The organism is Mesorhizobium sp. M0140 (assembly GCF_040322475.1).
In the GTDB taxonomy this organism is placed as follows: Bacteria; Pseudomonadota; Alphaproteobacteria; order Rhizobiales; family Rhizobiaceae; genus Mesorhizobium.
In genome coordinates, this window is record NZ_JAMYTM010000006.1 from 1 (window position 1) to 111,400 (window position 111,400).

118 protein-coding genes, 1 tRNA gene and 2 pseudogenes (1 of these 121 cut by a window edge) are annotated in these 111,400 nt (G+C 63.1%); 54 read left to right on the forward strand and 67 right to left on the reverse strand.

The genetic code is table 11. The annotated features are described in order from the left end of the window. The coding region (locus tag NKJ37_RS07940; RefSeq protein ID WP_352773540.1) for an integrase core domain-containing protein at positions 1-535 on the forward strand (535 nt) is incomplete at its 5' end. A gap of 225 nt (positions 536-760) precedes the next feature. On the opposite strand, the gene NKJ37_RS07945 is transcribed toward NKJ37_RS07940, so the two are convergent. Then, positions 761-1,708, reverse strand: a complete 948-nt coding sequence (locus NKJ37_RS07945) for a substrate-binding domain-containing protein (RefSeq protein WP_128305608.1) — start codon at positions 1,706-1,708, stop codon at positions 761-763. Positions 1,709-2,071: 363 nt separating this feature from the next. Here NKJ37_RS07945 and NKJ37_RS07950 point away from each other — a divergent pair, with 363 nt between their 5' ends. The 3 genes from NKJ37_RS07950 to NKJ37_RS07960 are packed head-to-tail and all read left to right on the forward strand — an operon-like array spanning position 2,072 to position 3,370. Then, the gene (locus NKJ37_RS07950) at positions 2,072-2,260 is read left to right on the forward strand and encodes a type II toxin-antitoxin system HicA family toxin (RefSeq protein WP_127326556.1); all 189 of its coding nucleotides are present in this window, start codon (positions 2,072-2,074) and stop codon (positions 2,258-2,260) included. Between the two features lie 5 nt (positions 2,261-2,265). After that, positions 2,266-2,667 (forward strand): type II toxin-antitoxin system HicB family antitoxin, encoded by a 402-nt coding sequence (locus tag NKJ37_RS07955; protein WP_128305606.1) that lies wholly within the window; start codon positions 2,266-2,268, stop codon positions 2,665-2,667. A gap of 4 nt (positions 2,668-2,671) precedes the next feature. Beyond that, complete coding sequence (locus NKJ37_RS07960) at positions 2,672-3,370, forward strand: RibD family protein (protein ID WP_352443114.1); 699 nt, start codon at positions 2,672-2,674, stop codon at positions 3,368-3,370. Between the two features lie 90 nt (positions 3,371-3,460). On the opposite strand, the gene NKJ37_RS07965 is transcribed toward NKJ37_RS07960, so the two are convergent. Further along, positions 3,461-4,351, reverse strand: coding sequence for an SDR family oxidoreductase (locus tag NKJ37_RS07965; protein ID WP_352443115.1), 891 nt, complete (start codon positions 4,349-4,351; stop codon positions 3,461-3,463). A gap of 91 nt (positions 4,352-4,442) precedes the next feature. On the opposite strand from NKJ37_RS07965, the gene NKJ37_RS07970 reads away from it, so the two are divergent. After that, on the forward strand, positions 4,443-5,276 hold the full coding sequence (locus tag NKJ37_RS07970) for a helix-turn-helix transcriptional regulator (protein WP_352443116.1): 834 nt from the start codon (positions 4,443-4,445) through the stop codon (positions 5,274-5,276). Positions 5,277-5,317: 41 nt separating this feature from the next. Here the strand turns inward: NKJ37_RS07970 and NKJ37_RS07975 are convergent, their stop codons facing one another. Next, entirely contained in the window at positions 5,318-5,770 is a 453-nt protein-coding gene (locus tag NKJ37_RS07975) for an SRPBCC family protein (RefSeq protein ID WP_352443117.1), read from the reverse strand. A 161-nt stretch (positions 5,771-5,931) separates the two neighbouring features. On the opposite strand from NKJ37_RS07975, the gene NKJ37_RS07980 reads away from it, so the two are divergent. Beyond that, positions 5,932-6,684, forward strand: a complete 753-nt coding sequence (locus tag NKJ37_RS07980) for a pseudouridine synthase (RefSeq protein ID WP_352443118.1) — start codon at positions 5,932-5,934, stop codon at positions 6,682-6,684. 118 nt (positions 6,685-6,802) lie between these two features. Then, positions 6,803-7,204 carry a VOC family protein gene (locus NKJ37_RS07985; RefSeq protein ID WP_352443119.1) on the forward strand — a complete coding sequence of 134 codons (402 nt, stop codon included), beginning with the start codon at positions 6,803-6,805 and terminating at the stop codon, positions 7,202-7,204. A gap of 31 nt (positions 7,205-7,235) precedes the next feature. Here the strand turns inward: NKJ37_RS07985 and NKJ37_RS07990 are convergent, their stop codons facing one another. Further along, positions 7,236-7,817: a histidine phosphatase family protein gene (locus NKJ37_RS07990; RefSeq protein WP_352443120.1), complete on the reverse strand. Its 582-nt coding sequence runs from the start codon at positions 7,815-7,817 to the stop codon at positions 7,236-7,238. A gap of 208 nt (positions 7,818-8,025) precedes the next feature. Here NKJ37_RS07990 and NKJ37_RS07995 point away from each other — a divergent pair, with 208 nt between their 5' ends. From NKJ37_RS07995 to NKJ37_RS08005, 3 genes are read left to right on the forward strand one after another with little or no spacing between them, the layout of a single operon-like run. After that, complete coding sequence (locus NKJ37_RS07995; protein WP_023813270.1) at positions 8,026-8,475, forward strand: universal stress protein; 450 nt, start codon at positions 8,026-8,028, stop codon at positions 8,473-8,475. 53 nt (positions 8,476-8,528) lie between these two features. Next, entirely contained in the window at positions 8,529-8,804 is a 276-nt protein-coding gene (locus NKJ37_RS08000; protein ID WP_352610826.1) for a type II toxin-antitoxin system TacA family antitoxin, read from the forward strand. Next, a complete protein-coding gene (locus tag NKJ37_RS08005) occupies positions 8,801-9,319 on the forward strand; it encodes a GNAT family N-acetyltransferase (RefSeq protein WP_352610827.1) in 519 nt (172 codons plus the stop codon). Before NKJ37_RS08000 ends, NKJ37_RS08005 begins: the two co-directional genes overlap by 4 nt. 14 nt (positions 9,320-9,333) lie before the next feature. Here the strand turns inward: NKJ37_RS08005 and NKJ37_RS08010 are convergent, their stop codons facing one another. Both NKJ37_RS08010 and NKJ37_RS08015 read right to left on the reverse strand, forming a co-directional pair. Next, positions 9,334-10,083 carry a sulfite exporter TauE/SafE family protein gene (locus NKJ37_RS08010; RefSeq protein ID WP_023813267.1) on the reverse strand — a complete coding sequence of 250 codons (750 nt, stop codon included), beginning with the start codon at positions 10,081-10,083 and terminating at the stop codon, positions 9,334-9,336. A 21-nt stretch (positions 10,084-10,104) separates the two neighbouring features. After that, positions 10,105-10,311, reverse strand: coding sequence for a hypothetical protein (locus tag NKJ37_RS08015; RefSeq protein WP_023813266.1), 207 nt, complete (start codon positions 10,309-10,311; stop codon positions 10,105-10,107). Positions 10,312-10,449: 138 nt separating this feature from the next. Between NKJ37_RS08015 and NKJ37_RS08020 the strand changes: the two genes are divergently transcribed. From NKJ37_RS08020 to NKJ37_RS08050, 7 genes are all read left to right on the forward strand, one after another. Further along, complete coding sequence (locus NKJ37_RS08020) at positions 10,450-11,313, forward strand: LysR substrate-binding domain-containing protein (protein WP_352773544.1); 864 nt, start codon at positions 10,450-10,452, stop codon at positions 11,311-11,313. A gap of 132 nt (positions 11,314-11,445) precedes the next feature. After that, positions 11,446-11,946 (forward strand): Lrp/AsnC family transcriptional regulator, encoded by a 501-nt coding sequence (locus NKJ37_RS08025; RefSeq protein ID WP_023813263.1) that lies wholly within the window; start codon positions 11,446-11,448, stop codon positions 11,944-11,946. After that, on the forward strand, positions 11,943-13,106 hold the full coding sequence (locus NKJ37_RS08030; RefSeq protein ID WP_352773547.1) for a saccharopine dehydrogenase family protein: 1,164 nt from the start codon (positions 11,943-11,945) through the stop codon (positions 13,104-13,106). The genes NKJ37_RS08025 and NKJ37_RS08030 overlap by 4 nt, the downstream gene beginning before the upstream one ends. Before the next feature lie 109 nt (positions 13,107-13,215). Further along, positions 13,216-14,004, forward strand: a complete 789-nt coding sequence (locus tag NKJ37_RS08035) for an ABC transporter substrate-binding protein (protein WP_023813261.1) — start codon at positions 13,216-13,218, stop codon at positions 14,002-14,004. 106 nt (positions 14,005-14,110) lie between these two features. Next, entirely contained in the window at positions 14,111-14,782 is a 672-nt protein-coding gene (locus NKJ37_RS08040) for an amino acid ABC transporter permease (RefSeq protein ID WP_023813260.1), read from the forward strand. Beyond that, positions 14,779-15,453 (forward strand): amino acid ABC transporter permease, encoded by a 675-nt coding sequence (locus NKJ37_RS08045; protein ID WP_027035301.1) that lies wholly within the window; start codon positions 14,779-14,781, stop codon positions 15,451-15,453. The genes NKJ37_RS08040 and NKJ37_RS08045 overlap by 4 nt, the downstream gene beginning before the upstream one ends. Before the next feature lie 26 nt (positions 15,454-15,479). Continuing rightward, positions 15,480-16,238, forward strand: a complete 759-nt coding sequence (locus NKJ37_RS08050; RefSeq protein ID WP_023813258.1) for an amino acid ABC transporter ATP-binding protein — start codon at positions 15,480-15,482, stop codon at positions 16,236-16,238. A 9-nt stretch (positions 16,239-16,247) separates the two neighbouring features. Here NKJ37_RS08050 and NKJ37_RS08055 read toward each other — a convergent pair whose 3' ends face one another. From NKJ37_RS08055 to NKJ37_RS08110, 12 genes and pseudogenes are all read right to left on the reverse strand, one after another. Further along, on the reverse strand, positions 16,248-16,760 hold the full coding sequence (locus tag NKJ37_RS08055) for a hypothetical protein (protein WP_352773550.1): 513 nt from the start codon (positions 16,758-16,760) through the stop codon (positions 16,248-16,250). A 204-nt stretch (positions 16,761-16,964) separates the two neighbouring features. Further along, positions 16,965-18,194, reverse strand: a complete 1,230-nt coding sequence (arsK, locus tag NKJ37_RS08060; protein ID WP_352773552.1) for an arsenite efflux MFS transporter ArsK — start codon at positions 18,192-18,194, stop codon at positions 16,965-16,967. Further along, on the reverse strand, positions 18,187-19,614 hold the full coding sequence (locus NKJ37_RS08065) for an NAD(P)-binding domain-containing protein (protein ID WP_352773555.1): 1,428 nt from the start codon (positions 19,612-19,614) through the stop codon (positions 18,187-18,189). The genes arsK and NKJ37_RS08065 overlap by 8 nt, the downstream gene beginning before the upstream one ends. A gap of 44 nt (positions 19,615-19,658) precedes the next feature. Continuing rightward, entirely contained in the window at positions 19,659-19,979 is a 321-nt protein-coding gene (locus tag NKJ37_RS08070; protein ID WP_127294920.1) for an ArsR/SmtB family transcription factor, read from the reverse strand. 62 nt (positions 19,980-20,041) lie between these two features. Further along, entirely contained in the window at positions 20,042-20,464 is a 423-nt protein-coding gene (arsC, locus tag NKJ37_RS08075; RefSeq protein ID WP_352773558.1) for an arsenate reductase (glutaredoxin), read from the reverse strand. Then, the gene (gene arsB / locus NKJ37_RS08080) at positions 20,461-21,570 is read right to left on the reverse strand and encodes an ACR3 family arsenite efflux transporter (protein ID WP_502901981.1); all 1,110 of its coding nucleotides are present in this window, start codon (positions 21,568-21,570) and stop codon (positions 20,461-20,463) included. The genes arsC and arsB overlap by 4 nt, the downstream gene beginning before the upstream one ends. Positions 21,571-21,618: 48 nt before the next feature. Then, positions 21,619-21,951: an ArsR/SmtB family transcription factor gene (locus NKJ37_RS08085; RefSeq protein ID WP_352443134.1), complete on the reverse strand. Its 333-nt coding sequence runs from the start codon at positions 21,949-21,951 to the stop codon at positions 21,619-21,621. A gap of 70 nt (positions 21,952-22,021) precedes the next feature. Further along, positions 22,022-22,723, reverse strand: a complete 702-nt coding sequence (locus tag NKJ37_RS08090) for an RES family NAD+ phosphorylase (RefSeq protein WP_352773561.1) — start codon at positions 22,721-22,723, stop codon at positions 22,022-22,024. Then, positions 22,717-23,139, reverse strand: a complete 423-nt coding sequence (locus NKJ37_RS08095; protein ID WP_352443136.1) for an antitoxin Xre/MbcA/ParS toxin-binding domain-containing protein — start codon at positions 23,137-23,139, stop codon at positions 22,717-22,719. Before NKJ37_RS08095 ends, NKJ37_RS08090 begins: the two co-directional genes overlap by 7 nt. A gap of 171 nt (positions 23,140-23,310) precedes the next feature. Continuing rightward, on the reverse strand, positions 23,311-24,744 hold the full coding sequence (locus NKJ37_RS08100; protein ID WP_352773564.1) for an aldehyde dehydrogenase family protein: 1,434 nt from the start codon (positions 24,742-24,744) through the stop codon (positions 23,311-23,313). 159 nt (positions 24,745-24,903) lie between these two features. Next, positions 24,904-25,288: pseudogene (locus NKJ37_RS08105) on the reverse strand (ACT domain-containing protein). A gap of 15 nt (positions 25,289-25,303) precedes the next feature. After that, positions 25,304-25,783, reverse strand: a complete 480-nt coding sequence (locus NKJ37_RS08110; RefSeq protein ID WP_352773567.1) for a GNAT family N-acetyltransferase — start codon at positions 25,781-25,783, stop codon at positions 25,304-25,306. 823 nt (positions 25,784-26,606) lie between these two features. Between NKJ37_RS08110 and NKJ37_RS08115 the strand changes: the two genes are divergently transcribed. After that, positions 26,607-26,984 carry an ester cyclase gene (locus tag NKJ37_RS08115; protein WP_023809335.1) on the forward strand — a complete coding sequence of 126 codons (378 nt, stop codon included), beginning with the start codon at positions 26,607-26,609 and terminating at the stop codon, positions 26,982-26,984. Positions 26,985-27,123: 139 nt separating this feature from the next. Then, on the forward strand, positions 27,124-28,179 hold the full coding sequence (locus NKJ37_RS08120) for a YeiH family protein (RefSeq protein ID WP_023809336.1): 1,056 nt from the start codon (positions 27,124-27,126) through the stop codon (positions 28,177-28,179). A 12-nt stretch (positions 28,180-28,191) separates the two neighbouring features. Here NKJ37_RS08120 and msrC read toward each other — a convergent pair whose 3' ends face one another. The 3 genes from msrC to NKJ37_RS08135 all read right to left on the reverse strand — a co-directional run bounded on the left by msrC (position 28,192) and on the right by NKJ37_RS08135 (position 30,967). After that, entirely contained in the window at positions 28,192-28,689 is a 498-nt protein-coding gene (gene msrC / locus NKJ37_RS08125) for a free L-methionine (R)-S-oxide reductase MsrC (RefSeq protein ID WP_023809337.1), read from the reverse strand. A 256-nt stretch (positions 28,690-28,945) separates the two neighbouring features. Further along, positions 28,946-30,571, reverse strand: a complete 1,626-nt coding sequence (gene groL / locus NKJ37_RS08130; protein WP_023809339.1) for a chaperonin GroEL — start codon at positions 30,569-30,571, stop codon at positions 28,946-28,948. A gap of 33 nt (positions 30,572-30,604) precedes the next feature. After that, positions 30,605-30,967 carry a co-chaperone GroES gene (locus tag NKJ37_RS08135; RefSeq protein WP_023809340.1) on the reverse strand — a complete coding sequence of 121 codons (363 nt, stop codon included), beginning with the start codon at positions 30,965-30,967 and terminating at the stop codon, positions 30,605-30,607. A gap of 250 nt (positions 30,968-31,217) precedes the next feature. Here NKJ37_RS08135 and NKJ37_RS08140 point away from each other — a divergent pair, with 250 nt between their 5' ends. Further along, positions 31,218-31,466, forward strand: coding sequence for a hypothetical protein (locus NKJ37_RS08140; RefSeq protein ID WP_023760015.1), 249 nt, complete (start codon positions 31,218-31,220; stop codon positions 31,464-31,466). After that, positions 31,463-31,729 (forward strand): DUF1488 family protein, encoded by a 267-nt coding sequence (locus tag NKJ37_RS08145; protein WP_023809341.1) that lies wholly within the window; start codon positions 31,463-31,465, stop codon positions 31,727-31,729. The genes NKJ37_RS08140 and NKJ37_RS08145 overlap by 4 nt, the downstream gene beginning before the upstream one ends. A 28-nt stretch (positions 31,730-31,757) precedes the next feature. On the opposite strand, the gene NKJ37_RS08150 is transcribed toward NKJ37_RS08145, so the two are convergent. The 3 genes from NKJ37_RS08150 to NKJ37_RS08160 form a co-directional block, all read right to left on the reverse strand. After that, positions 31,758-31,949, reverse strand: coding sequence for a hypothetical protein (locus NKJ37_RS08150; protein ID WP_023809342.1), 192 nt, complete (start codon positions 31,947-31,949; stop codon positions 31,758-31,760). A 5-nt stretch (positions 31,950-31,954) separates the two neighbouring features. After that, complete coding sequence (locus NKJ37_RS08155) at positions 31,955-32,158, reverse strand: hypothetical protein (RefSeq protein ID WP_023809343.1); 204 nt, start codon at positions 32,156-32,158, stop codon at positions 31,955-31,957. Positions 32,159-32,348: 190 nt separating this feature from the next. Then, a tRNA-Cys gene (locus NKJ37_RS08160) sits at positions 32,349-32,424 on the reverse strand. A 423-nt stretch (positions 32,425-32,847) separates the two neighbouring features. Between NKJ37_RS08160 and NKJ37_RS08165 the strand changes: the two genes are divergently transcribed. The 5 genes from NKJ37_RS08165 to NKJ37_RS08185 all read left to right on the forward strand — a co-directional run bounded on the left by NKJ37_RS08165 (position 32,848) and on the right by NKJ37_RS08185 (position 39,186). After that, a complete protein-coding gene (locus NKJ37_RS08165; RefSeq protein WP_352773570.1) occupies positions 32,848-33,891 on the forward strand; it encodes a LacI family DNA-binding transcriptional regulator in 1,044 nt (347 codons plus the stop codon). 62 nt (positions 33,892-33,953) lie between these two features. After that, a complete protein-coding gene (locus tag NKJ37_RS08170) occupies positions 33,954-35,201 on the forward strand; it encodes an ABC transporter substrate-binding protein (protein ID WP_352773573.1) in 1,248 nt (415 codons plus the stop codon). 198 nt (positions 35,202-35,399) lie between these two features. Next, positions 35,400-36,326: a carbohydrate ABC transporter permease gene (locus NKJ37_RS08175; protein ID WP_352773576.1), complete on the forward strand. Its 927-nt coding sequence runs from the start codon at positions 35,400-35,402 to the stop codon at positions 36,324-36,326. Continuing rightward, a complete protein-coding gene (locus NKJ37_RS08180) occupies positions 36,326-37,183 on the forward strand; it encodes a carbohydrate ABC transporter permease (protein WP_128305582.1) in 858 nt (285 codons plus the stop codon). The genes NKJ37_RS08175 and NKJ37_RS08180 overlap by 1 nt, the downstream gene beginning before the upstream one ends. A 23-nt stretch (positions 37,184-37,206) precedes the next feature. Beyond that, a complete protein-coding gene (locus tag NKJ37_RS08185; RefSeq protein WP_352773578.1) occupies positions 37,207-39,186 on the forward strand; it encodes a glycoside hydrolase family 127 protein in 1,980 nt (659 codons plus the stop codon). Here NKJ37_RS08185 and NKJ37_RS08190 read toward each other — a convergent pair. Both NKJ37_RS08190 and NKJ37_RS08195 read right to left on the reverse strand, forming a co-directional pair. Further along, a complete protein-coding gene (locus NKJ37_RS08190) occupies positions 39,173-40,324 on the reverse strand; it encodes an acyltransferase family protein (protein WP_352773581.1) in 1,152 nt (383 codons plus the stop codon). The two genes, NKJ37_RS08185 and NKJ37_RS08190, sit on opposite strands and share 14 nt — an antisense overlap. Before the next feature lie 196 nt (positions 40,325-40,520). Then, positions 40,521-41,249, reverse strand: coding sequence for a gamma-glutamylcyclotransferase (locus NKJ37_RS08195; RefSeq protein WP_128305580.1), 729 nt, complete (start codon positions 41,247-41,249; stop codon positions 40,521-40,523). Between the two features lie 117 nt (positions 41,250-41,366). Here NKJ37_RS08195 and NKJ37_RS08200 point away from each other — a divergent pair, with 117 nt between their 5' ends. Further along, positions 41,367-42,059, forward strand: a complete 693-nt coding sequence (locus NKJ37_RS08200) for a DUF2270 domain-containing protein (protein ID WP_023809351.1) — start codon at positions 41,367-41,369, stop codon at positions 42,057-42,059. A gap of 105 nt (positions 42,060-42,164) precedes the next feature. Here NKJ37_RS08200 and NKJ37_RS08205 read toward each other — a convergent pair whose 3' ends face one another. Further along, positions 42,165-42,308: a hypothetical protein gene (locus NKJ37_RS08205; RefSeq protein WP_023809352.1), complete on the reverse strand. Its 144-nt coding sequence runs from the start codon at positions 42,306-42,308 to the stop codon at positions 42,165-42,167. Positions 42,309-42,749: 441 nt separating this feature from the next. Here NKJ37_RS08205 and NKJ37_RS08210 point away from each other — a divergent pair, with 441 nt between their 5' ends. From NKJ37_RS08210 to NKJ37_RS08220, 3 genes are all read left to right on the forward strand, one after another. After that, complete coding sequence (locus NKJ37_RS08210) at positions 42,750-43,193, forward strand: SRPBCC family protein (RefSeq protein WP_023809353.1); 444 nt, start codon at positions 42,750-42,752, stop codon at positions 43,191-43,193. A gap of 163 nt (positions 43,194-43,356) precedes the next feature. After that, positions 43,357-44,505: an amidohydrolase gene (locus NKJ37_RS08215; RefSeq protein WP_352773585.1), complete on the forward strand. Its 1,149-nt coding sequence runs from the start codon at positions 43,357-43,359 to the stop codon at positions 44,503-44,505. A 43-nt stretch (positions 44,506-44,548) separates the two neighbouring features. Continuing rightward, positions 44,549-45,022 carry a VOC family protein gene (locus tag NKJ37_RS08220; protein ID WP_352773710.1) on the forward strand — a complete coding sequence of 158 codons (474 nt, stop codon included), beginning with the start codon at positions 44,549-44,551 and terminating at the stop codon, positions 45,020-45,022. 20 nt (positions 45,023-45,042) lie between these two features. Here the strand turns inward: NKJ37_RS08220 and NKJ37_RS08225 are convergent, their stop codons facing one another. Both NKJ37_RS08225 and NKJ37_RS08230 read right to left on the reverse strand, forming a co-directional pair. Further along, on the reverse strand, positions 45,043-46,044 hold the full coding sequence (locus NKJ37_RS08225; protein ID WP_352773588.1) for an NADP-dependent oxidoreductase: 1,002 nt from the start codon (positions 46,042-46,044) through the stop codon (positions 45,043-45,045). Between the two features lie 66 nt (positions 46,045-46,110). Next, complete coding sequence (locus NKJ37_RS08230) at positions 46,111-46,926, reverse strand: oxidoreductase (RefSeq protein ID WP_352773590.1); 816 nt, start codon at positions 46,924-46,926, stop codon at positions 46,111-46,113. A gap of 103 nt (positions 46,927-47,029) precedes the next feature. Here NKJ37_RS08230 and NKJ37_RS08235 point away from each other — a divergent pair, with 103 nt between their 5' ends. Next, positions 47,030-47,593, forward strand: a complete 564-nt coding sequence (locus NKJ37_RS08235; RefSeq protein ID WP_128305574.1) for a TetR family transcriptional regulator — start codon at positions 47,030-47,032, stop codon at positions 47,591-47,593. A 110-nt stretch (positions 47,594-47,703) separates the two neighbouring features. Here the strand turns inward: NKJ37_RS08235 and NKJ37_RS08240 are convergent, their stop codons facing one another. The 6 genes from NKJ37_RS08240 to NKJ37_RS08265 all read right to left on the reverse strand — a co-directional run bounded on the left by NKJ37_RS08240 (position 47,704) and on the right by NKJ37_RS08265 (position 54,515). Next, positions 47,704-49,335, reverse strand: coding sequence for an ABC transporter ATP-binding protein (locus NKJ37_RS08240; protein WP_352773593.1), 1,632 nt, complete (start codon positions 49,333-49,335; stop codon positions 47,704-47,706). Then, positions 49,325-50,104: an ABC transporter permease gene (locus tag NKJ37_RS08245; protein WP_502897908.1), complete on the reverse strand. Its 780-nt coding sequence runs from the start codon at positions 50,102-50,104 to the stop codon at positions 49,325-49,327. Before NKJ37_RS08245 ends, NKJ37_RS08240 begins: the two co-directional genes overlap by 11 nt. Positions 50,105-50,205: 101 nt before the next feature. After that, positions 50,206-51,252 carry an ABC transporter permease gene (locus NKJ37_RS08250; protein WP_128306095.1) on the reverse strand — a complete coding sequence of 349 codons (1,047 nt, stop codon included), beginning with the start codon at positions 51,250-51,252 and terminating at the stop codon, positions 50,206-50,208. Positions 51,253-51,340: 88 nt separating this feature from the next. Continuing rightward, entirely contained in the window at positions 51,341-52,948 is a 1,608-nt protein-coding gene (locus NKJ37_RS08255) for an ABC transporter substrate-binding protein (protein WP_352773596.1), read from the reverse strand. Between the two features lie 119 nt (positions 52,949-53,067). Beyond that, the gene (locus NKJ37_RS08260; RefSeq protein ID WP_023809364.1) at positions 53,068-53,421 is read right to left on the reverse strand and encodes a Rieske (2Fe-2S) protein; all 354 of its coding nucleotides are present in this window, start codon (positions 53,419-53,421) and stop codon (positions 53,068-53,070) included. Between the two features lie 11 nt (positions 53,422-53,432). Beyond that, complete coding sequence (locus tag NKJ37_RS08265; RefSeq protein WP_352610936.1) at positions 53,433-54,515, reverse strand: amidohydrolase family protein; 1,083 nt, start codon at positions 54,513-54,515, stop codon at positions 53,433-53,435. 133 nt (positions 54,516-54,648) lie between these two features. Here NKJ37_RS08265 and NKJ37_RS08270 point away from each other — a divergent pair, with 133 nt between their 5' ends. Together NKJ37_RS08270 and NKJ37_RS08275 are read left to right on the forward strand one after the other, a co-directional pair. Further along, entirely contained in the window at positions 54,649-55,506 is an 858-nt protein-coding gene (locus NKJ37_RS08270) for a LysR family transcriptional regulator (protein WP_023809366.1), read from the forward strand. Between the two features lie 211 nt (positions 55,507-55,717). Beyond that, positions 55,718-56,674: an FAD-binding oxidoreductase gene (locus NKJ37_RS08275; protein ID WP_196815301.1), complete on the forward strand. Its 957-nt coding sequence runs from the start codon at positions 55,718-55,720 to the stop codon at positions 56,672-56,674. A gap of 107 nt (positions 56,675-56,781) precedes the next feature. Here NKJ37_RS08275 and NKJ37_RS08280 read toward each other — a convergent pair whose 3' ends face one another. Together NKJ37_RS08280 and NKJ37_RS08285 are read right to left on the reverse strand one after the other, a co-directional pair. Then, positions 56,782-56,979, reverse strand: a complete 198-nt coding sequence (locus NKJ37_RS08280; protein WP_023809368.1) for a hypothetical protein — start codon at positions 56,977-56,979, stop codon at positions 56,782-56,784. A gap of 120 nt (positions 56,980-57,099) precedes the next feature. Beyond that, positions 57,100-57,333: a hypothetical protein gene (locus NKJ37_RS08285; protein ID WP_023809369.1), complete on the reverse strand. Its 234-nt coding sequence runs from the start codon at positions 57,331-57,333 to the stop codon at positions 57,100-57,102. A 405-nt stretch (positions 57,334-57,738) separates the two neighbouring features. On the opposite strand from NKJ37_RS08285, the gene NKJ37_RS08290 reads away from it, so the two are divergent. Genes NKJ37_RS08290 through NKJ37_RS08305 form a run of 4 tightly spaced genes read left to right on the forward strand, consistent with a single transcriptional unit; the run spans position 57,739 to position 61,627 of the window. Further along, on the forward strand, positions 57,739-58,743 hold the full coding sequence (locus tag NKJ37_RS08290) for a sugar ABC transporter substrate-binding protein (protein ID WP_352773599.1): 1,005 nt from the start codon (positions 57,739-57,741) through the stop codon (positions 58,741-58,743). After that, positions 58,740-59,741 carry an ABC transporter permease gene (locus NKJ37_RS08295; protein WP_352773602.1) on the forward strand — a complete coding sequence of 334 codons (1,002 nt, stop codon included), beginning with the start codon at positions 58,740-58,742 and terminating at the stop codon, positions 59,739-59,741. The genes NKJ37_RS08290 and NKJ37_RS08295 overlap by 4 nt, the downstream gene beginning before the upstream one ends. Further along, positions 59,738-60,502: an ATP-binding cassette domain-containing protein gene (locus tag NKJ37_RS08300; protein WP_023809372.1), complete on the forward strand. Its 765-nt coding sequence runs from the start codon at positions 59,738-59,740 to the stop codon at positions 60,500-60,502. Before NKJ37_RS08295 ends, NKJ37_RS08300 begins: the two co-directional genes overlap by 4 nt. A gap of 39 nt (positions 60,503-60,541) precedes the next feature. Next, positions 60,542-61,627 carry a Gfo/Idh/MocA family protein gene (locus NKJ37_RS08305; protein WP_352773605.1) on the forward strand — a complete coding sequence of 362 codons (1,086 nt, stop codon included), beginning with the start codon at positions 60,542-60,544 and terminating at the stop codon, positions 61,625-61,627. A gap of 15 nt (positions 61,628-61,642) precedes the next feature. Here the strand turns inward: NKJ37_RS08305 and NKJ37_RS08310 are convergent, their stop codons facing one another. Continuing rightward, positions 61,643-61,918 (reverse strand): hypothetical protein, encoded by a 276-nt coding sequence (locus tag NKJ37_RS08310; protein ID WP_023809374.1) that lies wholly within the window; start codon positions 61,916-61,918, stop codon positions 61,643-61,645. Between the two features lie 146 nt (positions 61,919-62,064). On the opposite strand from NKJ37_RS08310, the gene NKJ37_RS08315 reads away from it, so the two are divergent. Further along, positions 62,065-64,086: an amidase gene (locus NKJ37_RS08315; protein WP_352610937.1), complete on the forward strand. Its 2,022-nt coding sequence runs from the start codon at positions 62,065-62,067 to the stop codon at positions 64,084-64,086. A 341-nt stretch (positions 64,087-64,427) separates the two neighbouring features. Here NKJ37_RS08315 and frp read toward each other — a convergent pair whose 3' ends face one another. The 8 genes from frp to NKJ37_RS08355 form a co-directional block, all read right to left on the reverse strand. After that, positions 64,428-64,772: a fluorescence recovery protein gene (gene frp, locus NKJ37_RS08320; RefSeq protein ID WP_023809376.1), complete on the reverse strand. Its 345-nt coding sequence runs from the start codon at positions 64,770-64,772 to the stop codon at positions 64,428-64,430. Between the two features lie 61 nt (positions 64,773-64,833). Further along, positions 64,834-65,481 (reverse strand): ThuA domain-containing protein, encoded by a 648-nt coding sequence (locus tag NKJ37_RS08325; RefSeq protein ID WP_023809377.1) that lies wholly within the window; start codon positions 65,479-65,481, stop codon positions 64,834-64,836. Between the two features lie 42 nt (positions 65,482-65,523). Beyond that, positions 65,524-66,546, reverse strand: coding sequence for an LLM class flavin-dependent oxidoreductase (locus tag NKJ37_RS08330; RefSeq protein WP_023809378.1), 1,023 nt, complete (start codon positions 66,544-66,546; stop codon positions 65,524-65,526). 70 nt (positions 66,547-66,616) lie between these two features. Then, positions 66,617-67,504 (reverse strand): ABC transporter permease, encoded by an 888-nt coding sequence (locus NKJ37_RS08335; protein ID WP_023809379.1) that lies wholly within the window; start codon positions 67,502-67,504, stop codon positions 66,617-66,619. Then, positions 67,501-68,460, reverse strand: coding sequence for an ABC transporter permease (locus NKJ37_RS08340; protein ID WP_023809380.1), 960 nt, complete (start codon positions 68,458-68,460; stop codon positions 67,501-67,503). Before NKJ37_RS08340 ends, NKJ37_RS08335 begins: the two co-directional genes overlap by 4 nt. A 7-nt stretch (positions 68,461-68,467) precedes the next feature. Further along, positions 68,468-70,105: an ABC transporter substrate-binding protein gene (locus NKJ37_RS08345; protein WP_023809381.1), complete on the reverse strand. Its 1,638-nt coding sequence runs from the start codon at positions 70,103-70,105 to the stop codon at positions 68,468-68,470. Between the two features lie 34 nt (positions 70,106-70,139). Then, positions 70,140-70,916: a DUF427 domain-containing protein gene (locus tag NKJ37_RS08350; RefSeq protein ID WP_023809382.1), complete on the reverse strand. Its 777-nt coding sequence runs from the start codon at positions 70,914-70,916 to the stop codon at positions 70,140-70,142. A gap of 21 nt (positions 70,917-70,937) precedes the next feature. Beyond that, positions 70,938-72,296 carry an LLM class flavin-dependent oxidoreductase gene (locus tag NKJ37_RS08355; RefSeq protein ID WP_352773608.1) on the reverse strand — a complete coding sequence of 453 codons (1,359 nt, stop codon included), beginning with the start codon at positions 72,294-72,296 and terminating at the stop codon, positions 70,938-70,940. Positions 72,297-72,486: 190 nt separating this feature from the next. Here NKJ37_RS08355 and NKJ37_RS08360 point away from each other — a divergent pair, with 190 nt between their 5' ends. The 5 genes from NKJ37_RS08360 to NKJ37_RS08380 all read left to right on the forward strand — a co-directional run bounded on the left by NKJ37_RS08360 (position 72,487) and on the right by NKJ37_RS08380 (position 77,480). Further along, complete coding sequence (locus NKJ37_RS08360; protein ID WP_352773611.1) at positions 72,487-74,295, forward strand: dipeptide ABC transporter ATP-binding protein; 1,809 nt, start codon at positions 72,487-72,489, stop codon at positions 74,293-74,295. A gap of 223 nt (positions 74,296-74,518) precedes the next feature. After that, on the forward strand, positions 74,519-74,821 hold the full coding sequence (locus NKJ37_RS08365; protein WP_352773614.1) for a hypothetical protein: 303 nt from the start codon (positions 74,519-74,521) through the stop codon (positions 74,819-74,821). A gap of 222 nt (positions 74,822-75,043) precedes the next feature. After that, entirely contained in the window at positions 75,044-76,390 is a 1,347-nt protein-coding gene (locus tag NKJ37_RS08370) for a multicopper oxidase family protein (protein ID WP_245273082.1), read from the forward strand. Positions 76,391-76,431: 41 nt separating this feature from the next. Then, on the forward strand, positions 76,432-76,872 hold the full coding sequence (locus tag NKJ37_RS08375; protein WP_023809387.1) for a DUF411 domain-containing protein: 441 nt from the start codon (positions 76,432-76,434) through the stop codon (positions 76,870-76,872). A 185-nt stretch (positions 76,873-77,057) separates the two neighbouring features. After that, entirely contained in the window at positions 77,058-77,480 is a 423-nt protein-coding gene (locus NKJ37_RS08380; protein WP_023809388.1) for a hypothetical protein, read from the forward strand. 105 nt (positions 77,481-77,585) lie between these two features. Here NKJ37_RS08380 and NKJ37_RS08385 read toward each other — a convergent pair whose 3' ends face one another. The 8 genes from NKJ37_RS08385 to NKJ37_RS08420 form a co-directional block, all read right to left on the reverse strand. After that, the gene (locus NKJ37_RS08385) at positions 77,586-78,368 is read right to left on the reverse strand and encodes an ABC transporter ATP-binding protein (protein ID WP_023809389.1); all 783 of its coding nucleotides are present in this window, start codon (positions 78,366-78,368) and stop codon (positions 77,586-77,588) included. A 10-nt stretch (positions 78,369-78,378) separates the two neighbouring features. Continuing rightward, on the reverse strand, positions 78,379-79,146 hold the full coding sequence (locus NKJ37_RS08390; RefSeq protein WP_031212557.1) for an ABC transporter permease: 768 nt from the start codon (positions 79,144-79,146) through the stop codon (positions 78,379-78,381). A 100-nt stretch (positions 79,147-79,246) separates the two neighbouring features. After that, the gene (locus NKJ37_RS08395; RefSeq protein ID WP_128303952.1) at positions 79,247-80,254 is read right to left on the reverse strand and encodes an ABC transporter substrate-binding protein; all 1,008 of its coding nucleotides are present in this window, start codon (positions 80,252-80,254) and stop codon (positions 79,247-79,249) included. A 207-nt stretch (positions 80,255-80,461) separates the two neighbouring features. Continuing rightward, complete coding sequence (locus NKJ37_RS08400; RefSeq protein ID WP_352773619.1) at positions 80,462-81,754, reverse strand: hypothetical protein; 1,293 nt, start codon at positions 81,752-81,754, stop codon at positions 80,462-80,464. A 107-nt stretch (positions 81,755-81,861) separates the two neighbouring features. Next, on the reverse strand, positions 81,862-82,593 hold the full coding sequence (gene hutC / locus NKJ37_RS08405; RefSeq protein WP_352610854.1) for a histidine utilization transcriptional repressor HutC: 732 nt from the start codon (positions 82,591-82,593) through the stop codon (positions 81,862-81,864). A 32-nt stretch (positions 82,594-82,625) separates the two neighbouring features. Next, a complete protein-coding gene (locus tag NKJ37_RS08410; protein WP_128303934.1) occupies positions 82,626-83,651 on the reverse strand; it encodes a zinc-dependent alcohol dehydrogenase in 1,026 nt (341 codons plus the stop codon). Between the two features lie 15 nt (positions 83,652-83,666). Beyond that, positions 83,667-84,989: a histidinol dehydrogenase gene (hisD, locus tag NKJ37_RS08415; RefSeq protein WP_128303933.1), complete on the reverse strand. Its 1,323-nt coding sequence runs from the start codon at positions 84,987-84,989 to the stop codon at positions 83,667-83,669. Between the two features lie 207 nt (positions 84,990-85,196). Then, positions 85,197-85,970, reverse strand: coding sequence for an SDR family NAD(P)-dependent oxidoreductase (locus NKJ37_RS08420; RefSeq protein WP_128303932.1), 774 nt, complete (start codon positions 85,968-85,970; stop codon positions 85,197-85,199). A 130-nt stretch (positions 85,971-86,100) separates the two neighbouring features. On the opposite strand from NKJ37_RS08420, the gene NKJ37_RS08425 reads away from it, so the two are divergent. Together NKJ37_RS08425 and NKJ37_RS08430 are read left to right on the forward strand one after the other, a co-directional pair. Then, entirely contained in the window at positions 86,101-87,204 is a 1,104-nt protein-coding gene (locus NKJ37_RS08425; RefSeq protein ID WP_128303931.1) for a histidinol-phosphate transaminase, read from the forward strand. A 268-nt stretch (positions 87,205-87,472) separates the two neighbouring features. After that, the gene (locus NKJ37_RS08430; protein ID WP_245486178.1) at positions 87,473-87,676 is read left to right on the forward strand and encodes a hypothetical protein; all 204 of its coding nucleotides are present in this window, start codon (positions 87,473-87,475) and stop codon (positions 87,674-87,676) included. A 137-nt stretch (positions 87,677-87,813) separates the two neighbouring features. Here NKJ37_RS08430 and NKJ37_RS08435 read toward each other — a convergent pair whose 3' ends face one another. The 5 genes from NKJ37_RS08435 to NKJ37_RS08455 all read right to left on the reverse strand — a co-directional run bounded on the left by NKJ37_RS08435 (position 87,814) and on the right by NKJ37_RS08455 (position 93,164). Continuing rightward, complete coding sequence (locus tag NKJ37_RS08435; protein WP_128303930.1) at positions 87,814-88,497, reverse strand: SGNH/GDSL hydrolase family protein; 684 nt, start codon at positions 88,495-88,497, stop codon at positions 87,814-87,816. Between the two features lie 64 nt (positions 88,498-88,561). After that, complete coding sequence (locus tag NKJ37_RS08440; RefSeq protein WP_023809400.1) at positions 88,562-89,515, reverse strand: ABC transporter permease; 954 nt, start codon at positions 89,513-89,515, stop codon at positions 88,562-88,564. Between the two features lie 3 nt (positions 89,516-89,518). After that, the gene (locus NKJ37_RS08445) at positions 89,519-90,481 is read right to left on the reverse strand and encodes an ABC transporter permease (protein WP_023809401.1); all 963 of its coding nucleotides are present in this window, start codon (positions 90,479-90,481) and stop codon (positions 89,519-89,521) included. Between the two features lie 10 nt (positions 90,482-90,491). After that, a complete protein-coding gene (locus tag NKJ37_RS08450; protein WP_023809402.1) occupies positions 90,492-92,003 on the reverse strand; it encodes a sugar ABC transporter ATP-binding protein in 1,512 nt (503 codons plus the stop codon). Positions 92,004-92,084: 81 nt separating this feature from the next. Then, a complete protein-coding gene (locus NKJ37_RS08455; RefSeq protein WP_023809403.1) occupies positions 92,085-93,164 on the reverse strand; it encodes a substrate-binding domain-containing protein in 1,080 nt (359 codons plus the stop codon). A 342-nt stretch (positions 93,165-93,506) separates the two neighbouring features. On the opposite strand from NKJ37_RS08455, the gene NKJ37_RS08460 reads away from it, so the two are divergent. The 9 genes and pseudogenes from NKJ37_RS08460 to NKJ37_RS08500 all read left to right on the forward strand — a co-directional run bounded on the left by NKJ37_RS08460 (position 93,507) and on the right by NKJ37_RS08500 (position 101,832). Then, the gene (locus NKJ37_RS08460) at positions 93,507-94,157 is read left to right on the forward strand and encodes an SGNH/GDSL hydrolase family protein (protein WP_023809404.1); all 651 of its coding nucleotides are present in this window, start codon (positions 93,507-93,509) and stop codon (positions 94,155-94,157) included. Positions 94,158-94,214: 57 nt separating this feature from the next. Continuing rightward, positions 94,215-95,309 (forward strand): ROK family transcriptional regulator, encoded by a 1,095-nt coding sequence (locus NKJ37_RS08465; RefSeq protein ID WP_023809405.1) that lies wholly within the window; start codon positions 94,215-94,217, stop codon positions 95,307-95,309. A 135-nt stretch (positions 95,310-95,444) separates the two neighbouring features. Continuing rightward, positions 95,445-96,137, forward strand: coding sequence for a helix-turn-helix domain-containing protein (locus NKJ37_RS08470; protein ID WP_023809406.1), 693 nt, complete (start codon positions 95,445-95,447; stop codon positions 96,135-96,137). A 3-nt stretch (positions 96,138-96,140) separates the two neighbouring features. Further along, positions 96,141-97,220 (forward strand): extracellular solute-binding protein, encoded by a 1,080-nt coding sequence (locus NKJ37_RS08475; RefSeq protein WP_023809407.1) that lies wholly within the window; start codon positions 96,141-96,143, stop codon positions 97,218-97,220. 24 nt (positions 97,221-97,244) lie between these two features. Next, positions 97,245-98,153 carry an ABC transporter permease gene (locus tag NKJ37_RS08480; protein WP_023809408.1) on the forward strand — a complete coding sequence of 303 codons (909 nt, stop codon included), beginning with the start codon at positions 97,245-97,247 and terminating at the stop codon, positions 98,151-98,153. Continuing rightward, positions 98,150-98,938, forward strand: a complete 789-nt coding sequence (locus NKJ37_RS08485; protein ID WP_023809409.1) for an ABC transporter permease — start codon at positions 98,150-98,152, stop codon at positions 98,936-98,938. Before NKJ37_RS08480 ends, NKJ37_RS08485 begins: the two co-directional genes overlap by 4 nt. 1 nt (position 98,939) lies before the next feature. Next, positions 98,940-100,049 (forward strand): ABC transporter ATP-binding protein, encoded by a 1,110-nt coding sequence (locus NKJ37_RS08490; protein ID WP_023809410.1) that lies wholly within the window; start codon positions 98,940-98,942, stop codon positions 100,047-100,049. A gap of 29 nt (positions 100,050-100,078) precedes the next feature. Continuing rightward, a pseudogene (locus NKJ37_RS08495) lies at positions 100,079-101,466 on the forward strand (NAD(P)/FAD-dependent oxidoreductase). A 9-nt stretch (positions 101,467-101,475) separates the two neighbouring features. Beyond that, positions 101,476-101,832 carry a cupin domain-containing protein gene (locus NKJ37_RS08500; protein WP_023809412.1) on the forward strand — a complete coding sequence of 119 codons (357 nt, stop codon included), beginning with the start codon at positions 101,476-101,478 and terminating at the stop codon, positions 101,830-101,832. Positions 101,833-101,849: 17 nt separating this feature from the next. Here NKJ37_RS08500 and NKJ37_RS08505 read toward each other — a convergent pair whose 3' ends face one another. The 8 genes from NKJ37_RS08505 to NKJ37_RS08540 all read right to left on the reverse strand — a co-directional run. Beyond that, a complete protein-coding gene (locus NKJ37_RS08505; RefSeq protein ID WP_023809413.1) occupies positions 101,850-102,116 on the reverse strand; it encodes a BrnA antitoxin family protein in 267 nt (88 codons plus the stop codon). 99 nt (positions 102,117-102,215) lie between these two features. After that, positions 102,216-105,092: a nitrate reductase gene (locus tag NKJ37_RS08510; RefSeq protein WP_023809414.1), complete on the reverse strand. Its 2,877-nt coding sequence runs from the start codon at positions 105,090-105,092 to the stop codon at positions 102,216-102,218. A gap of 4 nt (positions 105,093-105,096) precedes the next feature. Then, on the reverse strand, positions 105,097-105,426 hold the full coding sequence (gene nirD / locus NKJ37_RS08515; protein ID WP_023809415.1) for a nitrite reductase small subunit NirD: 330 nt from the start codon (positions 105,424-105,426) through the stop codon (positions 105,097-105,099). A 62-nt stretch (positions 105,427-105,488) separates the two neighbouring features. Further along, positions 105,489-107,939, reverse strand: a complete 2,451-nt coding sequence (gene nirB, locus NKJ37_RS08520) for a nitrite reductase large subunit NirB (protein ID WP_023809416.1) — start codon at positions 107,937-107,939, stop codon at positions 105,489-105,491. A 4-nt stretch (positions 107,940-107,943) separates the two neighbouring features. Continuing rightward, a complete protein-coding gene (locus NKJ37_RS08525; RefSeq protein WP_023809417.1) occupies positions 107,944-108,741 on the reverse strand; it encodes an ABC transporter ATP-binding protein in 798 nt (265 codons plus the stop codon). 10 nt (positions 108,742-108,751) lie between these two features. After that, positions 108,752-109,642, reverse strand: coding sequence for a nitrate ABC transporter permease (gene ntrB, locus NKJ37_RS08530; RefSeq protein WP_023809418.1), 891 nt, complete (start codon positions 109,640-109,642; stop codon positions 108,752-108,754). 70 nt (positions 109,643-109,712) lie between these two features. Next, positions 109,713-111,029: a CmpA/NrtA family ABC transporter substrate-binding protein gene (locus NKJ37_RS08535; protein ID WP_023809419.1), complete on the reverse strand. Its 1,317-nt coding sequence runs from the start codon at positions 111,027-111,029 to the stop codon at positions 109,713-109,715. 356 nt (positions 111,030-111,385) lie between these two features. Beyond that, positions 111,386-111,400, reverse strand: the 3' end of a protein-coding gene (locus NKJ37_RS08540) for a CmpA/NrtA family ABC transporter substrate-binding protein (protein ID WP_031212563.1). It continues 1,224 nt past the right edge of the window; only the last 15 of its 1,239 coding nucleotides appear in the window; the start codon falls outside the window, past its right edge; the stop codon is at positions 111,386-111,388.

Sequence of the window (111,400 nt, forward strand, 5' to 3'; positions counted from 1 at the left end):
GCGCATGGCTTTCGACAACGGCCCACCGTGGGGAGATGGCGGACGAAGCAACTTCACACGCTTCACCGTCTGGCTGATCGAGCACGGCGTCGCCGTCTCCCATTCCAGGCCTCTGCATCCGCAGACGCTGGGCAAGGAAGAGCGCTTCCACCGCTCGCTCAAGGCCGAAGCGATGGCCGGACCTGCTTTCGAAAATCTCGATCGCGCGCAGAAAGCCTTCGATGCCTGGCGCGACCTCTACAACACCGAAAAACCTCACGATGGCCTCAAGGGTTGCGTTCCCCTCGACAGATACACACCCTCGCCGCGATCCTTCTGCGAGGCCGTCGAAGCTTTCGACTACCCACAAGACGCCATCGTTCGCAAGGTCCAGAAAGAGGGCCGCGTCGCCTTGTGCGGCTACATCCTGCGCCTCTCCAAGGCATTTGGAGGGAAAGCCGTGGCCTTCACCCCCACCGGCAAGGACGGCGTCTTCCAAGCCTTCTTCAGACATCAGAAAATAGAAACAGTCGACCTCAACCTCTGCAGACGATAAGTGACAAAACTGTTCGCGATGTCCTCGCACACCTGTTCGCGATGTCTCCGGTCCAAACAGGGGGGAGATCGGCAGCTTTGCTGGTAGCGCTTTTCCTGCGGTGTGGAGATTGGCGAAAGCAGGACGGACAGCCAATCTCCCCGCTTGCGGGGGAGATGTCCGGCAGGACAGAGGGGGGTGCTGTCCCACCGGCTTTGCCAATCGGCCGATCCCCGCCAAATCGCCCTACTTCGTCTCGCCAATCCTCTCCGCCTTGTCGAGATTGTCCTTGCCGATGACGATCGGCGTCAAAAGCACCAGCTTCTCCTGCGGCTCGGTCTTGTCCTTGGCAAAGGCCACCGCGATGCGCACCGCGGTGCGCGACTGCTCGCCGGGAAACTGCTCGACGGTGCCCGCAAGCTTGCCGTCGCGCACCGCGACCAGCGCTTCCGGCAGTGCATCGAAGCCGTAGATCTTGACGTCGGTGAAGTTGCGAGCGGCGCAGGCCTCCATGGCGCCGAGCGCCATGTCGTCATTGGCGCAGACGATGGCGTCGGGCTTGCCGTTGGCGGCAAGGCCGGCCTCAGTCACCGACAGCGCCTCGGCGCGGGCGAAGTTGGCGGTCTGCTCGAAGACGATCTGATACTTGTCCTTCAAGGGATCGAGCACATTGTGCACGCCCTTGTTGCGGTCGATCGCCGGGCCGGCACCGGGTTGGCCCTGCAGATGGAACAGCTTGGCGCCGTTCGGGAACGCCGCCACCACGGCGTTGGCTTCCGCCTCGCCGCCCTTCACATTGTCGGCGCCGACATGCGCGAGGATGCCCTCGACGCCGTCGACGCGGCGGTCGATCGTCACTACGGGAACACCGGCCTTGACCGCTTCCTCGATGGCCGGCGCCAGTGCGTTGACGTCGAGCGGCGAGATGACGATGGCGTTGACCTTCTGCACCAGGGCGGCCTCGATGTCGGCGGTCTGCTTGGTGGCCGAGTTCTGGCCGTCGCTTTCGGTCAGATTGACGCCTTGCGTGGCGGCTTCCGCCTTGATCTCGTTCAGCATGTGCACGAAGAACGGAAAGCCGAGACTGGGCACCGAGCCAAGGATGGTGAGCTTGTCCTGCGCAAACACCGAGGGCGCGGCAACCATCATGGCGCCGAAAGCCGCGGACGACAGCAGGAATTCACGTCTGTTCATGGGATCCTCCTCCACAAGGACGCACGCCCGAAAACCGGATCGGTTTCAGGAAGGATCATGCGTCGGTTCAAAGTGTGGAGCATCCTCCCTGCGCCCGAAAACGCATGCCGCTCCAGCTGGCCGCCGCTGTAAAAAGAGCCTCCCACCGACGCCTGCACAGGGATGCTAACCCAGCGCCAACCATTTGTGCAACCTCGATATAACAGCGCCGTCCGGCAAATTATCGGAATTGTCGGATTTTTGGATCGTGCGGCATGCTTCCCAGCACAGTAGACACGGCGCTTCGCCTCCTGCGGCCTATTTGGCGTTGACTGACTTCATATTCCTTGTTGAAAGGCCATCGTTAAATGTGTATAAATACACATGAAAAGCGCCGACATTATCCGCCTGTTGGAAGCTGATGGGTGGGTTGAAGTTGCCCGAAGGGGCAGTCATGCGCAATTCAAACACCGCGACAGGCTAGGGCGGGTCACCGTCCCTCATCCCAAGCGCGATATTCCAATAGGCACCCTGCGCAGCATCGAAAAACAATCTGGACTGAAACTGAGGTGACGGCCATGAAGCAGTATATCGGACTTATCCATAAGGATGCCGACAGCGACTTCGGTGTGTCTTTCCCTGATTTCCCAGGCGTGATTACCGCCGGCAAGGATCTGGATGACGCCCGGTCCATGGCTGAAGAGGCCCTCGCCCTCCACATCGAAGGGTTGGTCGAGGATGGCGGGGCTGTTCCTGAACCCTCCAGTTTGGAGGCTGTGATGGCGGACGCCGATAATCGCGACGGTGTTGCAATCCTGGTCTCGGCCCAGACCCAGACCAGGAAAACAGTGCGTATCAACGTGACGCTTCCGGACGACATTCTCCAAAGGATCGATGCCTTTGCCGAAGCTCATGGCTATACCCGATCCGGGTTTCTCGCAAAGGCCGCTGAAAAAGTGATGGCGCTTGAAGCGGCGTGACCCGATGAAGCCGCAAATCATCTGCCATATGCTCGCATCACTCGACGGCAGCCTTCATCCAAGCCGCTACACGACAAGTCCGGACGGGACCCGGGCGGAGTGGTCGAGCCTCTACGAGCATATCCACAATGATCTCGCGGCTGACGCCTGGATCGTCGGCCGCGTCACCATGGCCGAGATGAGCAAGGCCGGCGCGCATCCGCCGGCCAATACCGGCAAGGTCGACCGGCCCTATCATTTCGCGCAAAGGGATGCGGGCAGTTATGCCGTGGCGCTCGATGCCTCGGGCAAGCTTCATTTTTCCAAACCCGACATCGGCGGCGACCATGTCGTGGTGCTGCTTGGGCGTGACGTTGCCGACAGCCATCTGGCCGAGCTCGCATCCGACGGCGTGTCCTATATCGTCGCGGAAACGGCGGATATGGATCTCGCCGCGATGGTCGAGGTGCTCGGACGCGAACTCGGCATCCGCCGGCTGCTGCTCGAGGGCGGTGCCGGCATCAACGGCTCGTTCCTTGCGGCCGGGCTCGTCGATGAACTGAGCCTTCTCGTCGCACCCGCGATCGATGGACGGGCCGCGAACCAGGCGTTCGTCGAGTTCGGCGAGAGTGGCCTGCCGGGCAAGATGCAGTTGTCCCTGAAGAGCTGCGAAGCGCTGGCGCATGGACTTGTCCATCTGCGTTACGCAGTTACTCCTGGATGAGGGCTGACCGCCTCGTACAGAAGGGCCGGCAATCTGACTGAAGATTACCGGCCCCTGTATCGTCAGCTTCAGCGCCGATGCTTCAGTCGATCAAGCAGCGTATCGCATGGCGTCGAGATCGGCGATCAGCGTCGGGCCGGTCGGATGCCAGCCAAGCCGTAGCTGGGTCAGCGCGCTGGAGGCCGGCAGATCCATCGGCGCGAACATCGCCATCCAGCCGAAATGCTCCGCCGCTCTTTCCGGCGCGATGGAAACGACCGGCAATTTCAGGCCCCGGCCAAGCGCCTCGGCGATGGCCCGCACCTCGACGCCTTCCTCGCCGACCGCGTGATAGCGCGCGCCCGGTTGCCGCTTTTCCACGGCCAGCCGGTAAAGCCGCGCGACGTCGAGGAGATGGCCCGCGGAGAAGCGGTTGCGGCCTTCGCCGACATAGGCCGAGACGCCTTTTTCACGCGCGATTTCGATGAGCGGCGAGATAAGCCCTTGCTTGACCGGATTGTGGACCTGCGGCAGCCGCACCACCGACACATTGATGCCGGCGTCCAGCAAGGCATTGCCGGCCAGCTCCGAGGCGATGCGCGGATTGGGATGGCCGGGATTGAAGACGTCCTCGATCGCCAGTTCGCCATGCCCGGGGCTGCCCATGCCGACGCCGGAGGTGATCACCAGCGGCCGGTCGGAGCCGGCCAGGGCGGCGCCGAGTGCGGCGATGACGCGCTTGTCCTTTTCGCAATTTTCGGCAAACCGCGAAAAATCGTGGTCGAACGCTGTGTGGATCACAGCCTCCGCCTTGGCCGCGCCGTCGCGCAGCCCCTCGGGATCCTCGAGCGTCCCCCGGAGCACTTCGGCGCCCGCGGCGGCCAGCGCCTCGGCGCCGGCGTCGGAGCGGGTCACGCCGACCACCTGGTGGCCCGCCTGGATGAGTTCGGGAACCAGCGCCGAACCGATGAAACCGGTCGCGCCGGTGAGAAAGATACGCATGCAAAATCTCCTGCACTAGTTGCCTGCGTAATATTGCTGGTCTATTATTCTATTAAAGTAGTGATCTTATCATGGTATAATGACTAACAGGATGCCCTCCAATTCCGCCGGCTCGCTGGCAGCGTTCCTCAAAGACCGGCGCACGCGGCTCGATCCGGCTTCCTTCGGCTTTTCGGGCCGCCGACGCACGCCGGGACTGCGCCGGGAAGAGGTCGCCCAGCGCGCCAACATAAGCCCGACCTGGTACACATGGCTGGAGCAGGGCCGCGGCGGCGCACCCTCGGCCGATGTCCTCAATCGCATCGCCAAGGGGCTGCTGCTGACCGAGGCGGAACGCGAACATCTTTTCATGCTCGGGCTGGGGCGCCCGCCCGTGGTCCGCTACAGAGGCGACGAGGGCGTCAGCCCCCGGCTGCAGCGCCTCATCGACACACTCGATGCCAGCCCCGCCATAGTCAGGACCGCCACCTGGGACGTCGTTGCCTGGAACCGCGCCGCGCGGGTCGTGCTGACCGACTACAGCGCCCTGCCCGAAGGCGAGCGCAACATCCTGCGTTTCATGTTCCTGCGCCCCGTCATCCGCGCCAAGCAGCACGATTGGAAAAACCTCGCCCGTTTCGTGGTCGCTTCGTTCCGTGCCGATGCGGCACGCGCCGGCGCTGTCTCCGAGGTGCGCGAACTCGTCGACGAGCTCTGCAGCGCCAGCCCGGAATTCGACGCGCTGTGGCGGGAAAACGACGTGCTCAGCCACGGCGACGGGACAAAGCGCCTGAAACACCCGGAACTCGGCGATATCGAGCTGGAATATTCGGGCTTCGCGGTCGACGGCCGGCCGGATTTGAGCCTGACCGTCTACAACCCGGTCGACAGCGCCGTCGCCGACCGCATCCGCGCGCTGGCTCTCGCCCGACACCCCAAAGAGTAAGGGCCGGACGACCCGTCCGCGGGGATGACGCCCGCCCTCCTTCAAGCGCGCTCGCAGACCGCCTTCAGGATTTGCAAGGTCGGACCCCAGTAGAGATTGGCGTGCGGACGGATCGCCGGTTCGGCGAAGTCGCTGAGCGTCAGCGTCAGCTTCGTCCCCCCATCCATCGGCGCCAGATCGAAGCTGACCACGGTGTGGTTTTCGGGCACGTCCGCCAGCCGCGAGGCCGACAGCGTGCTCCAGTAGCCGTACGCGAAGCTCTTTTCCGGCTCAAAAGCGCGGATGGTGCCATGGTTCTCGAACGGCATTCCGTGCAGCAGTCCGCGCATCACGATCGCGCCGCCGGCATGCCCTTGCAGGCTGACGGTCAACTCCTCGTCGGACATCCATTGCGGGATCATTTCTGGCGTCGTCAGTATCCGCCCAACCTTGGCCGGCTCGGCACCGATGACGACTGTCTTGGTGATCGGCGAGATGTCGGGAGACTCACTCATGCGAAGCAAGTTTATCGCGGATGCGGCGGCGACAATATCGCCGGTCCAAGAACCGCGGATGCCGCCACTGCCCCCTTGCTTTGCGCACGATTGCAGCAGCGCGTCTTGCGAAGCCATTGCAGCCCGTGGCATTTGTCGGCTCCACCAGCACAGACGGCAGCATGACACCACGGCAGACACGACAAAGCGGCAGGCAGGCGGCGCCCGGCGTCAGCCTGAACCGGGCGCTGTCGAAGCTCGGCCTGTGCTCTCGCACGCAGGCCGAGGTGCTGATCGCCGAAGGCCGCGTGCGTGTCGGCGGCAAGGTCGTGCGCGATGCAGCCCTGCGCGTCGACCTCGACCGCGACCGCATCGTTGTCGACGACAGGCCGGTGGTTGCCGAGCGCAAGGTCTATCTCGTCCTCAACAAGCCGCGCGGGCTGGTCACCACCCGCGACGACCCGCAACAACGCGACACCGTCTATGCCTGCCTGGAAGGGCTCGACCTGCCCTTCGTCTCCCCGGTCGGTCGCCTCGACAAGGCGAGCGAAGGCCTGCTGTTGATGACCAACGACACCCGGTTTGCCAACCGGCTGATGGATCCGGCCTCGCATTTGCCCAAGACCTATCACGTGCAGATCGGCATGGTGCCGGACGCAGCGATGCTGGACAAATTCCGCGCCGGCGTGACCGTTGATGGCGAGACCCTGAGCGCCAGTTCGATCGAATTTTTGCGCAGCGGCGGCCGCACCGCCTGGCTGGAGATCGTACTCGACGAAGGCCGTAACCGCCACATCCGTCGCCTGCTCGCCGCGCACGGCGTCGAGGTTCTGCGCCTCATCCGCATCGCTATCGGCCGCCTGCCGCTCGGCGACCTCGCCAAGGGTACGGCACGGCATTTGACGCCGGAGGAACTGGAGCTGCTGGCGGGGTGAGCCCCGCCTGCGCTGGTGCAGGCGCACAGCAATCCTTCCTGACGGAAAGCTGTCAGGAGGCCTGCCCTATAGGTCGGATGGGAGCCCGCCACGGCTTCAACGATCAGGAGCCAAAGCAATGAATTTCGTCTCTATCCGCATCATCACTTCGGACGTTCAGCGCCTCGTGCGCTTCTACGGCGAGATCACGGGCATGCCCGTGACGGTCTACACGGAAGACTTCGCGGAACTGGCGACACCGGCCTGCACGCTGGCGATTGGCAGCACGCGCACCTTGAAGCTGTTCGGCGGCGACATCGCCCGCCCCGCCGACAACCGCACCGTCATCCTTGAGTTCCGCGTCGGCGACGTCGATGCTGAATTCGCCAGGCTCTCGGACCTCGTCAGGAATGTTACTGTGCAGAAGCCAACCACAATGCCCTGGGGCAATCGCTCGCTGCTGTTTCGCGACCCCGATGGCAATCTGTTGAATTTCTTTACGCCGGTGACCGCCGAAGCGATCAAGAAATTCGACAGATAGGGCGGAAGCGGCGCCGCTGGCCAAAGCCGCCCTATTTCTGGTTCCATTTCCGGATGACCGGCTCGCTCAAATCATGCTCGTAGCCGAGCACGCTGATGCTGGCTGTTTCGAGCACGAGCAGCGCGCCGCCTTCGGGCGGCAGCCCGATCCAGCGCGCCGCCAGCACGCGCAAAAAATGCGCGCTGGAAAACACCAACATGTCGGCATTGGCCTTGCGTAACCCGTCAATGATCCTGTCGGCCCGCGCGCCCACATCGGCCGCCATCTCGCCCTTTGGACAACCATCGCGAAACACATTCCAGCCGGGGCGCTCGGCCAGGATCTGTTTTGTCGTCAGCCCCTCATAGGCGCCATAGTCCCACTCCTGCAGATCGTCTTTCTTGACGCTCTGCGCGCCGAAGCCGGCCAATACGCTGGTGTTGTAGGCGCGCTGCGACGGGCTCGACCATACGGCCGAAAAGGACAGGCCCTTGAGCCTATCCGCGACGCCCCGCGCGGCGGCCTCGCCAACCGGGGTCAACGGCATGTCGGTGCGGCCGGTATGCTGCCCCGAAAGGCTCCATGCCGTCTCGCCATGCCGGACCAGATGGATTTGGGGATACACGCTGCTCATGAGATGCCTTTCGATGTGGTCCGGCACCTTAAGCGACGATGCGGCAAAGGGGAATCCGCTTGGTACAAAACTGCGTGGTCGCCTGGCCTTGATCCGCGGCGGGCCGGCCCTGTGATCATCCTGGTGCCGCAACTATATCAAGGCCAGCCTCTACAAGGCTCCCGCCACCACAAGGGCACGGGCCCTTGCACAACAAGTCGAGATCATCATGTACAAACATCTGCTCATCGCCACGGACGGATCGGAACTGGCCGACAAGGGCGTTGCCCACGGCCTGACATTGGCCAAGGACCTCGGCGCCTCCGTCACCTTCGTTACCGTCTCGGAACCATTCCCGATCTTCGCCTGGGGCGGCGCCATGGCCGGCTATGCCGCCGGCGATGAGCTCGTCGCCTACAAGGAAGAGGCAGGCCGCTATGCCAAGGAAGTGCTCGCCAAATGCAAGGCGTCGGCGGACGCCGTTGGCGTGGCCGCGGAGGTGGTCCATGTCGAGGACAAGCGGCCCGCCGAAGCCATCCTGGAACTGTCGCAGGCCCTGCGCTGCGACCTGATCGTCATGGCCTCGCACGGCCGTCGCGGACTGGGCAAGCTGCTTCTCGGCAGCCAGACGGCGGAAGTGCTGTCCTACACGGAGATTGCGGTGCTGGTGGTGCGGTAACAGATTGTACGGATTCAATCCGTACCATATAATAGCAGACAAAGGAGATAGCCATGCCTCGCAACGTCGGTGATAACGGTCGAATCGATTTCCGGATTCTGCCCGAAGCGAAAGCCGTGATCGCACGTGCGGCCGCCTTGTCGAATGTCGGCCTGACCGAGTTCGTTACGCGCTCCGCACTGCGTGACGCCCAGGCTGCGATCGAACGCGCCGAACATCTTGCGCTGTCAGAACGGGACAGTCTGCGCGTCCTCGACCTGCTTGAAAACCCGCCCTCCCCGACCAACCGCCTTATCCGCGCCGCCAAAGCCGGCCAGACTCTCGCGTGAACTCCGTCACATGGCAAGAAGTGCCGATCGGGAGACAACATAACCGTGCCGCCTTCGACTGTGGCGACGCGGACCTCAACATCTATTTGCAGCGCTTTGCGCGTCAAAGTCATCAAAGCGGTGGCGCAAAAACTTTCGTCGCCGTGACGGCGCAAGATCCTTTGCGCATCCTCGGCTTCTACTCTCTCAGCCCGGCTTCGATCGACTTTGCCAGGACCCCGGCAGTCGCCAAACGCGGCCTTGGCCGCTATGACGTGCCGGTCTACCGTCTGGGTCGGCTCGCCGTAGACCGTACGATACAAGGCCGCGGCCTTGGCGGCGGTTTGCTGCTCGCCGCCGGGAAGCGCTGTATGGCAGTCGCGGAGGAGCTCGGCGGCGTTGCCTTGCTAATCGATGCCAAAGGTGACCAGGCTGCCCACTGGTATGAAGGTTACGGTGCGATCCGTCTGGATGACGCGCCGCTGTCCCTGGTCCTGCCTTTCGCCGCGATCGCCAAGGCGAGAGCTGCATTCTGAACGCCTGCCGCAAGCTACAGAATACCGTCCTCCACAAGATAGACACCCAGCGCCAGCAATCCGACGAAGAAGACTTTCCGGAAGGTCTCGATGCTCATCCTCCGGCGCAATGCCTGGCCGGCGAACATGCCGGCCAGCGCCGGCGCAAGGGCTGCGACCGATCCCGCCAGTTGCGCGCTCGGCGACGCCAGGGCACCGGTCCTGAACAGCCCGATGGCGAGCGCCGCCGTCGACACGGTGAAGGATAGGCCGAGCGCCTGGATCAGGTCTTCTTTCTCCAGCCGCAGCGATTGCAGATAGGGCACTGCCGGGATGACGAAGACGCCGGTGGCGCCGGTGACCAGCCCGGTCGCCACCCCGACCAGCGGTGACATCAAGGCTTCGTGGCGCACCGGCGTGGTGAAGCCGGCCTTGGCGAGGCCGAGGATCGCATAGAGCACCAGTGCGGCGCCCAGCCCGGCCGAAGCCGCGCCCGTATGCGTGCCGGTCAGCAGCCCGGCACCGGCAACGGTGCCGAGCATCACGCCGGCCATCATCGTCCATAGCCGCTTACACAGGCCGCCGAAGGACGGGCCGGTCAGCAATTGCCAGAGATTGGTGACCAACGACGGGATCAGCAGCAGCGCCGCGGCCTGCGCAGGCGGCATCGTCACCGCCAGCAGGCCCATCGCAACGGTCGGCAGCCCCATGCCGACGACGCCCTTGACGAAGCCGGCGGCGAGGAACACGGCGCCGATCCAGGCGAGGACGCCGGCGCTCAGCATGGTCGTATCTTCAAGGCGGGATCAGTCATGCAGCAGCATATCGGTTGCGTCGGCATCCAGGCTGGCGGCCTTTGCCGGCGCCGCATCGCGGCTGGTGGATACGACCGTCGCCGCGCATCCCCGCAGGCCTGATCCCGCTGGCGCCATGGCAAGGCCAGCCACGGCAATGGCCAGCACGATCGCCGTGCTTTCGAGAATGCCGAGCCGGCCTGACGTTCGTTTGTTCATCACAATTCTCCTTCGAAACTGTTTGACGAAGATCCCGGCCGATCACAATGTGGAAGTTGTGCTGCCAACCTTCGGCCAGGACGAAGGCTGGAGGGCCGATCGCCTTCCCGGGCGCTGAATATTCGCAGGAGCAAAAGAATGCGCTTCGATCTGGTCGATCTCCGCCTGTTCCTGCTGGTGGCCGAACGCGGCAGCATCACCCATGGCGCCGAGCTTGCCGGCCTGGCCCTGGCGTCGGCCAGCGCCCGCATCAAGGGCATGGAGGAGCGGCTCGGCGCGCCGCTGCTGGAGCGCCGCCGCCGTGGTGTGGTGCCGACGGCAGCGGGACAGGCGCTGCTGCATCATGCGCGCGCCGTGCAGAACCAGATCGAGGCCATGACCGGCGATCTGGCCGCCTATGCCACGGGCCTGCGCGCCCGCGTCCGGCTGCTGGCCAACACCGCCGCTACAGCCGAGTTGCTGCGCGACATCCTGCCGGCTTTCCTTGTCGCACATCCCCAGATCGACATCGATCTCGACGAGCGCCCCAGCCATGAGATCGCGCAAGCCGTGGCCAATGGTGCGGCCGATCTCGGCATCGCCGCAACCTGGGCCGGCCTGTCGCATCTCGAACAGAAACCGTTCTTCACCGACCGGCTGGTGGTGATCGCCGCGCGGAACCGGCCCGGCCTTGAAGGCCGCACCGTCAACCTCACTGAGGTTCTCGGCGAATCTTTCGTCGGCCTCAGCACCGGCCATGCGCTGCAGGAGCACATCACGCGCCAGGCGGCCCGCCTTGGCGGCCATCTGCATGTCCGCATCCGCGTGCCTGGTCTCGACAATGTCTGCCGGCTGGTCGCGCAAGGCGCCGGCATCGCCATCGTGCCGGAAAGTGCGGCGGGTCGTTCCGTGCGCACACTGCGGCTGACCGACGACTGGGCGACGCGCCAGCTCAACCTCTGCGCCCGCCGCTTCGAAGAGCTGACGCCACAGGCAAAACTGTTGGCGGCAGCGCTGGTCTGAGCCCTGACAGCGACCACCTATCCCCAGTAGCGCTGAATCATTGCCTTGCTTTTCCAATATCCGTGACGTAGCTTGTTTGCACATTAGCAAAAAAATCGCCAAAGTTTTTTCCTTTTGTGAAAGACGGGGACTTTGCGAGAACATCTCGATCTGACCGATCGGCGGCTGGTCAAACAGCTGTCGCAGGATGCACAGCCGGGCATCAACCGCATCGCGGAGATATTGGCGATTTCGGTGCCGACGGTGCGCACGCGGTTGCGCAACCTGCTCGACCGCAACCTGCTCAAGATCGTCGGCCTGCTGAATCTGACCGAGCGCCCCGAGCTGATCTCGGCCATTGTCGGCATCAATGCCCAAGGGCGCGGCCGGGCTCGCGAACTGGCGCAGCGCATTGCCGAACTGCCCTTCGTCAACTCGGCCTCGGTGGTCACCGGGCGCTTCGACATCATCGTCGACGTGACGGTGGCCGGCGACGTCGCCGACCTCTACCGCGTCACCAGCGAGTTGATCCCCGGCGCCGGCGAGCCCGGCGAAGTCGTGCGCAGCGAGACCTTCGTGGTCATGGCGTCCTGCAACAAATGGGTCAGCCTGCCGGAAGGCTGCTGGTCGGACGACCGCAAGGAGCCGGCATGAAGATCGCGGTACTCGGCGGCCTCGGCCTGCAAGGCCGGGCGGCAATCGCCGACCTTTTTGCCAGCGACGGCGTCGAGGAAATCGTCTGCGTCGACACGGCAGCGGATGGCCCGGCCCGGCTTGCCGGCCTGACCGATCTTGCCCGTGTGCGCTTCGTCGTGCCTGAAGGCGCGATCGGCCCGGCGCTGGCCAATGTGCTTGATGATGTCGACGCCGTCATCGACCTGTTGCCGCAGCCATTGATGCGCGAGGCGGTGCAGGCCGCGATCGCCACGCGCACGCCGCTGGTCACCACCAACTACGCCAAGTCGATCGCCGATCTGGCGCCGGCCGCCGAACAAGCCGGCGTCTCGATCATGACCGAATGCGGGCTCGACCCCGGCATCGACCTCGTACTCTACGCGCGCGCCGCCAGGCAGTTCTCTTCGATCACCGCGATCGATTCCTATTGCGGCGGCATCCCCGAGCCGAAGGCGATGGCCAAGCCGCTGTGCTACAAGGTGAGCTGGAATTTCGACATGGTCCTGGTCAGCCAGAACCGCGACAGCGTGATGATCGAGGGCGGAAAGCGCGTCGCGGTGCCGGCCGGCCAGCAGCACGACAACCCTTTCATCCATGAGATCGAGGTCGCGGGCCTGGGCAGGCTGGAAGCGTTCCCAAATGGCGATGCGCTGCATTATGTCGAGATGCTGGAGGCAGCCAAGGGTCTGCGCCGTTCCGGCCGCTACACGCTGCGCTGGCCGGGATGGTCGGCCTTCTGGGCGCCGCTAAAGGAGCTCGGTTTCCTCTCTGAGGACAAGGTGCCCGGCACCTCCAACAGCCCGCGCGAATTCCTCGGCCGGCTGCTCGGCCCGCAACTGCAATATGGCCCCGGCGAAAAGGATCTTTGCGTGATGCGCAATGTCTTTTCCGGCCACGAAGACGGCCGCGCCAAGACGGTGACGTCGGACCTGATCATCGAACGCGACCTGGCTTCCGGTCTGTTCGGCATGAGCCTCGGCGTCGGCTATCCCGCCAGCATCGTGGCGCAGATGCTGGCGCGGCGCGAGATCACCAAACCCGGCCTGCTCAACCCGCTGCTGGACGTGCCTGACGAACCCTTCTTCGACGAGCTTGCCAGACGCGGCATCAAGGTCACCGAGACGGTGGCCTGGGACTGAGGATTTTCGAACGGTGGCTGCCGCCGGCAACGGCGCTGCCGCTCAAAAAGCACCCCAAAGGGTGAAAAACAACGAAGACATGGAACAATAAAACAAGGAGGACTACCAAATGAAGATTGCGAAGCTTTTCATCGCCGGACTTGCGCTCGCCGGCCTTACCACTGCTGCCTCAGCCGGAACACTGGACGACATCACCAAGCGCGGCGAACTGCGTGTCGCCGTGCAGACCCAGGGACCCCCTTTCTCGCTGGTTGGCGCCAATGGCGAACGCACCGGCAGTTCGGTTGAACTGGCCGAACTGATGGCCAAGGAAATGGGTGTGAAAATCACCTTCCTCGATTTCGACTGGGATGGTCTGATCCCGGCGCTGCTGTCAGGCAAGGCCGACCTTCTGGTCGCCGACATGACACCGACGCTGGCGCGCGGCATGAAGGTCGCCTTCACCACGCCTTACATGTACACCGGCAGCACCGTCTTCACCAAGGCCGACAGCAAGTTCAAGACCACCGAAGACTGCAAGGCCAAGGGCACCAAGATCGCCGTGCTGCTCGGCGCCACCGGCGAGAAGGAAGCCAAGAAAGCCTTCCCCGACGCCGACATCAAGAGCTACAAGGGCGGCGGTCCGCTGCTGCTCGACGCCGTCAACAACGGCCAGGCCGATTGCGGCGTCAACGACGTCTCGGCGGTCAAGGGCCAGTCGACCGCCTATCCGGCCGGCAGCTTCACCATCATGCCGGACCTTCTGTCGAAGGAGCCGCTTGCCTTCGCCACCCGCTATGACGAGCCGGACCTGCTGGTCTGGATGAACCTGTTCCTCAACCAGGTCACCATCGACGGTCGCCTGCAGAAGAACCTCGACTACTGGGTCAATTCCGACGCCTGGAAGAAAGACCACTAAGCAGCGATAAAACCCAGGCGGTTTCGCGCGCGTCTCAAGCGCCGCGAAACCGCCTGGAATTTCGCTTCATCCGTCGTTTCCTGCACTCTGGGGATTGCACCCAACGATGCTCGAAAATTTCAGTTTCCGCACCATCGTCGAATACCTGCCGCTGTTCGGACAGGGCCTGATCACGACCGTCTGGCTGTCGGCGCTGTCCTTTGTAGGGGCGCTCATCGTCGGCATCGTGCTGTGCGCCATGAATCTGCAGCGCGGCTGGCTGTTTCGTGTGCCGGCCAAGGCCTATATCGATGCGGTGCGCGCCACGCCCTTGCTGGCGCAGCTCTATTTTCTCTATTTCGGCCTGCCCCGGCTCGGCTTCGTCCTGCCGGAACTCGTCGTCGGCATCCTCGCGCTGTCGTTGAACAGCGGCGCCTATATCGCTGAAATCATTCGCGCCGGTATCTTGTCGATCCCGCGCGGCCAGGTCGAGGCCAGCGTCGCCTCGGGCATGACCTATGTCCAGCGCATGCGCCTTGTCGTCCTGCCGCAAGCCTTCAAGGTGACGATCCCGCCTCTGCTTGGCCAAGCCATCGTGCTGGTCAAGGATTCCGCCCTTCTGTCGCTGATCTCGGTTGCCGAACTGACGCGCGCCGGCCAGTTGCTCGCCTCCGACCGCTTCATGCCGGCCGAAGGTTTCCTCACCATCGCGGCCTTCTATCTGCTGCTCTATTACGGACTGAAGGGACTGGCTGGCGTCTCCAGCCGCTGGCTCGGCACGGCGGGGGCGCGGACATGATCTGGCAACAACTGCAAAGCCTCGCCGGCTCCTATCCGCTGGCCCTGCGCGGCCTCGGCATGACCGTGATGCTGTCGCTGATCAGCCTTGTGCTCGGCACCTTGCTCGGCTTCGGCCTCGGCATCCTGCGCACCGGCGGCAACCGGCTGATCTCGGGCTTGATCGGGGCCTGGGTCGATCTGATCCGCGGCACGCCATTCCTGGTGCAGATCTTCCTGATCTTCTTTATCCTGCCGGAGTTCGGCATCGAGCTTGACGCCTTCACCGCCGGCATCATCGCGCTGACCAATCTGGCCGCCTGCTTCATCTGCGAGATCGTCGTCGCCGGCATCCGCTCGGTACCGACCGGCCAGGTCGAGGCGGCGCTGGCGTCCGGCCTGTCGCGCTGGCAGCGCATGCGCCAGGTGGTGCTGCCGCAGGCGATGCGCATCGTGCTGCCGCCGCTGGTCGGGCAATATGTGCTGCTGATCAAGGATTCTTCGGTCGTCTCCGCCATCGGTCTCACCGACCTCACCCGCGTCGGCTGGCTGGTGGTGCAGCGTGTGCCCAACGGCCTCTTGGTCTTCTTCCTCGTCGGCGTCGGCTATTTCATCGTATGCTATCCGCTGATCATGCTGGCCCGTCGGCTGGAGCAGCGCATGGGCGCGGCACATGGCGAGGTGCAGTTGTGACTTCCAACCCCAAAGGTCCAGAAAACATGACCACAACGGGCCTTGCCAAGACCGGTATGATCGACTTTCGCGGCGTCAACAAATGGTTCGGCTCGCTCAACGTGCTCAAGGACATCACGCTCAGCGTCGAGCCGCGCGAAGTGGTCGTCGTCTGCGGCCCGAGCGGCTCGGGCAAAAGCACTCTGATCCGCTGCGTCAACGGCCTGGAGGCGATCAAGAACGGCGACCTCGTCGTCGACGGCCAACGCCTGGGCGACCCCGCCACCAACATGACGCAGCTGCGCACCGAGATCGGCTTCGTCTTCCAGTCGTTCAACCTCTACCCGCATAAGACGGCACTCGAGAACGTCACGCTAGCCCCCATCCATGTCCGCAAGATCCCGCGCGCCGAGGCTGAAAAAGCAGGCCGTGAATTGTTGGCCAAGGTTGGCCTCGCCGACAAGGTCAATGCCTATCCCGCACAGCTCTCCGGCGGCCAGCAGCAGCGCGTGGCGATCGCGCGTTGCCTCGGCATGCGGCCCAAGATCATGCTGTTCGACGAGCCGACCTCGGCGCTCGATCCCGAGATGATTTCCGAAGTGCTCGACGTCATGGTGGCGGTCGCCGAGGAAGGCATGACCATGATGGTGGTGACGCACGAGATGGGCTTTGCCCGCAAGGTCGCCCAGCGCGTGGTGTTCATGGACGCCGGCGCCATCGTCGAAAGCGGCACGCCGGACGAGTTCTTCTCACACCCAAAGACCGACCGCAGCCGCGCTTTCCTGAGCAAGATTCTCAGGCATTGATTTCACGCCTTATAAGACATGCTTCTTTTTCGGCGTATCGACGAACCTCCGTTTGGGCAATGCGGGGCTTCCGTCATTGACGACATAGCGCAAACGCGCTGCAAGCCGTGCTTCCGCTTCAGGCCAATCCTTGAGACTTACCGGAAGCCGCGCGATGAGCTTCAGTTTGCGATCGTAAAGACCCACATGGACGATAGGAATGACGACGACAACGACAATGACTTGTCCAAAGCCTGCCAACTCGGAGAGTGGGATCGTTTTGTTTCTGAAGAGACGGCGGTAGATGATGTTTTCGCCTTCGATGCTCCAACGTGCGTATTGGACAGCAATCCCGGCCACCATGAGACCGACAAGGAAAACACCGATGACCACTCCGGACCAAAGCTCGGCCGGGGTCTGCGCTTCGGGATGCATGAAAATACCATAGATCATGGCTGCCAATGCGCCCCCGGCGCCCAGACAAACAAACCATCCCAGCGTTCGTTTTGCTGACCCGGTCTTGAATACGAGATCATTCTGCATAAGATTCCACCTGGTTCACTGTGACCGCGGGTAGCGGGAACCCCGCGACGCATTGGATGTCGAGCCGGTCTTCCCGGCGCTCCTTAAGAGCCAGGTTCCCGTCGGCAGTACACTGCGGTAGATGCAAAAGGGATTGCGGTCGATCCCCACTCTCAGCGTTCCGGACCCTTTTGCAGACCATCATGATCGGCGCCAGGTGCCAAGTCACGCGAGATGGGTCACGAACGCTGGCAGGCCGCCCCGCCGTCTGAGCAGCACGATGGCGAGGAAGGCGATCACGCCGCTCGCGGCGACGACGACCAGCACCCACAGCGAATTGGCGACGGACGTCCGCGCCATCATGAAGGCAAGCGCAAACGGCGCGAAGGCCGAGGTGAACTGACGGGCAGCGCTCGCCCATCCGAGCCGCGCACCATAGCCCTCGCGGCCGAAGAGTTCGAGCGGCAAGGTTCCGCCGACGATGCTGGTGAGGCCGGAACCGAGGCCGAACAGCAATACGAACAGGAAAGCGCCTGGCAGCCATGGCGTCGTCAGGAGCAGTGCGCACAGCCCTGCTGTGATCAGCGATGCGGCGATGACGGCAAGGTGCGTCTGCTGCAGCCGCCCGCCAAACAGCATGTTGATCAGCCGGCTGGCGACCTGCGCCGGTCCGAACAGGGTCGAGACGAAGAGGCCTGCGGTTCCGAGCCCCAGCGCCGCCGTCAGCGGCACCATGTGGATGAGGATCGCCGACAGCACGAAGCCCTCGGTGGCGAACCCCGCCAGCAGGAGCAGGAAGGCGGTCCGGCCGCGCCGGGCATCAAGCCGCGTGCCCGCTTCATCGGGGGCGGACCCGCGCTCTTGCGGCATGACTGCTGCATGGCGGCGCGACAGGCGCATCAGCCACGCGTGGATCGGCAGGCATAGGCCGAGATTGAGAGCGGCGAACAAAAGATAGACCGCGCGCCATGTCAGATGCGCATGCAGCGCCGAAGTCAGCGGCCAGAACAGGGTCGAGGCGAACCCGGCGATCAGCGTCAGATGGGTGATGCTGCGCTGCGGTCGGGGAACCCCGATCTGCACGATCGCAACGAAGGCGGCGCTGTAAAGAACGAAGCTGGAGGCCAGTTCCATCGCCAGCAAGGCCACAACGAAGCTCACGCGGTCGGGCGCGACGGCGCACAGCGCCAGCGCCACGGCTGCCGCCACCGAGCCGACGGTCATGATGCGGCCGGCGCCGAAGCGGTCGGCCCACCGCCCGGCAGTCGGCGCGAACAGGCTGCCGGCAAACAGCGAGGCCGTCAGTGCGCCGAACACCCAGCCTTCCGTGAGCCCGAACTCCCCAGCCATTGCCGGCGCCAGGATCGAGAAGCTGTAATAGAGCGTGCCGTAGCCGATGATCTGGGTCAGCCCAAGCGCCCAGATCGCCTTGCGCAGGACGGATCGTTCAGGCATCGGCGCCGACCGCCATATTCTCTCGCGTCTCGGTGGCCGGCGCGGTGGCGCAGCCGCAGCCCGATGCACCGGTTGCCTTGGCGTCCGCATCCCTGACGCAGCAGGCATCGACAGCGGCCGGCGCGGGCCCGCCACAGCAGCCGGCGCTTGCCGCTACCGTCACGACACCGACGGCGCTGCACACGCCGGTCTCCGGCAGCACCAGCCGGACCTCGCGGGCCGCGGCATGGTCTCCGGCAATATCGGCCACCACCGAGCGGACTTGCTCGTAGCCGGTCGCCATCAGGAAGGTCGGGGCACGGCCGTAGGATTTCGAGCCGACGATGGTGAAGCCCGGTTCGGGATGGGCGAGCTCTGCAACGCCATGCGCGGGAACCGTGCCGCATGAGTGGAAGTTTGGATCGATCAGCGGCGCCAGTGCCGGCGGCGCCTCGACGGCGGGATCAACCGCGATGCGGATTTCGCTCAGGAACGACAGGTCTGGCCTGAAGCCGGTGGTGACGACGATGCGGTCGATAGCCAGGTTGAACGGCTTGCCACCCAGGCTGGCATCGACAACAAGCCCCTCGCCCTGCGTCTTGATGCCGTTGACGGCGAAGGGCGCCAGCATGTTCAGCCTGCCATCCGCCATCGCCTGCCTGGCCGCCAATCCAAGCGCGCCGCGTTCCGGCAACTGGTCGTTCAGCCCGCCGCCGAGCAATCTCTCGATGCTGGCGTGGCGCAGCGCCCAGAAGATTTCGGTGCCAGGCGCCGCATCCTGCAGCTCCATCAGCGCCAGCGCGACGTTGATGGCCGAGTGCCCGCCGCCGATGACCAGGATGCGCTTGCCCGCATAGTCTTCTCTCGCCTTGCCGAGCACGTCGGGAATGCCATAGGCGATGCGTGCCGACGCCTCGCCTTCGCCGGAAACCGGCAGCCCGTCGACGCCGATCGGATTTGGCCGCCACCATGTTCCGGACGCGTCGATGACGGCGCGCGCGAGAACGCGGTGTTCGCCGCCGGCATCGCGATAGCGGATGACGAAGGGCGCGTCCTTGCGGCCATCATTGGCGACCTTGTCGTGTCCCTGACGGGTGATCGCGGTGACCTCGGCGCCGAGCTTCAAATTGGCGGCGATCGCGGGAAGCCGGCCAAGCGGCGTCAGATAATCGCGCACGATCTCGCCGCCGGTCGGCAGGCCCTGGCTGTCCGGCGCCGTCCAGCCGGAGCGGTCGAGCAGCGCCCGCGCCGCCGTATCGATGTTGTATTTCCATGGCGAAAACACCCGCACATGGCCCCAATCGAGCAGCGCCGCACCCACGCTTTCGCCGCGCTCCAGGATCAACGGACGAATGCCGCGCTCGACCAGATGCGCCGCGGCTGCCAGCCCGACCGGGCCGGCGCCGATGACCGCGACGGGAAGGTTTGCCATCATGTCCATAGGTTCGATCCTTCCGGTATGTTCGAATTATAAGTGCAAAAAAATCAAGCCAGCGCTTTGCCGACGGCGGGCGCGCAGACGGCGTCAGCGCAGCACTCGTCGGCGAGATAGCCGATCAGCGCATTCATGCCGGGATAGTTGGCGCGGCAGATCAGCGTCGTCGCTTGCCGCTCCTGCGTGACAAGCCCGGTGTCGACCAGCCGTTTGAGGTGATGCGACAGCGTCGAGGACGGAATGTCGAGCTTGCCCTGGACGCTGCCGACGGCAAGCCCGTCGTCACCGGCGCGCACCAGGATGCGATAGAGCTGAAGCCGCGTCGGATTGCCGAGTGCTTCAAGCTGGGCAGCTGCTTTTTCGAGTTTCATGGAAATAAACTACGCGGCACTTTTCGCGCCGTCAACTTAATTTCGAAAATATGGAAATAACATCAGCCGGCGCGTTTGCCCGAGGCGCCTGTGACCACCTCGCCATCCTCCTTGGTGAACGCACCGATCTCCGGGTTGGGCAGGACGTCCAGCACCTTTTCCGACGGCCGTGCAAGGACGACGCCGAGCGGGCTGACCACGATCGGCCGGTTGATCAGGATCGGATGTGCCAGCATGAAATCGAGGATCTGCTCGTCGGACCATTTCGGGTCGGCAAGGCCGAGTTCGGCATAGGGGGTGCCCTTTTCGCGCAGCAGGTCTCGCGGTGTGATGCCCATCGCGGCGATCAGTTCGACCAGCCTTTGTCGCGACGGCGGCGTCTTCAGATATTCGATCACCTCCGGCTCCTCGCCCGACTGCCGGATGATGGCCAGCGTGTTGCGCGACGTGCCGCAATCGGGATTGTGATAGATAGTCATAGTCATTTCGCGGCCCTTTCGCCGGACATGGTGTTGCGAACGGATGTTCCTTGTTCGTACCAGCCCTTGCTGTGGTTCACGATCCACACCACCGACAGCATGACCGGAACCTCGATGAGCACCCCGACCACGGTGGCAAGGGCCGCGCCCGAATTCAGCCCGAACAGCGCGATCGCGGCGGCCACCGCCAGCTCGAAGAAGTTCGACGCGCCGATCAGCGCCGATGGTCCAGCCACGCAGTGCCGCTCGCCGCTGAGGCGGTTGAGCAGATAGGCAAGACCGGAGTTGAAATAGACCTGGATCAGGATCGGCACTGCCAGCAGCACGATCACCAGCGGCTGCGCAATGATCTGCTCGCCCTGGAAGCCGAACAGCAGTACCAGCGTCGCCAGCAAGGCAATCAGCGACAAGGGCTGCAGCGTGGCAAGCAGGGCATCGAGCCCGACCTGTCCCCTCGCTGCCAGCAGCCGGCCACGAACTAGCTGCGCGACGATCACCGGCGCGACGATGTAGAGTGCGACCGACAGCATCAGCGTGCCCCATGGCACTGTGATCGCCGACAGGCCGAGCAGCAGGCCGACGATGGGGGCGAAAGCGACGATCATGATCGCGTCGTTGAGCGCCACTTGCGAAAGCGTGAAATTCGGCTCGCCGCGCGTCAGGTTCGACCAGACGAAAACCATCGCCGTGCAGGGCGCCGCGGCAAGGATGATCAGCCCGGCAATGTAGGAATCGATCTGCACGGCGGGCAGCCATGGCCGGAACAGCCAGCCGATGAAGAGCCAGCCCAGCAGCGCCATCGAGAACGGCTTCACCGCCCAGTTGATGAACAGCGTCACGCCGATGCCGCGCCAATAGGTGCCGACCCTGGCCAGCGAGGCGAAATCGACGCGCAAGAGCATCGGCACGATCATCAGCCAGATCAGCACGGCGACAGGAATGTTGACCCTGGCGATCTCGGCCGACGCGATGGCTCCGAACACGCCCGGCAGCAGATGGCCAAGCGCGATGCCCGTGACGATGCACAGTACAACCCACACCGTCAGATATTTCTCGACGAAGCCGATGCCGGGCCGCACCGCCACAGCTGCGTTCAAAGCATGATCGGTCATGATGGCTTTCCTTGTTCGAACGGGGCGCGGCGGACAGTCACAAGCCCCTCAGCAGTCACAGGTCACGGCATTGATGACGGGACGGCAGAGCTCCGGCGCGCCATTGCAGCAATCTTCCATCAGATAGGCCAGCAGGTCGCGCAAGCCGGTCATATCGGCGACATAGCGCACGGTCCTTCCGTCGCGTTCGGGACGGATCAGCCCGGCATGGGCGAGCACCTTCAGATGCGCCGACATGGTGTTCTGGATCGTGTCGAGCCTCGTTGCGATCCCGCCCGCCGGAATGCCTTCCGGGCCGGCACGCAAGAGCAGGCGGAAGACATCCAGCCGCGTCTCCTGGCCAAGCGCGGCCAGCGCGTTCAAAGTGTGCTTCTTATCCATATATCTGAATCCTTGGATTTATGGATACCTGGATATCGACTTCCCCGCCATCTGTAAAGCCTGTCCGCCGCTACGATGTGACGGCCAGCACCTTTCCCGTATCGTGCTGGCGCACGAAATCCACGCGGGCGCCGTCCCAGTGGTAGCTGTAGTGGCGGCCCTGGACTGGAATGGTAATGACATCGGGCCAGAAGATGCCGATGCAGCCGCCGCCCGGCATGCGCACGCTGTTCCATACCAGTCCGTCGCTGCCTTCGGCCCGCAGCGCCCGCCCTTCCGCCTGCGAGGCGGAATAGTCGTCCGGGTCGAGCACGCCGGGCACGGCGTTGACGTCATCGAGGTCGCGGTCGACGCTGCCGATCAGCACGCGGAAATCCGCCGTCCAGCCCGGCCCCTCGTTGGTGGCACGCATGAATTTCTGGTGGTGGTGGATGGTCTCGGCCAGCGCGACGTCCTCGCTGTCGCCGGCATAGTAGATGCCGTAGCTGCCATCCGAAAAGCGTCCCGGCCGCAGCGTCGAGCAGTGCAGGAAGGGCGCCATCACGAAGCTGGCGCCGGGGCCGGAAACCCGCCTTGCGGCCGACACCTTGCCGAGATCGCCGATCTCCAACCTTATGCGCGGGTTTGTCTTCGCCTCGACGGCGGCAAGCGCCTCCCAGTCGCGGGGGTCGGCAATGTCCTCGAAGAGGTCGATCGGCGGATGGATGGAGCGGATGATGCGGAAGGTCTGGTGCCAATGGACGCCGCGCCGGACCGCAAGCCCACTCACCATGCACTACGCTCCGCATCGAGCCATTCGCGCATCGCCGAGAGATCGGAGATTTCGCCGCGCAGCATCAGGTCCAGCGCCGACTGGCCGCCGAAGGTGGCATTGGGCTTGCGTATCCAGGCATAGCCGCGCGCCGGCTCCGTGAACAGATAGCGCAGGCCCTTATGGATGCCCATCAGATGCGCCAAGCGGGTGCGCAGGTCGCGGTCGATCCTGCCGACGCCGCCTTCCTTCGCCCCAGTCTTCCAACGCGCCCAGGTCCGCGCCGACATGCCGCCGAGCAGGATGCAGGCCTCCAGGTCGGTGAGATTCCAGGCCTTGAACAGATTGACCGTGGTGCGCGCCAGCGCGCCAGCTTCTTCATCCGAGATAGCGGCTCCGACCGTGGCCGGCGTGGTGACGATGGACTGAAGCTGCATTTTGTGCCTCGCTGTTGGCAGACATATAGCATGTATTTGCCAATTGGCAAGATAAGTCCAACCGCATCTGATGGGAAGAGGATGGCGGGACGTGGCAGGGTTTGGGTTCCTCGCCCCACGGAAGTGGGGGAGAGGAATCCAAGTCCTGGAAGGTTGCCGCCAGTACCCCGCCTACTCCGCCGCCTCATACCCCGCGATGCCCTTGATCTCCAAAAAATCCTCGAGCCCGTATTCGGCATATTCGCGGCCATTGCCCGACTGCTTGTAGCCGCCGAACGGCAGGCCGGCGTCCCACTGCGGATAATTGATGTAGACATTACCGGTGCGCATGCGCGCCGCGACTTCGCGCGCCTTCTTCATGTCCTTGGCCTGGATGTAGGAAGCGAGGCCATAGACGGTGTCGTTGGCGGTCTCGACCACCTCGTCGACGCTGTCATAGGGCATGATCGCCAGCACCGGCCCAAAGATCTCCTCGCGCGCGATGCGCATGTCGTGGGTGACGTCCGCGAACACCGTCGGCCTGACATAGTAGCCGCGGTTAAGCTCGGCCGGCCGGCCTGGGCCGCCCGCTACCAGCGTCGCACCTTCATCGATGCCGGCCTGGATCAGGTCCTGGATCTTGTCGAACTGAACCTGGCTGACGACCGGGCCGAGCTTGGTGCCGGCGGCGTCAGCGGGGCCGACGGTGAACTTTTCCGCAGCCGCCTTGGCATAGCCGGCCGCCTCTTCATGGCGGTCGCGCGGCACGAACATGCGCGTCGGCGCGTTGCAGGACTGGCCGCTGTTGCTGAAGCAGCCGGCGACGCCCTTGCTGACGGCGCTTGCGAGGTCGACATCCCCGAACAGGATGTTGGCCGACTTGCCGCCAAGCTCCTGGTGCACGCGCTTGACCGTATCGGCGGCGGCCTTGGCCACCAGGATGCCGGCGCGGGTCGAGCCGGTGAACGACACCATGTCGATGTCGGGATGGCTGGACAGCGCCTGGCCGACGCCCTGTCCGTCGCCATTGACGAGGTTGAAGACGCCCTTCGGCACGCCGGCCTCGTCCAGGATTTCGGCGAAGATGATGGCGTCGAGCGGCGCGATCTCGGAGGGCTTCAGCACCATCGTGCAGCCAGCAGCAAGCGCCGGACCGACCTTGCAGGTGATCTGGTTGAGCGGCCAGTTCCACGGCGTGATCAGCCCGACGACGCCGATCGGCTCCTTGACCACCAGATGGTTGCCCTTGACGTGGCGGAATTCGAAAGTCTTCAGCGTCTCGGCCATTTTGGTCAGATGCGCCAGCCCAATGCCGACCTGGCTGTCCAACGCCATCTGGCGCGGCGCGCCCATCTCGCGTGACACAGCGACGGCAAGATCGCCACTGCGCTTCTTGTAGACCGCGATGATGCGGTTCAGCAGGTCGAGCCGCTCACCAACCTCTGTAAAACCAAAGCTGTTGAAGGCGCGCTTGGCGGCAGCCACCGCCTTGTCGACATCGGCCTTGGAGCCTAGCGAAATCTGCGCAAAGGCGTCCTCATTCGAGGGATCTATGACGTCCAATGTGTTGGGCACAACAGGATCGACCCACGCGCCATCGATATAGAATTGCAGATTGTGTGACATGGTTTTCTCCTTGGCCGCATGGCCGCGCCGGGCCGTCATATCTGGCTGGAGATAACGATGCACAAACGCCGCTGTCAAACGCAACCCCCGAAGTCGTTGAGCCAGTGCGGCAGTGATTGAGCCAGAGCGGTTGGGCCAGCGAGTAGTGGTGGGGATGGACTACAGCAAGATATGCCCGGCCTCGACCAGAAACCGCCTCGCGGCGGCCTGATCCGTCGCTTTCACCAACAGATGGTCACCATCGAAAGTGGACACCAGGAAGATGCCCAACCCGTTTTCCGACAACGGCCTGATAACCGACAGCACGATACCGGTTTCATCGAAGGCAAAACGGGCCCTCGAGTTTGAAGGCCACCCAGTCGATATCCTGCTTGACGGCATGCGGCACGCGGTCCTGCAAGCAAACGATCGAAAGCTCGTCGTCAGTCCTTGTGATGCTGACGAAGCCTGGCCCGTCCGCCCAACCGGGAATGATCTCGCCCGCCTCCAGCCGGGAAACCGCGTAAAGCCCTAGGAGTTGCTTAAGCCTGACCCTGGCAGCCATTATCGAACTCCTTCGTCAGATTGCCGGTAATCCCGCGAGCCTCTTGCTCATATAGACCGTCATGCCGCCCATGAACGGCTCTTCCCGATCGATGACATAGCCCTGCCTCTTGTAGAGCGACACATTCGCCTCGAAGGCGCCATTGGTCAGCAGGCGAAGCTCGGCACGTCCTGCTTCGATTGCCTTGCGCTCGGCCAGCTCCAGCAACAGCCGGCCAATCCCTCTCCCCTGCGCATCCGGTGCCACGCAGACATTCTCGATCCAGAGGTGATCTGCGGCCAGGATGGTTTCGATCATCCCGACAATGCCGCCATCCTCGACGGCGAGATCGAACGGATGCTCGGCAACAGCCTTGTCGTAGTCGGCGCGCATAGGCAGCGGCTCGCGGCCGATCACCGGCACCCATTTGACATAGGCGGCACGAACGATATCCCGGATCGCGGTGGCGTCAGCGGACTCGGCGGGCCGAAGCCGGATAGAAGAATTGTTGGTCATCAAAGTGCTCCAGATATGAAAACCCCCGCCGGCGGTGTCGCGGGCGGGGCTGGAAACGAACGAACCGGATCTATCCTGCCGGTCTTTGTCGTCGCGCAATCAGTCTGCCGCTCCGCACTGTGCAGGTGCGGCGTCGCTTGGTGTTGGTGGGCGCGAGGACGAACATGGCGCCAAGCTGGAACATGATGCGTGGCGCTGTCAAGGCGGCTGCTCGATCGGTAATGTCTCATGTCATGGAATCGCTGCGGGCCTTGCGATAAACGGCAATTGATCGATGGACAAAATATGACCGGAACGCTGAACAAGGGTGCGGATGGTTGCCATCCTGAACCTGGCCTATTTCGGGATCGAGTTTGCCGTAGCCGTCTGGATCGGATCGGCATCGCTGTTCGCGGACAGCATCGATTTTCTGGAGGACGCATCCGACAATCACCGCCGCCGACGGCCGGCTTTCGCCGTCGAGATGCAGGGACGCGCGGCAAGCAACAATTACTGGGCCAGTTTCTCCCTCCCCGCGCAACACAGCCTGACCGCGCCTTCGGGAATCGTTGCCCCCGGCGGCGGTGGCGGCGCAATGCCCGGCCAATGGAACACCCTCCATCGCCGTCGCCGATATCCACACAAATCCGGCGGACCCGGCCCGGCCTTGGCGGCGGACGGCGCGGACGGGAATCTATCAGCCGCATCTGGTGGACGACGACCAGCGGAGCAACGACCGCGGCATGTTCTAGGCGGCGCGCCGGCAGGCGATGTCGCATCTGGACTGCACCCGCAGTCGTTCTATCTTTTTGCTCGACCCAGACCAAGCACCGGAGCCATCGCCGTGACCGTTACCGACCTCTATCGAGGCTACATCGCCTGCCTCAACAATCAGGATTGGCAAAATCTGCATCGCTTCGTCCATGACGAGGTCCACTACAATGGCGACCGCGTCAGGCTGGCGGGGTACCGCGAAATGCTGGAGCGCGATTTTCGGGAGATCCCAGACCTCTATTTCGACATCCAACTGCAAATCGCCGAACCGCCGTTCATAGCCAGCCGGCTCCAGTTCAACTGCACGCCGAAGGGAACCTTCTTCGGCCTGCCCATCAACGGCCGGAAGATCTCCTTCAGTGAGAACGTCTTCTATGAATTCCTCGACGACACAATCAGGAACGTCTGGTCGGTGATCGACAAGGCGGCGATCGAAGCGCAGCTTTAATCCAGGTCGGCCAGAAGATGACGCACAGCCAATGCCCGACCGATCGTTCGTAAAAACCGATCATTATGACGAAAATAATTCGTTGGAAAGATTATTTGAGGAATGACATTCTCCCCGCGTACTCGCCTGGAGCATTGCATTGTCTTCCGTTTCCCACTTCGCGAACGATATTCCGAAAAGCGCTTTTCCTGCCGATCTGACACCAAGGCGGAAATCCCTCAACTGGAATGGCATCGTCCCCGGCGTCGTCCTTGTCACGATGATCACGGCTGTTGCCTTCTCGGCCCGCAATGTCTCCGGCGTCGCCTTGTTCAGCCCGATGATCCTGGCCGTCGTTGCCGGCATGATCCACTCCAACGTGCTCGGCACACCGGTGCACGCCAAAGCCGGTATCGCATTCTCGCAAAAGCGCCTGTTGCGCTTCGCCATCGTGCTGCTCGGCTTCCAGCTGACGCTCGGCCAAGTCGTCTCGATCGGCGCCGGCGGCGTCGGCATTGTCGCGGCCACGCTTGGTGCCACCTTCGTTTTCACCATCACGCTCGGTCGGCTGATCGGCGTCGACGCCAAGCTGGCGCAGCTGATCGCCGCCGGCACCTCGATCTGCGGCGCCTCGGCTATCGTCGCCACCAACATCGTCACCGATGCGCGCGACGAGGACGTCACCTACGCCGTCGCCTCGATCACCTTGTTCGGCACCGTCGCCATGCTCGGCTTCCCGCTCATGGCGCCCATGCTCGGCCTCGACCAGCACGCTTTCGGCCTGTGGGCAGGCGCCTCGATCCATGAAGTGGCGCAAGTCATCGGCGCCGGCTTCCAGAACGGCACCCAGTCCGGCGAGATCGCCACCGTCGCCAAGCTGACCCGCGTCGCCATGCTGGCGCCGATGGTCGTCGCGCTCGGCCTGATGGCGCGCCGCAGGAGCAGCAGTGAGGTGGCGGCGCGGCCGCCCATGCCGTGGTTCGTCGCCGCCTTCGTCGCCATCGTGGCGCTGAACAGCCTCGTCACCGTGCCGGCCGAGGTGAAATCGGCAATGGCGCTCGCCACCACCATCATGCTGACCATGGGGCTGGCCGCCATGGGCCTGCAGGCCGACATCTCGCAGTTGCGCTCACGCGGCCTGCGCCCCTTGGCGCTCGCCTTCTCGGCCTTCCTGTTCATCGGCTGCTTCAGCCTGCTGCTGGTGAAATTCGCCTAGTCTAAACCGGGCCTAGTCCTCGAACGAACTCGCCGCGGCATAGATCGCCGCCAGCGTCTCGATGCCGGCCTGGTCGGCCTTGTCGAAGCGGCCGGGCAGCGGGCTGTCGAGATCGAGCACGCCGAAGACGCCTTCATCGTCCTCGAGCAGCACCACCAGTTCCGAGCGCGAGTCGGCATCGCAGGCGATGTGGCCGGGAAAATCATGCACGTCCTTGATCAGCATCGAGGTGCCGAGTTCGACCGCCGTTCCGCACACGCCCTTGCCGACGGCGATGCGCATACAGGCCGGCTTGCCCTGGAACGGCCCGAGCACCATTTCCTCGTCCGACTGCAGGAAATAGAACCCGGCCCAGTTGAGGTCCGGCACCATCTGGAAGATGAGTGCTGCGGTGTTGGCGGCGTTGGCGATCGAATCGCGCTCGCCGTCGAGCAGCGCCTTAAGCTGAGTGGCGAGGTCGCGGTAGAACGCGGCCTTGTCTGAGGTGTCGATGGCCTTGGCCGCAAACATGAACGTGTCTCCGTATCGAGGATAGCTGTTCGTCCGATCGCTTGCCAAAGTCGGCGAGCTCCGCGACCAGACGGCCGCCCGCACAGTCTAGCGTGGATTGCGTCCCCTCCGAAAGCCGCAAGATCAGGGGTGCCTCCCGGCGCTGAGCCGGACGGCAAGGCAGCTATGCGTAAACTTTGCGATCATCTTGAGAATCATGACGGCCCCGATCGGGGCCGTCATTCACCTCTCAAAGAGATCGGACAAGTCCCGGGTTTTAGTAGCCGCCCATACCGCCGCCGCCCGCCGGGGCAGCGTCTTTCGGCGGGATGTCGGTGATCATCGCTTCGGCGGTGATCAGAAGGGCTGCGATCGAACCGGCATCCTGCAGTGCGGTGCGCACCACTTTCGCCGGATCGACGATGCCTGCCTTGATCATGTCGACATAGACCTCGTTCTGGGCGTCAAAACCCTGATTGTGGTCCTTGCTGTCGGTGAGCTTGCCGACGACGATCGAGCCTTCAACGCCGGAATTCTCGGCGATCTGGCGGATCGGCGCTTCGAGCGCCCGCAGCACGATCGTGATGCCGGCCGTGACATCGGCATTGGCGCCGGTCAGGCCGCCAAGCACCGAGCGGGCACGCAGCAGAGCCACGCCGCCGCCGGGCACGATGCCTTCTTCAACCGCCGCGCGGGTGGCGTTCAGCGCATCGTCGATGCGGTCCTTCTTTTCCTTGACTTCCGACTCGGTGACGCCGCCGACGCGGATGACGGCAACGCCGCCGGCGAGCTTGGCCAGTCGCTCCTGCAGCTTCTCCTTGTCGTAGTCGGAGGTCGTCTCTTCGATCTGGCCCTTGATCTGGGCGACACGCGCCTGGATCGTCGCCTTGGTGCCGGCCCCGTCGATGATCGTGGTGGTGTCCTTCTCGATCAGCACACGCTTGGCGCGGCCGAGCATCTCGATGGTGACGTTTTCAAGCTTGATGCCGAGGTCCTCGGAGATCATCTGGCCTGATGTCAGCACGGCGATGTCTTCCAGCATCGCCTTGCGGCGATCGCCGAAGCCCGGCGCCTTGACGGCCGCGACCTTGAGGCCGCCGCGCAGCTTGTTGACGACCAGCGTCGCCAGAGCCTCGCCCTCGACGTCCTCGGAGATGATCAGCAGCGGCCTGCCGCTCTGCACCACCGCTTCGAGGATCGGCAGCATCGCCTGCAGATTGCCGAGCTTCTTCTCGTGGATGAGGATGTAGGGCTCTTCCAGCTCGACGCGCATCTTGTCGGCATTGGTGACGAAATAGGGCGAGAGATAGCCGCGGTCGAACTGCATGCCTTCGACGACGTCGAGTTCGGTCTCTGCGGTCTTGGCTTCCTCGACGGTGATGACGCCGTCATTGCCGACCTTGTCCATCGCCTTGGCGATCATCTCGCCGACGCTGGCATCGCCATTGGCGGCGATGGTGCCGACCTGTGCGATCTCGGCCGACGACTTGACCTTCTTGGCGCGCGCCTGGATTTCCTTGACCACGGCGGAAACCGCCTGGTCGATGCCGCGCTTCAAATCCATGGGGTTCATGCCGGCGGCGACCAGCTTGGCGCCTTCGCGCAGGATCGAGGCGGCCAGCACCGTGGCGGTGGTGGTGCCGTCACCGGCGAGGTCGTTGGTCTTCGAGGCCACTTCGCGCACCATCTGGGCGCCCATGTTCTCGAACTTGTCGGCAAGCTCGATTTCCTTGGCGACGGTGACGCCGTCCTTGGTGATGCGCGGCGCGCCATAGGCCTTGTCGATGATGACGTTGCGGCCCTTGGGGCCGAGCGTGACCTTCACCGCATTGGTGAGGATCTCGACGCCGCGCAGCATGCGGTCGCGCGCATCGGTGGAGAATTTGATTTCCTTGGCAGACATGATTTTTATCCCGTTCGTTCGGAGAAAATGAGATCAGGCAGCTTTCTTGGCGGCCACGGTCTTGTCGGTTGCAGCCGTCTCGCCCTTGTCGATGATGCCAGTCTCGCTCTTGTCGATGACGCCCATGATGTCAGCTTCCTTCATGATCAGCAGGTCCTCGCCGTCGATCTTGACCTCGGTGCCCGACCATTTGCCGAACAGGATGAAGTCGCCGGCCTTGACGTCGAGCGGAACAAGCGCGCCGTTTTCGTCGCGTGCGCCAGGCCCGACGGCGATGACTTCGCCCTCCTGCGGCTTTTCCTTGGCAGTGTCGGGGATGATGATCCCGCCCTTGGATTTGATATCGCCTTCGGCGCGACGAATGACGACGCGGTCGTGGAGTGGCCGAAATTTCATGGGAACTTTCTTTCTGGGGCCGGCACAGGCGGCCACGCCCCTCCTCTATAGACGCGTTGGCACTCGATAGATAGGAGTGCCAAAAATTATTCGCGGACCACATTAAATATTCAAAAGTATTATTTCAGCTGGCCGTTTCGTGATATCCGCAGAATGTCAAATAATTCAAAAGATTGAATTTTGCCGATCGAGTGCCTATTTATCGGACAAGTTCACTTTCACGATTTCAGGCACAAGGGAGATTTCTTCGATGGCCGAAGGCAATCAGACGATCATGGAAAAAGCTGAAGCCCGCTTTGTCGACAAGCAGAAGAAGACAGCGGAGAAAAACAAGGCGACCGCCGAATATATGTCCGAGGCAAGAGCCAGGGAAATCAAGACGGCAAGGCTGAGGGAGCTTCGGCTGGCCAAGGAAGAGGCCGATCGTGTCGCCGAGGCCCTCAATCCGACGCCGAAGAAGAAGCGGGTGACCAAGAAAGCCACGGAGGCCAAGACATGAGCCTCACCTTTCCCAACCGCAGCCGCAGCTATGACGAAGCGGGCCAGCGCATTCGTTTCGTTGGCCATGACGGCATGTTCCAGATCTCGTTTTCCGTCGCTGCCGACGCCATGGCCAAGATGCGGCCGGGCACAGCTGCCGACGAAGCCGGTTATCTCCAGACATTCGACACCGAGAGCAGCGCCATCCGCGAGGTGGCGTCGAAGGCCTATGACCGCACCCGCAAGAGCATGTATGTGCTGACGGCGGCCGATTTCGGCTGAAATGGCGGCGAGTTGGCGCTGACCGCGATCAGGTCTTGCGCTCGGCCCTTTCGCGGCGTCTGACGTCGCGGACATTCATCTGCACGACCATGTCCTCGGCCTCGCGCGGCCCCATCCCGACCATCACCTTTTGCCGGACAACCGCAGGCTGGCCGGTGAAGACATCGATGATGCTCCAGCTCTGGGGAAGCTCCATGCGCAGCGTGTAGCGGTTGGCCATGGCGGTCAGCCTTGCATCGTGAAAAACACGGCGCCCAGGATCAGCACCGTCCAGGCGACGACCGACAGTTTCAGCACCATGCCGCCATGCACGGCCAGAAGCTTCCGCAGGTGCGGCACACCTGCCGACGAGACCGGTGCCGCCGCCAAGGCGACAGGGGCCTTGAGGCCAAGTTTTCCAAAGACGGGCAGCAGCGACGGTTCACGCACGAAAGGCCTCGAATGTCAGGGAAAAGCGAAGCAAGAACGCTCGCACCCCTTCCATAGCACTTTTTTCGCGAGCGCCTGCATGCCAAATTCAAGACAGGACTGCTTTGACGGCCAATCCCTACTGCATTCGCAACACACAATCTATTCGTGGGAACTGACTGCGCCCGGGGCAGATTGGGACGCCAAATTTTGGAGGCCTCGCCTCGGGATCGAACCGAGGCTTCAGAGATTTGCCGTCTCCAGCGTAGCCGCTCCGCCACGAGGCCATGGCTGTGAAGTAGCGGCCAAATATTTACGGAAAGGTTAATCCCGAGGGATTGTTCAGAATTTTCGGGGTCGAGTTTCAGAGCGTTCGCCAGCCAACCTTGCCGGGTCTCGCTTCCGGCGCAGAGTTGAGATCCTTCACGCCCCAAGCGGCAGCCCGCCCCGTCTCGACCGAGGGCCTCCAGCACTGCGACTGACGTTCTTCCCCTGAGCTACGCGCTTCCGAGGCTACTTTTACCCCGCGTTGCATTTCGGAGGAGAGGAGCGGAGGCCAACCAACTTTTCCCCTTGAACAGCGATTCGATCTGGCTTAGCTTCATCTGAGAAAAGGTTTTCTCAAACAATCGTCGTCGGGCTCGGCCACCTGCCGGGCCTTATCCGGCTCGGTAAGAGAAAACCTTTTCCCAACCAAGGATCTCGGCGCGATGCCATCGGACGATCTGCCTGTTCCGGTCTTTTCCAAGCCAGTCACCTTGCGTGACGTGGCCGCGCAGGCCGGAGTCAGCGTCGCCACCGCATCCAAGGCGCTCAACAGCCAGGGCCGAATGACAGCCGAGACGCGCGAACGCATTCGCGAGACCGCCCGGCGGCTTGGCTTCCGGCCCAACAGCCTGGCGCAAAGCCTGCTCCGGCGCCGTAGCTTCACCGTCGGCCTGCTCACCAACGATACCTATGGCCGCTTCTCGCTGCCGTTGATGTCGGGCATTTCGGACGCGCTGGTCGACAATGGCGTCTCGGTGTTCCTGTGCAATGTCGAGGAGGATCCGCGGCTGGGCCAGATGCATGTCGACGCCATGCTCGACAAGCGCGTGGACGGCATCATCGCCACCGGCAAGCGCATCGATCGCCATCTCCCCGTCGACCTCTCCAATCTGCGCGTCCCGGTGATCTATGCCTTCACGCAGCCCGACCCCGACGCCGTCGCCTTCGTCTCGGACGATGTTGGCGGCGCCCGGCTGGCGGTCGAGCATTTCTGCCGGCTGGGCCGCAAGCGCATCGCCCACGTCACCGGGCCGGCGAGCTTTGCCGTGGTGCACGCGCGCGTCCAGGCTTACCGCGACGTGCTCGTCGAAAACGGCCTGACGGTCAGCGAGCCGCTGCTCGGCTCCTGGTCGGAAGCCTGGGGTCACCAGGCGGTTGCGCAACTGTTCGACGGCAAAAGCGAAAGGCCGGACGCGGTCTTCTGCGGCAACGACCAGATCGCGCGCGGCGTCATTGATGCTCTGCGCGAACGCGGCCTCGACGTACCCGGCGATGTCGGCGTCATCGGTTTCGACAATTGGGAGATCGTGGCCGAGGCGACGCGTCCGCCGCTGACCTCCATCGACATGAACCTGGTTGCTCTCGGGCGCGAGGCCGGGCTGACCCTGCTTTCGCTGGTCGGCGGCAAGCCCGCCGCGCCGGGCATTCGAAAACTGCCGTGCCGGCTGGTGGTGCGGCAGTCATGCGGCCATCCGCTGGATGGCTGAAACCAAGCGCCGCGCAATCGGCGCCAAGCCGCGGAGCGCGGCCAACCCTGGAGGAGGAGAACATGAGGAACCTTATTGCCAAACTGGCCCTGGCCGCTGCCGTTCTGGGTGGCGGCATCGGTGCCGCGGCCGCCGAGACGGCCAACATCTGGGTGCGCGCCGACGGCTCGAATTTCATGCCGAGGATCGTCGACGCCTACAACAAAGCGCACACCAACCAGGTCAAGCTCGACATCATCCCCAATGCCGAGATCATCCCGAAATATGGTGCCGCCGCGGCCGGCGGCACCGCGCCCGACGCGCTGTCGCTCGACCTGATCTACACGCCCTCCTTCGCCGCCGCCGGCCAGCTGGAGGACATCACCGACTGGGCCAAGTCCCTGCCCTATTTCTCGAGCCTGTCGCCTGCGCATGTGAAGACCGGCACCTACAAGGACCACATTTACGGGCTGCCGTTCTCCGCCGACGCCTCGGTGCTGATCTGGAACAAGAAACTGTTCAAGCAGGCCGGCCTCGACCCTGAAAAAGGCCCTGCCAACTGGGCCGAGATCGCGACCGACGCCGAGAAAGTCAACGCGCTCGGCGGCAACATCAAGGGCTTCTACTTCTCCGGCAATTGCGGCGGCTGCAACATCTTCACCTTCACGCCGCTGATCTGGGCGTCGGGTGGCGACATCCTCTCGGAGGACGGCTCGAAAGCGACGCTGGATAGCCCGCAGCTGCGCGGCGCCATCGATCTCTACCGCTCGATGGTCAAGAAAGACCTGGTCCCGGCAGGTGCGCAGACCGACACCGGCGCCAACTTCTTTGCCGCCTTCGCCGCCGGCAATATCGGCATCTCGCCGTCCGGCGCCTTCGCCATCGGCGCGCTCAACACCCAGTATCCCGATGTCGACTACGGCGTCACCTTCCTGCCGGGCAAGGACAGCGGCTGGTCGTCCTTTGCCGGCGGCGACAATTTCGTCGTCACCAAGGGCACCACGAAACTGCCCGTGGTGAAGGAGTTCCTCGATTTCGCCTATTCGCTCGAGGGCCAGATCATCCTCGCCAAATACGGCAGCCTGCCGGTGCGCGGCGACATCGCCAAGGAGGCACTGAAGGACCTCGATCCACGCTATCAGATCGCCGCCGAGGCCATGGCCAAGGGCAAGACGCCCTATTCGGTGGTGTTCAACGACCTGATCAACTCCGCCAACGGGCCGTGGACGCAGATGATCAACGAGGTCTTCTTCGGCGACGATGTCGATGGCGCCATAGCCAACGCACAAGAGACGATGCAGTCGATCATCGACCAGGCGCCGCAAAAATAGCGGCGGCCTACCCGGCCACCCGCCCGTCTCCCTGGGCGGGTGGCCGGCGCGTTCTTTACCCTCCCTCTTGTGGCGAGGGTCGCTGCAAAGCAGCGGGGTGGGGGCAGCGCCAGTACCCCCACCCGGACCTTCGGTCCGACCTCCCCACAAGGGGGAGGTGGGGCGGCCAACTGTATCCGACGGAAGAACAGGCACGGCATGAGCTCTATCACAACCGCAGCAACCCCTGCCCCGCCCCGCGCCCGCAGGGTCGCCAGCCGCCAACAATGGATCGGCCTGCTCTATGTCGCGCCGGCTGTCGCGCTGGTCGTCGTCTTCTTCCTGATCCCGCTCGGCATGACGGCGTGGATGTCGCTGCACAACTGGCCGCTGATGGGAGAGCACAGCTTTATCGGCCTCGGCAATTACGTCGCCATCCTGCGCGACACCAGGTTCTGGAACGCGCTGCGCTTCACCGCCTTCTACACGGTGATCGTCACCATCGCGATCTTCGTGGTGGCGTTTCCGCTGGCGCTGTTCGTCGAACGGCCGCGGCCGCTGACCAATCTCTACCGCACCATGTTCTTCATGCCGGCGGTTGTCGGTTTCGCCTCGGCCAGCCTACTCTGGTCGTGGTTGCTGAATGTCGATTCCGGCCTGTTCAGCCCGGCCGCTTACGACCTCGGACTGATCGACAGGAAGTTCAACCTTCTGGCCACCTTCCAGCCGGCCTTCTGGTCGATCATCGCCATGGTCGTCTGGAAGGTCGCCGGCTTCACCATGATCATCCTGATGGCCGGCCTGCAATCGATCCCGCAGGACCTGCAGGAGGCGGCCGTCATCGACGGTGCCGGGCCTTTCGCCAGGTTCAGGGCGATCACCTTGCCGCTGATGCGCCGCACGCTGGCGCTGGCGCTGATCCTGTCAGTCGCCGGCTCGATCCTCGCCTTCGACCAATTCTACATCATCCTGCGCGGCGGCCCGCGCAACCAGACGCTGACGGCGGTCTACTGGATCTTCAACCAGTCCTTCGTGTCGTTCAAGCTCGGCTATGGCGCGGCACTTTCCATGGTGCTGCTGGTTATCCTGGTGGCGCTCAGCCTCGTCCAGCTGTGGCTGCTGCGCAAACCCGAGGGGCTCGACTGATGGCGCAGGCCGCCTCCCGCAACCGCCGGCTCCTGACCCGCATCGGCGAGCATTCGACAGGCATCATCGCCTCGGTGTTGTTTGCGGCGCCGATCGTCTGGGCGGTGCTGTCGGCGTTCAAGCCGGCGGCCGAAGCACGCCTGCCGCCGCTGCCGCCCTGGCCGACGTCGGGGTTCTCGCTGGAGAACTATGCCACGCTCAACAGCTTCGGCGACGGGCTGTGGGCCTCTGCGCAAAACAGCATCTATGTCTCGGTGATGACGGTCGTGCTGTCGGTCACCGTCAGCGTGCTGGCCGGCTACGGTTTTTCGCGCTTCCGGTTTCCGTTCAAGAACCTGTTCTTCATCCTCATCCTGTCGACGATCATGATCCCGTTCCAGTCGATCCTGACGCCGATCTTCCTGGTGCTGACCAAGCTTGGCCTGCACAACACCCTGACCGGCCTGGTCGGCGTCTATGTGACGCTGCAACTGCCGTTCTCGATCTTCATGATGCGCAACGCCTTCGACGCCGTGCCGCGCGAAATCGAGGAGGCCGCCCGCATGGACGGTGCCAGCAATCTCACAATGCTTTTGAAGGTGATGCTGCCGCTGGTCTGGCCGGGCGTCGTCACCATCGCCCTGTTTGCCTTCCTCGGCGCCTGGAACGAATTCCTCGCCGCCCTCGTGCTGATGACCGACCAATCCAAGTTCACGCTGCCGGTGATGATGACCGCACTGCAGTCGGGCCGCTTCGGCGCCATCGACTGGGGCGCGGTGCAGGCTGGCGTCACCGTGATGATGGTGCCGTGCCTGATCCTGTTCCTGGCGCTGCAGCGCTTCTACATCCGCGGCCTGATGGCCGGGGCCGTCAAATAGACAGACCGAATGGAGTAAGTTTCATGACCGCATCGCCATCCGCAAAAACCGGAAAACCGAAGCTCGCCTTCCGCCCGCTGCCGGTGCCGCAGGTCGACGTGCACGGCTTCTGGGGCGACCGCGCCGACGCTGTCGCCACACGCACCGCCGACATCCTCTACGAGCGCTGCGTCGAGGCCCGCATGCTGGAGCAGATCGATCCGGACCGCCCCTCGCCCGGCATAGTCATCCCCTTTCACTCGCCCTCTCCCGACGAAGCCGATCGCCAGGGCGCGGAATTCACCGGATCGACGGTGACCACGCAGATGTTCTGGGATTCCGATCTCGGCAAGACGATCGAGACCGCGGCCTATTCGCTTTACCGGCGCAAAAACCCCGAACTGGAGAAGAAGATCGATGCCGTCATCGACATGTATGGCAAGCTGCAGCAGGAGGACGGCTATCTCTCGAGCTGGTATCAGCGCATCCAGCCCGGCAAGCGCTGGACCAATCTGCGCGACTGCCACGAGCTCTATTGCGCCGGCCACCTGATCGAGGGCGCGGTCGCCTATTACCAGGCGACGGGAAAACGCAAGCTGCTCGATATCATGTGCCGCTATGCCGACCATATCGCGTCGGTGCTCGGCCCCGAGCCCGGCAAGAAGAAGGGCTATTGCGGTCATGAGGAGATCGAGCTGGCACTGGTCAAGCTGGCGCGGGTGACCGGCGAGCGGAAATACATGGAGCTGGCCAAATACTTCATCGACCAGCGCGGGCAGCAGCCACATTATTTCGACGAGGAGGCCCGCGCCCGCGGCGCCGACCCGAAGGCCTATCATTTCAAGACCTATGAATACAGCCAGTCACACATCCCGGTGCGCGAACAGGACAAGGTCGTCGGCCATGCGGTCAGAGCGATGTACCTCTATTCGGGCATGGCCGACATCGCCACCGAATATGGCGACGACACGCTGCGGTCGACACTCGACCTTCTGTGGGACGATCTCACCACCAAGAGCCTCTATATCACTGGCGGACTGGGACCATCGGCGCACAATGAGGGGTTCACCAGCGACTACGACCTGCCCAACGAGAGCGCCTATGCCGAGACCTGTGCAGCGGTGGGCCTGGTGTTCTGGGCCAGCCGCATGCTCGGCATGGGGCCGAACGCGCGCTACGCCGACATGATGGAACGCGCCCTCTACAACGGTTCGATCTCGGGCCTGTCGCTCGACGGCTCGCTGTTTTTCTACGAGAATCCATTGGAAAGCCGGGGCAAGCACAACAGGTGGAAATGGCACCGCTGCCCGTGCTGCCCACCCAATATCGGGCGCATGGTCGCCTCGATCGGCAGCTATTTCTACAGCCTGGCCGACGATGCGTTGGCCATCCACCTCTATGGCGACTCGACCGCCCGTTTCGACATATCGGGCGTCCCGGTCAGTCTGACGCAGACGAGCAGGTATCCCTGGGACGGCGCCGTCGAGATCGCGCTCGAACCGCAGGCGCCGGTCGAATTCACCTTGCACCTGCGCATTCCCGCCTGGAGCGCCAGTGCCCAGTTGAAGGTGAACGGCGAGGCCATCAAGCCGGCTGAGATCACCAGCGACGGCTACGCCGCGATCAAGCGAACATGGACGAAGGGCGATGATGTCCGGCTCGATCTCGAAATGCCGATCGAGCGGCTCTATGCCAACCCGCAGGTGCGCCAGGATGCCGGCCGCGTCGCGCTGTCACGCGGCCCGCTGATCTATTGCGTCGAGGCATCAGACAATGACAGCCAGCCGCATCGCCTGACGCTGCCGCGGACGGCCACCATCGAAGCGCAGCAGCGGCCGGAACTTCTCGGCGGCGTGGTGACGCTGTCGACCGCGGCACTTGCCGATGTCCCCGACGGCTGGCAGGACGGGCTCTACAGGCCCGAGCCGCCGACCACCGCCGAGACGCGCCTGACCGCCATTCCCTATTTCGCCTGGGACAACCGCGAGCCCGGCGAAATGCTGGTGTGGCTCAGGGACGGCTGAACGAGGTCGGTCTATGGGCGATGACCGATCCAAGCTCAGCCGCGGTCGATGCCGCAGTTTCGGGCTTTCGGTCCATATAGCGCAGACGCAGGCGCAGGAATGGCGCCTCGACGCAGGTGTAGCTGAGATAGCCGATCGGGATCGTCGCCACGAAGCACAATGCGGACCAGAGGCATGCGACGTAGAAATTGCTGATGCTCATGACATTCGTGTCTATGAACGCCGCCAATTGCATGACGAAGAACAGGTGCAGAAGATAGATCGAATAGCTGTAGGCCCCCGCCTTCTCCAGTATCCTGAACGGCGGGCTTGTTCGCTTTTTCGAAAAGCTCGTGTCGTAGTAGGCGATGCCGAATGAATAGGCTGCCGCCTCCAGGGTCGGCAGGATGATCCATATCCAATGAGGCGACGGATAGCGGCCCAGTTGGTAAAATCCGCCGGCTGCATCGAACCACCAGAAGAACCCCGAAAAAGCCATGAGAACGGCCAGCGCCAGCCAGTGTTGGTTCTTCGCGTGGGCACGCAGGTGGAAGGCAAGAATGCCGGCCAGGAACTGATCCGCATGGCCTATGATGGTTACGGACGCCGCCGACTGCACTTCGCCGATCTGCACATACAGGACGGACCTCAGCACAATGGCTGCCGCGATGAACAGCAAGGGCGCGAACACAAACCGCCTGGATGCCATCAGCAAGAACGGCAGCAACAGGTAGAAGTGCGCTTCGATCGTTACCGACCAGCCGCCATTCGGGAGGGTGGGAAAAAGAAACCCCAATCCGACGCCCGTGAAATACCCGTCGAGGGACTGTCCGGCCAGGTACCTGCGGCAAGCCTCGATACATATCACGACCAGCAGAAGCGGAAGCAGCCTGAGGGCCCTGTTGGCAAAGAAGGGCAGATAGTTGATCTGCTTTCCATCGAGCAGCTTGGCGAACAGGTACCCGGAAAGCGCCATGAACAGGGAAACGCCAGTATGCCCTTCATCCAGAACGCTGAAGATGGGAAGAGCCGGCACGAAGTCATAAGGCACCGGGCCTTCAGGAGACGCATGAAGGAAATGCCAGGAAAAGACAAGAAAGGCCGCCAGGCCACGAACATGATCCAGCGCTGGGTAATGCTCTCCGGTCGAGGATTTCATGATTTGCCCACGCGCACCGTGTCCTGCGCCGGTGTTCAGGTCATCGTTGGGCCAGAACTGTTTTCAATTCATTAAACCCTCACTGCGGAGACTTTCGAAATCAGAGATTTGCTTCAAAAAGTGCTGTGGCCTGCAAACATCCGGGGCCAAACACGACTGAAGCGTGCCGCGTCTGAGCGGATCACTTCTGGGCGGATCACTTCTGGGCGATGGTCAGCCCGATCTCCACGGCCACCAATTCCTGCAACCGCCACAGATTGCGGTCGCGGATGCCGCAGGCTTCGAGGTGGCGGATCGTCTCGAAAAGATATTGCGCGCCCGAGCCCCAATGACCGGCGGCTGTCACCAGCGTCGCCGCGATCGCCTGCTTGTCGAGCTTGCCGGCATAACGCGGATTGGCGGGATCGACGACGAAGCCAAGCGCGCGACATGGGCCGCCTTCGGTCCTGACCTGCAGCCAGCGCGGCACGTTGACGGCGGGCAGGATGGTCATTTCGCGGCGCAGCAGCGCTTCGAGGTTAGCCGCCAGCGGCTCCGCGATCTCGAACACCATGCCCTGGCACTGGCCGCCGCGATCGAGCGCCATCATCAGGCCGGGCTGCTCGACCGTGCCGCGAAAACGCTGCACCGTGAAGCAGAACGAACGATGCCAGCCGCTGGCCACCGCGCGTTCTCCGCCCCTCACCTCACCGGCGGGCTTCCACAACAGCGAGCCATAGGCAAATAGTTTCAGCGGCCCGGCCGGAGCGCCGGCCAGCACCTCGTCGCGGATGCGCGCATAGTCGGCATCGGTCATGTGAACCATGCCCGGCGTCGGCCCGGCATCCTCGACAGCACGCATGGTGCGCGCGATGAGATCCTCGGTCAGCGCCATCGGCGTGTTGCGCGGGACCCTCGATGATGCGGTGGAAATAGCCTTGCTCATCTTCGCGCTCCCAGCCCTACCGCCATGTTGCCGAAGGCTGAAGGATTCTCAAGGGCCGTGCAGCCGTCTTGGAACGATGTTGCCGGCAAACTGTTCTGTTCCTTGCCGGAGGATGCCATGAACGACGCGTCGGCAAAGCCCGCTGGCCCCGTCCTTTCATCGGCGGAGCGCGTCAACACGCTGTCCCATTTCCACCGCGCCGAGATCGCTCGCATGGCGGGATGGCGCGACCGGCTGGACAGGACAACCAACTGGGCAATCACGGTGGTGGCGGCGCTGCTTTCGGTATCGCTGTCGACGGCCAGTGCGCATCACGGCGTGCTGCTGTTCGCCATGCTGCTGATCCTGCTGCTGCTGTGGATCGAGGCGCGCCGCTATCGGTTCTTCGATTTCTATCGGGCGCGCGTACGCCAGTTCGAACGCCACTATTTCGCCCAGATCTTTTCCCCACAGCCCGACTTCGCCTCGGACTGGCTGCTCATCGTCGGCGAAGGCCTGCGCGCGCCGAAATTCCTGCTGTCGCAACGTGTCGCGCTGGCGCGCCGCCTGCGGCGAAATTATCTCTATCTCTTCCTGATCCTGCTGCTGGCCTGGGTGCTGAAGATATCGACCCCCAGCCTTCAGTCCGCAGGTGTCAGGACCGGCTTTGTCGGCTCGCTTCGCGAGGCCGTAGACAGCGCCGCCCTTGGCCCGATTCCCGGTGTGGCGATCGTGGTCTTTGTGGCGGCTTTCTATGTCGGGCTGCTCGCCTTCGCCTTCTTCGCGGCCGGCGACGACGGCGAACTTTCCTTCGGCGACGTCCATGTTTGACGTTGATGTCCGGCGACACGCCGCTGCAATATCAACGGCGCCCCGCGGCGTTGACATGGTTGGTCCGCCGGGACGTTTGGGGAACGGAAGACCCTGTCTTCGCGGCTAGATGCCGAAGAACTGCTTGCCAATCATGTAGCCCAGTGCCGCCACGACCAGCGGAAAAAGTGCCGGCGCGGCTTTGCCTAGAAGGGAGACCTGCTGGTCCTTCGCTGGCGTATGACGTGCATTGCCGAGATTCTTGGTCATTGCTTGCCTCAGGTTCGGAGGATTTATTAGCAAATGCTTATTAAAAGCATGGCCGCATTAACGGCCTGATAGGAAATCAACTCTGATCAGAGGCAAATTCTAATGATCGGCACTTGGACGGCAAAGACGCGCTGCCCTATTTAGCCCGTTCGAAGCATTGGCCGCGACGCGCGGCCGTTCGCGTCAATCGGTAAAACCGCGCCTGAACAACAAGATGGCTCAGGAACCCGATTTAGCAGGTGAACGCCAGCTCCAGAGCCGGTGCAGTTCGTCCGCCGCCTCGCCCGACAGGCGCGGGGTCGAACGGCATGCCTGTGGGTGACGCAGGCCGTGCGCCCTCAAAAAATTCGCAAACCCAAAAAATTCGCAAACCAATGTCGGACTGGCTAGCCTTCGTCCGTCCTTGGGGTATCGAACAGGCATTCATGAAAGGATCCAGCAATGCCCGGCACCGTACGTTTGCACCGCGTTCTGACGACCAGCCCGGAAAAGGTCTATCGCGCCTTCGTTGAAGCGGACGCGCTGGCCAAGTGGCTTCCGCCAAACGGCTTCACCTGCACGGTCCATAATTTCGAGGCAAAGGTCGGAGGCACGTTCAAGATGTCGTTCCGCAATTTCACCACCGGGGACAGCCACTCCTTCGGCGGCGAGTATCTCGAACTCGTTCCGGGCGAGCGCCTGCTCTATACCGACAGGTTCGACGATCCCAACCTGCCCGGCGAGATACGAGTGACCGTGGTCTTGAAAAAAGTGTCGGTCGGCACTGAAATCGACATCACCCAGGCGGGCATTCCGGACGTCATTCCGGTCGAGGCCTGCTATCTCGGCTGGCAGGAGTCGCTCAGAAATCTGGCAAAGCTCGTCGAGCCCGAGATCAATCAATAGGCTGAGAATGGCTGGGAGAACGGTCGTTTCTGGCCTGCCGAAGCCCGAAACTTGGACTGTGGCGGGAACTGCCCTTTATCGCTAGCAATTCATCATTGCGTTTGACACCCCCTGTGACTGGACGTGTCAATGAAATGACGAGTGCAGCGGAGCCTGAAAAAGCATGACTTTGACCAATCGAGACATTGTCGAACTAACCGAATGGCGGCGCAAGCTGCATCAGCAACCGGAAATCTCGAATGAAGAGGAGAAGACCGCAAAGGAGGTCGTCGCCTTCCTCGCCGATACGGGGCCGGACAAGGTGCTGACACAGCTCGGCGGGCATGGCGTCGCGGCCATATATGACAGCGGCAAAGCGGGGCCGACGGTGCTGTTCCGTTCGGAACTCGATGCCTTGCCTATCGAAGAACTTTCAGGCGTGCCGCATTCGTCGCGCGTACCGGGCAAGTCGCATATGTGCGGCCATGACGGACACACCGCGATCCTGGCATCCCTCGGCCGTCAGTTGGGGCGCGAGAGGCCTGCAAGCGGCCGCGTCGTGCTGATGTTCCAGCCGGCGGAGGAAACCGGCAATGGCGCGGCCGGCGTCGTCGCCGATCCGCGCTTCGGCGAGATCGTGCCGGATTTCGCTTTCTCATTGCACAACCTGCCCGGCGTGCCGTTCGGCGAGGTGCGGCTCAAAGCCGGCGTGGTCAACTGTGCATCACGCGGCATGCGCATCGTGCTGGAAGGCAAGACTGCCCATTCGTCCATGCCGGAGACCGGCATCTCGCCGATGCTGGCGATCAGTGAGCTGATGCCGGCGCTGCCGGCGCTCGGGCGCGGGACCTTCGCCGATGATGACTTCTCCATGCTGACGGTCACCCATGCCGCGATGGGCGAAGCCGTGTTCGGCGTCGCGCCGGCTCACGCCGAGGTGTGGGCAACGCTGCGCACCCGGCGTGACGAGCGCATGGCAAACCTGTGCGCTGCTGCCGAAGCACGGGTCGCCAGGATCGCGGGCGAGCATCGCCTTTCCGTCCGCTGGGACTATCATGAGATCTTCGTCGCCAGCGTCAACGCGCCGGACGCGGTGGAGCATCTGCGGCGCGCGCTCGATGAAGAGGGCGTCGCGCACGGCGAAGAAGCCCTGCCGATGCGCGCCTCTGAAGATTTCGGCCTGTTCGGCCATAGTGCCAAGTCGGCGATGTTCTTCCTCGGTGCAGGCGAGCGGCACCCTGCCTTGCACAATCCCGACTATGACTTTCCCGACGACCTGATCCCGATCGGGTCAAGGATCTTCATGCGCACGGCACGTAATTTGCTGGGCTGACCTCCGCCAACTCTAAAACCGAAAGGAACACGCAATGCCAACGATGCCAAAGAACACGATTTGCCTCTGGTTCGACAAGGACGCCGAGGCTGCGGCTCGCTTCTACGCGGAGACCTTTCCCGATACCAGGGTGGGCGCCGTTCACCGTGCGCCGAGCGACTTTCCGTCCGGCAAGAAAGACGACGTGTTGACGGTCGAATTTACCGTTGCCGGCATTCCCTGCATCGGATTGAACGGCGGCTCCACATTCAAGCAGAGCGAGGCCTTCTCGTTCCAGATCGCCACCGACGATCAGCAGGAAACCGACCGCTACTGGAATGCCATCGTCGGCAATGGCGGCCAGGAGAGCGCGTGCGGCTGGTGCAAGGACAAATGGGGCGTGTCCTGGCAAATCACGCCGCGCACGTTGACCGAGGCCATGGCGGCCGGCGGCGAGGAAGCCAAACGCGCCTTTGATGCGATGATGGAGATGACGAAGATCGACGTCGAGGCGATCGATGCAGCCCGGCGCGGCTGACCTCGATCGCAGCTGAGTTGCTATCTGACCTTGATGACGACCTTGCCCTTGGCGCGTCCTGTTTCGACATAGGCCAGCGCCTCGTTGGCGGCTTCGAAGGGAAAGACCCGGTCGACAACCGGGCGGATCGCACCGGCTTCGATGAGCGATGCGATCTTGCTCAATTGCTCGCCCTGCGCCCACATGAAGAGAAACGAGAACGTCACGCCACGGCGCTTGGCTCTCGCTCGAATACCGCGGCTCAGCAGGCGAAGCACCAGCTTCAGCACCATGTTCAGTCCCTTTTCCCTGGCGAAGTCGGGATCCGGTGGGCCGGAGATCGAGATGAGCTTGCCTCCCGGTTTCAGCACATTCAGTGACTTTTCAAGTGTCTTTGTGTCCTGGCTGTTCAAGACGACGTCGTAGCCCGACAGCACTTTTTCGAAATCGTCTTTCTTGTAGTCGACGACGACATCGGCGCCGAGCCCCTTGACCAGACCGGCACTCGCCGCGCTGACGGTGGTCGCAACGGTCGCGCCGAGATGCTTTGCCAGTTGGATGGCGAATGTCCCCACGCCGCCGGATCCGGCTTGAATGAAGACCTTCTCTCCCATCTTCAGGTTGGCCCTTTCGATGAGCGCCTGCCAGGCGGTCAGGCCGACCAGCGGGATCGAGGCCGCCTCTTCCATGCTGAGGTTCCCGGGCTTCAGGGCCACATCGGCCTCATCCATGGCTATGAACTCGGCGAATGTCCCGATCCGGCCATCGCGCGGCCTCGCATAGACGTCGTCGCCGAGTTTGAACTTGCGGACTTTCGATCCCACGCGGACAACCCTCCCGGCCACGTCGTGACCCAGGATGAAGGGCCGGTGATAGGGCAGGATCAGCTTGAACTCTCCGGTTTTGACCTTGGAATCCAGCAGGTTCACCGCCGCGGCGTGGACCTCGACCAGGACATCGCTGTCCCCGAGTTTCGGCTCCGGCATTTCGGCCAGCCGCAGCGTGCCGTTCTTGCTATACTTGTCGACGACGAATGCCTTCATGGCAGTGACTTTCTGAGAGTATTTTTGGCTAGTCGCATGTGCGTGAAATCCTCTGCTCGCTGTCGTTCAGACCGGCAGGCGGAACTGTTTGCGCAGGCTCTTGTCGAATATCCCCGCGGGAGCAAAGCGACGCAGCAGGCTGACTTGGCGCGCTGCCTTGCCGGCGGTGTAGCGCCGTTGCGGACGGGCATCGGTCGCTGCTTTGACGACCACCTGCGCCACCACTTCGGGCCGATCGGCGACAGGCATCACATCGCGAAGCAGCGCTTCCAGCGTAGCTCGAGCCTGATCGTATTCCTGCAAAGGCGAATCCGGCTGGATCCCGTTCTGGTCGAAGACAGTACGAACGAATGCCGGCTCGATGACCGAGACGCGAATATTGAAGGCACGAACCTCATGGTCGAGCGATTCCGAATAGCCCTCGAGCGCGTGCTTGACTGCCGAATAATGCGCTGAATACGGCGCCGGCACTAGTCCCAGCACAGAGCCGATATTGACAATGCGCCCCTCGCCGCGCCGCCGCATCGACGGCAGCACAGCATTGGTCATGCGGATGAAGCCGAACAGATTGACGTCGAACAAGGCCTGCACCTGTGCAATCGAGAATTCCTCGGCGCCTCCAAGCTGGCCGACGCCGGCATTGTTGACCAGGAGGTCGATCCGGCCGGTCTGCGACAGCACCGTCGAAACGAGTGCGGCAACGGCTTCACCGTCGGTCACGTCGCAAACCAGCATGGTCACCCCATCCGGGCCGTCGTCGGCCTTGCGCCGGCTGGTTCCGAAGACCGTGAACCCCGCCCTTGCCAGAGCCTCGGCACTGGCGAGGCCAATGCCCGAAGAGGCTCCGGTCACAACAGCGGTTTTTCCGGAATTCGCATTCATTTCGTGCTCCAAAATCATGAGGGCTAGCTTTTTTGCACCCTTTGAATTACAGTCGTAATATCAGATTACGTTCATAATGCAATAGCAGAAAGGAATGGCAGCTATGCGCTACGAAAAGGGCCGGAAGGACGCCTCGCGCGGACGGATCATGGAGGTCGCAGCGGAACGCTTTCGCGGCGACGGCATAGCTGCGTCCGGACTGGCGACCATCATGAGCGACGCCGGGCTGACGAACGGCGCCTTCTATCCACACTTTCAATCCAAGGCGCAGCTTGTCCGCGAAAGCGTGGCGGCGGCGATGGAGCTTCAGGCGCAGCAACTGGCGGAAGCATTGGCTTCGGGCGTGGAGATGGCCATCGACACGTATCTGTCGGCCGAGCACCGGGACAATCCCGGAAAGGGCTGCGCGTCAGCTGCGCTGCTGCCGGAGCTCGCCCGTCAGCCGCCTGAAACGCGTGAAGCCTATACAGACCACCTGCTGGCTTTGGTGCGCCAGTTGGCGCAAGCGCTTCCGAAGGGCAAGGATCCGGAGGGCGTGGCGCTGGCTGTCTTCGCAACGCTCCTCGGCACGCTGCAAATGGCCCGCGCCGTGGGCGGAACGGAATTGTCCGATCGCATCCTCTCGGCGGGGAAAGACGCGGCGAAGACGCTGATCGAGCAGCGTTAGCGCTCCAGGAAAGATCGTAACGGCGTTGCCGGCCATATGGCTGACATCGGGTGATCGCGAAGGAAGCTGATCGTGAGGAATATGCCGGGCGTTGACGGATAGCCGATCCGTCAGATCTTCCGGCTGGCCAGCAGCCTTGTCAGCCAGTCCGGATTCATTTCCGGAACAGAGGACAATAGCCGTTCGGTATAGGCCGCGTGCGGTGGCGTGAGAACTTCGCTCTTCAATCCTTGCTCGACGACTTTGCCGCGGTGCATGACGACGATTTCGTCGGCTATCGCGCGCACGGTAGCAATGTCATGGGTAATGAAGATGTAGCTCATTCCGAGTTCACGTTGGAGACGTATGAGAAGCTTGAGAATTTCCTCTTGGACGATCTGGTCGAGCGCGGACGTGATCTCGTCGCAGATGATAAGCTCCGGATCGGCAGCCAACGCGCGGGCAATGCAGACGCGCTGTTTTTGGCCACCCGACAGCTCGCCAGGCAGGCGTTCCAGAAAATCTTCGCTCATCTCGACCATGTGCATAAGTTCGCCGATCCGGCGATCCCTCCGCGCGCCCCGAAGGCCGAGGTAGAATTCGAGCGGCCGCGCTATGACCTCTTCGACCGTTTGGCGCGGATTCAGGGCGTTGTCGGGCATTTGATAAATCATCTGTATGCGGCGCAGGACCTCCTTCGGCCGCGTCTTCAGGCCCGTGGAAAGAAGCTGGCCGGCAAAAGAAATCGAACCTGAAATTGGCGGCAAAAGGCCGGTGACGACTCGAGCGAGCGTCGATTTCCCCGAACCGGATTCGCCGACCACAGCCACGGTTCTTCCGCGCGGAACCTTGATGGAGACATCCTGGAGCACCTTGACCTTTCCTGCATAGGCCGCGGTAACGTTGTCTATCGTCAGCAGATTGTCATCGGCTGGAACTTCGGGCTTGGCGAGCTTGCGTACGGCCCAGAGCGTTTTTGTATATTCCTGGCTGGGCGAGGCCAGCATCTGGCGTGTATCAGCCTCCTCCACGGTACGTCCGTGGCGCAGAACCATGATACGATCCGCCATTTGCGCCACCACCGCTAGGTCATGCGTCACGTAGATTGCAGCGGTGCTGAATTCCTCCACGATGTTGCGAATGGAAGCTAGAACTTCAACCTGCGTGGTCACGTCGAGCGCCGTTGTTGGCTCGTCGAATATTATGAGGTCCGGACGACAAGCCATTGCCATCGCTGTCATTGCCCGTTGCAACTGCCCGCCGGAGACCTGATGAGGATAGCGAAAGCCTATGGTCTCCGGTTCTGGGAGTTGAAGGCGTCGATAAAGATCGACGGCGCTCCGGTTCGCCTCTTCCCGGCCGGCAATTCCATGCGCCACCGCGGTTTCGACGGTTTGTTCCAAGAGCCGATGTGCCGGATTGAAAGAGGCAGCCGCGCTTTGCGCGACATAGGCAATGCGGGAGCCCCTGAGGCGACGGCGCCCTTTTTCATTGACTGCCAGAAGATCAATCCCGTCGAACAGGACCGAGCCTTGCGTGATCCGGCAGCCCGGCTTGGCATAACCCATTGCGGCAAGGCCAATGGTGGACTTGCCGGCGCCTGACTCTCCGATCAGCCCAAGAACCTGGCCCCGCTTCAGCGTCAGATCGACCCCGTGGACAATGGGATGCCACCGCTCATCCGAAAACCCCTCCACATGCAGATTGCGGATTTGAAGCAGATCCTTTCCTTTTTCGCGTGGGCCTGGGCCGCTACTTTTCATCCCGCAACCCGCTTGTTGCTTGCAGGAACCAGTCCACCACGAAATTCACGGACACGGTAAGGAGAGCAATCGCGCCGGCCGGAAGTAGCGGCGTGACATCGCCATAGGTGATCAGGGTCGCGTTCTCGCGCACCATTGATCCCCAATCGGCCGTCGGCGGCTGAATACCGACGCCGAGAAACGACAGCGCCGCAACTGTCAGGAACACGAAGCAGAATCGCAAGCCGAACTCGGCGACCAGTGGCGGCATGACATTGGGAAGGATTTCCTTGGCGATGATCCATTTCGGTCCCTCGCCGCGTAATCGTGCCACCTCGACATATTCCATCACCGCCACGTTAAGCCCGACGGCGCGAGAAAGCCGAAAGACCCGGGTGGAATCCAGAAGCGCAATGATGACAATCAGGCTGGTGATCGACGAGCCGAAGATCGTCAGCAGCACCAGCGCGAAGATCAGACTCGGGATCGACATCAGCACGTCCACCGCACGCGACAAGATCTGGTCGAGCCACCCCCTGTACAATGCGGCAAGAAGGCCGAGCGAGACGCCGACCGCGAAGGACAGCAACGTGGTCGCGACCGCGATAGCGATGGTGTTGCGCGCACCGTAGATCAAGCGGGTAAGCATGTCGCGGCCGAGCTGATCGGTTCCCAGTTTGAACTCCTGGCTCCACGGCGCGAAGGCTTCGCTGAAAACCTGCGTCTCGCCATATGGGGCTATCCAGTGCGCGAAGACCGCAACAAAAACGTAGCCGAGGATCACGACGATGCCGAACCATGCGCTGAACGGTGCCTTCTTCAGCGCAGTTTTCGCCCGGGTCGCACGCGAGCGCCTCAGCCTCCGAACCGCCGCGACAGATTCGGATCTGGTCATCGCGGGTGCAAGAGCCTGGGATTGGTGGCGATGGAAATAACGTCGGCTAGCAAGTTGAGAAGGATGTAAGTCGCGGCGAAAATCAGGGCGCAGGCCTGGACAACCGGAACATCCCTGGATTTCACCGCGTCAACCATCAGCTGGCCGATGCCGGGGTAGACGAACACGACCTCGACCACGACCACTCCGACGATGAGATACGCCAGGTTGAATGCTACCACAGTGACGATCGGAGCCCAGGCATTGGGCAGGGCATGCCTCAGCACGATCACCATCGGGGACATTCCCTTGAGGCGCGCCATATCGATGTAGGGGCTTGCCAGCATGTTGATGATGGCCGCTCGGGTCATGCGCATCATGTGGGCCACGATTACGAGCGTAAGGGTGATTGCCGGCAGGGCCACTTTCCAGAGATGCTCCCAAAATGGCGTCTGATCGTTCACATTCGACAATGTCGGAAATTTGGGAACCGCATTGAGCGCCCAGTTCAGCGAGACAGTGAGCCAATGAGGCAGCGTTTGAGCGAAATCGGATCCGATGAACGTGTCGCGCGAGATCACCAGGTAGGCGAGCATATAGGCGACGAAAAATTCCGGGAATGAAATGGTTGTCAGTGTCGCGACATTCACCAGCCGGTCGAACCAGCCGTTGCGGTACAGCGCAGCCAGAATGCCAAGCCCCAAGGCCAGAGGAACAGCTATCAGCGCAGTCACCGCTGCAAGGAACATCGTGTTGTAGAGGCGTGGTGCGATGATCTCGGCCACGGTACGCCGATATCCGGTGCGGCTCGCAAACGAAGAGCCGAAATCGCCATGGAGCATCTGGGCGACCCAAACGAAGTAGCGCTCGACAGGCGGACGATCGATGCCGATTTCCCGCTGGAACGCGGCGACCGTTTCGGGCGTCGCCGATTGCCCTAGCGTGGCCTTGGCGAAGTCGCCTGGAAGCATCGCGATCGCAGAGAAGATGATGATGGACACGATGAACAAAGTGACCAGGCCGAGGCCAAGGCGCTGCAGGACCGTTCTTGCGACGGGGTTCATGTGCGTGGCGTTTCCCTTTGGGCGGCAGCCCTGCACTCGGAGTAAGCCGGCCGGACCCTCAAAACCATCGCGGCTCCGGCCCGCCATCTCATGCCGTGGCGATCCACCAGCGTTCGGCCATTTTCAGTCCATCGTTCTCCCAGTTGGGCGCCACATCACCGTGTGCGAGCTTTTTGGATTGCGCGCTTACGAAATTGTTGAAGACCAGCACGATGCTGCCGCCGTCATCGTGGGTTAACTGCTGCATCTCGGCATACATCGCCGCTCGCTTGGCCTCGTCCGTCTCGGCGCGCGCCTGGACAAGCAATTCGTTGAAGTGGGGATTTTTCCAGAAAGACTCATTCCAACTGGAGTCGGCGGCGAAGGCTTGCGTGAACATCCAGTCGGCCGTGGCCCGACCGCTCCAATAGGAAGCGCACCAGGGTTTCTTCAGCCAGACATTGTCCCAATAAGCGTCCTCGGCCTCACGCACGACATTGACGTCGATGCCGCATTGGGCTGCCGTTTCGCGAATGAGCGAAGCCGCGTCCACCGCCCCCGCAAAAGCGGCATCGGCCACCGAGAGGTCCACCTTCAGGTTCTCCATCCCGGCCTTTTTCAGGTAGTGCTTGGCCTTTTCCGGATCGAAGCTGTGTTGCGGTTGCGGATCCTTGGCGAATTTGATGGCCGGCGCGATCGGGTTGTCGTTGGCCACAGTGGCGTGGCCAAGAAAGATCTTGTCGACGATTTCTTGGCGATTAATTGCCCATTTCAATGCCATTCGCACGTCCGGATTATCAAACGGCGCCATCGTGACATTCATCGGCAAGGTGTAGTGCCCGTAGCCAGTGACTTCTACGATTTCCACCTTGGGATTGCGTTTCAACATGCCGAGGGTCTTCAGGTCGGCGCGGCCGATATAGTCCACCTCCCCCGTGGACAGCGCCGCCATGCGCGCGGCAAGATCCGTGATGGCGATGAACTCCACCTCGTCGAGATAGGGCTTGCCGTTCTTGAAGAAGTTTGGATTGCGCTTGAGCTTGGCCGAAACGCCGGGCTGGAAATTCTCGAGGACGAAAGCACCGGTGCGAACGCCTGAAGCCCAATCCGCCTTGCCGTCCTTGGCCGGCATGATGACCAGATGGTAGTCACTCATAATGTAAGGGAAATCGGCGTTGCCGTTTTTGAGCGTGAAGACCACTGTTTCCGGGCCGTCCGACTTGACGTCGGCGACGGAGTCCAACAGCGACTTCGCCGCCGATTTGGTGTCCTTGCCCATGTGATATTGCAATGAAGTCACAACGTCATCCGCCGCCACGTTCTTGCCGTTGTGGAAGGTTGCGCCTTTGCGCAGCTTGAAGGCCCAGGTTTTGGCCCCATCCGAAGTTTCAAAGCTCTCGGCGAGGTCTGGTTGGACATTGCCTTTGGCGTCGACCTCAGTGAGGCTGTTGGACAGCGAGCCCGAAAATGCGGTCTGTGTGAACGTGTCGGGGTAGCCGGCCGGATCGATCGAATCCGTCGTCGCGCCGTGAGCCATGCCGAGCTTGGCGAAGCCGCCCTGCATCGGTTCGGCCCGCGCCGTGCTCACGAACAGCCGGTCGGCGGCGGCAACGGTCAGGCCCGCGGCCAGCCCAAGATGAATGAAGTCGCGGCGGGAAACCTTGCCGCCCCCGATCAGGCTTTGCGCGATACCAAGCTTGTATTCAGATTCTGACATTTGACTCTCCCATTGCGGAGTTCTCCGCGTTATTTCTTGTCAAGCACCTGCGAACAGATCTGCTGGTTGGCGACGACCACCTTTCCTTCGAATTTCCAATCCCAATCGATCTGCGCCTGTCAGGCCGTCACATAGATGCCGCCGGCTTCAACGGTGACTGGGAATGTGCGCGCGCGAACGGACGGATCGACCAAGGCCGCGCCTGACTTGATGTCGAACTCCCAGCCGTGCCAGGCGCATCGAACGATCTCGTTTTCGCGATGATAGATGAATTGCGCCTGTTCAACGGGCGCGGTTGTGCCGCATTGCGGCCCCTCGCAAAGCGGAGCGCCGCGGTGCGGACAGACATTCAGCAGCGCGTGGAATGAATCTCCGATGCGGAAAATCCCGACCGAAAGGCTGCGGATCTTGGCGATGAACGGAGACCCTGTTTCGATCTCGTCGACGCGGCAGATATATGTCTTCTCGGGCATCATATGCTTCCTCAGGCGGCATTCGCGGCTTGCGCGCGGGGGATGCGTTTGTAGACTTCCAGCGCATTCAGTCCCATGATCTTGCCCTTCCAGGCAGGAGGGATTTGCAGCGTGTTGGCATCGTCGTAATCCCAGTGCGGATAGTCCGATGCAAACATCAGCGTGTTTTCGCCGTCCATCGCTTCGAGCGTGGACCAGAGATGTTGGATGTTTGCAGGCTGCTCCAGCGGCTGCGTGGAAAAGCGGATGTTGCGCCGGCAATATTCAGACGGCAGCATCTTCAGCCATGGCGTCTCCTTGCGCAGCGCTTTGTAATCGGCGTCCAGGCGCCAAAGGACCGACGGAACCCAGGCGACGCCGCACTCGATGATCACGAAGTAGAGGTCCGGCCATTTCTCGAAGACGCCATGGGCGATCATGCTTGCCACGTGCGACATCGCCGACATGTGCAGAATGGCATGCGTTTCCCAGAAGAATGTCGTCGGGGCAGGAGCAATGGCAGTTGAATTCACGCCGCCATGCCCGCCCAGATGAATGGCGAATGGCAACCCCACTTCCGCGCAGGCTTCGTAGATCGGATGGTAAAACGGGTCGCCATACGGCTTGACGGAACCCTGGGAAGCGAGAACCTGGACCATGCGCGGATGACTGCCAAGACGGCGTATCTCGGCGGCAGCGAGCTTCGGATCCTGTGGCGCGATGATGATCGAGCCCATGAAACGATCGTCTTTCGGCAACCACTGATCGATCTGATAATCGTTGTAAGCGCTGACCAGAGCGCTGGCATAATAAGGGTTAGCCAGGGTCGACGCCTCGATAGGCTCATCGCCGGTCAGGATCGCCACGTCGACTTTGTATTTGTCGAGGTGCTTCTCCTTCATGATGAGATAATTGTCGGCTTCTGTTTTCGGACGGATGTCCTTGCGGGAAAAATCCTGCGGGTGGAACCAGGGCCGATGACCATGCGGAAAGGCGCCAACGGGACCTGTTTTCTCGCCCTCGATGAACATGTCTTTCCACAAGCCGGAGAGATAGGGCTCCAACACGGTGGCGCTTGACCAGTAATTATGACAGTCGCAGTCGACTATGAACACTTCTTCCGCTCCGTATCCGTGTCTCGTCCCGCGGCGCTGCCGGCCGCTGATCTGCTGCAGCTTCCGCCTTGCGTATTGTTTGATCAAGCTTATGATACGTGGAATATGATCGAGTTTTTCGATTGGATATTTCATGCAACTTGATCACATCGAGACCTTTCTCGACATTATCGAATCGAGAAACTTCAATCGCACCGCGGATCGGCTAGGGTTGACCCAGTCGACGATCAGCACCCGCATCAAGAACCTCGAGAGCGCAATCGGGTCCGAACTGTTCCAGCGCGGACGCGCCGGGGCGGAGCCGACCGCCGCAGGGCGCCGGTTCGAAGCTTATGCAAGATCCTTGCTGTCCACATGGTCGCAGGCTCGCCACGATGTCCGGGCGTTCAATCGTTTCGAAGGCACCTTGCGCGTCGCCGCGCAGGTCGGGATGACCCGCTCGGTTTTGCCGGGTTGGGTCGAGACGCTGTGTCAGGCTCTTCCCAAATCGTCGATCCATGTCGAGTCGGATTATTCAAACCAGATGGTCAGCGACCTAAGCATGGGAAATCTCGACATCGCAGTGCTTTATGCTCCGCGATACCTACCCGAAATCTCCTATGAGCATTTGATGGTTGAGGAATATGTGATGGTTTCCACGGTGGCCAGAACCCTCTCGGAGGTCGATCCCGAAACCTACATTCGTCCGGGCTATACGGTCCTGCTGGAGAAGGCCCATGCCGAATTGCTCGGCGAGTTGGCGATCTGTCGCCTTTCCATGGGATCGGAAACCTTGGCGGAAATGATGCTACGGCGCACGGGCGGCACCTGCTATATGAGAAGTGACGATGCGCGCCGGTTCGCCCTCGAACGCCCATCGTTCATCGTCGAAGGCGCTCCGACGCTGCATCAGCCGGTACACACGGCCATCCTGGCGCGCCGCAAACACGAACCGATCATCCGCAAGGGAATCCGCGCCCTTCACGTTGCCGTGATGTCACTGGATATGTAATCGAAATAATCGATCATAACTTGGGAGGGATGCTTCTGTTGCGGGGGGCCTGGAACTGGCATCTTGGCTCGACTTCAAACCGAGATGAATGATGAACGCACACGTTTCCTTTGGGGCCCCCGACCTCCTCCCGATGAGGCGTCATCGGCAATGGGCACAAACCACATCGCAGCTTGTACTCTGCCGTCGTGTAATCGAGGAAACGCCCGATGTGAAAACCTTCGTTTTCACATCCCCGACGGATCGGATGTTCTGCTTCAGCGCGGGCCAGTATGTGCTCGTGCACCTTAAGATCGAGGGTGCCGCGGTGACGCGCTCCTACTCTGTTTCGTCACCACCGACGCGACCGCTCGACCTGCAGATCACGGTGAAGCGAACACCGGGCGGCCTGGTTTCGAATTGGCTCCACGACAATTTGGGGGCGGGCGACGAGATCGAGATCGAAGGGCCGCTCGGCTCATTCAATCTCGATGACCTGCCATATGAAAAGCCGCTCTTCCTTTCGGGCGGCAGCGGGATAACGCCGGTGATGTCCATGCTGCGTGCGCTTACCGACCGCGCGGCCGACCAGGATATCTCATTCGTTCATAGTGCCAGAACGCCTGGTGACATAATCTTTCGAGGGGAATTGGACGCACTTGCCTCTCGCTTTCCCAACGTAAAAGTAACGTGCGTTTGTAGCCAGGAAGATCCCACCTGGAGGGGGCCGACTGGCAGAATAGACAGCCAGATGCTGCTGACCCTCGTTCCCGATCTCCACAACCGCACTATCTTTGCCTGTGGCCCTGAAGCGTACATGAAAGCCGCACGTGCCTGCCTGGATGCGATTGGCGTGGCTCCGTCGCGGTACCACCAGGAGAGCTTCGGCGGCGTCAGCAGCCCTCAGTTGGAACCGGCCTCGACAATACCATCTTCGGTCCGTTTCGTCCGCTCCGGGATCGTGCATAACTGCTTGCCCGGAGAGACGCTGCTGGAGGCGGCACGCCAATGTGGCGTCTACGTCCCAACCGCCTGCCAGCAGGGAGTTTGCGGCACTTGCCGCATCGCCAAGTTGTCCGGCGAAGTCGCCATGGAGGATCTCGGCGGTCTGGCCCCTGAAGAGAAGTCGGCCGGCTATGTCCTGGCATGTTGCAGCCGCCCGCAAGGAACGGTTTTGCTCGATCTTTAACCCCGGGTGCTTGGTTCAGCATTGAAGCCGGCGCAGTAGTGTTGAACTGCCGGTGAAGGCGTTGCCGGCGTAGCGGACTGATGCCCATCGACCCCAGCCGATATTGCTCAGAAGTCGAGAGCGACCATCATGCCGCGGACTTCGGCCATTTCCAGCAGCAGGTCTTGCAGTCTTTCGTCCAGCGCGGCACCGGTCAGCGCCAGAAGCTCGGTGATGCTCTCTCTCATCGATATGACGGCAGCGCCTGTCTTCTCGGCGAGCAGCCGACCGATGGCAGCTCGGATCAGGTCGTCCTGATCAGACATCGCTTCACCTCCCGACGCACTGCAACTTCCCCTTGCTTTCCATGCCTCACCGCCGCTTTCGACAACAGGGCGTGATTTCCCATACGGTATGATTTTCGATGCGACATCAGGCACCTTTGCTCATGCCAGCAGACCGTCTCGATGGGCCCGCCAGTCGTTCAACACCGACAATGAGGGCAGCAGCGAAAAAGGGCCGGGCTGGACCGTTTCAACCGCTGCAAGCAGCGCCAGCGGCACTTCGTGCCGATAAAGCCCAATGCACACGCCCCCTTCGACCGTTGCCGGCAATTCCGTGATTGTGTCGAAAATCGAAAACGTACCCGTTGGCTCTTCCACGATTTCGAAACGCCCCACCCGAAACCTCCCTCTGCACAAAAGTAGCGACCAACGCGGACATCCCCAACCGGTTCCCTGAGGCCGGCACTTTTTTTCGCGCCTTGGTTGTAGCGCATGCCGGCAGCACAGTCATGCCCAGGGCGCACAGTCAAAAATCGCTACGCACATTTTAAATCTTGACGCGTGTCAATTTTTTATAAAACATGCGCAAACGCCGGCATGGCATCGACCGGCGCTCTGGGAGGAGCAATGCCTGACGTCGAAAGTGCCCGAACCTGGGCTGCAGTCCGCACATCCCAAGCGGGCAGCATTCTGTTGGCGAGACCATCGCGCCGGGCGCCGGGCTCGCGCCCCGTCGGACATTGCAGTCGCCGGCCAGCGACATTGATGCAGCCCATAAAACAATCAGGAGGAGGAAAAACCATGCGTATGTTCAATTGCCTGAAGCTTGGCACGAACCTGCTTGGCGCAGGCATGCTTGCAGCCATCTTCGCAGCGCCCGCCCATGCCGAGGATGCGGCGAAAGTCGCGGCCATCGTCAAAGGCCTCGACAATCCGTTCTTCCAGACCATGCAGAAGGGCATCGAGGAGCAGGCCAAGGCAAACGGCGTGAATGTCAGCGTCCAGGCCGCCGCCAACATGGGTGACGCCACCGGCCAGGCCGACCGCCTGACCGCCATGGCCATGCAGGATTTCGATTGCTACCTGGTCAACCCGATCAGCGTCTCCAATCTCGTCCAGGCGCTGGTGCCGGTCGCCCAGAAGAAGAAGCCGATCGTCAACATCGACTCGACCATCGACCCCGAGCAGGCCAAGGCCGCCGGCTTTGCCGTCTCGACCTATATCGGCACCGACAATGTCGCCGCCGGCGCGCTGGCCGGCGAAGAGATGCTGAAGCTGGTGCCGAAGGGCTCCAAGGTCGCGCTGGTCGCCGGCATCGTCGGCGATGTCGGCTCCAACGCCCGCATCAAGGGCTTCAAGCAGGCGGTGGAAGGTAAACTCGACATCGTGGTGATGGTCAGCGCCGACTGGGATCGCGAAAAGGCGCTGACCGCCGCAACCGATATCCTCGCTGCCCATCCGGACCTCGCCGGCTTCTTCGCCGCCAACGACATCATGGCACTCGGCGTCGAGCGCGCCGTGCGGACCTCGGGCAAGGACGTCAAGGTGATCGGCCTCGACGGCATCGTCGACGCGCTGAAGTCGATCGCATCAGGCGAACTCACCGCCACCGTCGCCCAATATCCCTATGTCGTCGGCGCCATGGGCCTCGAGGCCTGTGCAGTGGCCGCCAAGGGCAAGGAACTGCCGGCCAACGTGCCAGCACCGGTGCTGTTGATCAACAAGGACAATGCCGAAGCCTCGCTGAAGAATTTTCCGCGTCCGGGCGGCGACTATCCCGATCCCTTCCGCGAGATGCTGAAGTGAGCACACCTGCAGACAACGCGCCCGCCGCCCATTCGGCGGGTGCGGAGGAGAGCCGTCCCTCCCTGGCGGCTCTCCTCCTCGATCCCTCCTTCTGGGCCGACTGGGCATCCGTCGTCGGCCTGGTCGGCCTCGTCATCGTCTTCGGCATCGCCCAGCCGGTCTTTCTCAGCGTCGCCAATCTGCAGGCGCTGTTGCTGGCGGCTGCGATCCTGGTCGTGCTGTCGATCGGCCAGACCTTCGTCATCGCCACCTCGGGCATCGACCTGTCGCTGGCGGCCGCCGTCATGCTCGGCGCCATCATCCTCGGCCTCGTCAATGTCGCCGACTACGGCATCTTCATCGCCTGCATGCTCGCGGTTCTCGCCACCAGCGCCGTCGGCTTCCTCAACGGGCTGATCATTACGGCAGGCAAGATCCCCGACTTCGTGGTGACGCTCGGCACGCTGTCGGGCATCACCGGGCTTGGGCTCATCCTGTCGGGCGGCGAACCGACCATGGTCGGCTCGACCTTCCTGCTCAGGCTCGCCTCGGGCTCGTTCGGACCGTTCGGCTATCCGGTCTGGGTAGCGATCGCAGCCGTCATCGTCGCCCATATCGCGCTCTACCACACGCGCTTCGGCGTGCATCTGCTGGCGACCGGCGGCCAGGCTGAAAGTGCCGGCGCGCTGGGCATCCGCACCAACCGGGTCAAGATCGCCGCCTATACGATTTCCGGTCTCTGCGCCGGCATCGCGGCCATTCTCCTGGTCGCCCGCATCGGCTCGGCCGAACCGCAGATCAACACCAGCCTGCTCTTGAATTCGGTGGCGGCGGTGGTGCTGGGCGGCGTCAGCCTGTTCGGCGGCCGCGCCAGCATTCTGGGACCGGCGATCGGCGCGCTGATGCTCACAGCACTCGTCAACGGCCTGACCTTGCTCAACGTCTCGGCTTTCTACCAACCGCTTGCCGTGGGGGCCATCGTGGTGCTGGCGGCGCTGATCATGCGGTATCAGAAATGAGCGCTCCCCATCATATCCCCGCCACTGAGGCGATCATCGCCTGCGAAGGGCTGAGCAAGCATTTCGGCGGCATCCGCGCCTTCACCGACGTCGCCTTCCAGGCCCGTCGCGGCGAGGTCACCGCCGTCATCGGCGACAATGGCGCCGGCAAGTCGACGCTGATCCGCAGCCTGGTCGGCGTGCATCAGCCGGACACCGGCAATTTGTTCTTCGACGGACGGGCGCGGCCCTTCGCCAATCCCGACGAGGCACGCAAGGCCGGCATCGAGACCGTGCACCAGAACCTGGCGCTGATCGACGAACTGACGGTCGCGCAGAACCTGTTCCTCAACCGCGAGATCGTGCGCCGCATCGGCCCGTTCGCTTTCCTCGACCGCAAGGCGATGAAGCGCGAGGCCCGCTTAATGCTGTCGCGGCTGTCGATCAACGTGCCGTCGATCAACCAGCGTGTGCGGCGTCTGTCGGGCGGCCAGCGGCAGGCGATCTCGATCTGCCGCGCTGTCGGCTCCGGCGCCAAGCTGGTGGTGATGGACGAACCGACGGCGGCGCTCGGCGTGCAGGAGACGGCCAATGTCGAGGCGCTGATCCGGCGCCTGCGCGAGCAATCCGTCAGCGTCATCCTGGTCAGCCACAATTTCGATCAGGTCCGCCGCCTGTCCGACCAGATCTGGGTGATGCGGGCGGGAAAGATGGCGGCGACCGTGCGCGCTTCCGAAACGTCCGGAAATGAGCTCGTCGCGCTGGTAACCGGCGCGGCATAGTCCTGCAGCATCAGACTTGAAATCAAAGGGAGTTCGCCTGTGGCACCAATTCGTGTCGGACTGATAGGTCTTGGAGAGGTCGCGCAGTCGATCCATCTGCCTGTGCTGGGCGATCAGCGCGACCGCTGGGTGATCGCGGGCGTGTACGACGTGTCGCCCAGCCTGGTGTCACTCGTCACCTCCGAATTTGCGACGGCAAAGGCCTTCGACACGGCCGAGGCGCTGATTAATTCGCCCGACATCGACGCTGTGTTCGTGCTGTCATCCGACGATACCCACAGCCGCTTCGTGCGGGCGGCGATTGCTGCCAACAAACATATCCTGCTGGAAAAGCCCGCTTGCCTCACGGTGCGCGAAATCGACGATCTGCTGGCGCTGATGCCGGGCTACGACAAGACCCTGTTCGTCGGCTATATGCGCCGCTATGCGCCCGCCTATCTGGCCGCCAGGGACGAGCTGCCCGCCTTCGCCGACATCACCCATGTCCGCATCTTCGACCTGATCTCGGAGGGCCGGCATTTCCTCAAGAAGAGCCAGAACGTCCTTTACCCCCAGGACATCGACCCTGCCCTGCTGGCGCGTGGCGCAAGCGAACGCGACGCGCTGATCCGCGAGGTGGTGGGCGCCGACGCGCCGGCCGATGTGGTGCGCGCCTATCGCGGGCTGACGGCACTTTCCTCGCACCACATTTCGGCGATGCGTGGGCTGATCGGCGAGCCGACGCGCGTGCTGGCCGCGCACCGCACCAACGGCGGCGCCAACACATCAGTCACCTTCGACTACGGCCATTTCGCCTGTCTCTACGACGCGGTGGTCGACGATCTCGGCTTATTCGACGCCATGATCGAGGTGCGCTCGAACAACAGGCGGGTGCGCATCATCTACGACACGCCCTACATCCGCAGCCTGCCGACGCGGCTGGAGGTCACCGATGCCGGCCCGTTCGGCCCGGTGACGAAAACCCTCGGGCCTCTCTACGGCGATGCTTTCTCGAAAGAACTCGAGACTTTCCACCGCCACATCACCGAAGGCACAAAGCCGCTGACCGACCTCGCCGATTCCCGCCGCGACCTGGCGCTGATGGCCGAGATCATCGAGCGGATGAAGGAGAGTGGCGGGCGCTGAGGCGCTGCCTGCCGCCTACTTCCCACAGTGATGATCGTTGATCTTGTTCAACGCATTCGCGTCGGGTCCGACGCGATGATAGGAGCACGCGCCGGCTGCTGTCGTGACCAACTGCTGATCGTAGTAGCGCGGGCCGCCGAACAGGATGTCGATGAGATCGCCTTCGGCGGGAACGTAGCGTTCGGAGTGGACCCGGCGGTCGTGATACCGGTCGCCAGCGAAAGCCGGGGCGCAAACGCTTGAGCCCATGGCGACAGCGAGAGCTAGGATCGCAACGCATTTCGTGGTCATCGCCAATACCCTCCTGGCCATTTCCGGAATCACACCATACATCCAAAACCGCCAGCCGGACAAAAGTTCCGGAGATGACCGCGATAGGCTCTTGCCGAAGCCAGCTGCCTCGCTCATCCATGGTGCGTGGAAATGTGGGACCCGTGATGACCGATGCCGGCTTTCATCTCGTCGAAGCGACGATCGACCAATTGCGCCGCGCGCTCGATGACGGCACCGTCACCAGCGTCGAACTGGTCGGGGCGTATCTCAGGCGCATCGCGCATTTCGACCGGCACGGCATCAGCCTCAATGCCGTCCCGTTGCTCAACCCTGGCATGTTCGAGGAGGCTGCCGCCTCCGACCAGCGCCGCCGCAACGGCACCGTGCTCGGGCCACTCGACGGCATCCCCTACACCGCCAAGGACAGCTACAAGGTATCAGGCCTGACGGTCGCCGCCGGCTCGCCGGCCTTCGAGCATCTCATTGCCAATGAGGACGCCTTCACCATCGCCCGGCTGCGGGCCGGCGGCGCGGTGCTGATCGGGCTGACCAACATGCCGCCGATGGCCAATGGCGGCATGCAGCGCGGCGTCTATGGCCGCGCCGAAAGTCCGTACAATGGCGACTATCTCACCGCCGCCTTCGCATCGGGCTCATCCAATGGCTCCGGCACAGCGACAGCGGCCAGCTTCTGCGCCTTCGGGCTTGGCGAGGAAACCTGGTCGTCCGGCCGCGCGCCGGCCACCAACAATGCGCTGGTCGCCTATACGCCGTCGCGCGGTGTCATTTCGGTGCGCGGCAACTGGCCGCTGGTCCCGACCATGGATGTCGTCGCGCCGCACACGCGCAGCGTCCCCGACATGCTCGAACTGCTCGACGTGATTGTCGCCGACGACCCCGAGACGCACGGCGATTTCTGGCGCGCGCAGCCCTGGGTCAAGCTGCCGAAAAGCTCCGACGTGCGGCCGCCGCGCTATACCGACCTCACACTGGCGGGGTCGTTGAAAGGCATGCGGCTTGGCGTGCCCAGAATGTATATCGGCCGCGACACCGAGGCCGACAAGCCGATCGAAACCCGCGCCTCGGTACTTGCCCTGTGGGAGCAGGCGGCGGCCGATCTGAGGCGGCTTGGCGCCGAGGTGATCGAGGTCGATTTTCCCGTCGTCTCCAACTATGAACGCGACCGTCCCGGCGCGCGCAGCATGGTCGAGCGCGGGCTGGTGCCCCCAGAGTTCGCCGAGCGCGAGCTCTGGGACCTCTGCATCTGGGGCTGGGACGACTTTTTGCGCGCCAATGCCGATCCGGCGCTTCCCGATCTCGTCTCGGTCGATGGCCCAAAGATCTTCCCGCAACCGCCCGGCACGCTGTCCGACCGATACGAAGGCGGCTTCGACCTGAGGGTATATGTCGAGCGGGCACGGTCCGGCGTCACGCCCCTCGTGGACATTCCAACGCTGGAAGAGGGACTGAAGGGACTGGAAGCGACAAGGCGGATCGATTTCGAGGACTGGCTGGACGCGCAAGGCATCGACGCCGTGGTGCTGCCCGCCGCTGCCGATGTCGGGCCGGCCGATGCAGACATCGACGAGGCGTCCGCCGCCTTTGCCTGGCGCAATGGCACCTGGGTCGCCAACGGCAATCTGGTCTGGCGCCATTTCGGCATCCCCACCGTCACCGTGCCGATGGGTACGATGGCCGATATCGGTATGCCGGTCGGCCTGACTTTCGCCGGCAAGGCCTATGACGACGAAAGGCTGCTGCGCATGGCCGGCGATTTCGAACGCTCCACGCAGCGCCGCACCCGCCCGCCGCGCACGCCAGAACTTGCCGCCGATGTGTTTTCAGGCCGCCCCGCCCGAGCCGACGACAGCAAGGCGTCAGCGTTCGCCATCACGCTTGCCGCCGAGACGCGGCCTTTCGGCGATCAGGACGAGATCGTCATCACGCTCGACCTGCCAAATGAGGTGTCTGGGACGGCCTGCCTCAAGGTACATGTCAACGGAGAGGCCGTCGCGCTGCAGCGAAGCGGTGCGCGCTTCAGCGGGCACGCGCTCATTCCGGCCGCCGAGCATCAGCGCTTCCACAGCGTCTGGCGTGGCTCCTACGGTTCGATCGTCACAGCGGTGGTGTGGCTGGAGGATGGGCGCAGCGCCGGCGCCTATCTGGTTACGGGCGGGATTGGGTGAGGTTGCGCAATTCGTGCCTTAAGCCTCCCCGAATTCGTCATCCTAGGGCGGAGCAAGGAGCGAAGCGACGCGGCGCAGACCCTAGGATCCATGCCAGGACTGTGACCGAAGAATGCATCGGTCCAGAGCAATTGAGGTCAACTTTTCTTTCCAGATGCAGCGATTGCGACTGAAAGTTCTCCACCGTCGCACCGCACGGAAGTCGCGGCATGGATCCTAGGGTCTTCGCCACGTCGCTTCGCGACTGCTACGCCCTAGGATGACGAAGCGTGGGGTTCGCAAAAGTGTCGTCAATCAACGATCGCCAACCTCTCGCAGTTCTGGCAGCGCCGTTCCCCTCGTCATCCACTTGCAAAGCGACTCTCGACATAGGCCAGGTCCCGCTGAATGACATCCCGCTTGTCTTGCGACAGACCGCCAAGCAGCTTTTCATCGAGATATCCTGCTCGAATAAGCTGCGCGAACACGAAGAGAAGCTGCGAATAGCGATAGTCGAACGTGCGATCGATTTCCCGTCGCTGTTCACGCAAATAGCCTTCGAGCTCCCACATCTCGGAGGGCTGCGTCACCGCACTCGCCTTGCTTTTGAAGTCGGCCATCGTCTTTGCGAGCGCCGCCTCAAGAGCGGTATCGAAGGCATGGCGCGCGAGCTTCTTTTCGGATCCGGACCACTCGAAATCACTCATTTGATATCTCCATGGATGCCCTGTGAATTCAACCCAGGTTTTCACGAAAACGTGCCTGCTGCTACCCCCGCGCCGCCCAAAGCAAACCCCGCTCCACCATCAGCGCCATTTCCGGCACCGCGAACTCATCCGCCGTGTGACCAAGGGAACTGTAGAAAACCTTCCCCGCCCCATAGCGCCGTTTCCAGACGACCGGCATGACGACGCCGCCTATCCCCGGAAAATGCGCGTCGGTGAAGGTGGTGGTCGCCAGCACCTCGTTGCTTGGGTCGACATGCATGTAATATTGCTCCGACCGGTAGGCGAAATCGCTGATACCTTTTGTGATCGGATCGTCCGGCCGGGTGATGGCGACGTGATAGTCGATGATGTTGCCGGGATGCGCGACCCATTGACCGCCGGTCATGAACTGATAGTCGGGCTCGTTGCGGAAACTGTCGCCCATCGTCCCGTGGAAACCGCCGAGTCCGCTCCCCCCGAGAACCGCATGCGTCAGGTTCTGCAGTTCGGTCTTCTCGATCGTCGACATGGTGATGACGGGCACGATGAGATCGAATGACGACAGCTCCGGATCGGCGAACATCGCCGTGCCCTCGCCCAACGTGACGTCGAAGCCGTTTCGCTCAAGCAAGGTGCGAACGATCTTCGCGCTCTGCTCCGGCGTATGGCCCTCCCAGCCGCCCCAGGCGATCAAGGCCTTCTTTGGCATGGTGTACCTCCCTTGGAGCACTCCGCTTCGATCGATCCGGCGTCAGCGCCAGCCCAGAGCCGGCGCGACATGGGTCAGGATCGCCTCGATGACATGCGCATTATAGTCGACGCCGAGCTGGTTCGGAACGGTGAGCAGCAGCGTGTCGGCCTCGGCGATCGCCTCGTCCTGCGCCAATTCCTTGATCAGCACATCCGGCTCAGCCGCATAGCTGCGCCCGAAGATCGCCTTGGTGTTCTCCTCGATGAAGCCGATCTGGTCGCGGCTTTCGTTGCCGCGGCCGAAATAGGCACGGTCGTGATCGTCGACCAGCGCGAAGATGCTGCGGCTGACCGAGACGCGCGGCTCGCGCTTGTGGCCGGCCGCCTTCCAGGCCTCGCGATAGATGCGGATCTGCTCGGCCTGCTGGATGTGGAACGGCTTGCCGCTCTCGTCGAATTTGAGCGTCGAGCTCTGCAGGTTCATGCCGAGCTTGGCCGCCCATTCCGACGTGGCGTTGGTAGCCGCACCCCACCAGATCCGCTCGCGCAAACCCTCCGAATGCGGCTCGAGGCGCAAGAGGCCGGGCGGATTGGGGAACATCGGCCGCGGATTGGGCTGGGCGAACCCCTCGCCCCGCAGCGTCTCGAGGAATACCTCGGCATGATGCCGCGCCATGTCGGCGTCGCTTTTGCCTTCCGGTGGCGCGTAGCCAAAATGGCGCCAGCCATCGATCACCTGCTCGGGCGAGCCACGGCTGATGCCAAGCTGCAGGCGGCCGCCGGCGATGATGTCGGCGGCACCGGCATCTTCCGCCATGTAGAGCGGATTCTCATAGCGCATGTCGATTACTGCAGTGCCAATCTCGATGCGGCTGGTCTTGGCGCCAACGGCGGCCAGCAGCGGGAACGGCGAAGCGAGTTGGCGGGCGAAATGATGCACGCGGAAATACGCCCCATCCGCGCCAAGCTGTTCGGCGGCGACGGCGAGGTCGATGGATTGCAAAAGCGCGTCCGATGCCGAGCGCACTTGCGATTGCGACGAGGGCGTCCAGTGCCCGAACGACAGGAAACCGATTTTCTTCATAGCCATGCGATATAAGGATGCGCGTCAGGCTTCAATGCCAAAGAGATTTTTCGACGCACCCGATCAAGGCTCATGCATCGCTGTTTTCGAAGGCGCCGATGCCTTGTGCGATAAGGTTGGTCGCCATGACCAATGAGACGATTGCCGCGGAATTGAAGACGACGACCCACCATTTGCCGCCGGTCAGGAAGCCGTAGCCGTCGGCGACGGCCAGTCCCCAGTCGGCCGATGGCGGCTGGATGCCGAGGCCGAGAAAGCTCAGCGTCGCGATCGAAAAGAACGCGTAGCCCAGCCTTGTGACCAGCTCGATCAAGATCGTTTCCCTGATGTTGGGCAGTATCTCCAGAAACATGATGGCGAGCGGGCCCTCGCCGCCAAGCCGCGCAGCGCTGACATAGTCGCGCTCCTTCTGCTCGCGCACGGCGGCGCGGACGGTGCGAGCCACCAGCGGCGCGTAGGCGATGCCGATCACCAGGATGACGGTCAGGTTCGACGGGCCGATCGCCACCAGCGTCATGGTGACGAGAACAATGAACGGAAACGCCATCAGCGTATCGAGCAGCCGCGCGCCGATGGCATCGACCAGGCCGTCGAAATAGCCGAGCACCAGACCGATGATGCTGCCGGCGGCAACGCCGGCCAGCGTCGCCAGCGGCGCAACCAGCAGGATATCGCGCGATCCGACGACTATGCGGGACAGCACGTCGCGGCCGAGATGATCGGTGCCGAACCAGTGCAGCGCATCGGGCGGCGTCAGCATCGCCAGAAAATCCTCGGCATAGGGATCGTAGGGAACGAAGAGGTTGCCGAACAGTGCGCAAACGACCCAGAACAGAAGCAGCAGCGATCCGACCACGACCGACGGGGCCAGTCCGGAGAAAACACTGCGGATCCTGCGCACTGCCGGAAAGCCGGCCACCGCGCGCCGTGGTGCGGGAAACTCCGCCAGATCCGTCATGGCGAGGTCCGGCGGCGTTGCCGCGGATCGAGCAGCGCCAGCACGAGGTCGCCGGCCGCCGCCGACAGCACGAAGATTGCCGCCATCACCAGCACGCCGGCCTCGAGCATCGGGAAATCGCGTGCCTTGGCCGCATTCAGAACCAGATTGCCAAGCCCCTGGATGCCGAACAGCGCCTCGATCACCACCAGCCCGCCAAGCATGTAGCCGGTCTGCGTCGCCAGCACCGCGATGGTCGGCGTCAGCGCGTTGCGCAGCACGTGCCGAAAGATGATCTCGCGCCGCTCCAGCCCTTTCAGGACGGCGGTGCGCGTATAGTCGGCGGCCATTGCCTCGATCACCCCTGCCCGCGTCATCCGGGCGATGTAGCCGGCAAGGTTCAGCACCAGCGGCAGCGCCGGCAGGATCAGATAATAGCCATGCGTCCAGAAGCCCGCGCCATCGGGCGCAACGCCGGAGATCGGGAACCAGTTCAGCCACAGGCCGAAGAGGATAAGGAGCATCAGCCCGGAAACGAAATCAGGCACGATGCCGAAGGAAACGCCCGCCATCACGATCAGCCGGTCGATCAGGCGGCCGGCATTGAGACCCGCGATGACGCCGGCCCCTACACCAAGCGGCACGAGAAAAATCAGAATAATGCCGGCAAGGGCAGCAGAGCGCTTGAGGCTTTCGAGCACGAACGGCGCCACCGGCCCGCGCATAGACAACGAGGTGCCGAAGTCACCGGTCACGGCCTTGCTGAACCATAGCCAGTACTGGACGAGAATCGGCTGGTCGGCGCCGAGCCGCTTGTTCAGTTCCGCCACCGCCTGCGCGTCGGCAAACGGACCGAGCATCACGCGGCCGACATCGCCGGGCAGGACCTGCCCGGCGAAGAACACCAGGATGCTGACCAGCCACAGCGTGAGGACAAGTGTGCCCACACGCGTTGACAAAGTGCGGCCCGTCAGCATGTCTCGATCATGCCTGGACGAAGGAAACGCGGTCGAGCAGCAGATGCGAGATCGCCGTGAAGCGCACGCCCTCGACCTTGGAGCTGACGATTCGGCTGTATTGCGAGAAGTAGCTGATGATCGCCGGCGTTTCGTCGAGCAGCAAGGTCTGGATCTTGCCGGCAACGAGGCGCTGTGCCTGCAGATCACGCGCCTTCGAGTAATCGAGCAGCAGCGCATCATAGGCCGGGTTGTTGAAATGCGCCGCGTTCCAGGCTCCCGAACTCTTCAGCGTGGCGTTGAGGAAGATGTCGGGAGTGCCGCGATGGCCGTAGTCGGTGATGCCGAGCACCGAATCCAGCCATGGTGAGCTGCCGAAGGTCGCCGAGCCGTAATAGGCGTCCTGCGGCAGGACATTGAGCTTGATGTCGATGCCGGCCTTCCTGGCGAAGTTCTGGATGATCACCGCATAGTCGGGAATGTCATAGGCGCGTTCGGTGGTCAGCGTCACCTCGAAGCCGTTGGGCACGCCCGCCTCGCCAAGCAGGCGCTTGGCCTCGGCAATGTCTTGCTTGCGCTGCGGCACCGATGGATCGGCCGATGGGAAGATCGGCGCGAACGGGGTGTCGTTGCCGACGATGGCGCGGCCCTTCAGCAGGCCCTTGACGATCGCCTCGCGATCGAGCGTGAGCGCCAGCGCGCGGCGGACCCGCTTGTCGGTGAACGGAGCCTGGTCGGTTCTGAGATGCACCTGGTCATGCGAGCTTGCCTGCACGCTGAGCAGCTTGAAGTTGGGATTGCCTTCGATCGCGAGTTCCAGGCGCGTCGTGCTCGGGATGACGTCGAGCTGGCCGGCCTGCAGCGCCAGCACCTGCGCCTGCTCGTCGTCGAAAAACTTGATCTCGACCCGGTCGGGCAGCGCCTTGTCGCCCCAGTAGTCCTCATTGCGCACGAAGCTGGCGCCTTGCTTGGGACGGAAGGATTCCAGCTTGAACGGACCCGTGCCGTTGAAATTCTTCTCGAAATCGCCGGCATAGTCGGCCGGCAGGATCACGGCATTGTAGACGTCTGAGGAGACATAGAAGGGGAAGTTGCTGTTTGGGCCGTCGAGATCGAAGGCGACGGTTTCGTCGTCGACCAGCTTGGCGCCGCCCTTGGACAGGATGCCCTTGTAGGCCGACAGGGCCGACGAGCCGCTGGCCGGATCGACCAGCCGCTCGAAGCTCGCCACAACATCCCTAGCGGTGACCGCGCGACCATCGTGGAATTTCACCCCTGGCCGCAATTTGAAGGTCCAGCGACTGGCCGTCTCGTTTGCCTCCCAGGACAGAGCGAGCTTCGGCTGCAGACCATCCTTCGGATCGTCGAGGATCAGATACTCGCCGACCTGGCTGATCACCCCGATGCTGGCCGGATCGGTCACCGAAACCGGATCGATCGCCTTGGTCGGCTGGCCGAGCCCGACGCGAACCGTGCCGCCGGCAGCAGTCGCGGCGCGTGCGCCTCCAAGCCCCTGCGAGGCGGCAAAGCCGGTCAGGCCGAGCAGTGCGGCGTATTTCAGGAGATCGCGGCGCTTGAGAAAGCCGCCCTGATATTCGTCGACGGCGACATTCCAGATGTCCCCCGACAGGTTGCGAACTGCGTCGATATCTCTGCGTTTGGTCATGTTAAACCCCTGCTCTGAAATGAAGATTGAAAAGCTATGCGACGGGTTCGCCGTCGAGATGGATGCGGTCGACGGCCTGCGGATAGAAGGCGATGAGCCCTTTGATCTTCGGCATTTCCTCTATCGGATCCCGGTAGCTCCAGGCGATGTCCGGGCGCACCGTTCCGTCGCTCAGCAGGCCGGACCAGTAGGAGGCGATGCCCTTGTAAGGACATCGCGTCGTTGTGACGGACGCCGTCAGCCGCTCCAGCCGGATGTCTTCCGCCGGCAGATAGAAACGCGTCGGCAGATGCGTCTCGAACAGCAGAACCGGACGGTGGCTGTCGGCGATTGGCTCGCCGTCGAACCAGATTTGCACATGGCTGGAGCTCTGCAGCACATCGATGCGCGCATACGGGTCTCGAGCGTGGACGAAGACTTCTTCATCCTCCTCGAACCACTGGTCGACGGCCTTCCAGGTGAAGGCGATGCGGCCAGCCAGCGGCGACAGGTTTTCATCCGGCGGCGAAACGAACGCCCAGGCCGCGTTGGCGCTGCGCCTGTCACCGGTATCAATATCCCAATAGGCTGTCTCGCCACCGACCGGATGCGGTTCGCGATGCAATGAGGGTCTCAGCACCGACGGGTCGACCGCTGACGGCGGGAAGAAATAGATCGGCAGGAAATGGTTGGAGCGCAACACCAGCACGTTGCGGCTGTCGGCGATGGTGCGGCCGCCGAATTTGACACGCACGCGCTTGGGGCTGTGCAGGACATTGACGAGCTGCGGCGCGGTGGCTTCGCGGGGCTGCAATCTTGGTGCAACGGTCATGATCGTTCTCCCGGCCTGACGTCAGGACACCGCGCGCGCATTGTCGCGCTGTTCGGCGAAGCGATTGGCTGGTCGCGCCAGGCCGAAGCGGTCGCGCAACGTTCCCGGCGCGTATTCGAGGGGGAATACGCCGCGCCGCTGCAGCTCCGGAACCACCTGTTCGGCGAAATTCACCCAGTCCTCGGGCAGCAGCGGGAACATCAGGTTGAAGCCATCGGCGGCACCCGAAACGAACCAGTCCTGCAATTGGTCGGCGATCTGTACCGGCGTGCCGGCGACGGTCGGCACCGAACCGCTGTTGGCAAGCTTGCGGGCGATCTCGCGCAGGCTGAGATTCTGCTTCGCCCACTGCTTGACCCGGTTGAGCGACGTGCGTCCGCCATTGAACGTGCTCTCGTCCGGCAGAGGCGGCAATGGCCCGTCCGGCGGGAACAGCGACAGGTCCAACCCGCTCCAGCTGGACAGAAGGTCGATGCCGACCTGATCGGGAAGCAAGGTCTGCAGATATTCCTGCTTTTCCCGGCCTTCCGCCTCGGAGGCGGCGACAACAGGCAGGATGCCGGGCAGGATCTTGAAGCTCTTTGGCCGCCTGCCGTGGCGGGCCAGCCGCTCGTTGATATCCTGACGGTATTTGATGCCATCCTCCTTGGTGCTGTAGATGGCGAAGTGCGCATCGGCCTGGGCGGTGGCGAAGTTCTTGCCGTCTTCGGAGGATCCGGCCTGGACGATCAGCGGATGACCTTGCGGCGGCCGCGAGACGTTGAGCGGCCCGCGCACCTTGAAATGCTTGCCCTTATGGTCGATGGGGTGGACCTTGTCGGGATCGGCGAAATAGCCCGACGCCTTGTCGATCAGCAGCGCCTCGTCTTCCCAACTGTCCCACAGCGCTTTGACGATATCGAGGAATTCGGCCGCGCGCTCATAGCGGAATGCATGTTCGATATTGCCGTCGCGGCCGAAATTGCGCGCCTCCTCGTCCATAGCCGAGGTGACGACGTTCCAAGACGCCCTGCCCTTGCTGATATGGTCGAGCGACGCGAACATGCGCGCCACATTGTAGGGCTCGCTGTAGGAGCTCGACGCCGTGGTGATCAGGCCGATATGCTTGGTCACGCCGGCTAGCGCCGACAACAGCGTCAGCGGTTCGAGGCGGGCATTGGCATAGTGGGCAACGCCGCTCTTGACCGAATCCCAGATCGACACGTGGTCGGCGACGAAGATGGTGTCGATCCTGGCGCGCTCGGCCGCCTGCACGAGATCGCGGTAGAACTCGAAGTCCAGCACTTCCCGGCCCGGTGCCCGCGGATGGCGCCACGACATTCGATGATCGCCCTGCGGGTTGAAGAAGAATGCGCTGAGGATCATGTGGTCTCGAGCCATGCCGGCCTCCTTCCAGATCTGCTCCGGAGACCGTCGCGCTGCTTCGGCAGGCGGCGACAATCTCTGCTGATCCGAGAAAGGTAGATTGCGCTCCGGCTTAATCCGAGTAATTTTATAGAGATAATGCGTTGCGAAAGCGGAAGCGATTGCCCTCGATCGCAGCCCGCGAAGAAAGTGGTTTCAAGTCCCCATGTCCTCCTCGGTTCTGAACGTCGACCAGCTGTCCATCGCCTATGACGGGCACAAGGGATCGCATCCCGCCGTCAGCGGCGTGTCGCTGCATATAGGCGAAGGCGAAGCGCTCGGCCTGGTCGGCGAGTCGGGATCTGGGAAAAGCTCGGTGGCGCTCGCCATCCTGCGCTATCTGCCGAAGAATGCCCGCATGGCGGTGTCAGCGCTCGAATTCCAGGGCCGGGAAATCCGCGACCTCTCCGCCGAGCAGCTGCGCCAGCTCCGGGGAAATCACATCGCCGCCGTCTACCAGCATCCGGGCGCGGCCCTCAATCCGAGCATGACGATCGGCCGGCAGATCACCGAAACGATCATGCGGCACCGCCCGGTTCGCCCCGACGAGGCGCGCGAGCGTGCCGCGGAACTGCTCGGACGGGTCCGCGTCAGCCATCCGGAGCGTGTGCTGGATCTCTATCCGCACGAATTGTCCGGTGGCATGCAGCAGCGCGCCAACATCGCCATTGCGATTGCGCTCGATCCGTCGCTGCTGGTGCTGGACGAGCCAACGACGGCGCTCGATGCCAGCGTCCAGTCCGAGATCATCGCCATCCTGCATGACCTTCGCAAGGATCACAAAACCAGCATCCTGCTGATCAGCCACGACATCCATATGATCCGCCGCTCCTGCGACCGTGTGGCGGTAATGCAGGAGGGCACGGTGGTCGAGAGCGGCGCCGTCGGCGATGTATTCGACAACCCCTCTCATGCCTACACAAAGGCGCTCATCGCCTCGATCCCGGCGCTCAACTACACCAAGCGGGACGGAAGACTGGCGGAGACGGACGGCATGCCAGCGCACCCCACAGCCCAAGGCGAAGACGCCGGCTTGCCAAAAGAACGCCGGATCGCGATCGCCTGCAAAGGCATCAGTCATGCCTTCGGCAGCCAGCCAGTGCTGCACGGCATCGATCTCGACATCGGCCAAGGCGAAACCTTCGGGCTGATCGGCGAGTCCGGTTCCGGCAAGTCGACCCTGGCACGCATCGTCACCGGCCTGCAGACGCCCAGCGCCGGATCGGTCGAGCTGTTCGGCAGAACGGTCGCGCCGCGCGTCGAGAAGAGAAACCTTGCCGAACGCCGCGACGTGCAGATGGTCTTCCAGTCGCCGGATCGCACGCTCAACCCGCGCCAGCGGATCGGCAGGATCCTTGGCCGCCCGTTGCGGCGGCTCGCCGGGCTGCGCGGCAGTGAGGTGAGAGCGCGCGTCAGCGACCTGCTGCAATCGGTCCGCCTCGCCGGCGCCACGGCCGAGCAGAAATCGCGGTCGCTTTCCGGCGGACAACGGCAACGGGCGGCGATCGCGCGCGCCTTCGCCGGCGTGCCGAAGGTCGTCGTGCTCGACGAACCCACCTCCGCACTCGACGTCTCGGTCCAGGCGACAGTGCTCAACCTGCTCAACGACCTGCAGCGCGACAAGGACACCACCTATCTGTTCATCAGCCACGACCTCAGGGTGGTGCGCTACATGGCCGACAGAATTGGCGTGCTCTATCGCGGCCGCTTGGTCGAGACAGGCTCATCCGACCAGATCTTTCGCGGCCCGAACCACCCCTACACCGCACTGCTTCTGGCGGCATCTTCCGATGAGGCCGCGCCAAAGCTTTCCGCTTCGGTCGAGACAGAGGCCACCGGCATCCCGAACACGGGATGCTCCTTCGCCGACCGCTGCCCGCTGGTCCTGCCCGACTGCAGAAAGGCAGAGTCGCCCGCTAACGAGGTCGCGCACGGCCACCGGATCGCCTGCTGGCGGCACAGCCAGGGTTTTTGAGCGGCTCAACAGCAGCCCGAAGGCCCGCGGCAGCTCGGTTTTAGCGGCAGGCGCGATGCGATGCCGGGATTGTCGCAGCATTGGAATCCAGCTTGCAAAAGCCATCTTTTGAGGCCAGCCTAGACGGATGATGGCACGCCGGTCGCCAAAACATATTCTTGTCATGCTGCTCGCGGTATTCCTGACCGCCGGGTTCAGCCTGTCTGCCGCTCAGGCGAGCGTCATGTCGGCGAAGATGATGATGACGACTGGCAGCGGCATGCCTGCCGGCACCGGCATGGCCAGGATGGCCGACACCGCCATGAATGGCGATTGTAGCGCGTGCCTCAAGGGCGCCGCCGACAGTGGCAAATCGATGCATTGTCCGCCGACCTGCGTCGCACCGGTGCTCGCGGTGTTGCCGCTCGAGTTCGCGGCGATGACTTTGACCCGGGCATCGCTGCCGTCGGCACTGCCGACCCCGTTCCTTCATGGGCGAAGTTCCTTGCCCGACCCATTCCCTCCCAAATCCACCGATCTCGTCTGACGCAGTTTCAGCCGCCTCGCGGCTGACTTCTGGCGTTTGATTACCGCTGGCGCTTTGCGCCGGCGAGCACACGGCAACTCGACGTCGAGAGGCTCGCCGTCGATCGAGATCGCAAAGGGCTTGAGAGTGAGTATCGATTTCAGTCATTCCATTTCACGCCGCAGGTTTGTCCTCGCGGCGGCGGGCGTTGCGGCGGCCACTGTAGTGCGCCCCGTATCGTCGATGGCATCCGCCGTCGATGAGCGCCGCATAAGGATGGCGCCGGGCCAGGCCATGTTCACCGGCGCTAGCGGTCCGCTTACGCCTGTCTGGACCTATGATGGGACGGTCCCAGGCCCGGTGCTGCGCTTACGCCAAGGCCAGCCCGCCCGTATCGTCGTCGAGAACGGATTGAACGAGGACACGACAGTCCACTGGCATGGCATCCGCCTGCAAAACGCCATGGACGGCGTGCCCGGCCTGACACAGCCGCCGATCAAGCCGGGGACAGATTGCGTCTATGAATTCACGCCGCCCGACGCCGGCACCTTCTGGTACCATCCGCATGCCAACAGCCTCGTGCAGCTCGGCCGCGGGCTGGCCGGCGTCCTCGTTGTCGAGGAGACCGAACCTGTTGCCGTCGACCGCGACCTCCTGTGGTTGCTGCAGGACTGGCGGCTTGCCGACGACGGGCAGATGGCCCTCGGCTTCGGCAGCGCGATGGACGCGGCGATGTCCGGCCGCGTCGGCAACGTCGTCACCATCAACGGCACGGCGCCGGCCGACCAGAGCGCAAGGGCGGGCGAACGCGTCAGGCTGCGGCTGGCCAATGCCTCGCTCGCCCGCATCATGGCGTTGCGCTTCGAAGGCCACCGCCCGGTCGTCGTGGCGATCGACGGCCAGCCCTGTGATCCGCACGAACCGGATGACGGCCGTCTTGTTCTGGCACCCGCCATGCGCATCGATGTCATGATCGACACGCAGGGCGACCCGGGCAAGCGTTACGCGGTGATCGACGACTTCTATGACGGTCTCGCCTATACGCTGACCACGCTTGCCTATGACAGCGCATCGCCGCTTCGGACCCATCCTCTCGACACGCCGCTTGGCCTGCCGCGCAACCCGTTGCAGCAACCCGATCTCGCAAGCGCCGAACGTCAGGAGATCGTCCTGCAGGGCGGCATGATGGGTGGCGGCAAGCTCGCCGGCGTCGGCGGCATGATGGGCATGGCGACACCCGGCATGAAGGGTGGCGCGGCCTGGGCGATCAACGGCATGTCGATGACCGGTGACGGCCACGCCGGCATGGCGCCGCAGTTCACCTTGCCGCGCGGCGCAACCTGTCATCTCACCATGCGCAACGAAACCGCCTGGTGGCACCCGATGCACATCCACGGCTTCAGCATGCTGGTGCTTGCGCGCAACGGTTCGCCGGTGACGCACCGGCAATGGCAGGACACGGTGCTGCTCGCCCCCAAGGACACGATCGAATGCGCTTTCGTCGCCGACAATCCAGGCGACTGGATGCTGCACTGCCATGTCGCCGACCACCAGATGGCCGGCCTCATGACGGTGTTTCGAGTGACCTGATTTTCTCGTCAAACAACGTCAAGACAACAAGGAGAACTGCGATGAAACTGACTTACTCCCTCGCCGCCTTAGCGGTCGCGATCGCCATGCCGCTGCCAGCTGTCGCGGCGACCATCAACGCGGTGATGTACAAGAACCCGCAATGCAGCTGCTGCGAATCCTATGCCAACTATCTGGAACACAACGGCTTCAAGGTCGACATCAAGCCGGTCAACAACCTGTCCCAGATCAGCAGCGATGCCGGCGTGCCGGCCGACCTCGAAGGCTGCCACACGCTGATGGTCGACGGCTATGTCGTCGATGGCTTGGTGCCGGTCGATATCGTCAAGAAACTGCTGACGGAGCGGCCCGCCATCACCGGCATCACGCTAGCCGGCATGCCGACCGGCGCTCCCGGCATGGGTGGCGAGAAGGCCGGCCCGTTCATCGTCTACGCCTTCACCAAGGACGGCAAGGCGCCCACCGTCTACGCGACGGACTGAAAGGCAACCGCGATGTCTGCCGATATGTCGGATTGCCCTGCCCGAACCTGGCTCGCCATGATGTTCCGGTCCTTCGCACGGCCTCGTGTCCTGCTTTTGCGCCATTTCGCATACAAGGACATGAGTTTGTGCTAATATACAATGGCCATGCACCTTCGTGCGTGACCAACCAATGGGAGGATGCAATGAAAACCATAAATCGCAGGTCTGCAATTGCTCTCGGTGTGACGGCCGCCGCGATTACGCCTCTGTTCACCCTGGCGGCATCCGCGAAGGTCAAGAAATACGGCCCGAAGGAAGGCAAGGAGATTGCGCCCGGTGTAAGGGTGGTGGAGGTCGGCACCGGCGACTCCGACATCGCCGCTTACAAGAGCATCGCGATCGTCGATGTGGTGTTTCAGCCCGGAGCGCACGCTTCCGCGATGATGATGGACAACGACATGGTATGCACCATCACTTCAGGCGCGTTCACCATCAAGAAGGCAGACAAGGAATTCAAGCTCAAGACGGGTGACATGTACACCTGCGCCAAGGGCAAGACCGACGAGGCGACGAATACAAGCAAAGAGGTCGGCGTGCATCGTATCGCCGTCCTGATACCTGCGTAGCAGTTGGAGTTCCGGCCGGACAGGCGGCTTGCATGCTGTCCGGCCGTCGTTTGCGTATCGCCGGGTGCTAGCCTCGTCCGGCATGATTGGGCCTACCACAAGCGCCTACGCCATTTCGGGGCGTTTTGAACCCTCGCGGATGGCCTTGTGCACGCCGCGCTGCAGATCCATGAATGCAGGGCTTTCCATCACCTCTTCGCGGCGCGGGCGCTCGATATCGACGTTGAAGGTCTGGGTGATGCGGCCCGGGCCGATGCCCATGACGACGATGCGGTCCGACAGATAGACGGCCTCCTCCACATCATGGGTGACAAACAGGACGGTCAACCTGTGTTCCTCCCAGATCTGGGTGAGCAGTTCCTGCATCTGGTGCCGGGTCAAGGCATCGAGCGCGCCGAAGGGCTCGTCCATCAACAGCATCTTGGGCCGGTAGGAAAGCGCGCGCGCAATGGCGACGCGCTGTTTCATGCCGCCCGAGAGTTCGGCCGGGTAGCGGTCGGCGCTGTCGGACAGCTTGACGAGTTCGAGATGCTCCAGCGCGATCCTGCGGCAGGTCGGGCGATCGTAGCCGGCGGCCTTGAGGGCAAACTCGATGTTCTGCCGCGCCGTCAGCCAGGGAAGCAGCGTGTAGGACTGGAAGACGACGCCACGGTCGAGACCCGGCTGCAGGATCGGCGCGCCGTCGATGCTGAGATCGCCCGCGTCGAAGTCCTGCAGTCCGGCAACGATCGACAGCAGCGTGCTCTTGCCGCAGCCCGACGTACCGACCAGGGACACAAACTCGTTGTCGGCAAGATCGAGGTTGATATCGCGCAGCACTTCCGTGCGCCGTTCGCCCGTGCCGAAGCTCTTGCGGAGGCCGGCGATCCGCAATTTGGGGAAACTCATCGGCTGGACCTCATTGCGAGCGGCCCTCTTGCTTGAACAGCACCTTCTCCAGCGCCTTCATCACCTGGTCGGTGATGAGGCCAAGCAGGCCAAGCAGCAGGATGTAGCCGATGATCGTGTTGGTCTGGAAATAGCGCTGCGACACGGTGATGCGATAGCCGAGCCCCGAAGTCGCGGCGACAAGTTCGGCCAGCACCAGCCAGGTCCATGCCCAGCCCAGGCTGATGCGCAGCGTATCCCAGATACCCGGCAAGGCGCTGGGGACGACGATGCGCGTCAGGATCTTGCGATCCGGCAGGCCGAGTGTGCGCCCAAGGCCGATGAAATCGGTGGGAACCCGTTTGACGTTGTCCATGATCATAAGGACCTGCTGGAAGAAGGTGCCGATGAAGATGATCAGGAACTTCTGCGAATCTCCGGTGCCGGCCCAAAGAATGGAGAGCGGCACGAAAGCGACGACCGGCATGTAGCGGATGAAATCAACCAGCGGCTCGATGGCCGCTTCCCAAGAACGGAAACTGCCAATCAGAACGCCGATCGGTATCGACAGTACCGAGGCGATGAGGAAGCCGATGGAGATGCGATACATCGAGGCTTTGAGGTCCAGCCACAACGTGCCGTCGGCAGCGAGCTTGGCGATCTGCGTCGCGACGCTGCCCGGCGAAGGCAGGAAGATCGGCTTTACCAACCCCAGTCCGGTCGCCGCCCACCAGGCAAGGCCCAGCCCAACGAACACGGCCACCGCGATGATCAGAAAGCGCGACCTGGCGATGGGCACGCCGATCCCGGAGGATCGGCGGCGCCTCGCCTGTTTCGCGATCGGTCCTGGCGCCGGTCGCTCCCCGGGCATCTGTGTCACCACCGCGATCCGGCCTTGATCATTCCGCCGCCTTGACGAAGGACGGGTCGATCATCTGCTCCGGCGTCACATCGGCCTGCAGCAGCTTGGCGTTCTTGGCGGCGGCTTCGACATCGGCGAAGGTCTTGGTGGTGAAGTCGCCGGTGAGCGCCGTCTTGTTTTCGGCCAGCGAGTAGTAGCGCACGCCGTCAAAGGCGGTGTTGAGGTCCTTGACGTCCGAACCGACAGCCTTGGCGATGATGGCGCGGCCGCCGGGCGTATCAGCATTGTAGTCCTTGAGCGCTGCGTCCCAGCTCTTGATCATGGCCAGCACCTGGCCGGGCCGCGACTTGATCACCTCGTCACGCACCACCAGCACGTCGCTGATCAGGCCGGGATCCTCGCCGGCGGTGAACAGAAGCTTGAGGTCCTTGTTCTGCGCCATGGCGACGGTGAGGTACGGTTCATAAGTCACCGCGACCGGCACCTGACCGGCGATCAAGGCGCTGCCGGCATCGGACGCCGGCATCGGGACCGGCTTCACATCGTCGATCGACATGCCGTTCCTGGCGAGCGCGTATTTGAGCAGGATGTCGCTCGTCGTGCCTTCCTCGAAGGCGACCTGCTTGCCCTTAAGGTCCGCGATGGAGGTGACGTCCTTGCCGGCGATGATGGCGTCGGCGGTCATGGAGACGTCGAGCAGCAGCACGATCTTCACCGGCAGGCCGGCCGCGACCATGCCCATCGCCGTGTGGGTGGCGATGTTGGCGGCGTCGAGCTGGCCGCTTGCAAGTGCTGCATTGATGTCCTTGTCCTCGGCGAAGTTGACGATCTGGACGTCGCCCAGCCCGTTTGTCTTGAACAGGCCCTTGGCCTCGGCGACATGCCACTGGCCATAGCCGAGCCAGGGCTCGATGCCGATCTTGAACGCTCCTGCCTCGGGCGTGGTGGGAATGGCCGCATCGGCCGCGTAGGCTGCCGGGGCGGCGGCGAGTCCGACGGCGGCGGCCATCACGAGCGCGCGAAACTGTCCTGTTAGGTTACGCATCATCTTTGTTCCCCTTGATGATCAGACCGCTTTTTCTAACTGAGGTAGCCGGCCTGGTGAGACTGCGGGTTTCTGCTCTTGCGGCACTGTGCCTCGGCGTCTTACCTGCCACTTCATGGTGAAGTGCGAGGATATTTCAGCGTCAGCGGGAGCGGATGTCAAGGCTAAAATACATACATGCATATACAAGTTGGAAAGACTCAATTTTCACGCTTTTTCCGGATCGATCCGGTCGAGGAAACCTGTCACCCGATCGGCCCCGGCAACGGGCTCGCTGCCGACCATGACCGCGACTGAGAAGGCAATGAGGGAGGAGACCGGCGTGTGGCTGCGCGCGCCAGCCCGCAGGTTCATGACCAGCGTCGGCGACAGGAAAAGACCGGCTCGCAGCACCGCGCGCCAATCGGCCGGCAGCATGCCGCGCCGTTTGAGCTCCAGCAGCAATGGCCGCCACAGCGCTGTCGCCTTGACCTCCAGCAGGTCGCGGCGGACGAGGCTCAGGTCCCAGTCCGTGTCGACATGGAGCGGATTTCCGTCCAGCCGCGCCTGCGCGCGAAAAGCCTCTGTCGCGGTCGCCGGATCATAGAGCCAGAACGGGTGGGCGAAGATGTTGTGAAACGTCGCCTTCACCTCGGCCAGCAGCGTCGGGATATGCGAGCCGGCAAAGGCAGGATCGAAGAAGGACAGCTCCGCCCTCCCCGCCTTCGCCGTGTACCAGACGTTGGCGTTGTGGGCGTCGCCATGCGCGACCACGCCGCCGGCATCGGCAAGGCGGTCCGGCCGTAAGCGCACAGCCGCGGCATCGAAAAGCTCACCGATGCTGTCGGTGTACTGCTGGTCGTTGATGACGAATTTCAGCCGGGAAAACCGGTCCCAATCCAGCTCGGCACCGGGAAAGACGAACGGCTTGCCGACATAGAAATCGGCCAGCCTTCCGCCTGGTGACAAGCGTGTCTCGGCATCGATCAGCCGCTCATGAAACAGCCTGTGGATCGGCTCCGCCGCCACGTCCTCGACAGTGACGGGATGCAGCGTCTCGAGATAGACCTTGAGCAGCCTGGCCGACAGGTCGCGCTCGGCAAGAACGGCTTCTTGCCGCTTGCAGGCATCGTCCTGCCCATCCAGCGCGAACAGCACATCCGAAAATCTTGGATCCGTGCGGCGGCGATAGACAAGGATCTGCTCGCCTGGTTGGGCAGACATATGCACGGGTTGGTCGACCGGCAGGCCTGCGCGCGACAGAATCTCGGCGCGGTAATACTCGCCCGTCATCGCCTCTTCCCGCTCCTCCTGATGGAACTTGAAGAAGTAGGCCTTGCCATCATCCTCGAAGAAGCCGTTCAACGAATTGAGGCTGTACTTGTCGAAGTTGATGCGCACATTGCGGGGGGTCATCGCGAACAGGTCGCCCAGCAATGCCGCCAGCGCGCTTTGTGCTTCGGCAACATCATGCTGCGCGAGTGCCCGGATCCGCGCCGTGCGACTCTGTGTCTGCGTCATCTGTTGTCCTTCTTGGCCCGTTCATTCGAGAGCGAAAGCGTTCTCGTCAGCACATGTATATACATTGACAACGAAACCGCTCCCGACTTGCATTCATCCTGCTTCCGTTAGCTGCTTTTTGAAGGGGAATAGCGGCTGCCGAGCGAGTAGCGGCTGCCGGCATAAGTCAGCTTGCTGATCGTGGCCACCACCGCGCCTGTCCATGTCCGGCGGTGCAGGAAGAGGCAGCAGGCGCCGACATCGATGCCCAGATGCCGCGCCGTCTCGCCATCGGCCGGGATGGCGGAAATGATATGCTCGACCTCGGTCACCGGGGTTTTCTGCATGAGGTAGTCATAGGTCGCCGTCTTCGAAAAATCCTGCTTGTCATAGTCGGGGATGAGGCTCGGATTGACGAAGCGCTCTTCGAGTTGCACCGGCAAATCATTCTCGAAATTGACGACGACAGAATGATAGATCGGGACGCGCTTTGCGAACTCGAACGACAGCGCCAGCTCCTTTGTCGGCATGATGGTTTCGAGGACGAGGACTTCGGATCGATGCCTGTTGCCGCGCTCGACGATCTCGGCTGCGATGTTGTTGATCTCGATCAGCGTCGATTGCGGCCGCGGTGGCGCGATGAAAGTTCCCACACCTTGCAGACGGATCAGGAACCCGGCCGAGGTCAACTCTCTGAGCGCCCGGTGAACCGTCATCCGCGACACGCCGAGTGAAGCCACCAACTCATTCTCGGACGGCAGCTTGCGATCCTTGCCCCACCGGCCCGTTCCGATGTTGGCCAGGATGTAGTCCTTCACCTTCTCGTAGAGAGGGCTGGCCGTGTCGGGCAAAGTGATCATTTCAAAAGTCCTTTCCGGCGATTCATCGGAAATCACGACTGCTCGACAGGTTGCCGCATGCGGATGATTGTTTTCAAGCCGTCGCTGTGTCCCGCCAACAGCCGCTCATAGGCAGCCGGAATGTCATCCAGGCCGATCTCCTGGTCGATCAGCGCCAACAGCGGTTCGCTGAGTTCACCTAGCATCCGCACGGCCTCGGGCAGCTCATCGGCAAAGGCGTGGCATCCCAGCAACCCGATTTCGCGTTCGACCAGCGTATTGGGATCAATGTCGAGGCGGCCGTGAAAGATGCCCACCATGGCGATCGTGCCGCCGGGATCGAGAACGCCGAGCAACTGATTGAGCGCCGCAATGCTGCCGGTCGCCTCAATGGCCGCGAGCAGCGGCGCATTGGCAGTCGCAGCGGCAACGGCATCCCGGTTCAGATCGACGATCGTGGCACCCGCCACCCGCGCCACCCGGGCGCAGCGGCTCTGGTTGCGGTCGGCGACGAGCACGGTGCCGGCGAAGGTCCGCGACAGCAGCAGCGCGGCAAGACCACCGATCGGCCCGCAGCCGACCACCAGCACCGCGCCTGCCGTTTTCGGCAGCCGCCGCACCGCATGCAGCGCCACCGCCAGCGGTTCGGCCATCGCCGCAACCCGCTCGTCGAGCGCGGCATCGATGATATGCAAAAGCCGTGCGGGCAGCACCGCCTGTTCGGCAAATCCGCCGTCGCAGATTTCTCCCACGAAGCCCAGCGACGCGCAGAGATGCCGCCTGCCGGCATGACATTGCGCGCAGTCTCCGCACCAGAACCGGGAATCGGCAACCACCCTGTCACCGACGGCGACGCTATCGACGCCTGCGCCGATGGCGGTCACCGTGCCGGTGAGTTCATGGCCGGCCGTCGAAGGCGACCGGCTTATCCACTGTCCCGTGCGGAAATTATGCAGGTCCGAACCGCAGATGCCGGCGGCATCGACCCTGAGCTTCACCCAGCCCGCATCCGGCGCGCCTGGCGGAGCGATGTCCTCGACACGCAGGTCACCAGGTCGATAAAGTCGAGCAGCCCTCATCGCGATCGTTTCCGCTCAGCCGGCGAGATAGCGGTCGCGGATTTCCGAGACCGCGTTCTCGTGCGAACTGAAGCCCTCATAGCGGGCAAGCCTGCGGGCATGCAGAGCGAGTTCCGGATAGGCCGCCGAGGTGACATAGCCGACCGACGAGCGCTTGACGAAATCCGTCACCGAAAGCGGGCCGTAGGTCCGCGCCCACCGGCTGGTCGGCAGCACTGCATTGGGTCCAAGGACGAAGTTGGCAAGGGTCACCGGCGTATGCGGTCCCATGAGGATTTCGGCCGCCTCGGTGATGCGTCCGAGATGGGCGAACGGCTCCGTCGACAGGATCTCGAGATGTTCGGGCGCATAGTCGTTGATGAAGCGGTAGCTGTCTTCCAGCGATGCGGTCAGCACGATGCCGCCGCGCTTGCCGGTCAACACCGCGCGCGAAAACTCCACACGCTGCTCGGTCATCCGCGACCAATGCTCGGGAAGTGCGGCGAGTGCTGCTTCTGCAACCTTGCGGCTGTGCGTCACCAGATAGGCCGAGGAATCTGGCCCGTGCTCGGCTTCGATCAACAGGTCGAGCGCGGCAAGCCCGCCGTCGACGCTGTCATCGGCAAAGATGATCGCTTCCGACGGGCCGGCCGGAAGACCTGTGTTGATGACCGACGACAGCACGCTCTTGGCCGCCACGACCCACGGGCTGCCGGGACCGACGATCTTGAGCGCGGGCTTCACCGTCTCGGTGCCGTAAGCGACGGCGGCAACTGCCTGGGCGCCGCCGCATTTGTAGACCGTGCCCACGCCGGCGAGACGCGCGGCGACGAGCGTTGCCGCGTCCACCGACCCATCCGATGTCGGCGGCGTCACGATGGCGATCTGCGGCACGCCGGCAATCACCGCCGGCACCGACGTCATCATCGTCACTGACGGGAAAGCGCCCTTGCCGCGCGGCACGTAGAGCGCAACGGAAGCGATCGGCGTGTACCTGTCCCCGGCATAGGCGCCCGGCCGGACTTCCTTGAGCCACATCGTTTCCGGCTTCTGCTCCTCATGGAAATGCCTGATGTTGTCGATGCCGAACTGGATGCTCTCGACGACGTCCCTTTCCACCTTGTCGAACGCCGCATCGAACTCGGCTTCCGACACCTGCAGTTCGCCCTCGGCGACATTGGCCTTGTCGAGTTCCCTGGCGAAGCGGATCAAGGCGGCGTCGCCTTCGTCCTTGACGGCCTGGATGATCGGCCGGACCTTCTCAACGAAGACCGTCAGATCGGCCTCGGCGCGCTTCAGCAGACTGGCGCGCTGGTCGGCATCGATGGATGACAGATCGTGGAAGCTGATGTCGGACATGATTGCTCGTCTCCTGGAACTCTTGGAACGCAATGACGGTTGGCCCGTGGATGGCCATAGTTCTGCGGGTCGACAAGCCGACCGGGGCAAGGATCAAAGCCGTCGAGAGGCTTCACTCAGGCAAAAGTATATACATGTATGTATGATGGTCGCCAGCAATTTTTCCATCATCCTTCCCGTCGAAACTGCGGAGGCAAACCTGCCTCATCAGATCGAGGCGAGAAAGCCGCCATCGACCGGAATGGACTGGCCGGTTATGTAGGCAGCCGCATCCGAAGCGAGGAACACGGCGATGCCGTGCAAGTCGTGGAGATCACCGAAACGCCGCTGCGGGATCTTGGCCAGCATGGAGTGCTGCCATGCCTCGTCGCTGTAAAAAACGTCGGTCATCGCCGTCCTGAAATAGCCCGGCGCGATGGCGTTGACCCTTATGCCAAGCTCCGCCCACTCCGCCGCAAGGGCGCGGGTCATGCCGAGCAGGCCCGACTTCGACGAGCCATACGGCACCGCGGTGGGGATTCCGACTTCGGATGTCAGCGAGCACAGATTGATGATGGCACCAGAGCGTCCGGCGTCGCGCATCTGCCGCGCGGCGGCCTGGGCGCAGAAGAACGCTCCCTTGAGATTCGTGTCGACGATCCTGTCCCACAGCGCCTCGTCGACATCGAGCGAGGGCCGCACCTCCTCCACGCCGGCATTGTTGACGAGAATGTCGAGACCGCCAAGCAGGCTGGCAGCCTCTGCGGTTGCTGCCCGGCAGCGGCCGACATCGGTGACGTCGAGAGCGATGGCGTGCGCCACTCCGCCGGCGGCGCGGATGGCTGCCGTGGTGGCCTCCAGCGAGGCCAGGCTGCGCGCCGTGACCGCGACGTCTGCGCCGGCAGCACTCAGCGCCTCGGCGATGCTGCGCCCGATGCCCCGGCTTGCACCGGTGACAAGCGCCTTCCTGCCGGAGAGATCGAAGAGAGAAGCGTTGCGCATGTGATCCTCCTGATCGGTGTCGGTTTCCGCTTCAGCGTCGAGACTATCAGATCAAGTTACATATACAAGCATATACAAACTATTTCGACTACGGTACGGATGACGAAATCCGCCGCAAAGGAGCCCACCCGTGTCGAAAGCCTCGGATATGGTCCGCACCGAAGTCAACCGTTTGTCGCCCTACAATTCCGGGCTCACCATTGACGAGGTTATGGAGCGATACGCACCGGCCAGGATCGCCAAACTGGGCTCGAACGAAAATCCGCTCGGGCCCAGCCCGACCCTCGTCACGACGATGCATGCCGGCTCCGAGATGTTCCGCCTCTATCCGGACCCTGCCGGGCGCAAGCTGCGCCAAGCGATCGGCGACAAATATGCCGTCACCGAGGACCAGATTATCCTCGGCAACGGTTCCGAAGACCTTCTCTCCGTCATCAGCCGTGCCGTGTTGCGGCCGGGCGACGCCGTCGTCACGCTCTATCCGTCGTTTCCGCTGCATGAGGACTACGCGACGTTGATGGGCGCTACCGTCAAGCGCGTTGTCGTCAACGACGATCTGACCATTAATGTCGATGCGCTGGTCGAGGCGGCGCGCGAGCGGCCGCGCATGCTGCTGTTCTCGAACCCGATGAACCCGGTCGGCAGCTGGCTCTCCGGCGGCGATCTGTCGAGGGTTCTGGATGCGACGAGCGACGAGACGCTGATCGTCATCGACGAAGCCTATGCCGAATATGCCGAGGGCGACGACTATGCGTCGTCCCTGCCCTATCTCGAAAAGCTGGACCGGCCCTGGATCGTGCTGCGGACCTTTTCCAAGGCGTTCGGTCTGGCCGGATTGCGGATCGGCTTCGGCATCGTCGGTGACCCGGAGCTGCGCGCGCTGCTCGACCGCGTCCGCACGCCTTTCAACGCCAACGGCATGGCCCAAGCCGCCGCACTCGCGGCGCTGGCCGACGACGAACACCTCGCCAGGGTCGTCGCGCTGGCCAGGGCGGAGAGAAAACGCGTCGAGACTTTCCTGGCAAGCAAGGGCCTCGACGTCGCCGCCTCCAGGGGCAACTTCCTGTTCTTCAACTGCCGGCAAGATGCTTCCGCCTTCGTTGAAGGCCTGCTGCGGCAAGGCGTCATCGTCAAGCCGTGGAAGCAGCAGGGTTTTGACACCTATGTGCGCGCCAGCATCGGCTCGGCTGCGGAGAACGACCACTTCATGGCCGTTCTGTCGGAACTGTTCTGAATACACGCTTTGTTCGCAATTCGGACGGGTTAGTTGACCCGCGCCTTGCGGCTGCGATGTGCCAATTCGGACACGATGTCACTCTGCGGCGCAGTTCGTTGAACGGAGGCAATAGATTTTTTGGGCTTCAAACCGACAGGAGGCCTTAACTTTCGCGGCGTGGGTTTTTACATCTCGGGGGTCTGCAAACGATCGACCCTGAGGAGGCTCCCTTGCAGCAACCAGATGACATCGCCGCCCGCCGATTGGGCATTCTCATCGAGCATATGTGGAAGCGCGCAAAAAGCACTACGACTATGTGTCGACCGAGCAGGCCTATCGGGCCATCCGGCAGGTCCTCAAACCCGCCATTCCCGATCGCGAACTCGACGACATGGTCGCCGCGCTTGCCGTGAAGAACGGCCTGGCGGTCGTTTTCGACCGCCAAACCAAAGCGTCCGCCGATCATGTCCCTCGGAGCGCAAGGCCCTAGATCAACGCAGGTCTGGAGGCGTCGAGCGCCACATCGATACGGGGCCAAACGGCCCCGTATCGATGTGTATCGCCGGAGGAACGAGCGATACACCTGCGCCATGGGCCTGTGTGCCGCAGGCCGACGGCCTGGCAGCTTCAGGCGGCAGTGCTGACCTTGCCCGGCTCGAGGATCGACTTGACCTTGTCGGCGACGGCGCGCCCCAGATCGGCGTTGTTTGCGGCGGTGAAATGAATTCCGTCGACACCGTCCGTGGTGAGGTAATCGCCGGCATTGAGGAAATCGATCTTCATAAAATCCGCCATCGCCTTGTATTGCCTGGCCAGGTCTCTGGATTTTTCGTGCCCGCCGCCGAACATGCCCTCGAACCACGGATCGGGCATCGGGGTCAGCGGCGGCGGCGCAATGACCAGCGCCTTCGGCGCCGGATACGGGGTGCCGATGCCCCCGGCGCTGGTCAGGATCTGCCCGACCAATTTCGCCATTCCATTGGCGATCTCATAGGGCGTCCGGCGGAAATAAGACTTGGTGTCGTTGGTGCCGAGCATGACGATGACCAGATCGAGCGGCAGATGGCTGGCGATGGCCGCGGGCAGATAATTGGCCCCGTTCAGGCGCGGATCGTTGGGGTCGTCGAGACAGGTGGTGCGCGCGCTCAGGCCTTCTTCGATGATGTGGTAGCCCGCCCCTAGCGCCGTCGCCATCACACCGGTCCAGCGCTGATCATAAGGGTAGCGGTAGGTCGGCGACCCCTCCTTGACCGGAACCCAGCCCCAGGTCAGCGAGTCGCCGTAGCACATGATGTTTTTTGGCGGTGACATCCATGTTTCTCCATCTGTTTGCAATTGTCTGAACGCCGGCGCACTTGCTTTTCGCCGTCTTAAGTCAGGGGTTTCGCACGCGCACTCCGTAGAAGATCGCCGCGCCGAGGATGATGACGCCCTGCGCGATGAGCTTGCCGGGCTCGTCGATGCCGAGCACCGTCATCACCACGAACAGCAGCGCAAAGCACAGCGCCCCGAAGAAGGGCCCCCAGACGCCGCCGTCGCCACGACCGAAGACGACGCCGCCGAGGATCGTTGCCGCGACCGCCAGGATCGGCAGGTCGAGGCCGACACGGACGCTGCCGACGGCGATCGAACCGGTCTGCACCAGGGCCGCGATCGCCGCGATCAGGCCGGCGAGCGTATGCGCCAGGATGACCGTGCGCTGGACCGGCACGCCGGAAAAATGCGCGGCTTCGGCATTCTCCCCGACCGAGGCGACGTAGCGGCCAAAGACGGTCCGCGACAGAAGCAGCCACACCGAAGCGGTCAGCAGGACCCAGAACAGCACCGGCGTCGGAACCGACAGGAATTTCGTGTTGTAGAGGTCGTTGAACAGCTTCGGCACATCGCCGGGCGGATTGCCGCTCGACAGGAACTGCACCAGCCCTACCAGGATGATGCTGACCGCCAGCGTGACGATGACAGCCGACACCCGCCGGCTCCCTATCATGAAGCCGTTGAACAGGCCGATGACGAGGCCGGTGGCGAGCGCCAGCACGACGAAGAAAGGCATCGACGCGCCGGGGAAAGTGCCCGACGAGATGAAATAGTTGATGAGCAGGATGATGCCGCCGCCGGAGAGGTCGATCGACTTCACCCGCATGACGACGAGCTGCCCCAGCACCAGGATGCCGAGCGGGACGATCTGCCTGACGAAGATACCCATGATGTTGAGGTTGAGCATGTTCGGTCGCGCGATCCACAGCGTCGCCAGCAGCACGAGAAAGACAAAATAGGACGGCGGTATGCGCAGCAGGCGCCGGGCGATCGGATTTGCGAGAACGGCAGCCATCTTTTAGAGCCCCATCTTCTTGCGGGATTGCAGCCCGACCACCGCCAGCAGGATGCCGCCCTTGATCGCGGTCTGGACAAAGGGGGAGACGTTGGCGAGGTTCATGCCATTGGCCAGCAGCGCCATGACCAGCGCGCCGATCACCGTGCCGTGCAGGCTGCCTATGCTGCCGGAGAGCTGGGTGCCTCCAAGGGCGACGGCGGTGACGGTGTCGAGTTCGAAAAGCAGCCCGACATTCGGATCGCCCGACACGATGCGCCCGGCCAGGAAGACACCGGCAACGGCCGCGAAACAGGAACAGACCACATAGGCGAGGATGATGTTGCGACGGTCGGAGACGCCGAAATTGCGGGCAGCACTTTCAGCGCCCGAAGCAATGCCGCCGCCAATCGCAAACAGATGCAGCCCGTATCGCGATCCGTAGAGCAGTTTCCACGCTGCCAGGATCACGACGATGCCCCAGAAAACCGGATAGGGAACGCCGAGGAAACTGCCTGAGACGGCATCGATGACGATCTCCGGCACCGTACCGCCGGACACAGGACGCAGGATGCGCGTGATGCCGAGCACGATGTACTGCGTCGACAGCGTCGCGATGATCGGATGGACGTTGAAACGGGTGATCGCCAGGCCGTTGATCAGCCCGATGAGTGCCGCCAGCACGAAGACCGCCGGGATCAGCACGACAGCCGGCTGATCGAGCGCCAGCACCGCCGTGGTGAAGCTGATGACGGAGCCGACCGACAGATCGAGCCCGCCGATGAGCACGACCACCAACTGTCCGATGGCCGCGATGATCAGCGGCATTGCCTGGGCCACCAGGTTGAAGAGGTTTTCGGCCGTGGCAAATTGTGTCGTCTCGACGGTCAGCCACAGCGAAATGAACAAGGCGACCAGCAGTGGCAGGCCCCACAGGCCTTGCCGCGTGTTCCGGCCACTCAGGATGTTGAACAGCGAGCGAACCATGGCAGCCCCCCTAGTGCTGGCGCGCGGAGCCGCCCGTCAGGGCCGCGTCGAGGATCTTGTGTTCCGTCGCCTGCGCCGCCGGCATTTCGGCAACGATGGTGTCGTCGTGGACGACGTAGATGCGATCGCAGAGCCCGATCAACTCGATCGTCTCGCGCGAGAGCACCAGCACGGCGCCGCCCTTGGCGGTAAAGTCGCGCAGCAGGTGGTAGATCTCGGACTTGGCGCCGATGTCGACGCCGCGGGTCGGCTCCTCGACCAGCAGAAGATCGAGATCGGCGGCCAGGTAGCGGCCGAGGAGAACCTTTTGCTGGTTGCCGCCCGACAGGGAGCCGACCGGCGCGGACGGCCCTGCCGCCTTTATGTTCATGACCTCCATCATGCGGGCGATGACGTTTCGATACGGCTGCGCCGGCGCGAGTTCGAATCGCCTCGAATGCAATCCGATGGCGATGTTGTGGGCGATCGGCAAAGCGAGGAAGAGCCCCTCCTCCTTGCGGTCCTCGGGAACGAAGCCGACCCTCAGCTGCTGCAAATGGCGAACGCCTGATGATGCCGGGAGCGGCATTTTCAGCGCTTTGCCGTTGACGGAAATCGTCCCGGCGGAGGGATGATAGCGGCCGATCAGCGATCTCAGGAAGCGCTGCTGGCCCTGCCCCTCCAGTCCGGCCAGGGCTACGATCTCACCCTTGTGCAAAGACAGCGACAGCGGCCGCGATGTGTCGGTGATTCTGAGGTTCTCGACTCGCAGGATCTCATCACCCTTATCGCCCGTGCGATCGGGAAAAAGGTCCTGGAGTTCGCGTCCGACCATCATGGCGATGAGGTCGTCGGTGGTGATCTCGGACACCATCCTGGTGCCGACCAGTGCGCCGTCCTTCAGCACCGTCACCGTGTCGCACAGCTCGAAGATCTCCTCCATGCGATGCGAGATGTAGACGATGGCTTTTCCCTTATCGCGCAGCCGGCGGATGTTGCGGTTGAGCACATCGACATCGGCCGCGTTGAGAGCAGCCGTCGGCTCGTCGAGGATAAGCACGCTGGCGTCCGCCTGGATGCAATGCGCGATCTCGACGAATTGCCGCTCGGCTATGGTCAGGTTGGAAACGAGTTGCGACGGGTCGAGCGTGAGGCCGAGTTCGCCAAGCGCCTTGGCGGTCTGGCTTTTCATCGCCCGATAATCGATCGAGCCGAACCGGGTCGTCGGCTCCCGGCCCAGAAACATGTTTTCGGCGATCGACAGATTGGGCAGCAGCGAATGCTCCTGGAAAACGGTCGAAATGCCGGCATCGAGTGCGGCGCGCGGCGATTTCAGATCGAGCTTCTCCCCGTTCATGAAGATCTCGCCGGAATCGGGCTGATGCACGCCCGCCAGGATCTTCATCAACGTCGATTTGCCGGCGCCGTTCTCGCCCATCAGGGCGTGGACGCTGCCCGCCTTGAGATCGAGGGAAACGGAATGGAGCGCCTTGCTCCCTCCGAATGCCTTCGAAATGTGGGACATCTCGATAAGATTGGTCACGAAACCCTCGAACGAACCAAATTCAACACATGGAACGGCCTGCGGGGAATGCTTGTCCACTCCCCGCCAGCCACGGCGCCGTCACTTCTTGCCGTAATATTCCTTCAGCTTGTCCTCGGGCAGTTCGCTCGGCCACCAGACATTGGCGGTCAGGTCGTCGCGATAGTATTTTTTGGCCTTGTCCTGGTCCCATCCGTCGGGATTATAGACATAGCGTTTGTAGAGCTGCTTGCCTTCCAGAAGGGCAACAGCGGCGCGCACGCCGGCCGCACCTTGGGCGGGGCTGTATTCCGGCGAGATCGACTTGAACCCGTCCGTGATCCACTGGCCGAAATAGCCATTGTTGCCCTCGCCCGAAATCGGCGGAACGGGCGTGCCGAACTGCTTGAAGACATCGACGCAGGCGCGCGTCATGTCAGCGCCGGACGACCAGATGCCGTCAACCTGTGGGTTGTTCAGATAAAGCGTCTCGCACAGCTTCTTGGCCTTGTCGTACTGCCAGTCACCATGCTCCTCGGCGATGATCTGCACATGCGTGCCCTTGAGCGACTCCAGGAGTCCGTTGTAGCGGTTGGTGTCTTCCGGATGTCCGGCCAGGCCACGCAGGACCCAGATCTTGCCGTTGTCGCCGACGGTCTTGACCAGCCAGTCGCCCATCACCTTGCCGAAATGCTCGGCGCCGCCCTGGATTTCGGTGGTGTAGGCGTCGGAATCGATGCGACCGGTGTGGAGAATGACGGGAATGCCGGCGGCGACCGCCTTGGCGATGCTGGCATTCGCCGATGTGCTGGTCACCGGCTGCACGATGATCGCGTCGACATGCTGCGCAATCAGGTCCTCGATATCCGCCACCTGCTTCTTCTGGTCGAAGCCGGCATCGAGCAGGATGAATTTCGAGATGCGCTTGTCCTTGGCCGCGGCATTCTCCGCCTCATGCGCCACCTGTACCGTCCACGTGTTTGCGTTGACGCCGAAGTCGCTCATTCCGATGACCCAGGGCGGGTCCTTCTTGAACGCACCGGCCGCGGTCATGCGCGTGTCGTCGGGGCGCGGCGCGACGCCGTCCATCAGCTTGATGTCTTCCGCATGCGCCAGGGACGTCACGGCAAGCGTGGACGCAACTAGCATCCCCAGGCCGACGGTTTTCAGCAATCCTAACATTCAACTCTCCTCCTTGTGGTTGTCCCGGCCTACGAATTCGTATGGCCGGCCGTACGAATGTGTACTGCCGCGAGACGCTCTCCCGATGCATGCTCGTCGTCGCAAACCGACCGATGCACGCGATTCTCCCGTCCCCGAACACATGCGTGTCGAGGCCCAACCCGGGCTGGACGATGGTGACGGTTGAGAACTCCTCCGGCACTTTAGAAGCACAGCGGATTCGCCCTGTCAATAGTTAGTCATGTTGAATGACTATTCCCTTGCTTGCCTTTCACCGCTCCGCTATCCATCATGAATGGCGCTCGCCGGCTTCGGCGCGCTGTCAGTCCCGGCGGGAAAAACATGCGATCAGTCTTGTGCTACGGCGACTCCAACACGCACGGCCAGATCCCCGGCAGGGGGCCGCTCGAGCGCTATGGGCCGGGTGAACGCTGGCCGGGAATATTGCGTTCTCAGCTAGGCCCCGACTGGTATGTCATCGAGGAAGGATTGAGCGGCCGCACCACCGTCCACGACGACCCGATCGAGGGCGCCCACAAAAACGGCAGAACCTATCTTCGCCCCTGCCTGCAGAGCCATGCGACGCTCGACCTCGTCATCATCATGCTCGGCACCAACGACCTGAAGATCCGCTTCAACAAGCCGCCGTCGGAAGTGGCGATGGGGATCGGCTGCCTCGTCTATGACATCAAGGAGCTGGCGCCTGGGCCAGGCGGCTCGACGCCCGAGATCATGATCGTGGCGCCGCCGCCGATGCAGGACGACGTCAAGGAATGGAAGTCCATCTTCGCCGGTGCGCCGGAGAAATCGCGCCTGCTCGCGCTCGAGTTCGAGGTTCTGGCGGACTCGCTCGAACTCCACTTTTTCGATGCCGGCTCGGTGGTGTCGTGCAGCGAAGCGGACGGCTTTCACATCGATGCCGAGGCGCACAGATTGCTGGGCACCGCACTTGCCCGCGCGGTCGATGCCATCGGCTGGAGCCGCTCGACATGAGCAACACTAAAGCCACCGGGCAACGAGCTCCAACCGACGGGGCGACCCTTGCCTGACATGAGGTTCGCACCACCCAATCCATTGCGCATCGCCGATCGCGCGAGCGGGCTGAATGCGTTGAGCGTCCGCAGCTACAATGAGCGGCTGGTGCTGTCGCTGCTGCTTCAGAACGAAGGCATTTCGCGGATGGAAATCGGCGAAAAAACCGGCCTCTCGGCGCAGACGGCATCGGTTATCGTCCGCTCGCTCGAGCAGGAAGGCCTGGTCTCGCAAGGCGAGGCGCAGCGCGGCCGCGTCGGGCCGCCCACCATCCCGCTTTCGCTCAACCCGGAGGGCGCCTATGCGGTTGGCGTCGGCTTCAGCCGACGCCGGATCGACATCGCACTCATCGATTTCATCGGCACCGTGCGCTTCCACACGCAATTGCCGGCGGATGAAGCCAATCCCTTTCCGCAAAGCGGCGATCTGTTCGGCGCGATCAGGCAAGCCATGACCAGCCTGCCGGTCGAGGCGCGCAGCCGGGTTGCCGGCATCGGCCTGGCCGTTCCCGACGATGTCGACACGATGGCTGCAACCCGCAACGGATCGAGCACCTCGCTGAAAGCCTTGCAGGGGGAGATCGAGGAACAGATCAAGCTGCCGGTTTTCGTGCAGAACGACATCACCGCGGCAGCTGGCGGCGAGAGCATGTTCGGCGTCGCAAAGCCGCTCAACGACTATCTGTTCTTCTATCTGGGAGCACGGCTGCAGAGCAGGCTCATCCTCAACCACCAGATCTACAAGGGAAACTCCAGCGCCAGCTTCGATCATGGCCTGATGCGCCTGGAGAGCGAACTGGCCATGCGCGGGCGCCCGTCCGAAATCATCTGGAGCAGCAGCCCTGAGTGGCCTGACCTGGGCGAGGCCTACAGCGCATGGCTGGGCGAGTGTTCCGACCGCCTGAAAGCGTCGATCTCCGCGCTGACCCAGTTTGTCGAGTTCAGTTCGGTCGTCCTGTCCAGCTATGCGCCGCAAAAGATCGCCGAGGCCTTGTGCGACGACATCGGCCGGGAATTCCCCGGCATCGAAGCGCTGCCCGCGCGGGTCAGCATCAGCCCGAAGGCCGTCGGCGCGGCAAGCCTGCCGTTCAGTTCACGCTTCATGATCCAGTGATCGAGCCGAACCGGCGTTGCCGGTCTGCCGATCATGCACCCTCTGCAGGTCCATCGATGATTTTCAGGTGACCAAGCGAATCTACTTGCCAGGACGCCTCACTTAATAGCATGTTAAGTGAACCCTGAGATCGCCATGAAAATCGCTGCGGATCACGCACTCAATGACAATGCCGCAACCAGCGCCGAAGCGCGCCGCTCGACGGTATTGGGCGATCGCATCAAGGCCTATCGCACCACGCGGCGCCTGACGCTGCGCCAGCTCGGCGGCATGATCGGCACCACCGCCAGCTTCCTGAGCCAGCTCGAGCGCGGCCTTTCCGGCGCCAACACCAGCACATTGATGCTGATCGCCAATGCGCTCGGCATCAGCCTCGCCGATCTTTTCGACGACTGCGAAGTGTCGCCGCACGCGGTGCTGACACGCGCCGAGCGGCCGGCGCTGCCGACCAGCGAAGGCTACCGCAAGACGCTGCTGTCGCGCCGGCCGATCCGCGAGATGGAAGTCTATTGCGGCGAGTTCGCCGTCGGCGGCTCCACCGGCGACGTGCCCTATACGCATGGCAACGCGAGCGAGATGTTCCTCGTGCTGCGCGGACGCGTGCAACTGACGCTCGGCGACGAGAGCTTCACCCTCGAAGAGGGCGACAGCATCGAATATTCGACCTCGACGCCGCACCGGACGATCAATGTCGGCGATGCGGTGGCCGAGGTGCTGTGGATCATCGCGCCGCCGACAAGCGGCGCTGTCGACCTCGATCAATATGTAGCCCGGAAAACGCTCGCGCCCGGCCTGCCAAAATCAAACAGCGAGCCATCGGAGGGTTAGAAAATGGGAAGCAGATCAAGATTGGCCGGATTTGTCGGCGCCGCCGCACTGGCCTTGCTCGCAGCCGCCGCTCACGCGCAGAACGCGCCGCCGGCCGGAACCGTGGTCGACGGCTCGTTGAAGGGCAAGACGCTGACCTTCGTCTCCTATGGCGGCATCTACCAGGACGGCCAGGTTGCCGCGCTCAAGGAATTCGTCGACAAGAGCGGCGTCAAGCTTTTGAACGACGGACCGACCGAAATCGCCAAGCTTCAGGCGCAGGTCGAATCAGGCAATGTGACCTGGGATGTCGTCGACACAGACGATTTTCCGCCCTTCGTGCATTGCGGAAAACTGTTCCAGAAACTCGATCTGACCAAGCTCGACATCTCGCACATCCCGCCCGGACAGGTCGGCGAATGCAGCGTGCCGGCGATGAACTACGGCATGGTCCTGATGTACAAGAACGACACGTACAAGGACAATCCGCCAAAGGACTGGAAGGATTTCTTCGACACCGCGAAATTCCCCGGCACCCGTGCCATCGACGGCAGTGGCAGCCCGCTCGGCGGCCTGATCGAACAGGCCATCCTGGCCGACGGCGGCAAGGTCGACGCCATGACGCCTGCCGATATCGACAAGGGCATCGCCAAGATCAAGGCGATCGGCCCCGACACCATCTTCTGGAAGACCGGCGCAGAATCCCAGCAGCTTGCCGAATCCGGCGAGGCCGACATGATCATCATGTGGACTGGCCGCGCCATGACGGCGGTCAAGAATGGCGCTGCCTATACGCCGGTGTGGAAGGACTGGCTGGTCGTCATGGATCAGCTGACCATCCCGGTCGGCGCCAAGGACACCGATGCCTCCTACGCGCTGATCAACGCCTATCTCGGCAAGAAGTCGCAGGAGATCCTGACCGAGCAGACGTCCTACTCGCCGATCAACAACGAGGCGCAGCCCAAGGTCGACGCATCCGTCGCCGCCTTCCTGACCAACACGCCGGACCACGCGAAGCTCGGCTACCAGCAGAACATCAAGTTCTGGGTCGCCAATTTCGCCGCCGCGTCCGACAAGTGGACGGCGCTGATGGCCGGCAACTGAGCCGGCTATCACTGAGGTGACGGCGTGAGCCAGACATCGCATACGCCGACGGCCGGGGGTGATCATTCCCGGCCGTCAGGTGCCGTGCAGGGGCCGCAGCGGCGCCTGCGCCTTGCCGCCTATCCGTCCCTGCTGGCGATGCCGGCCCTGCTCCTGCTTATCGCGGCTATGGGCTATCCCTTGCTGACCGTCACGCTGCGCAGTTTTTCGGACCCGGCCTGGGGCCTGCAGAACTACGTCTGGTTCTTCTCCACGCCGGTGAACGTCACCGTCCTGTGGCGCACCTTTTCCATCGCCGCCTGGGTCACCATCGTCTGCGTCATCGCGGCCTACCCCTACGCCTATCTCATGACGGCCGTCGAGCCGCGCCTGCGACTCGTCCTCATCTTGTGCGTTTTGGTGCCGTTCTGGGTCAGCGGCGTGGTGCGCACCTTGGCCTGGGTCATCCTGCTGCAAGATTCCGGCATCATCAATTCGGTGATCAGGCTGCTCGGCTTTGACGGCGTGAAGCTGATCCGCACGCAGACCGGAGTCGTCATCGGCATGGCGCAGGTGTTGCTGCCGTTCATGATCCTGCCGCTCTATTCGGTCATGCGCGGCATCGATTTGCGCCTCGTGCAGGCGGCGCGCAGCCTTGGTGCGCGCCCGGCACGCGCCTTCCTGGAAATCTATCTGCCGTTGTCGCTGCCCGGCGTCTTCGCCGGCGCCATCATCGTCTTCATCCTGTCGCTCGGCTTCTACATCACGCCGGCCCTGCTCGGCGGCCCGCGCAGCACCATGCTGTCGACGCTGGTGCAGAGCCAGGTGCTCAGCCTGCTCAACTGGGGCCGAGGCGGCGCCATGGGCGTCGTCCTGCTGGTCGCGACCTTCGTGCTGCTGGCGCTCGCCGCACCGCTGATGCGCCAGCGCCACAAGCAGGCGTCCAGATCATGAGACAAACGCCGTTCCGCATTCTGCTCGGCCTGTTCTGCCTGCTGGTCGCCGTCTGGCTGGTGATGCCGACGCTGGTCATCATCCCGATGTCGTTCAACGAGAAGAAGTCGCTCGCTTTCCCGCCGTCCGGCTTCTCCTGGCAGTGGTACGCGAATTTCTTCACCAATCCCGATTGGCTGTCGAGCTTCTTCAATTCGCTCAGGGTCGCGGGCCTCGTCGCCGTTGCCGCCACGCTGATCGGCACGCTGGCGTCGCTTGGCCTCAGCCGCATGAAACATTCCGGCGCCGGCCTGCTGCGCGCCATCCTGATCACGCCGATGATCGTGCCCGGCGTGGTGCTGGCGATCGGCATCTATGCCGTTTACCTCGACTACCAGCTTGTCGGCACCACCACCGGCTTCGTCATCGCGCACACGATGCTGGCGATCCCCTTCGTCATCATCGCCGTATCGGCAAGCCTCGAAGTCTTCGACGTGCGGCTGGAAACGGCGGCGGCCAGCCTCGGCGCCAACCGCTTCACCACATTCCGCACCGTGACCTTGCCGCTGATCGCGCCCGGTATCCTGTCCGGGCTTTTGTTTGCCTTCGTCACCTCCTTCGATGAAATCATCGTCGCGCTGTTCATCACCAGTCCCTACCTCAAGACCTTGCCGGTGCAGATCTTCACCAGCATCACCCGCGACGCCGACCCGACGGTGACGGCCGTCGGAACCATCATCTTCATTGCCACGACGCTGATCATCAGCGCCGGGCTGATCATCAGCTCGAAATCGACGAGGAGTTGAGATGACTGCGAGGGAACGTGGCGCGGCCATCGACATCAAGGGCGCAACCAAGCGCTACGGCAATTTCACCGCGCTCGACGATGTCAGCCTGCATATCGAGCCCGGCGAGTTCATGACGCTGCTGGGGCCTAGCGGCTCGGGCAAGACGACCACGCTCAACGTCGTTGCGGGCTTCACCGACCTCACCGCAGGCGATCTTGCCGTCGGCGGCAACAGCATCGTCGCCCTGCCGGCGCACAAGCGCAACATCGGCGTCGTGTTCCAGCACTACGCGCTGTTTCCGCACATGACCGTCGGCAAGAACGTCGCCTATCCCCTCACCTTGCGCGGCATGGACAAGCAGGCGCGCGACCGTCTCGTCGTGCGAGCGCTGGACATGGTCAAGATGGCCGATTTCGCGCATCGCTATCCCTCAGAGCTTTCCGGCGGCCAGCAGCAGCGCGTGGCGCTGGCGCGCGCCATCGTCTTCGATCCGCCGCTGCTGTTGATGGACGAACCGCTCGGCGCGCTCGACAAGAAACTGCGCGAATGGCTGCAGCTGGAGATCAAGCGCATCCACCGCGAACTCGGCACCACCTTCGTCTATGTGACGCACGACCAGGAAGAAGCGCTGGTTCTGTCCGACCGCATCGCCGTGTTCAACCAGGGGCGCATCGAACAGGTCGGAACCGGCCGCCAGCTCTATGACGAGCCGACGACCTTGTTCGTGGCCAAGTTCATCGGCGAATCGACCAGTTTGCGTGGCACCGCCCAGACGTCAGGAAACGAGACCAGCCTGACGATCGCCGGCCAGAAGATCGTGGCCAACGGCAAGCTTGCCGGCGGAGGCAAACCGGTGGTCCTGCTGCGGCCGGAAAAGCTCTCGCTTGCCGGCACCAACACGCCTCCCGCCGCCGGGCAGAACAGCCTCACCGGTGAGGTCAGCGAGGCGATCTATCTGGGGTCGGGTTCGAAATACCAGGTGACGCTTCGCGATGGCTCGGTCGCCATCGTGCGCTCGTCGCTGGAAGCCACACCGTTCTCGATTGGTGACACGGTCGATCTGCGCTGGTCGGTAGTCGATGCAAAACTTCTTGCCGACGACGATCGCGCCGACATGACGATGACCTGATCGCTCTTTTCCCCGCAGGATTTTTAGACATGGACGCCAAAGTCAACGGCAACGTCTCGTTCTGGTATGCCGACATCGGGCTGCCGGCCTATCGCGCGCCGCTCCCGGGTGACCTCGAAGCCGATGTCTGCATCGTCGGCGCCGGCTACACCGGCTTGTGGACAGCTTACTATCTGAAGAAGGCCGATCCTTCGATCCGCATCGCCATCGTCGAAAGGGAGTTCGCCGGCTTCGGCGCGTCGGGCCGCAATGGCGGCTGGCTGTCCGGCGGCTTCAGCTGGTCGCGCGAGAAATATCTGCGGACCTCGACGCGCGGCGCCGTCATCGACATGGAAACCGCCATGCATGGCACGGCACGGTCGACGAAGTGATCGCGGTGACCGAGGCCGAAGGCATCGATGCCGACATCCGCCGCGTCGACAATCTGACGGTCGCCACCAACCCGCCGCAGCTCGAACGGATCAAGGCCGCCTATGCCGATGCGATCGGCTGGAGCGTGCCGCAGGACCGCGTCAGCCTGATTGGCCAGGCAGAGGCCAAGGCCCGCATCAACATCAAAAATGTGCTTGGCGGCTATGTCCACCACGGCACCGCGCGCGTGCAGCCGGCCAAGCTGGTGCGTGGGCTCTCCGAAGCCGTCGAGCGGCTTGGCGTGCCGATCTACGAGCAGACCACCGTGACCGGCATCGAGAAGGGCAAGGTCACGACGAACCGCGGCACCGTGCGCGCGCCGATCATCATCCGCGCCACGGAAGGGTTCACGGCCGGCATATCAGGCAATGAGCGGCTCTGGCTGCCGCTCAACAGCGCGCAGATCATCACCGAGCCGCTGCCGCAATCGCTATGGGACGAGATCGGCTGGGAGGGCCATGAGCTTCTCGGTGACGCCGCGCACGCCTATTGCTATGCGCAGCGCACCCGGGAAGGCCGCATCACCATGGGCGGGCGCGGCGTGCCCTATCGTTACGGCTCGCAAACGGATGTGCGCGGCCAGACGCAGCAGGCCACGATCGAAAGCCTGCACGCGATCCTCACCCGGCTTCTGCCGCAGACAGCCGGGCTTCGCATCGACCACGCCTGGTGCGGCGTTCTGGGCGTGCCGCGCGACTGGTGCACGACATCAGGCCTCGACCCTGAAACCGGCATCGGCTGGGCCGGCGGCTATGTCGGGCTCGGCGTCTCAAGTTCCAACCTTTCGGGCCGCACGCTGCGCGACCTTATCCTGCGCCGCGACACCGAACTGACCCGCCTGCCCTGGGTCAACCGCCAGGTGAGCAAATGGGAGCCCGAGCCGATGCGCTGGCTCGGCGTCCACTCGATGTATCAGCTCTATCGCGTCGCCGACGAGCGCGAGGAAGCCGGCCTCCAGCATACGTCGAAACTGGCCGCAATCGCCGACCGCATCACAGGACATTGAGAGACCGCCATGACCGACTTCCAGACCTTCGCCCATCTCGCTTCCATCGACCTCGGCGAGCCTGAGCCCAAGCCGACCTCGATCAGCGGCGATCAGCTCGAAGCAGCGAAGACGCTGTGGACCTCGCCTGACGGCACACTGGAAGTCGGCGTCTGGGAGTGCACGCCGGGCCGCTTCACCGCATCGCGCGAGAGCAATTCCGAAACCTGCCACATCGTGTCAGGTCGGGTCTCGCTGCATGGTCCCGATGGCCGCAGCGAGGACGTCGGTCCGGGCGAAATGCTGGTGCTGCCGAAAGGCTGGAAAGGCGAATGGACGATCCACGAGAAGACGCGCAAGCTCTATATCCTGCACTTCGAGGCGTGAGCTGACTGGAACAGCCGCTACTCGTCGTCTGAACGATCATCCTCGGCAACAACAGGCTTGCCTTCTATCGCCTGCCGCAAGGCGTCGTTGATGCGGTCCTGCCAGCCCGGCCCATCCTCCTGGAAGTGGTCCAGCACGGCGCGATCGATCCGGATCGAAACAAGCTCCCTGACGCCTGGAGCGGCGGAGGGCTCACGAACCGGCGCGGCCGGCTTCTTCACCGGCTTGAAAGCCGCCTCGGCGGCCGTCATCGGATTTGTCGGTCGACGCGGGGGATTTGCCATCGGATGACCCTGACTGAAGACGATTCGTGCACGACGTGGCACGCTTGCGCCACCATAGCCCAACCAGCGCCGTCGCGCAGGCCCCTTTGGTCGGGACAATCACTCGGCTGCTTGAAGACTCTGCGCGTCGATGATGACCCTGATCTCGGCGCGGCAGGAGCCGCAATTCGTGCCGGCATGCAGGGCCGTGCCGATCGCCGCAACGCTGCCGCAGCCGCCGCGCACCGCTTCCGCGATCTGGTTGGCGCCGACGCCGAAACAGGAGCAGACGATGGCGCCGCGGTCGACGTCGATCCCGCCCGGTCGTCCGGCTACGATCGCCAACCTGCCGCGCCGGTCGACATGATCGGCACTCAACTGTTCCGCCGCCCAGCCGCGCGACACGGCGACCGGGCCGGGTGCGACGAACAAGGCGGCTGACAGTTGATCGCCGTCGAAGGCGGCGATGCGATGCTGGCCGGCGTCGCGGTCATGATAGGCGAGCATTTCCGCACCCGGTGACACGCCGAACAGTGACCCGGCAAAGCCAGCCCAATCGATGTCGTCTTCGGCAAAGGCAAGCTCGACCCGCCAGCCGCCCTTGCATTTGGCCACGGCCCAGTAGGCCGCGGTATCAGGCTCAGGCCTGCGCCGCGTCACCGCAAAGCCAAAGGCCTTTGCGGCGAATTTCTCGATGCGGGCGGCGACATGTTTCAGCGCCGGCTGGCCGGAAATGGGATCGGTCAGCGGCGCGGTCAGCGTGTCGAGCCGGCCCCTTGCCGCAAACTGATCGGTCCAGTGCATCGGCGCAAACAGGCTGCCCTGGCGCTGGCGCGCCGTCACCAGCGCGCGCACCAGCACGTCGCCGCGCGGGCTGGAAACCCGCGCGATGTCGGCGTCGCCGATGCCGAAGCGCTGCGCATCCGCCGGGTGGATTTCTACGAAGGGCTCGGCGATGTGCTGCGACAAACGCGGGCTTTTGCCGGTTCGCGTCATGGTGTGCCAATGGTCGCGGATACGGCCGGTATTGAGGATCAGCGGATAGTCCGGGCTGGTGCGGACTTCCGTGGTGGGGCGGATGGCGATGAAGCGCGCTTTGCGGTCGGGCGTGTAGAAATTGCCGTCGGCGAAGAAGCGGGTGGTGTTACCTTCCAGCCTCTGCCCGGCCCGAAGATGCTCGTCCGACTGATGTCGAGCTTGAGCACCCCCCTCTGTCCTGCCGGACATCTCCCCCGCAAGGAGGGAGATTGGCAGCTTTGATGCTCGCATATCTCCTGCATTGTTTGTAATTGGCGAAGGCCGTGGTGGCAGCCGATCTCCCCCCTTGCGGGGGAGATGGCCGGCAGGCCAGAGGGGGGTGGCTGGGCTCGGCGCCGGCCATTGGAACGGCTCCAGCGCCTCATACTCCTCCGCATCAACCCCGGCATAAGCACCAATATCGAAATCCCGCGCGCCATCATTCTCGAATCCTGACAGCGCGGCATGCTCGGCAAACACCTCCCCTGGCGTCGCATAGGAAAACGCCTCGCCAAACCCCATCCGCTTGCCGACCTCAGCGACAATCCGCCAGTCGGGCCTTGCCTCGCCGGGCACGGGCAAAAACGCGCGCTGGCGCGACACACGGCGCTCTGAATTGGTGACGGTGCCATCCTTCTCGCCCCAGGCGGCGGCGGGCAGCCGGACATGGGCGTGGCGGACGGTGTCGGTCTGGGCCAGCACGTCCGACACCACCACGAACGGGCACGCCTTGATCGCCGCCTCGACGGCATCGGCGTCCGGCATCGAATCGACCGGGTTGGTGGCCATGATCCACAGCGCCTTGATCCGCCCGTCGGCCAGCGCCTGGAACATCTCGACTGCCTTCAGGCCGGGCTTTCCGGCAATGGCCGGCGCGTTCCAGAAGCGCTGCACGCGGTCGCGATGGTCGGGGTTTTCGATTTCCATATGCGCGGCGAGCATGTTGGCCATGCCGCCGACCTCGCGGCCGCCCATGGCGTTGGGCTGGCCGGTCACCGAAAACGGCCCTGCTCCGGGTTTGCCGATGCGGCCGGTGGCGAGATGGCAGTTGATGATGGCGTTGACCTTGTCGGTGCCGGATGACGACTGGTTCACACCCTGGCTGTAAACCGTCACCGTTTTCGCCGTTGCCGCAAACAGGCTGTAGAAACGGCCAAGCTCGTCCTCGCTCAGGCCCGTGCCGGCAGCGACGCCGGCCAGGTCGAGCGCGGAGGCCGCGAAAAGCGCTTGCCCGAAGCCGGTCGTGTGCGTCGTGATGTAGGCGCGGTCGAGCGCATTGTGCTGGCCGAGATAAGCGAGCAGCCCGGTGAACAAAGCGACGTCGCCATCCGGCGCGATCGCCAGATGCATGTCGGCGATGTCAGCGGTCATGGTGCGCCGCGGATCGACCAGGACGATCTTCATCTCCGGCCGCTTTTCCCGGGCAGCCGCGATGCGCTGGTAGAGCACCGGATGGCACCAGGCGAGATTGGAGCCGACCAGCACGATCAGGTCGGCCAATTCCAGATCCTCATAGGTTCCCGGCACGGTGTCGGAGCCGAAAGCGCGGCGGTGGCCGGCGACCGAGGAGGCCATGCACAGGCGCGAATTGGTGTCGATGTTGGCCGAGCCGACAAAACCCTTCATCAGCTTGTTGGCGACGTAATAGTCCTCGGTCAGCAACTGGCCCGAAACATAGAAGGCGACCGCATCCGGGCCATGCTCGGCGATGGTTTGCGAGAAGGTCGAGGCGACAAGGTCGAGCGCCTCGTCCCAGCCGGCGCGGCGGCCGTGGACCTCCGGATGCAGCAGCCTGCCGTCGAGGTCGATGGTCTCGGCGAGTGCCGAGCCCTTGGAGCAGAGCCGGCCGAAATTGGCCGGGTGGTCGGGGTCGCCGCGGACGGACACCTGCCCGTCCGCGGTGGCCTTCGCCAGCACGCCGCAGCCCACCCCGCAATAGGGGCAGGTGGTCCTCACCTCGCGCGCTTCGTCGATCTCCATGGGTTCAGGCCGCGCGGCTGGCCAGCGCTTCCAGCGCAATGAACAGACGCTCGCCTTCGACCCGCACCGGAATGGTGCGCACCGCGCCCTCGTCGGCGCCGAGCGCCTTGCCCGTCTCCAACGAAATCACCCAATTGTGCAAGGGACAGGTCACCGCCGCACCGTGCACGATGCCCTGGCTGAGCGGTCCGCCTCTGTGCGGGCAATGGTCGTCGATGGCATAGACCTGATCGTCCAGGGTGCGGAATACGGCGATTTTTCCCTCGGGCGTTGCGACGCAGCGCGCGCCGCGGCGAGGGATGTCGGAGATGGAGCCGATTGCTACCCAGTTCATCTAGATTTCCTCTTTGCGCGTGTTCTTGACCGAAAACCGGTTTCCACTTTTCGGGAACACGCTCACTCCGCCGCCTGCGCAAACCCGACCGAGGCCATCGGCCGGAATTCGTGCTTGTCCTTGCCGGAAACGCGTTCCGACCACGGGTCGACCTGGGCGAATTTCTGGCTGAAGACGAAACGGTCGTAATAGGCCTTGCGCTTGTCGCCATCGTCCATGATCTGACGCTTGATCTCGGGGATGCCGATGCGCTTGGCCCATTTGTAGATGCGCTCGAGATAGCGGCCCTGCTCGCGATACATCTGCGTCAGCGCCACGATATGCTCCAGCGCCTCGTCCTCGGTCCTGACCAGGCCGAGCACCTCGGTGCCCTTGATGTCGAGGCCGGCCGCCCCGGCAAAATGGATCTCATAACCACTGTCGACGCAGATCACGCCGACATCCTTGCAGGTCGCCTCGGCGCAGTTGCGCGGACAGCCCGACACCGCCATCTTGACCTTGGCCGGCGTCCACGAGCCCCACATGAATTTTTCGATGCGGACGCCGAAGCCCGTAGAATCCTGCGTGCCGAACCGGCACCAGTCTGAGCCGACGCAGGTCTTCACCGTGCGCAACCCCTTGGCATAGGCGTGGCCGGAGACGAAGCCGGCCTGACCGAGATCGGCCCACACTGCCGGCAGGTCCTCCTTGCGGATGCCGAGCATGTCGATGCGCTGGCCGCCGGTGACCTTGACCATCGGAATTTCGAACTTGTCGACGACGTCGGCGATGGCGCGCAGTTCGGCGGCATTGGTCACCCCACCCCACATGCGCGGCACCACCGAATAGGTCCCATCCTTCTGGATGTTGGCGTGGACGCGCTCGTTGATGAAGCGCGACTGGTAATCGTCGGCGTAGTCATCCGGCCAGTCGCAGACGAGGTAGTAGTTGAGCGCCGGCCGGCATTTGGCGCAGCCGCAGGAGGTCGTCCATTCCAGTTCCTGCATGACGGCGGGAATGGTCTTCAGGCTCTTGGCCTTGATCAGCCGGCGCACCTCGTCATGGCCGAGGGTGGTGCAGGAGCACATCGGCTGCACGGCGGCGGGGTTGTACGTGTCGCCGAGGGTCAGCACCATCAGCTTTTCAACCAGCCCGGTGCAGGAGCCGCAGGAGGCCGACGCCTTGGTGTGGGCGCGCACGTCGTCAAGCGAGGTCAGGCCCTTGGCCGTGATCGCGCCGGTGATCTTTCCCTTGCAAACGCCGTTGCAGCCGCAGATTTCCGCATCATCCGGCAAGGCTGCAACGGCCGCCATAGGGTCCAGCGGGGCACCCCCCTGGTAGGACTGGCCGAAGATGAGCGTGTCGCGCATTTCGGAAATGTCGGTCTGCTTCTTCTTGAGGTCGTTGAACCAGGCGCCGTCAGCCGTCTCGCCATAGAGCACGGTGCCGATGATGCGGTCATCCTTCAGCACCAGGCGCTTGTAGACGCCTGCGGCGGCGTCGCGCAGCACGATCTCCTGGCGATCCTCGCCCTCGGCGAAGTCGCCGAGCGAGAACAGCTCGATGCCGGTGACCTTGAGCTTGGTCGGCGTGTCCATATGGACGAAGGCCGCCGCCGCGTCGCCGGCAAGCTGGCTGGCGGTCACGCGCGCCATCTCGTAGAGCGGTGCGACGAGGCCGTAGACTTGGCCGTTGACCTCGGCACATTCGCCGAGCGCGTAGATGTCGGGATCGTTGCTGCGCATGCCGGCGTCGACGACGATGCCCCTGTTGACGGCGATGCCGGCCTGTTTCGCCAGCGCCGAATTCGGCCTGATGCCGACGGCCATCACCACAAGCGTTGCTGGGATAATGGTGCCGTCAGCGAGCTCCACCTGCCCGACCTTGCCGTTGCCTGTGATCGCCTGTGTGTTGGCCTTGGTGATGACCTTGATGCCGCGCTGTTCCACCGCACGCTGCAAGAGATAGCCGGCCGCGGGATCGAGCTGGCGCTCCATCAGCGTCGGCATGACATGCAGCACGGTGACGTCCATGCCTTGCGCGTTCAGCCCTGCTGCCGCCTCCAGCCCGAGCAGGCCGCCGCCGATGACCACCGCCTTGGCCCGCGACTGGGCGGCAAGCATCATCGCCTGCACGTCGTCGAGATCGCGATAGGTCAGCACGCCCGGCAGGTCATGGCCGGGCACCGGAATGATGAACGGCACCGAGCCGGTGGCGATGACGAGCTTGTCATAGGGTTCGGTGACGCCATGATCGGAGGTGACGGTCTTCGCCGCTCGGTCGATGGCGACGATCTTGTGGCCCTTGTAGAGGGTGATGTTGTTGGCGATGTACCAGCCGTCGCCGTGGATGATGATCTCCTCATAGGCTTTCTCGCCCGACAGCACCGGCGACAGCATGATGCGGTCGTAATTAACGCGCGGCTCGGCGTTGAAGATGGTGACGGTGTAGCGGCCCGGAGCCTGTTCCAGCAGGTGCTCCAGCATGCGCCCCGGGGCCATGCCATTGCCGATGATGACAAGTCTTTCGCTCATGGTGCTACTCCGCGGCTTCGACGAAGCGGTGGCGTTCGTAGAGGAACTTCAGCACCGCCTCGCGGCAGCGCAGGAAGGTCCGGTCGGAAGAGAGTTCGACGCGCCGGCGCGGCCGCGCCAGCGGCACGGCAAGCACTTCGCCGATGGTTGCCGCCGGGCCATTGGTCATCATGACGATGCGGTCGGACAGCAGCACCGCCTCGTCGACATCATGGGTGATCATGATCGTCGTCGAGCCGAGCCTGGAATGGATGTCCATCACCGCGTCCTGCAGATGCGCGCGCGTCAGCGCGTCGAGCGCGCCGAACGGCTCGTCGAGCAGCAGGATCTTCGGCTCCATGGCCAGCGCCCGGGCGATGCCGACGCGCTGCTTCATGCCGCCCGATATCTCGGCCGGGCGCTTGTCCTTGGCATGCGCCATCTGCACGAGGTCGAGATTGCGCATGATCCAGTCATGCCGCTCGGCCTTGCTTTTCGAGCGACCGAAAACCTTCGACACCGCCAGGTTGATGTTTTCATAGACGGTCAGCCACGGCAGCAGCGAGTGGTTCTGGAACACCACGGCGCGTTCGGGACCGGGGCTGTCGACCTCTTTGTCCTCGAGCAGCACGGCGCCGGCGGACACCTTGGTCAGCCCGGCGATCAGATTGAGCAGGGTCGACTTGCCGCAGCCGGAATGGCCGATGATGGAGACGAATTCGCCCTTGTCGATGGTCAGCCTGATGTCCTTCAACACCTCGCTGACCTGGGCACCACGCGAGAAGGATTTGTCGATATGGTCGAGCTTCAGATAGGCCGTCATCGCCCTCTCCTCACTTTGCCGTTGTGCCGCGGGTGACGAAGGCGCCGACCGCCGCGACCAGACGGTCGAGGCAGAAGCCGGTGACGCCGATATAGGCGAGCGCCACGATGATGTCGGGCAGCCGCGACGAGTTCCACGCGTCCCAGATGAAGAAGCCGATGCCGACGCCGCCGGTCAGCATTTCGGCGGCGACGATGGCGAGCCAGGACAGGCCGATGCCGATCCTCAGGCCGGTGAAGATGTAGGGCGCGGCGGCCGGTACCATGATCTTGACGAAGAATTCGAACTGGTTGAGCCGCAGGATGCGCGAGACGTTGCGGTAATCCTCGGGGATGTTGCGCACGCCGACGGCGGTGTTGATGATGATTGGCCAGATCGACGTGATGAAGATGACGAAGATCGCCGACGGGCTGGAATCGCGGAACGCCGCCAGCGACAGCGGCAGCCAGGCCAGCGGCGGCACCGTGCGCAGGATCTGGAACACCGGGTCGAGGCCGCGCATCGCCCAGATCGACTGGCCGACCAGCGCGCCGAGCGCGACGCCGACCACCGCCGCCAGGCCGAAACCGATGGCGACACGCTGCAGCGAGATCAGCACGCGCCATGCCAGGCCGATATCCTGCGGGCCATTGTCGAAGAACGGATGCGCGATCAAATCGTAGGCCTCGTTCCACACCTGGGTCGGCGGCGGCAGGCTTGATGTGGGCGACGAACAGGCGATCTGCCAGACGACCAGCATGACGGCGATGACTACGATCGGCGGTAGCAGCGCGCTCGCCAGTTTGCCGGCAATCGCCAGCGGATCGAAGCGACGTCGTGCCTTTGCGGTGAAGGCGATGACCTCCGCCGGCTTCGCAGGAAAGGCCTTCACCTTGGTGTCCTCGATAGTCTGGATCGACATGTCTGGGGAAAACTCCGTGGGGCAGATAATTCGAGCGACAAACGGCGCAATGCGCCGTTTGCGCAGAGGTTCAAGCCGATGCCTTGATCTTCAGGCTGTCGAGATAGGCCGACGGGTTGGCCGGATCGAAGATCTTGCCGTCGAAGAAGGTCTCGACGCCGCGCGACGACGACGCCGGAACGTCGGCTGCCGCGACGCCGAGATCCTTGGCCGCCTCGCGCCACAGATCCTCGCGGTTGACCTGATCGACCAGCGCCTTGATGTCGGTGGTCGGCGCGAATTTGCCCCAGCGGATGTTCTCGGCGAGGAACCACGCATCATGGCTCTTGAACGGATAGGAGACGCCACCTTTCCAGAACTTCATGTAGAGATCGGTGCCGTTGGCGACGCGGCCATTGCCGTAGTTGATGTCGCCCTTGAGGCGGCCGATGATGTCGGCGACAGGCACGTTCATCCATTGCCGCTTGCCGATGATGGCGGCCATCTCGTCCTTGTTGTCGCTGGCCTCGCACCATTGCTGGGCTTCCATGACGGCCATCAGGATCGCCTTGGTGGCGTTCGGGTATTTCTCGATGAATTCGGCACGCAGGCCGAGCGCCTTTTCCGGATGGCCCTTCCACAATTCGCCCGTCGTGGCGGCGGTGAAGCCGACGCCCTGATGGACGAGCTGCTCGTTCCACGGCTCGCCGACGCAGAACACGTCCATGTTGCCAACCTTCATGTTGGCCACCATCTGCGGCGGCGGCACGACGATGGTCGAAACGTCCTTGTCGGGATCGATGCCGCCGGCGGCCAGCCAGTAGCGCAGCCAGAGATCATGGGTGCCGCCCGGGAAGGTCATGGCGGCCTTGATTTCCTTGCCGGCCGCCTTCTTGGCGGCAAAGGCGTCTTTCAGCTTCGAGGCATCGAGGCCGACGCCGGTGCCGGCATATTCCTGGGCGACCGAAATGCCTTGGCAGTCGTAGTTGAGCCGCGCCACGATCGCCATCGGCATCGGCTGGTTGTTCTGTGTCACCTTGCCGGTGTGCATGAGGTAAGGCAGCGGCGTCAGAATATGGGCACCGTCGATGCCGTTGGCGGCGCCGCCGAGCATCAGATTGTCGCGCGTCGCGCCCCAGGAGGCCTGCTTGAGCACCTCGACATCGGGCATGCCGAACTTGGCGAACAGCCCCTTCTCCTTGGCGATCATCAGCGGTGCCGCATCGGTGAGGGCAATGAAGCCGAGCTTGGCGCCGGTGACCTCCGGAGTGGCGGTCGCAGCATAGGCGCCGGAAGGGAAGAGCTTGCGGGCCGCCACGAACAGGCCGGCCGTCATTGCACTGCTGACCAGAAAATCGCGGCGCGTCATGTCTTTGAGGGTCGTTCCAGTCCTGATCCGTTTCGTCATCGTCGTCTCCGGTTGGGCGCGGCTTGGGATCCGCGTCGTCGATTGTGTGTTGATCAAAACAAAAAAGCCGCCAGCCAGGTCTTCGCGCCCGGGTGACCGGGAGCGCGTATTAACCTGAGCGGCAGCTTTGCCTGTGGCGCCCGCCATTGGGCGCCTGTTCCGTGACCCGCGAAGGGCCTGTCTATTTTAAAGCAGGAACCGTGCCAGTTTTGAGAGAGGCGAAAAAGATCAATTAAATCAGTAACCAGCGCCGATCGCGGACGCGCCGGGTCCTATGGCCGGAAGGTCAAAGATTGCTCATTCGGGCAATCGCGCGCACAATTTTTGTGCAATGCACAAGAATGACGCGGAAATGATCAGGCTTCCGCGCG

Coding starts and splice junctions, on each gene's coding strand:
- NKJ37_RS08315 (WP_352610937.1), top strand. CDS start 62,065: ATGACCGATGCCGGCTTTCATCTCGTCGAAGCGACGATCGACCAATTG.
- NKJ37_RS08065 (WP_352773555.1), bottom strand. CDS start 19,614: ATGGACATGATGGCAAACCTTCCCGTCGCGGTCATCGGCGCCGGCCCG.
- NKJ37_RS08020 (WP_352773544.1), top strand. CDS start 10,450: ATGCGCTTCGATCTGGTCGATCTCCGCCTGTTCCTGCTGGTGGCCGAA.
- msrC (WP_023809337.1), bottom strand. CDS start 28,689: ATGTTTGCGGCCAAGGCCATCGACACCTCAGACAAGGCCGCGTTCTAC.
- NKJ37_RS08525 (WP_023809417.1), bottom strand. CDS start 108,741: ATGACGGCCTATCTGAAGCTCGACCATATCGACAAATCCTTCTCGCGT.
- NKJ37_RS08220 (WP_352773710.1), top strand. CDS start 44,549: ATGCCAAAGAACACGATTTGCCTCTGGTTCGACAAGGACGCCGAGGCT.
- NKJ37_RS08375 (WP_023809387.1), top strand. CDS start 76,432: ATGAAACTGACTTACTCCCTCGCCGCCTTAGCGGTCGCGATCGCCATG.
- NKJ37_RS08440 (WP_023809400.1), bottom strand. CDS start 89,515: ATGGCTGCCGTTCTCGCAAATCCGATCGCCCGGCGCCTGCTGCGCATA.
- hisD (WP_128303933.1), bottom strand. CDS start 84,989: ATGTCCGACATCAGCTTCCACGATCTGTCATCCATCGATGCCGACCAG.
- NKJ37_RS08170 (WP_352773573.1), top strand. CDS start 33,954: ATGAGGAACCTTATTGCCAAACTGGCCCTGGCCGCTGCCGTTCTGGGT.
- NKJ37_RS08140 (WP_023760015.1), top strand. CDS start 31,218: ATGGCCGAAGGCAATCAGACGATCATGGAAAAAGCTGAAGCCCGCTTT.
- NKJ37_RS08210 (WP_023809353.1), top strand. CDS start 42,750: ATGCCCGGCACCGTACGTTTGCACCGCGTTCTGACGACCAGCCCGGAA.
- NKJ37_RS08190 (WP_352773581.1), bottom strand. CDS start 40,324: ATGAAATCCTCGACCGGAGAGCATTACCCAGCGCTGGATCATGTTCGT.
- NKJ37_RS08410 (WP_128303934.1), bottom strand. CDS start 83,651: ATGAGGGCTGCTCGACTTTATCGACCTGGTGACCTGCGTGTCGAGGAC.
- arsC (WP_352773558.1), bottom strand. CDS start 20,464: ATGACTATGACTATCTATCACAATCCCGATTGCGGCACGTCGCGCAAC.
- NKJ37_RS08470 (WP_023809406.1), top strand. CDS start 95,445: ATGAAAATCGCTGCGGATCACGCACTCAATGACAATGCCGCAACCAGC.
- NKJ37_RS08345 (WP_023809381.1), bottom strand. CDS start 70,105: ATGACCAAACGCAGAGATATCGACGCAGTTCGCAACCTGTCGGGGGAC.
- NKJ37_RS08050 (WP_023813258.1), top strand. CDS start 15,480: ATGACCACAACGGGCCTTGCCAAGACCGGTATGATCGACTTTCGCGGC.
- NKJ37_RS08015 (WP_023813266.1), bottom strand. CDS start 10,311: ATGAACAAACGAACGTCAGGCCGGCTCGGCATTCTCGAAAGCACGGCG.
- hutC (WP_352610854.1), bottom strand. CDS start 82,593: ATGATCACTTTGCCCGACACGGCCAGCCCTCTCTACGAGAAGGTGAAG.
- NKJ37_RS07950 (WP_127326556.1), top strand. CDS start 2,072: ATGAAAAGCGCCGACATTATCCGCCTGTTGGAAGCTGATGGGTGGGTT.
- NKJ37_RS08205 (WP_023809352.1), bottom strand. CDS start 42,308: ATGACCAAGAATCTCGGCAATGCACGTCATACGCCAGCGAAGGACCAG.
- NKJ37_RS08385 (WP_023809389.1), bottom strand. CDS start 78,368: ATGAGTTTCCCCAAATTGCGGATCGCCGGCCTCCGCAAGAGCTTCGGC.
- NKJ37_RS08340 (WP_023809380.1), bottom strand. CDS start 68,460: ATGCTGACGGGCCGCACTTTGTCAACGCGTGTGGGCACACTTGTCCTC.
- NKJ37_RS07970 (WP_352443116.1), top strand. CDS start 4,443: ATGCCCTCCAATTCCGCCGGCTCGCTGGCAGCGTTCCTCAAAGACCGG.
- NKJ37_RS08490 (WP_023809410.1), top strand. CDS start 98,940: ATGACTGCGAGGGAACGTGGCGCGGCCATCGACATCAAGGGCGCAACC.
- NKJ37_RS08380 (WP_023809388.1), top strand. CDS start 77,058: ATGAAAACCATAAATCGCAGGTCTGCAATTGCTCTCGGTGTGACGGCC.
- NKJ37_RS08300 (WP_023809372.1), top strand. CDS start 59,738: ATGAGCGCTCCCCATCATATCCCCGCCACTGAGGCGATCATCGCCTGC.
- NKJ37_RS08040 (WP_023813260.1), top strand. CDS start 14,111: ATGCTCGAAAATTTCAGTTTCCGCACCATCGTCGAATACCTGCCGCTG.
- NKJ37_RS08510 (WP_023809414.1), bottom strand. CDS start 105,092: ATGGAGATCGACGAAGCGCGCGAGGTGAGGACCACCTGCCCCTATTGC.
- NKJ37_RS08325 (WP_023809377.1), bottom strand. CDS start 65,481: ATGCCAAAGAAGGCCTTGATCGCCTGGGGCGGCTGGGAGGGCCATACG.
- NKJ37_RS08045 (WP_027035301.1), top strand. CDS start 14,779: ATGATCTGGCAACAACTGCAAAGCCTCGCCGGCTCCTATCCGCTGGCC.
- NKJ37_RS08195 (WP_128305580.1), bottom strand. CDS start 41,249: ATGAGCAAGGCTATTTCCACCGCATCATCGAGGGTCCCGCGCAACACG.
- NKJ37_RS08255 (WP_352773596.1), bottom strand. CDS start 52,948: ATGTCAGAATCTGAATACAAGCTTGGTATCGCGCAAAGCCTGATCGGG.
- NKJ37_RS08280 (WP_023809368.1), bottom strand. CDS start 56,979: ATGTCTGATCAGGACGACCTGATCCGAGCTGCCATCGGTCGGCTGCTC.
- NKJ37_RS07960 (WP_352443114.1), top strand. CDS start 2,672: ATGAAGCCGCAAATCATCTGCCATATGCTCGCATCACTCGACGGCAGC.
- NKJ37_RS07975 (WP_352443117.1), bottom strand. CDS start 5,770: ATGAGTGAGTCTCCCGACATCTCGCCGATCACCAAGACAGTCGTCATC.
- arsB (WP_502901981.1), bottom strand. CDS start 21,570: ATGACCGATCATGCTTTGAACGCAGCTGTGGCGGTGCGGCCCGGCATC.
- groL (WP_023809339.1), bottom strand. CDS start 30,571: ATGTCTGCCAAGGAAATCAAATTCTCCACCGATGCGCGCGACCGCATG.
- NKJ37_RS07990 (WP_352443120.1), bottom strand. CDS start 7,817: ATGAGCAGCGTGTATCCCCAAATCCATCTGGTCCGGCATGGCGAGACG.
- NKJ37_RS08330 (WP_023809378.1), bottom strand. CDS start 66,546: ATGAAGAAAATCGGTTTCCTGTCGTTCGGGCACTGGACGCCCTCGTCG.
- NKJ37_RS08225 (WP_352773588.1), bottom strand. CDS start 46,044: ATGAAGGCATTCGTCGTCGACAAGTATAGCAAGAACGGCACGCTGCGG.
- NKJ37_RS08365 (WP_352773614.1), top strand. CDS start 74,519: ATGTCGGCGAAGATGATGATGACGACTGGCAGCGGCATGCCTGCCGGC.
- NKJ37_RS08270 (WP_023809366.1), top strand. CDS start 54,649: ATGCAACTTGATCACATCGAGACCTTTCTCGACATTATCGAATCGAGA.
- arsK (WP_352773552.1), bottom strand. CDS start 18,194: ATGCCTGAACGATCCGTCCTGCGCAAGGCGATCTGGGCGCTTGGGCTG.
- NKJ37_RS08150 (WP_023809342.1), bottom strand. CDS start 31,949: ATGGCCAACCGCTACACGCTGCGCATGGAGCTTCCCCAGAGCTGGAGC.
- NKJ37_RS08175 (WP_352773576.1), top strand. CDS start 35,400: ATGAGCTCTATCACAACCGCAGCAACCCCTGCCCCGCCCCGCGCCCGC.
- NKJ37_RS08215 (WP_352773585.1), top strand. CDS start 43,357: ATGACTTTGACCAATCGAGACATTGTCGAACTAACCGAATGGCGGCGC.
- NKJ37_RS08235 (WP_128305574.1), top strand. CDS start 47,030: ATGCGCTACGAAAAGGGCCGGAAGGACGCCTCGCGCGGACGGATCATG.
- NKJ37_RS08445 (WP_023809401.1), bottom strand. CDS start 90,481: ATGGTTCGCTCGCTGTTCAACATCCTGAGTGGCCGGAACACGCGGCAA.
- NKJ37_RS08200 (WP_023809351.1), top strand. CDS start 41,367: ATGAACGACGCGTCGGCAAAGCCCGCTGGCCCCGTCCTTTCATCGGCG.
- NKJ37_RS08145 (WP_023809341.1), top strand. CDS start 31,463: ATGAGCCTCACCTTTCCCAACCGCAGCCGCAGCTATGACGAAGCGGGC.
- NKJ37_RS08500 (WP_023809412.1), top strand. CDS start 101,476: ATGACCGACTTCCAGACCTTCGCCCATCTCGCTTCCATCGACCTCGGC.
- NKJ37_RS08335 (WP_023809379.1), bottom strand. CDS start 67,504: ATGACGGATCTGGCGGAGTTTCCCGCACCACGGCGCGCGGTGGCCGGC.
- NKJ37_RS08240 (WP_352773593.1), bottom strand. CDS start 49,335: ATGAAAAGTAGCGGCCCAGGCCCACGCGAAAAAGGAAAGGATCTGCTT.
- NKJ37_RS08250 (WP_128306095.1), bottom strand. CDS start 51,252: ATGAACCCCGTCGCAAGAACGGTCCTGCAGCGCCTTGGCCTCGGCCTG.
- NKJ37_RS08070 (WP_127294920.1), bottom strand. CDS start 19,979: ATGAAACTCGAAAAAGCAGCTGCCCAGCTTGAAGCACTCGGCAATCCG.
- NKJ37_RS08355 (WP_352773608.1), bottom strand. CDS start 72,296: ATGGCTCGAGACCACATGATCCTCAGCGCATTCTTCTTCAACCCGCAG.
- NKJ37_RS08260 (WP_023809364.1), bottom strand. CDS start 53,421: ATGCCCGAGAAGACATATATCTGCCGCGTCGACGAGATCGAAACAGGG.
- NKJ37_RS08310 (WP_023809374.1), bottom strand. CDS start 61,918: ATGACCACGAAATGCGTTGCGATCCTAGCTCTCGCTGTCGCCATGGGC.
- NKJ37_RS08465 (WP_023809405.1), top strand. CDS start 94,215: ATGAGGTTCGCACCACCCAATCCATTGCGCATCGCCGATCGCGCGAGC.
- NKJ37_RS08455 (WP_023809403.1), bottom strand. CDS start 93,164: ATGTTAGGATTGCTGAAAACCGTCGGCCTGGGGATGCTAGTTGCGTCC.
- NKJ37_RS08095 (WP_352443136.1), bottom strand. CDS start 23,139: ATGCAGCTTCAGTCCATCGTCACCACGCCGGCCACGGTCGGAGCCGCT.
- NKJ37_RS08360 (WP_352773611.1), top strand. CDS start 72,487: ATGTCCTCCTCGGTTCTGAACGTCGACCAGCTGTCCATCGCCTATGAC.
- NKJ37_RS08185 (WP_352773578.1), top strand. CDS start 37,207: ATGACCGCATCGCCATCCGCAAAAACCGGAAAACCGAAGCTCGCCTTC.
- NKJ37_RS08180 (WP_128305582.1), top strand. CDS start 36,326: ATGGCGCAGGCCGCCTCCCGCAACCGCCGGCTCCTGACCCGCATCGGC.
- NKJ37_RS08505 (WP_023809413.1), bottom strand. CDS start 102,116: ATGGCAAATCCCCCGCGTCGACCGACAAATCCGATGACGGCCGCCGAG.
- nirD (WP_023809415.1), bottom strand. CDS start 105,426: ATGAACTGGGTAGCAATCGGCTCCATCTCCGACATCCCTCGCCGCGGC.
- NKJ37_RS08085 (WP_352443134.1), bottom strand. CDS start 21,951: ATGGATAAGAAGCACACTTTGAACGCGCTGGCCGCGCTTGGCCAGGAG.
- NKJ37_RS08475 (WP_023809407.1), top strand. CDS start 96,141: ATGGGAAGCAGATCAAGATTGGCCGGATTTGTCGGCGCCGCCGCACTG.
- nirB (WP_023809416.1), bottom strand. CDS start 107,939: ATGAGCGAAAGACTTGTCATCATCGGCAATGGCATGGCCCCGGGGCGC.
- NKJ37_RS08010 (WP_023813267.1), bottom strand. CDS start 10,083: ATGCTGAGCGCCGGCGTCCTCGCCTGGATCGGCGCCGTGTTCCTCGCC.
- NKJ37_RS08100 (WP_352773564.1), bottom strand. CDS start 24,744: ATGTCACACAATCTGCAATTCTATATCGATGGCGCGTGGGTCGATCCT.
- NKJ37_RS08290 (WP_352773599.1), top strand. CDS start 57,739: ATGCGTATGTTCAATTGCCTGAAGCTTGGCACGAACCTGCTTGGCGCA.
- frp (WP_023809376.1), bottom strand. CDS start 64,772: ATGAGTGATTTCGAGTGGTCCGGATCCGAAAAGAAGCTCGCGCGCCAT.
- NKJ37_RS07945 (WP_128305608.1), bottom strand. CDS start 1,708: ATGAACAGACGTGAATTCCTGCTGTCGTCCGCGGCTTTCGGCGCCATG.
- NKJ37_RS08135 (WP_023809340.1), bottom strand. CDS start 30,967: ATGAAATTTCGGCCACTCCACGACCGCGTCGTCATTCGTCGCGCCGAA.
- NKJ37_RS08435 (WP_128303930.1), bottom strand. CDS start 88,497: ATGTCACCGCCAAAAAACATCATGTGCTACGGCGACTCGCTGACCTGG.
- NKJ37_RS08395 (WP_128303952.1), bottom strand. CDS start 80,254: ATGCGTAACCTAACAGGACAGTTTCGCGCGCTCGTGATGGCCGCCGCC.
- NKJ37_RS08460 (WP_023809404.1), top strand. CDS start 93,507: ATGCGATCAGTCTTGTGCTACGGCGACTCCAACACGCACGGCCAGATC.
- ntrB (WP_023809418.1), bottom strand. CDS start 109,642: ATGTCGATCCAGACTATCGAGGACACCAAGGTGAAGGCCTTTCCTGCG.
- NKJ37_RS08230 (WP_352773590.1), bottom strand. CDS start 46,926: ATGAATGCGAATTCCGGAAAAACCGCTGTTGTGACCGGAGCCTCTTCG.
- NKJ37_RS08535 (WP_023809419.1), bottom strand. CDS start 111,029: ATGACGAAACGGATCAGGACTGGAACGACCCTCAAAGACATGACGCGC.
- NKJ37_RS08055 (WP_352773550.1), bottom strand. CDS start 16,760: ATGCAGAATGATCTCGTATTCAAGACCGGGTCAGCAAAACGAACGCTG.
- NKJ37_RS08110 (WP_352773567.1), bottom strand. CDS start 25,783: ATGACCAACAATTCTTCTATCCGGCTTCGGCCCGCCGAGTCCGCTGAC.
- NKJ37_RS08420 (WP_128303932.1), bottom strand. CDS start 85,970: ATGCGCAACGCTTCTCTCTTCGATCTCTCCGGCAGGAAGGCGCTTGTC.
- NKJ37_RS07955 (WP_128305606.1), top strand. CDS start 2,266: ATGAAGCAGTATATCGGACTTATCCATAAGGATGCCGACAGCGACTTC.
- NKJ37_RS07985 (WP_352443119.1), top strand. CDS start 6,803: ATGAATTTCGTCTCTATCCGCATCATCACTTCGGACGTTCAGCGCCTC.
- NKJ37_RS08000 (WP_352610826.1), top strand. CDS start 8,529: ATGCCTCGCAACGTCGGTGATAACGGTCGAATCGATTTCCGGATTCTG.
- NKJ37_RS08165 (WP_352773570.1), top strand. CDS start 32,848: ATGCCATCGGACGATCTGCCTGTTCCGGTCTTTTCCAAGCCAGTCACC.
- NKJ37_RS07995 (WP_023813270.1), top strand. CDS start 8,026: ATGTACAAACATCTGCTCATCGCCACGGACGGATCGGAACTGGCCGAC.
- NKJ37_RS08485 (WP_023809409.1), top strand. CDS start 98,150: ATGAGACAAACGCCGTTCCGCATTCTGCTCGGCCTGTTCTGCCTGCTG.
- NKJ37_RS08030 (WP_352773547.1), top strand. CDS start 11,943: ATGAAGATCGCGGTACTCGGCGGCCTCGGCCTGCAAGGCCGGGCGGCA.
- NKJ37_RS07980 (WP_352443118.1), top strand. CDS start 5,932: ATGACACCACGGCAGACACGACAAAGCGGCAGGCAGGCGGCGCCCGGC.
- NKJ37_RS08350 (WP_023809382.1), bottom strand. CDS start 70,916: ATGACCGTTGCACCAAGATTGCAGCCCCGCGAAGCCACCGCGCCGCAG.
- NKJ37_RS08400 (WP_352773619.1), bottom strand. CDS start 81,754: ATGACGCAGACACAGAGTCGCACGGCGCGGATCCGGGCACTCGCGCAG.
- NKJ37_RS08090 (WP_352773561.1), bottom strand. CDS start 22,723: ATGGTGAGTGGGCTTGCGGTCCGGCGCGGCGTCCATTGGCACCAGACC.
- NKJ37_RS08035 (WP_023813261.1), top strand. CDS start 13,216: ATGAAGATTGCGAAGCTTTTCATCGCCGGACTTGCGCTCGCCGGCCTT.
- NKJ37_RS07965 (WP_352443115.1), bottom strand. CDS start 4,351: ATGCGTATCTTTCTCACCGGCGCGACCGGTTTCATCGGTTCGGCGCTG.
- NKJ37_RS08370 (WP_245273082.1), top strand. CDS start 75,044: ATGGCATCCGCCGTCGATGAGCGCCGCATAAGGATGGCGCCGGGCCAG.